The organism is Veillonella nakazawae (assembly GCF_013393365.1).
Lineage (GTDB): Bacteria > Bacillota > Negativicutes > Veillonellales > Veillonellaceae > Veillonella > Veillonella nakazawae.
This window is the reverse complement of sequence record NZ_AP022321.1, coordinates 1502501-1617843: the sequence shown is the minus strand read 5'-3', so window position 1 is coordinate 1617843 and position 115343 is coordinate 1502501. Positions and strand designations below refer to the sequence as shown.

The following is a 115343-nucleotide window of genomic DNA, read 5'->3' as shown; positions in this document are numbered from 1 at the left end:
AAAAATTAGGAATGACTCAAGTCTTCACAGCTGAAGGCCAATTAGTTCCTGTAACAGTAGTGGAAACTACCCCAAGCGTTGTAGTGCGCGTTAAGACTGTTGAAACAGACGGCTACGAAGCAGTACAAATTGGTTACGGTTCCATTAAAGAAAAACATTTAACAAAACCTGTAAAAGGTCAGTTCGACAAAGCTGGCGTAGCTCCAGTTAAATATCTTCGCGAAGTTCGCGTAGCTAATGCAGCTGACTACACAGTAGGCCAAACTCTGGCAGCTGATATCTTCGCAGAAGGTGAATTGGTGGACGTAGTGGGTACAGGTAAAGGTAAGGGTTTTGCTGGCACAATTAAACGCCATAACTTCTCCCGTGGTCCTGAAACTCATGGTTCTAAATCTCACCGTGAACCTGGTTCCATCGGTCCTATGATCTCCGGTGGCGGCGGTAAGGTATACAAAGGTAAAAAACTCCCTGGACAAATGGGTGGTTACAGAGTTACCGTACAACGCTTATCCGTTGTGAAAGTTGATGCTGAACGTAACCTTTTATTGGTTAAAGGTGGTATCCCAGGCGCTAAAGGTAGCTTGGTTATGGTTCGCAACACGGTTAAACCTGTTAAATAATCATTTGTCGAAAGGAGGATTATGTAATGCCTACAGTAGCAACATATAATCAATCCGGCGTTAAAGTCGGTGAAATACAGTTAAACGATGCAGTATTCGGCGTTGAAGTTAACGAAGCCGTAATGCATCAAGCCGTAGTTCGTCAATTGTCTAACGAACGTCTCGGCACACATGCAACAAAAACTAGAGGTATGGTTCGTGGCGGTGGCCGCAAACCTTGGAAACAAAAAGGTACTGGTCGTGCACGTTCCGGTTCCAGCCGTTCCCCAATCTGGATTGGTGGCGGTACTACATTTGGTCCACAACCTCGCAGCTATTACAAAGCTATGCCTCGTAAGGCTAGACGTTTAGCAGTTAAATCTGCTCTTAGCGATAAAGTGAATAATAGCGAATTATACGTTTTGGAAGAAATCACATTAGCAGCTCCTAAAACTAAAGAAGTATTGAATATTATCAATAGCTTCAATGTTGGTGATGCAAAAGTATTGTTCATCACTGAAGGTGATGTAAATGTTGAACGTTCCGCTCGCAACATCCAAGGTGTTAAAGCATTGGCTTGCGAAGGTATGAACATTTTCGATCTTCTTCATTACGATAAGCTCTTCATTACTAAAGGTGCTGTCGCAAAAATCGAGGAGGTACTTGGATAATGCAATTACATGATGTACTAATCCGCCCGGTTATTACCGAAAAATCCACTATGCTTATGGAAGAAGGCAAATACACTTTCCGTGTGCCTTTGACTGCAAATAAAGTGCAAATCCGTCAAGCAGTTGAAAAAATCTTCAATGTAAAAGTAGAAAAAGTAGCTACTATTCGCGTTTTAGGCAAAACTAAACGCATGGGTCGTACACAAGGTAAACGTAGCGATTACAAAAAAGCTATCGTTACTTTGAAAGCTGGCGAATCCATTGAATTCTTTGAAGGTGTCTAAGAGTCTAGTTGTAAGGAGGCCCACTAATGGCAATTAAATCATTTAAACCGTACTCCGCTGGTCGCCGGTTTATGACAGTATCCGCCTTCGACGAAATCACAGCAAGCAAACCAGAAAAATCTTTGCTCGCTAAGATTTCCCAAAAAGGTGGTCGTAACAATACTGGTAAAATGACAGTTCGTCACCAAGGTGGCGGTCATAAACGTCAATATCGTATTATTGACTTCAAACGTACTAAAGATAATATTCCAGCTAAAGTAGCAACAATCGAGTATGATCCTAACCGTTCTTCTCGTATCGCTTTGCTTAACTACGCTGATGGTGAAAAACGCTACATTTTAGCTCCTAACGGTCTAAAAGTTGGTGACGTTGTATTCTCCGGCCCTGAGTCCGATATTAAACCTGGTAACTGCTTACCATTGGCTAATATTCCAGACGGTACACAAATCCACAATATCGAATTGAAAATCGGTAAAGGTGGCCAAATCGTTCGTTCCGCTGGTACATCTGCTCAATTGATGGGTAAAGATAATGGCTACGCTATTCTTCGTTTACCATCTGGTGAAATGCGTCGTGTTCGTCAAGAGTGCCGTGCAACAGTAGGTGTTGTTGGTAACGCTGACCACAGCAACCTTGTAATTGGTAAAGCTGGTCGTCATCGTTGGATGGGCGTTCGCCCTGGCAACCGTGGTGTTGTAATGAACCCTTGTGACCATCCACATGGTGGTGGTGAAGGTAAATCTCCTGTTGGTCGTAAACATCCTGTTACACCTTGGGGCAAACCAGCACATGGTGTTAAAACTCGCGACAAGAAAAAAGCTTCTAACAGCTTAATCATTAAACGTCGTACAAAATAGGATAAAGGAAAGGAGATAAAATAGTGTCCAGATCTATTAAAAAAGGCCCTTTCGTAGCAGATCATTTGCTTAAGAAAGTTGAAGCTTTAAACGAAACTAACGAAAAGAAAGTTGTAAAAACCTGGTCCCGTGCCTCTACTATTATCCCAAGTTTTGTAGGCCACACAATTGCTGTGCATGATGGTCGCAAACATGTACCTGTATTCATTACAGAAGATATGGTAGGTCATAAATTAGGTGAGTTCGCTCCTACACGTACTTTCAAAGGTCACGGTAAGGACGAAAAATCTACAGGCAAAAAATAGGAGGAAATAATACATGGAAGCAAAAGCAATCGCTAGACATATCCGAATCGCGCCTCGTAAAATCCGTATCGTTGCAGATTTAGTGCGCGGTAAAAACATCGGCGAAGCATTTGCCATCTTGAAGTTCACTCCGAAAGTTGGCGCTGATGTAGTAGAAAAAGTTATGCGTTCTGCAATCGCAAACGCTGAACATAATTTCGATATGAATGTTGACAATCTTTACGTATCCGAGATCTTCGTTGATCAAGGCCCTACATTAAAACGCATTCATCCTCGTTCCCGTGGTCAAGCTTTCAAAATTTTGAAACGCACTAGCCATGTAACAGTAGTAGTTAAAGAAAGAGCTTAAGAAGGAGGGAAACAGAGTGGGTCAAAAAGTTAATCCACACGGTTTGCGTGTCGGTATCGTAAAAGATTGGGACGCAAAATGGTATGCAGATAAAGATTTCGCTGCTAATCTTCATGAAGACGTAAAAATTCGTAACTTCTTGAAAGAAACCCTTTTCATTGCTGGTATTTCCCGCATTGAAATCGAGCGTACAAATAAACGTATTAAATTGACTATCCACACTGCAAAACCAGGTATGGTTATCGGTCGTGGTGGTGCTGGTATCGAAGATATCAAAAAAGCAATGACTCGTTTCACTGACAAACAAGTGGACGTTAACATCGCAGAAATTAAACAAGCAGACATGGATGCAATCTTGGTTGCAGAAAACATTGCTAGCCAATTGGAACGCCGTATCGGTTTCCGTCGTGCAATGAAACAAGCTGTAGGTCGTACAATGCGCTTAGGTGCAAAAGGTATTAAAATCATGGTAAGCGGTCGTCTTGGCGGTGCTGAAATCGCTCGTAGCGAATCCTACCGTGAAGGTTCTATTCCTTTGCATACACTTCGTGCAGACATCGACTACGGTACTGCTGAAGCTCATACAACATATGGTTGTATCGGCATTAAAGTATGGATTTACAAAGGTGAAGTTTTGCCAGAAGCAAAACAACCTGCTAAGAAGGAAGAAGGTGGCAAGTAATGCTTATTCCAAAGCGCGTAAAACATCGTAAGCAATTCCGCGGCCGTATGAAAGGTCGTGCTATGCGCGGTAATACAGTGTCTCATGGTGAGTTCGGCTTGGTAGCATGCGAACCATCTTGGATCACTAACCGTCAAATCGAAGCTGCCCGTATTGCTATGACTCGTTATATCAAACGTGGTGGTAAAGTATGGATTAAAATTTTCCCTGACAAACCAATCACAGCTAAACCAGCTGGTACTCGTATGGGTTCCGGTAAAGGTTCTCCTGAATACTGGGTAGCAGTAGTTAAACCAGGTCGTGTAATGTTTGAAATGGACGGTGTGCCAGAAGCTACAGCTCGTGAAGCTATGCGTCTTGCAAGCCATAAACTTCCAATCAAATGCAAATTTGTTGTTAAGGGTAAAGAATTGGGTGGTGACGTAAATGAAGGTTAATGACATTCGCAATATGAGCGCTGCCGAAATGGAACAAAAAGTTTCCGGTCTTAAGGAAGAGTTATTTAACCTCCGTTTTCAGCTTGCAACAGGTCAATTAGAAAATCCTATGCGCATTCGTGAAGTTAAGAAGACAATCGCTCGTATTAAAACTGTACAACGTGAAGTTGAACTTAAATCTGAAAACGCATAATAACAGATTTGTTAAAGGTTGAAAAGGAGGCTTAAAATCGTGGCAGAAGAAAGAAACGTACGTAAAGTCCGCGTAGGTAAAGTTGTTAGCGACAAAATGAATAAAACTGTTGTTGTTGCTGTAGAACGTAAAGTACCTCACGCATTATATAACAAGCCAATGGTTAGCACTAAACGCTTCAAAGCTCATGATGAAAACAATGAGTGTCAAATTGGCGATACAGTTAAAATTGTAGAAACTCGTCCACTTTCTAAAGATAAATGTTGGAGAGTTGTTGAAATTCTTGAAAGACAAAAATAAGAGTGATGTAAGGAGGAATAGACGATGATCCAGCAACAAACAATTTTGAATGTTGCCGACAACACTGGTGCAAAACGTATTATGTGTATCCAAGTCATGGGCGGTTCTTATCGCAAATTCGGCAATATCGGTGACGTAATCGTTGCTTCTGTAAAAGATGCATCACCCGGTGGCGTTGTCAAGAAAGGCGACGTAGTTAAAGCTGTTATTGTTCGTTCTAAAAAAGGTATCCGCCGTCAAGACGGTTCCTATATTCGTTTCGATGAAAACGCAGCAGTAGTTATTAAAGAAGATAAAACCCCTCGTGGTACTCGTATCTTCGGACCTGTAGCAAGAGAACTTCGTGAAAAAGACTTCATGAAAATTGTTTCCTTGGCTCCAGAAGTATTATAAGAAGGAGGAACGCAGCATATGGCTAAACTACAAATCAAAAAAGGCGATACAGTTGTTGTTATCTCCGGTAAAGATAAAGGTAAGCAAGGTACAGTAATTGCTACTGAACCTAAAAAAGAACGCGTATTTGTTGAAGGCGTTAACACTGTAAAACGTCATACAAAACCTTCTCAAGCTAACCCACAAGGCGGCATCGTTACTAAAGAAGCTGGTATCCATGTTTCTAACGTAATGGTTGTTGACCCAGAAACTAAAACAGCTACTCGTATCAAAAAAGTTGAAGGCAAAGACGGTAAATTCGTTCGCGCTACAGTTAAATCTGGTACAGTACTTAAATAATCAGGAAAGGAGGAGCTAAATAAATGTCTCGTTTATTTGAACAATACAACTCTGAAATTAAAAAGAGTTTGCAAGAAAAATTCCAATACGGCAACGTTATGGAAATCCCTAAATTGGAAAAAATCGTTATCAACATCGGCGTTGGTGATGCAGTAGGCAATGCAAAAGCATTGGAAGCAGCAGTTAATGATTTGACTATCATCGCTGGTCAAAAACCTGTAATCACAAAAGCTAAAAAATCCATTGCGAACTTCAAAGTTCGTGAAGGTATGGCGTTGGGTACTAAAGTTACTCTTCGTGGCGAACGCATGTATGAATTCCTCGACAAATTGATCAATGCGGCATTACCTCGTGTACGTGACTTCCGCGGTATCAGCGCAACAGCATTTGATGGCCGTGGTAACTACGCTTTGGGTCTTAAAGAACAGCTCATCTTCCCTGAGATCGAATATGATCAAGTAGAACGTGTTACTGGTATGGATATCATCGTAGTAACAACTGCTAAAACAGATGAAGAAGCTCGTGAATTGTTGACTCAATTCGGTATGCCTTTTGAAAAATAATAGGAGGAACATATAGATGGCTAAAAAATCTATGATTGAACGCGAAAAGAAACGCGCTAAAATCGTTGAAAAATATGCAGCTAAACGTGCAGCGTTAAAAGCAGCAGGTGATTATGAAGGCTTGTCCAAATTACCAGCAAATGCATCCCCAACACGCTTACACAACCGTTGCAACTTAACTGGTCGTCCTCACGGCTATATGCGCAAATTCGGTATCAGCCGTATTGCGTTCCGTGAATTGGCGTACAAAGGACAAATTCCTGGTGTTAAAAAAGCCAGCTGGTAATATTAGACGAGAGGAGGTTTTTAGATTATGGTAATGACCGATCCTATCGCGGATATGCTTACGCGCATCCGTAATGCAAATGCTGCACTTCATGAAACGGTAAACATTCCTGCATCTAGAATGAAAGCAGCTGTTCTTGACATCCTTTTACAAGAAGGTTTCGTAAAGAACGTAGAAAAAGAAGAAAACACTTTAAAAGTAACTTTGAAATATGGTTCCAATAACGAAAAAGTTATTACAGGAATTAAACGTATTTCCAAACCTGGTTTACGTGTTTACGCGAAAAAGGAAGAACTTCCTCGTGTACTTGGTGGTTTGGGTATCGCAGTTATTTCCACATCCAAAGGCGTTATGAGCGACAAACAAGCTCGTAAAGAAGGTCTTGGTGGCGAAGTAATCGCATACGTTTGGTAATAGTAGCAATAGGAGGTAGAAATAATGTCACGTATCGGTAGAATGCCTATCGAGATCCCTGCAGGCGTTACTGTTACATATGATAACCATCATATGAACGTAAAAGGTCCTAAAGGTGAATTATCTCGCGATTTGCATCCAGATATGAATATCACTGTTGAAGGTAACACAATTACAGTAGCTCGTCCTTCCGACAATAAAGCTCATCGTTCCCTTCACGGTTTGACTCGCGCTCTTGTTGCTAATATGGTAACAGGCGTATCTGAAGGATTCACAAAAACTCTTGAAATCAACGGTGTTGGTTACAGAGCGGCTAAACAAGGCAATAAATTAGCTCTTACACTTGGCTTCTCTCATCCAGTAGAAATGGAAGCTCCAGCTGGTATTACAATTGAAGTTCCAGCTCCTAACAAAATCGTTGTTTCTGGTGCAGACAAAGAAGTTGTAGGCGCAGTAGCAGCTGATATCCGTAAATGGAGAAAACCAGAACCTTACAAAGGTAAAGGTATCCGCTATGAAGGCGAAGTTGTTCGTCGTAAAGCTGGTAAAGCTGGTGCAAAAGGTAAATAGTAATATCATCTATATGAATGAAAGGAGTGAATATCTTGCCTCGTAAATCTAGTAGAAACATCGCTCGAGCAAAACGTCATCTTCGTATTCGCCGTCACATCTCTGGTACGGCAACTTGCCCACGTTTGAACGTATTCCGTTCTTTAGGCAACATCTATGCTCAAGTTATCGATGACGTAGCAGGTACAACTTTAGTAGCTGCTAGCTCTTTAGATAAAGATTTGAACTTATCCTATGGTGGTAACGTAGCTGCTGCTAAAGCTGTTGGTGAAGCAGTTGCTAAAAAAGCTATCGCTAAAGGTATTGACACAGTAGTGTTTGACCGTGGTGGTTACATTTACCACGGCCGCGTAGCAGCCCTTGCAGAAGGTGCTCGTGAAGCAGGCTTAAAATTCTAAGAAGGAGGAACTATAGACATGGCGAGAATTGACTACACCAGTCTTGATCTTAAAGAAAGAGTAGTATTCATCAACCGCGTAGCCAAAGTAGTTAAAGGCGGTCGTCGTTTTTCCTTCAGCGCTCTTGTAGTTGTTGGTGATGGCAACGGTTATGTAGGCGTTGGCTTAGGTAAAGCAGCGGAAGTACCAGAAGCAATTCGCAAAGGTATTGATGATGCTAAGAAAAATATTGTAAACGTAGCAATTAAAAATGGTACAATCCCTCACAGCGTAACAGGCGTATTCGGCGCAGGCCGCGTATTCTTGAAACCAGCTGCTGAAGGTACTGGCGTTATCGCTGGTGGCCCTGTTCGTGCCGTATTGGAATTAGTAGGTGTTCGTAACATCTTGACTAAATCTTTGGGCTCTTCTAACCCTAACAATATGGTTCGCGCTACTATCGAAGGTTTGAAAGATTTGAAACGCGCTAGCGAAGTTGCAGAACTTCGTGGTAAAACCGTTGAAGAAATTTATAACGCGTAATAAGGAGACAAGAAATGGCACAAGTTAAAGTAACATTAACAAGAAGCTTAATCGGTCGTCCTGAAGATCAACGCGCGACAGTTAAAGCTTTGGGCTTGAAAAAAACTAATTCTCAAGTTGTAAAAGAAGTAACACCTCAAATCGAAGGCATGCTTCACAAAGTTAGACATTTAGTAAAAGTTGAAGAAGTTTAATACTGATAAGGAGGTGCACTGAATGAAACTTCATGAATTACAACCAGCTGCTGGTTCCAAAAAAGCTCGTACTCGTGTAGGCCGTGGTTTAGGTTCTGGCTTGGGTAAAACATCTGGTCGTGGTCAAAAAGGTCAAAACTCCCGTTCTGGCGGTGGCGTTCGCTCCGGTTTTGAAGGCGGCCAAATGCCTCTTTATCGTCGTTTACCAAAACGTGGTTTCAACAACGTTTTTGCTAAACAATATGCTGAAGTTAACGTAGAACAATTGAACCGTTTTGAAGACGGTGCAACAGTTGATCCAGTAGCTCTTATTGAAGTTGGCATTTTGAAAAATGTACGCGATGGCATTCGTATTTTAGGTAACGGTACATTGGAAACTAAAAACTTAACTGTTATCGCTAATGGCTTCACTAAATCTGCTGAAGAAAAAATTACAGCAGCAGGCGGAAAAGTAGAGGTGATCTAGGGTGCTAGATAGCCTCTCGAACATCTTTAAGATTACCGAACTACGTAATAAGATTCTTTACACATTAATGATGTTTGCCATCTTTAGAGCTGGTATTCACATTCCTGTTCCAGGTGTTGATGCATCTGTTATCGAATCCTTGTTTACATCTGGTAACCTATTCGGTCTATTAGACTTGTTTGCTGGTGGTGCGCTTAGTAAGTTCTCTATCTTTGCGATGAGTATTACACCTTACATCAATGCTTCCATCATCATGCAACTGCTTCAGTCTGTAGTTCCTCAGTTTGAAGCATGGAGTAAAGATGGTGAAGACGGGCGTAAGAAAATAGCGAAGGTAACTCGTTATGGCACCGTAGTCCTCGGCTTTGTACAAGCCGCAGGCATGGCATTTGCTCTTAGAGCAAACAACGCTTTGGTAAATAATGATTTCCTTAGTGTATTCGTTGTGGCCATCATTCTAACAGCAGGCACATGCTTGTTGATGTGGATTGGTGAACAAATCACAGCATATGGTATAGGTAATGGTATTTCCTTGATCATCTTTGCTGGTATCGTAGCTCGATTACCTGATGGTTTAGAAACTATTTATCAATATATCCAAAACGGAACAATTAATATGTTCCAAGCATTCTTATTTGCTGTAATTGCTCTTGCGATGATTGCTGTCGTAGTTGCAGTTACACAAGGCCAACGTCGTATTCCGATTCAATATGCTAAACGCGTAGTAGGTCGTAAAATGTACGGTGGTCACTCTACATTCTTGCCGTTGAAAGTTAATCAGGCAGGTGTAATCCCAATTATCTTTGCGTCATCTGTGTTGATGTTCCCTGTGACGATTGCGCAATTTATTGACAATGAATATGTTCATAAAGCTGCGGATCTCTTTACATGGGGTACGCCGTTACAAACGGCATTGTATGCATTATTGATTTTTATCTTTACGTATTTCTATACTGCAATCTCTATCAACATTACAGATATGGCAGATAATATGAAAAAATACGGTGGTTTTATCCCAGGTATTCGTGCGGGTAAACCAACTGCTGATTATGTGGATAACGTGATGACCAAGATCACTTTGGCTGGCGCTGTATTCTTAGCTGTCGTTGCTATTATACCGAATTTCCTCGGTAGCATTACCGGCGTCCAAGGCGTATACTTTGGTGGTACGGCTCTCCTCATCGTTGTAGGTGTAGCGCTTGATACAATGCAACAAATTGAGTCGCTCATGGTAACACGCCACTATAAAGGCTTTGTGAAATAGGAGGGAAACAATATGTATATTCTATTAATGGGACCTCCTGGTGCTGGTAAAGGCACTCAGGCAGCTCGACTTATTGAAAAATACGGTATTCCCCAAATTTCAACAGGTGATATGTTCCGCGCTGCGATTAAGAACGAAACACCTCTTGGAGTTGAGGCTAAGAAATACATCGATGCTGGTCAATTGGTACCAGACAGTGTAACTGTTGGTATCGTACGTGATCGCTTGGTGAAAGATGACTGCAAATCTGGATTTATTCTTGATGGATTCCCAAGAACTACAGCGCAAGCTGTATCCTTGGATGCAATCCTTAAAGAATTAGGAATTTCTTTGGACGCTGTACTTAACTTAAACGTTCCTTCCGAGGAATTAGTTAAACGTATTAGCGAACGAGCTGTTCTAGAAAATCGTGCTGATGATAACCCTGAAACAGTACAGAAACGTCTAGCTGTGTACGAAGAATCTACTAAACCATTAATCGACTACTATCGCAATAGCGGTTTATATGAAGAAATTAATGGTTTACAAGATGTAGACGCAGTATTTGCTGACATCATTAAGGCTTTGGAGAAATAATCCATGATTATTTTGAAATCGCCCCATGAAATTGAATGTATCCGCAAGGCAAGTAAGCTTACAGCAGACACGTTGTCCTTGTTAGTAGAAAAGGCTAAACCTGGCATCACGACGCTTGAGTTAGATACAATTGCCGAAGAATATATTCGCAGCCACGGTGGTATACCAAGTTGTAAAGGGTACTATGGATTCCCTGCTACAATCTGTGCTTCTATCAATGATGAAGTTGTTCATGGTATTCCGAGCGCTAAGCGCAAGCTTAAAAACGGTGATGTCCTCAGTATTGATCTTGTATCAGCTATTGATGGATATCACGGCGATTCGGCTGTGACGATTCCTATCGGTCACGTCAAACCTGATGTGATGAAATTGTTAAAAGTGACAGAAGAAAGTCTGTTCAAGGGAATTGAACAAGTGAAAGTTGGCAACCGTATTGGTGCTATCGGTCATGCTGTTCAAACGTATTGTGAGAAACATGGTTACGGTGTCGTTCGCGACTTCGTAGGTCATGGTTTAGGCCGCGAAATGCATGAAGATCCGCAAATACCAAACTATGGTAGTCCTGATCAAGGACCTCTTATGAAACCTGGTATGGTATTGTGTATCGAACCGATGATTACTCTAGGTACGCATCGTGTTCGTGTATTAGGGGATGACTGGACAGCAGTTACCGTAGATGGTAAACCTGCTGCTCATTTCGAACATACAGTGGTTGTTACAGAAAACGGCCCTGAAATATTAACCATGCGTGATGAACCGCGGTTAATTAAATAAAACAGGTAACCGGAGGAAAAGATATGTCAAAAGAAGACGTTATTGAGGTGGAAGGTACGGTAGTTGAGGCTTTACCGAATGCCATGTTCCAAGTTGAATTGGAAAATGGTCATATCGTATTGGCTCATGTGTCAGGTAAAATGCGTATGAATTTTATCCGTATTCTTCCTGGTGATAAAGTTACTATGGAACTGACACCGTATGACTTAAATCGTGGTCGCATCACCTATCGCTTTAAATAAGCATAGGGTCCACAAAGGAGGTACTAATGAAGGTTCAACCATCAGTTAAAAAGATATGCGAAAAATGTAAAATCATTAAACGCAAAGGCCGTGTAATGGTTATTTGCGAAAATCCAAAACATAAACAAAAACAAGGATAATCTGATAGGAGGTGGATGATTAGATGGCACGTATCGCCGGTGTAGATTTACCTCGTGATAAACGAGTGGAAATTGGTTTAACTTATATTTATGGTATTGGTCCAACTTTAGCATCTGAAATCATTGCTAAAACTGGCATCAATCCTGACACACGTGTTCGTGATCTTTCTGAAGATGAAGTAGCGAAAATCCGTGAATTGTTAGATGCTGATTACAAAGTTGAAGGTGACCTTCGTCGTGAAGAAGCTCTTAACATTAAACGCTTAATTGAAATCAACTCCTATCGAGGCAAACGTCATCGTATGGGTTTACCACTTCGTGGTCAACGTACTAAAACGAATGCACGTACTCGCAAAGGTCCTAGAAAAGCAATTGCTGGTAAAAAGAAATAAGATAAAGGAGGGATAAAGCGTGGCTAAAAAAGTTGTTAGAACTAAAAGAAAAGAAAAGAAACATATTGAATCCGGTGCGGCTCATATTCGTTCTACATTCAATAACACTATCGTAACTTTGACAGATACAAACGGTAATGCGTTGTCTTGGGCTTCCGCTGGTGGCTTGGGCTTCCGTGGTTCCCGTAAATCCACTCCATTCGCTGCTCAAATGGCTGCTGAACAAGCTGCTAAAGCTGCAATGGAACATGGTCTTCGCACTGTTGAAGTATTCGTAAAAGGTCCTGGATCCGGCCGTGAAGCTGCAATCCGTGCTTTACAAGCTGCAGGTCTTGAAGTTACTTCCATTAAAGACGTAACTCCAATTCCTCACAATGGTTGTCGCCCTCCAAAACGCCGTCGTGTATAATTTATAGCGGCCGATTTGATACGGTGCTATAATTAAACTATGAACGTGTGTTGTATAGGAGGATGTTCCTGATGAGCGAAGAAAAGAAACTTAAAATCGAGAAAGTGGACATCGCCGAAGGCGGTCGCTATGGTAAGTTTGTATGTGAACCATTAGACCGTGGCTATGGTATCACTCTCGGTAATAGCTTACGCAGAATTTTGCTTTCATCCTTGGATGGGGCAGCTATCACCTCTATCAAAATTGATGGAGTTCTTCATGAGTTCTCTACTATTCCTGGTATTCGCGAAGACGTTACGGATATCATCCTTAACTTAAAGCAATTGTGCATTAAAGTTGAAGAAGATGTTCAATTACCTTTGGAAGTTCATTTTGACTTCCAAAAGGACGGCGTATTGACAGCTGCTGACTTGGCTGAACAATTCCCACCAGAAGTAGAAGTATTGAATCCTGAACTAGTGATTGCGACAATGGATGAGACAGCTCATCTCGTAATGGACGTAGTAATCGAACGTGGCAAAGGTTACGTTCCTTCCACGAAGAATAAAAAAGATACAGATGTAATCGGTTGTATTCCAATCGATTCCATCTTCTCTCCAATTCTTCGTGCCAAATACGAAGTGAGTGATGTTCGTGTAGGCAATGAAATGGACTTTGACAAACTTACATTAGAAGTTTGGACTGATGGTTCCATTACTGCTGCTGATGCAGTAGCAAAATCTGCTGCCATTATGATTGGTTATTTAGGGAACTTCACTAAATTAGCGCACTCTGCAGATGTTGTAGATGTAAACACAGGTGAAGGCGGTATCGTTGTTGATCCAGTAGGTTCCGAGAATGAAGAACCGGCTGTAGATGACGGCCCAGCAAAGATTTCCATCGATGAGTTGGAACTCTCTGTTCGTGCGTATAACTGCTTGAAACGTGCTGGCATTAATACAATTGCAGATTTGCTAGACAAAACCATTGATGACTTAGGAAAAGTTCGCAATTTAGGTAAAAAATCCATCGATGAAATTGAGGAAAAACTCAACAATCATCCAGGTGGTTTTCACCTTAAACAAAAAGGCGAATAAGGAGGAAGACGAATGTACAGAAAATTAGGCCGCGACAGCTCCGCTCGTAAAGCGTTGTTCCGTAGCATGTTAACATCTTTCTTCCAATATGAGCGTATTGAAACTACAGAAGCTAAAGCGAAAGAACTTCGCTCTTTAGCTGATCAAATGGTAACTTTGGCTAAACGTGGTGATCTTCATGCACGTCGCCAAGTTCTTGCATACCTCATGGATGAAAGCGTAGTAAAAAAATTGTTTGATACAATTGCTCCAAAATATGCAGACCGTCAAGGTGGTTACACTCGTGTAATCAAAACTGGTCTTCGCAAAGGTGACGCTGCACCTTTGGCTATTATCGAGTTAGTTTAATCAAACTCATACGGTGTTGTAACTTATGTTGCAGCACCGTTTTTTTATTGTCAATTTTATGGTACAATCGATTAGTATAATATCGTAATATGTTAGCAGTTATCGTAATATTGAATATGTATTGTTAACCGTAAAGGGGTTTACTTTCATAGAAACGAAATTGACTAGAAAGATATGAGGTTATCCATGAATGAAAAAGACATTATGATTGAGGTCAATCATATGAGTCATATCTATACCGATGAAAATGGCAATGATGTACATGCATTAAATGATGTAAACTTATCTATTAAGCGCGGTGAGTTTGTTTGTATCATCGGTACGAATGGTAGTGGTAAAAGTACACTAGCTAAGCATTTTAATGTGCTATTACAACCTAGTGAAGGTTATATCAATGTATGTGGCTATGATACGCGCGATGAAGCGCATATATGGGATATACGCCAACATGTAGGCATGGTGTTCCAAAATCCTGATAACCAAATTGTGGCGGCTGTCGTAGAAGAGGACGTTGCCTTTGGTCCAGAAAACCTTGGTATTCCTAGCGCGGAAATTAGAAAACGCGTCGATGCAGCGTTAGAGGCTGTAAATATGACTGAATATAGAGAACATGGTCCTCATTTGTTGTCTGGTGGTCAAAAGCAACGCATTGCCATTGCCGGCGTACTGGCCATGAAACCTGATTGTATCGTTCTTGACGAACCAACGGCTATGCTCGATCCAAAAGGTCGTCGTGAGGTATTAGAGACAGTTCATAAACTCAATAAAGAAGAAGGTATCACTATCGTGTACATTACACACTTTATGGAGGAAGCTGTCACAGCTGATCGTGTGGTAGTTATGAAAAATGGTGTGAAATTACATGATGGCACTCCTCGTGAGATTTTTAGCCATGTAGATACCTTAAAAGGCCTTGGCCTTGATGTTCCGGTTGCGTCTGAAATTGCTTTTAAATTAAATGAAAAAGGTTATGAAATCGGTAAAAGTATCATCAATAATGAAGAATTAGCTGTAGGGCTTAAACATTCTAAATTAGCTGACCAACTACTAGATAATCATAATGTAGGGGCTAAAACTATAAGTTCTCCTACCAATGAAGATGTAAATGCAGTAAGAGGGGAGGGCACACACTAATGGCGATTGTATTAGATAATATTACTTATACCTATGGTGTAGGTACTCCATTTGAAAAGACAGCCCTTCACGGTGTATCTCTTACTGTTGAAAACGGTGAGTTTTTAGGCATCATTGGTCATACCGGCTCTGGTAAATCTACCTTTGTACAACATTTAAATGGCTTATTACACCCTACAACAGGAACGGTTACCGTTAATGGTGTAGATATTAGTGCTTCTACAGAGGAAGCTAAAAAGATGCGCCATAAGGTAGGCATGGTTTTTCAATATCCAGAACATCAGTTATTTGAAGAAACTATTGCCGAAGATATTGCCTTTGGCCCTAAAAACTTAGGCCTCAGTGCTGATGAAGTAGATGAACGGGTACGGGAGGCAATGAAATTTGTAGGTCTTGATTACGACACCTACGCGGAGCGCTCTCCATTCCATCTATCTGGTGGACAAATGCGCCGTGTTGCCATCGCTGGTGTGGTGGCTATGAATCCAGATTTCCTAGTCCTTGATGAGCCATCTGCAGGCCTTGACCCATTTGGTCGTGAAGAAATCTTTGAAGAGATCATTCGACTTCATAAAGAAAAGGGCATTACTGTAATCCTTGTATCACATAACATGGAGGATATTTCTCGCATGGCATCTCGCCTCGTGGTACTCGATAAAGGTCGTATCGTTCTCGATGGAGAACCGATGGATATCTTTAATAACCATCGCGATGAATTACAAGTGGTAGGTGTAGACGTACCACCAGTGTCTGTAACTATGGAATATTTGCGTGATCAAGGACTAGATGTATCTAATCGTGTATTATCCGTAGATGATGCAGTACAAGCCATTCTAGAAGGAGGTAGCCATGTTAAATAACATTACTATTGGGCAGTACTTCCCAGGAAACTCCTTCTTGCATCGCATGGATCCTCGTGCCAAGATTATTGCTACAACTATCTTTGTGGTAGCTATCTTCCTAGCAAATTCTCCTCTTGCGTATGGCTTGGTAGGGGCATTTACCATCTTTGCTATGCTGTTATCAAGATTGCCATTACGCTTGATGTGGTCAGCTATTAAACCTCTTTGGATTATCATCGTATTTACTATGGGTATTCATATCTTTACGACCCCAGGTAATTCAGTTTTCCAATGGGGCATTATCAATATTACAGATCAAGGCTTAGCTATGGGTCTACAAATGGCGGCACGATTAATCTTTTTAATCTTGTTCTCCTCCCTATTGACTTATACGACATCACCAATTCGTTTGACTGATGGTATTGAGCATTTGCTAAACCCATTCCGCTGTATTGGCGTACCTGCTCATGAATTGGCTATGATGATGACCATCGCATTGCGTTTCATTCCTACTTTATTGGATGAAACAGATCGTATTATGAAAGCTCAATCTGCTCGTGGTGCAGACTTTGTAACAGGGTCTATCATTCAACGGGCAAAAAATATGGTACCTTTATTGGTTCCTTTATTCATCAGTGCATTTAGACGTGCTGATGAACTGGCTATCGCTATGGAAGCGCGTTGCTATCGAGGTGGTGTAAACCGTACGCGCATGAAAGAACTACAAGTTACTTATGTTGATTATATTGGTGTCGGTGCTGTTATTTTGATTACCATTGTACTCATTGCATTGTGGTGGTTAGGTCTATGAGAAATATACGAATCATAGTTGCTTATGATGGCACCGATTTGGCAGGCTATCAAAAACAACCTGATGATAAGGGCTTAACCGTACAAGGTTGCTTAGAATATGGCTTATCAAAAATCTGTAATGAGCCCATTCAAATCTACGGTGCTTCTCGTACGGATGCAGGAGTACATGCAAAGTTTCAAGTATGTACGTTCCAAACCTCTGGTGCTATACCTGCAGAAAATATTCCGCGTGCCATGATAGCTCATATTCCTAAAGACATTGTGGTCCTTGAAGCTGTGGAAATTCCACTGGATTGGAAGCCCCGATGGAATATATATGGTAAGGAATATGTATATACCATTCATAATCAGCTCATTGCCAATCCTTTGACAAAACGATACCATTGGCATGTTAAGAAGCCTCTTAATATCGACCTAATGCAAGCTGCAGGCAATGAATTATTAGGCACCCATGACTTTACAACCTTAAAAGGGACGAATTCAACACCCGCTGATCCAGTAAAAACAATTATAGGAATTCATGTAGAGGCAGAAGGCTCTCATGTTACCATTTCTGTAGTGGGTGATGGGTTCTTATACCACATGGTTCGTAATATTGCAGGACTCCTCGTCGATGTAGGCCTTGGAAGACGCAAGGTGGAGGATATTAAGGGCTATTTGGCCGCTAAAGATCGTCGTGTTATAGGTAAAACGGCGCCAGCCCAAGGGTTATGTTTAGAGGAGATATTCTTTACGAAAGAGCGTCAGCAAGAGGTGCTACAGAATAAATATTCTATATAATTTTGTATAGACTGCATTCTCCTAGAATTTATTTAAAACGATAACTATTAATACTAAAAGGATACTACTTAGCATGTAGTATCCTTTTTTCTTATAATTTTTAGTTATAATGCCTTAATTTATACCTATTATTATGTGAAATGATACATTGTAAACCCAATATATACATGATACAATGACGATATGGACAGGTTCGTACTATAAAACATTAACATAGTAAGGTAGACTCTTGTCAGCAGTGTAATTTTTATCCTAAGGAGGGTGAATCTCTTGCAAAAACGTAAAGATTTTATCTGGAAAATGGGCGGCCAACAAGGTGAAGGTATCGAGAGTTGTGGCGAAATCATGGCGACAATCCTCGCTAAAGAAGGTTATTCCTTGTATAGCCAACGTTTATTTGCATCTCGTATCAAAGGTGGTCATACTACATTCGCATTGCGCGTTGCATTAGAACAAGTTATGTCTATTGGTGAAGGCGTAGACTTCTTGCTTTCTCTTGATCAAGAAACAGTTGATATGCATGGTTCTGAAGTTCGTGAGGGCGGTTACATCATCTGTGACAGCAAAGTAAATCCTGACTTCTCTAAATTTGAAGGTACAAAGGTTAATTGCTTGTCCTTGCCAATCTCTGAAACTGCAATGAAACAAGGTTCCTTGTTGATGCGTAATATCGTAGCACTTGGTATGTCTGTTGCACTTCTTGGTTTCGATACTAAGATGTTTAAAGATGCGATTGCTGCTAAATTTGCGAAAAAATCCCAAGAAATCGTGGATAAAAACTTAGCTGCCTTTGACGATGGTTATGGCCTTGTAATGGAAAAATTGGGCGATGTGGAAATCGATACATTGCCAGCTCCTGGTAAGAAAGATCAAATGTTCTTATTAGGTAATGAAGCATGTGCTTTAGGTGCTATTGCTGCGGGCTCCCGTTTCATGGCATCTTATCCTATTACTCCAGCATCTGAAGTAATGGAATATATGATTAAAAATATGGATAAATTGGGTGCTACTATCGTTCAAACAGAGGACGAAATCGCAGCATGTATGACAGCTATGGGTGGCGTATACGCAGGTGTTCGTGGCTTCACATGTACTTCTGGCCCTGGTCTTTCCTTGATGGCTGAATCCTTATCCATGGCTTCCATGGCTGAATTACCAATGGTTGTTATCGACGTTCAACGTTCTGGTCCATCCACAGGTATGGCTACAAAGGTTGAACAATCCGATATTGATGCAGCTTGCTATAATGCACATGGCGATTACTCTGGTATCGTTATTTCTCCAACATCTATCGAAGAATGCTTCTATGAAATTCAAAAAGCTTTCAACTTGGCAGAAATGTACCAATGTCCAGTTATCTTCATGCCTGATTTACAACAAGGTTTGAATAAACAATCCGTTCCTTCCTTCGATTTGAACCGTGTACCTATTAACCGCGGTAAAATGATGAAAGAAGCTGATCTTCCTGAATTAGAACAACCTAAATACTTCAAACGCTTTGAATTGACTGAAGACGGGATTTCTCCTCGTACAATTCCTGGTATGAAAAATGGTCTATTCCTTTCCACTGGTTTAGAACATAATGAAGAAGGTAAACCAGCAGAAGCGCCTACAATGCACGTAGCGCAAACTGATAAACGTTTCCGCAAATTGGAAACTGTAGCTGATAACTACGAACCATTCTTGAATAACGCTAAATACGACGAAGCAGATGTACTTGTTGTAGGTATGGCTTCTAGCCGTGGCGCTATCGAAGAAGCTGTTGCTGAATTCGATCAAGAAGGTGTTAAAGTTAACCACTTGCAATTGCGCTTGATTAAACCATTCCCAGCAAAACAATTACAACCATTCATGGATGCTGCGAAAAAAGTGGTTATCGTTGAGCACAATGCAACAGGTCAATTGACTAACTTATTTAAAATCAACATGCATAAGAAATCTAAAATTTCCAGCTGCTTGAAATACGATGGTAATCCATTCACAAAAAGTTATGTGAAAAATGCGATTAAGGAGGTCCTATAATATGACAACAGCTAAAGATTACAGAAACGATATTCGTCCTAACTGGTGTCCAGGCTGTGGCCATTATGGGGTTCAAGCAGCGATTACTGACGCTGTAGTAGCGAAAAATATTCCACCAGAAAAATTAGCAGTAATTTCCGGTATCGGTTGCTCTAGCCGTATCGGTGGTTATTTCTACGCATATGGTGCTCATACAACTCATGGTCGTGCGCTTCCTTACGCACAAGGCGTTAAACTTGCTAACCAAGACTTAGAAGTTATCGCTTGCTCTGGTGATGGGGATGCGTTCGCTATCGGTATGGGTCATACTATTCATGCTTTCAAACGTAATGTAAATATGACATACGTCGTAATGGATAACCATGTATATGGTTTGACTAAAGGTCAAGCATCCCCTCGTTCCGATATCGGTTTTGTTACAAAAACAACACCTCGTGGGGCATTCGAATCTCCATTGTCTGTTTGTGAAACTGCAATTGCTGCAGGTGCTACATTCGTAGCACAAGGTTACATGATTAATCGTGCACAACTTGTAGAGTTGATTCAAAAAGCAATGGATCATGAAGGTTTCTCCTTCATCAACGTTTTCAGCCCATGTGTTACATACAATAAACACAACAGCTATGACTGGTTCAAAGAACATTTAGTAGAATTGCCAGAAGGTTATGACCCAACAGATCGTGCAGCAGCACTTAAAACATTGGGTGAAACTGATGGCTTGGTAACAGGTGTTATCTATCAAGATACTACTAAACCTTCCTTCGAAAAAGCTCTGGCAGCAGCAAATGGTGGTCCACATCCTCGTCCATTAACTGAAGATGTTGTAAAACCAGATCAAGCGCTATTCGATAGCCTTTGCAATCAATTTAAATAATCTTATCTAAATTGAATTATGTATAATCTGAACCCCTCTTTACTGAATGTCTGGTAAAGAGGGGTTTTTACATTATGACATTATGAATAGTATGATTACTTTAGAGTGTTCTGAATGATACGGTTATTTTATAGTGGTATGAATCGTATTATTACTTTACGGAGGTTTTCTTAATTGATATACTAATTTATAATTTAGGATATTTATAATTAAGTAAAAATTGAACGCTTATAAGTATAAGCGGCTATTATTTCAGAATATGAGGCATAATGGAAACGTATAGAAGTATCATTTACTATGCGATTCATTAAGGAGAGGGAATGAGTAACGTGTCGAATGAATATAATGAAGCATTACTAGAGCCACTTAAGTATTATCGGGAAGAGTTAAAGGACGCGTTTCAACAAGTAACCGAAGAATACTTTCAACAACTAGTAGATCAATCAAAGATTGATATAGATAACAACAAAGTATTAATAGATAAGTATACTGTTGTATCAGAAAATCGCGATCAATCAAACACATCCTATAAACGATTTGGCCTTATCAAAAAGGTTGATATTGTTATTGGTATAGGTGCCATTATTTATGGTATTTATCAGTTTTCACAAGACCATATTGATATTGCAGCGGTTATTGTTTCTATACTTATATTAGTTCTATGTGTAGGGCTTTACCTATATTGGATTAAGCCTAATAGTAAAAGCCTTGAAGAAAAACTTAATGATTTAGATGCTACATTAGCTAAAATGCGTCAAGAAGGTTATGAGATGATGGCCCCTTTAAACAATCTATTTCATAGTGAAATGACTGTAGAACTTATAAAAAAGGCGATTCCTTTTATTCATATGGATTCTAACTTTAATATTGAACGATATGAACAGCTGGTTAAAGATTATGGATTCTTGGAAAAAGGTAGTGTAAATCATTCCACCTTAGATATTGCGTCTGGTGAAATTTTAGGAAACCCCTTTGTTTTTCTGAAGCGCATAATCCACTGGATGGATGATTATACCTATGAGGGAACCTTAGATGTTACCTATACAGAGGAATATGTCGATTCTAATGGGAATCTAAAAACTCGTGATGTTAACGAAACATTACGGGCCGTTATAAGACAACCAGGTCCTTATTATGCGAATAGAGTATCTTTAGTGTATGGTAATCATGCAGCACCTAACTTAACATTCCATAGAAAACCACCTGAAAAAGGATTCTTCAATTTTGGTGGTGCCAAGAGTCGGATAGCCAAAGGCATTGCTAGTCTTAGACAGAAGGGTCAGGATTCATTGGAGAATGGTGGAGGCTTCCAAGCTTTAGCCAATGAAGAGTTTGATGCACAATTTAATGCATTAGATCGCAACAATGAGGTTGAGTTCCGCGTACTATTTACGCCATTAGCACAAAACAACTATAAGGATATTTTTGAAAACTCTCCATATGGAGATGACTTTATATTTAATAAAGAGTGTAAAATTAATGAGATTAAAGCTGACAATTCTCAAAATTGGGACTTTGATACATCACCATCTCAGTATTATGATTTTTCATTCCAAAAGATTAAAGAGAAGTTCATTAATTACAACTGCAGTTACTTTGATCACATGTATTTCTCATTCCTACCAATTTTAGCGATTCCTGTGTATCAACAAATGGCTTCTAATGATTATATTTATGGCAAGTCTTATAATTTCAAATACAATGATTACATTACAGAAATGCTAGCAAATAAAATGGGACTTAATTTATTTGTTCCTCCTGATGCGGCTCAGCGAAATAATGTAAAAACAATTCTTAAGACTAGCCACCATAAAAATGAAGGTGACTCTGAGGTAATTAAGGTAGATGCCTATTCTTATAGGGCCATCGAACACGTAGATCAAGTGCCTGTACGAGCTGGTAATGGTAGAACCTATTATGTTCCAGTCCGCTGGGACGAGTATGTTCCTGTTACAAAACACGAATTTATAGAGGTTTCAGAAATTAAATCTGCTGGAGAGGATTTTAATCATATTAAAGGTCTAGATCAGTATCAAAAATCTGAAAATAATAGAGATAGATCTTTTGCATACGATCACTTTATGGCAGGTAAACTATATCGACAAAATCAGTCTCTCGACGATTTATTAAATACTATTTACAAAGAATTTGGAGGTACCCAAAATGGCTAACCAACTCGACGAAATGAATCCGGAAATTATGTCTGAAGGCAGAGATGTGCATGTTATTGCTAAGGTAATCCCTGTTGAAACTAGTGGCTTTGAAAAACTTCTTCCAACGATCCTTATGGCAGTTGGTGTTATCGGTATCGTTTTTGGCATAGTTATAGACAAGTATCTAGTATCTATTATTGGCGCCATTGTATTGATTTATCCATGGTGGCGATTAAAACAAATTAGTTCAGAGTTTAATATGATGGAACAAAGAATTCAAAATGCTGCATCCGAAATTGATAACTATATGGAGCAACGTGTTGTGATTCTTTCTAATGCGGCTAAACTTGTGGAAAAATCTATTGAAGTTGATAAGGATATCCTTGTAGACATTGCTAAGTATAGAAGTGGTAATTTTTCTGAAGAATCTAGAAGTGATGTGAATGCACAACTTAACAAGGCTACAAGAGCCCTCAACGTAGCTATAGAAAATTATCCTGAATTACAAAGCCAAGATACGATTCGTGATGCAATGCAACAAAATTCTTACTTACAAAAAGAAATTACTGCAGCTAGAACGTTGTATAATGATGCTGTAAATACTTGGAATAGAGAAATCTTTGAATTCCCATTTAAAAAGATTGTAGCTGCAAAAGAAGGTAGAACTACTAGAATTCCATTTATTGCTGATCAAGAAACTAAAGAAAAAGCTAAGGGCGTTTTCTTTTAAGGGATAGTCAATTAGACGTTAGTATATAAAGGGAATACTATAAAATCTGACATTAGTATATAAGGGGATACTATGAAGTCTTATGAAAAAGGGATTAGCTTGTCCATCTGGACTTTGAGTTGGCCTATATTTATTGAAGTGTTCCTACAGCTGTTAGTAGGTAATATAGACCAAGTGATGATGAGTCACTACTCTCCTCAAGCGGTAGCAGCTGTGGCTAATGCCAATCAAATTTTAAATATATTTATTATGCTCATTATTGTTATGAGTACAGCTACGACGATTTTGATTGCCCAGTATTTAGGGGCTCGAAATCAGTCTAAGCTATCTGAGGTATGTACGGTCAGTTTGGTGTTGAACTTTTTGTTTTCATCTGTTGCGGCTGTATTCTTTATCACCTGTCATGAATGGATTTTTACATGGCTAGGTGTACCTCCAGAAACGATGAGTGATACGTCGATATATACGACCATTGTGGCCGCAGGATTACCGATTCAGGCTATGTATTACGCGCTGGTTGCCGTATTTAGAGGCCATTCATTAACGCGTGTTACTATGTATATCGCGTTAGTTATGAATGTTATCCATATCACAACTAACTATGTATTAATATTTGGTCATGGTCCCATACCAAGTCTTGGTGTACTAGGGGTATCAATTTCTACCTGGTTATCTAAGGTGGTAGGCCTCGTAATTATCGCCTATACCTTTAAGAAGTTGCTTACTTTAGAGGTGAGCTTCAAATTTTTAAAACCATTCCCATGGCATACGGTTAAGTCTTTACTGAATATCAGTGTTCCCTCTGGTGGTGAAACCTTAAGTTATCAGTTATCTCAGACAACGATTATGAAAATGGTCAACATCCTAGGGCTAGCTGTTATTAATACAAAGGTGTATGTATCGGTTATTGCCATGCTTTGCTATGTATATACCATAGCATTAGCAAATGCATCTCAAGTTATTGTGGGTTTCCTGATGGGGGCAAAACGGCAAGATGAGGTGACAAATCGCGTATGGCATTCTATGTTTTTAGCTATTACTATTAATGTAGGCTTGGCTACGTTCTTTTATATTACCAGTGATTATGTATTATCTGTATTTACTACGGATCCAGAAATTCTATCATTAGCGCATAATGTATTATTGGTTGAGATTTTCCTTGAACTAGGACGCGCCGTTAATATTGTTATGGTTGGCTGTTTACAAGCGGCAGGAGATATTCGGACGCCGATGCTCGTAGGTGTCTTTGGCATGTGGCTATGTGCTGTACCATTGTCCTACCTCTTTGGTATTTACTGGGGATGGGGCCTTGTAGGTATATGGATTGCCATGGCAGCAGATGAAATTTTACGAGGTTTATTATTTGTATATCGCTGGCATAGTGGAATGTGGAAAAATAAACGCCTCATAGAGGCATAGTCTTATATTTACACGATTTCAATATACTTTTAGTCGTTTGTAGATATAGTTAGCCTTACATTGGAGAGTGTAAGGCTAATTATTTGTGAAAGTAGGTTTATATGAGTAAGACAGTAGGTATTATTGGCTTAGGTTTACTAGGTGGTTCGTTGGCGAAGGCTTTAAAGGCCTATACCGATTATGAGGTGGTAGGCTATGCTCGTCGCCAAGAGGTTTGTGATGCGGCTATTCAGGATGGGGTGGTAAAAGCTGCTTGGACTGAGGTAGAACCATTGATTGAAAATTCAGATATCGTTGTATTTTCATTGCCTCCAGATACAAATGCAAGACTATTTACAGAAATGGCACATCTTTTTAGACCAGGACAAGTGGTGACTGATGTATCTAGTGCAAAGGAAAACTTTGTACGAGCTGTATATGATTCTATTCCGAAAGGGACAATTTTTGTGTCTGTTCATCCTATGGCTGGCTCTGAAAAGGGTGGCTACGAAGTATCTCATAAAAACCTATTTAAAGGTATGGGCTGGATTGTACTAGAGGATAAGGCCTCTGATGTATATAGTGAAGAGGTTGCTCAAGAACTAGCTGAAATGGGACGCGCTGTAGGATCACGTATTGAATTCGTCGATATCTATGCTCACGATGCGTATTTAGCTATGGTGAGTCATATGCCACATTTATTGGCAGCCATTTTAACTCAAGTTTCCGGTGGTGATGAATTAGGCGAGTTGCGCATGAAACTATCTGCAGGGGGCTTTAGAGATTGTACACGTGTTGCCGGTGGTTTGCCATCTATGTGGCGTGAAATCATTTATGGTAATAGACACAATGTAATTGAAGGTCTTTCACAAATCGAATCTGAAATTCAACGGGTAAAAGAGATACTTTCACAAGAAGACGAAGGTCAAAGTCTAGAAACCTATTTAGAACGAAGTAGAGAAATTCGCGGTAAATTACCATATTTAACAGGACAAATAAAGAATAGCTAATGATAAATAATTATTAGCTAAGGCTATACATTGGTTAACATTCATAGAGTACTAACAATGAGTAATTAACATTCATTTGAGTTTGATGTCTATTTATATAGCTGAAGCAACGCGGTTTATGCAGTATAATGTGTATACTAGAGTTCGTAAAGAATATACGTTTAACATATTATTTAGTTAAGGAGATACCATGAGTTTGTTACAAGAAACTTGTGACGCTATTAGAGGTCGCAGTCATGAAATTGAACAACATATAATCGATAGTTGGAATGCAGGTTCATCTGTAGAACAATATGGGCGACTTGTAAACGTGGTGGCTCAATATGGTGCGGCTACAAATCAGGAACAGTTAACGGTTCCAAAGCCTTGTATGATTATTGCCTCTGCCGATCATGGCGTGGCCGATATGGGCGTAAGTGCGTACCCAAAGGAAACAACTGTAGGGATGACACAAAACTACCTAATTCCAAAGGGGGCGGGCGCCAATTCCTTAGCTAATTACTGTGGTGCACAAATGGAAGTCATCGATATGGGCATTGATGCAGATATGATCTGGGTACCAGGACTCCGTAGTCATAAACTTGGTATGGGTACAAAAAACTTTGTAGAAGAACCGGCCATGACACGTGAACAAGCCATTGAAGGCATTGAAATAGGTATCCGTCTTGTAAAAGAGAAAATCGACGAAGGCTTTAATGTTTTCTTAGTAGGGGAAATGGGTATTTCTAATACTACTGCTAGTGCTCTTATGACTGCCAAGTTTGCAGGACTCTCTGCAGAGGAAGCTACAGGGCGAGGCACTAATATTTCTGATGAGCGTCTAAAATTAAAGCAACGCATTGTGCATGATGTATTAGAAAAATATAAAAATATTCCGAAAGATGATGCAATCGGAATTTTATCCTCTGTGGGCGGCTTTGAATTTACATGTATCGTAGGTGTTATTCTAGGTGCTGCAGCGAATAATGCACTCGTTATTATTGATGGTTTTAATACATCTGCTTGTGCATTGGTTGCAAAAACATTAGTTCCACAGGCGATGGATTATGTAATGGCATCTCATTTATCTGCTGAAAAAGCGGCTAAATCTTCTTTAGAAAATTTAGGCCTTGAAGCCTATGTTGATTTAGGGTTATGTCTCGGTGAGGCCTCTGGTGGTTCCATTCAAATGGGAATGCTAGATCTTGCTGTTCATATGTATTTGGCTGTTACAGGAGGTAAGGCATGAGAACTTTTACAATTGAACCATTACATGCACCATCCATGGAAGCATGCCGATTACGTATCGATAATTTAACAAAACCTATTTATAGCCTTGCAACATTAGAGTTAATAGCTGAGCGTTTTGCAGGCATTCTGGCAGATCCACAACCAAATCATTTGCGATATGGCGTACTTGTGGTGGCGTCGGACCACTTGGTAGATGGTCCTCAAAATAGTCAGCATGGTAGTGAAAGTTATGAGGCTATTAAGCGTTTCAATGAAGGTAGAACGGCTACGCAGGGGGCGGCATTTAAGTTAAATGCAGACGTACATGTTGTAAATGTAGGTCTTGAGCAAGATACTAGTAATCTAGAATATATTGATCAACAAGTCATTCGTAAAGGATCTCATTTCTTTGGGGTAGAACCTGTTATTTCTCGAGATGAGCTTGAGCGAGCTCTAGAGCTTGGCTTTACCTATGCTGATAAATTACATGCTGATGGATTACAAGTGGTGGCGATTGGTAACGTAGGGGAAAGGGCATTCCTTGACTCCCTCGTAACGACGGCTACAATTACGGGCTGTGCCTATGACGATATTCTCGTTCATACCGAATGTGGACCTACGGTAGAACAACGGGCTGCTCATATTCATTCCTTTGTAGATCGTTTTAATATCACTGTTGATGATTGGTCTGCTATAAGTGAAAGCGAGCGCCGTGATGCGATATTGCATTTACTTCATATTGCAGGAGGCTTAGATATTGTATTCTTAACAGGTTTTATCTTAGGTGCCGCAAGTCACCGTATGGCAGTAGTATTTGATAATGCCGTAACAGGCGCAGCTGTATTGGCTGCAGTTACTATTGAGCCATTAGTTAAGGACTATGTATTCCCATCCGCCGCCTATGAGGAACCAATTCATAAGGAACAATGTCGATTTTTAGGTGTAAAACCATGCTTGCACTACAATTTACAAATTGATGAAGCATTGGGTTCCACAATGGGGTTATCTATTATCGATGCATCTATGCATATGTTAAATGATATGAAAACCTTCGTTGAAGCTGAGGTTAAAGCGGCTGAAGATGGTGCCGGTAAAGGTAGACAAAAGAATAAAGAGTAATCTATATAAAAGAGGGCGTATTAAATCCCTCTTTTTATATGTTTTATGCTCAATTATCCGAAATTAACTGAGAATTTCATGGAAAAACCATTGACACTATATGTGTAAATTGATATTATTATAGGGCAGTCAGGACAGACTTAAATTCTTCTTGACGACAGATTGATGATTATGTTATATTAATTATCGGTTCTGTATGCGGGAATAGCTCAGCGGTAGAGCACCGCCTTGCCAAGGCGGGGGTCGCGAGTTCGAATCTCGTTTCCCGCTCCATACATTCCTCGATAGCTCAGTTGGTAGAGCAATCGGCTGTTAACCGATCGGTCGTAGGTTCGAGTCCTACTCGAGGAGCCATTTATGACTCACTAGCTCAGTTGGCAGAGCACCTGACTTTTAATCAGGGTGTCCCGCGTTCGAGTCGCGGGTGAGTCACCATTCTGGCCCGTTGGTCAAGCGGTTAAGACACCGCCCTTTCACGGCGGTATCCCGGGTTCGATTCCCGGACGGGTCACCACATATGGACGATTAGCTCAGCTGGGAGAGCGCCTGCCTTACAAGCAGGATGTCGGCAGTTCGATCCTGTCATCGTCCACCACATGCGGGAATAGCTCAGCGGTAGAGCACCGCCTTGCCAAGGCGGGGGTCGCGAGTTCGAATCTCGTTTCCCGCTCCATTAATATTCCTCGATAGCTCAGTTGGTAGAGCAATCGGCTGTTAACCGATCGGTCGTAGGTTCGAGTCCTACTCGAGGAGCCAATTTCATATGGCCCGTTGGTCAAGCGGTTAAGACACCGCCCTTTCACGGCGGTATCCCGGGTTCGATTCCCGGACGGGTCACCACATGGACGATTAGCTCAGCTGGGAGAGCGCCTGCCTTACAAGCAGGATGTCGGCAGTTCGATCCTGTCATCGTCCACCATATTAAGAGATCATCTTTGATGATCTCTTTTTTTGATGTGATTTTTATATGATTTTGATATAATAATGTAATATATTGTAGTTTTGTTTAATTGTGAGATTAATTAGATGTATCGCATAAAATATCATTTGAATAATATATCAAGACTTGAATACTTTATTGTTTTAGTATTACTTTTAGAAATTATAGTTCTTGTTTGGGGCTATTCTTATATAATTCCATTTTTTTCAGAAGCTTTTTTTGGAACTTTAACTCCGGTTATAAAAAAAATTATAGAAATTATATCTGATAGGAGAAGAATTTCTGTAGAAGCTAAAGTACTTAACGGTGAAGCTGCAATTAATAAATATATATTAGAGTTTTTTGATCGAGCATCGACTGTTGAAATTGTTTCACATGATGCATCTTGGATTGAGTCTTCTGTTGATGTGCAGAAAGAAATTAAAAGATTAGTTAAAAAATCTAAAACAGTTGATATCTGGGTTGGTAAAAAGGTAAATGGTAGTAAGTTTAAAAATCTAGGAATGAATGTAAAGAATTATAATTCAGATACTTATAAACCTAATGCTAGGTTTACTATAATTAATAGAGGACGCGCTGGTGCGGAGCAATTAGCTATTTCTACAGGAACGAATAAAGAACACGAAATATATATCTTTAATAATAGTGATCATCCATATATGATTGCTTTGGCAAAAGATATTTTATATTTATTAGAAGGGGATGATAGAGATTAACTATAGTGATGATATTCTCCATAGAAGTTCACAGATTTTATGTCATAAAGATATTACATTTGAAAAACTTTTTCTTCCATATTGGAAACAGTACTTTTCAAAATATAAATTAAATAAAGTTTTAGAAATTGGTTGTGGGCTTGGTTATCTTAGTAAAAGTTTATCAAGTGAGCTTGGTTTTTTATATGCCTTGGATAAAGCCAGTGATGTTATATCATTTGCTATAAATCATAATTTTGCTTCTAATATAAAATATATTAATAGTGATATTTTAACATATGATTCTGAACTAAATTTTGATGGCTGTTTTGCACATATGTCGATTCATAGTATTGGAGATTTGGATACTCTTTTTGCAAATGTTTATAAACTATTGGGTACTGATGCCTTATTTTCATTTAGTATTCCCCACCCATGTTTTTATCATTTGTTTAGAGCGGAAGAAATGAAGGGGTTTAGGTATCTGAACGTTCGAGAGTATGATTTAAACTTTAATATATCTTTAGATCAATTGAGTATGGATAATAAGATTAAATATTATCATCGAGCAATTAGTGTATATATGGAAATTGCTTATAAGCATAGGTTTAGAAATATCTCTATTGATGAAATATATCCAAATGAGGATATAATGAAGTTGTATCCCAGAACATGGGATTATCCTAAATATATAGTCTTTAAAATGAAGAAATAGAATTCCACTCTAATTAAATATCCCCAAGAAGTATAATTGCTACACTTTTTGGGGATATTTTTATTATTCTAGTTTTATAGCTAAATTACCGCGGCGCGTACATGATGATATAAACACCTATAAGACATACAAGTCCACCGATGATATCATATGTGTCTGGTCGTAAACCATCAACGAGCCAGCCCCATAGGATGGAAAGGGCAATAAATACGCCGCCGTAGGCTGCATAAACCTTACCGAAGCTTGCTTCTGGTTGGAAGGTAGGGATAAGGCCATATAAAAATAAGATGATGGCACCAGCCAGTAAATATACAGGGCTTTTATCGTCGCGCATATAGAGCCATACTAAATAGCCGCCACCGATTTCGGCTAAACCGGCTAATATAAAGAAGAAAATAGATAAGAGCATAATAACCTCACAGTATTAATTGAAATCTATTCTCTATTGTACAACTTGTTACAGTAGAGAGCAATTATTTAATGACCAAGATGAATCGTTACTAGTGGTAAAGAAAAGAATGTTAAAAGACAAAGATATTAAAAGGTACAAATGTTAAATATAGATATTAATTGAGGATATAATAAAATTAAAAACCCGTACACGTATATGTGTACGGGTTTTGTTTCGTTCTTATAAACGAGCTGGTGATTCGCTGTGTACATAATCCATGAAGGTATGCATTGTTTCCGATTTAGAATTGTTTTTCTTAAAGGCGAAGCACACTTGTAGTTTAAATGGTTTTTCTAAAGGTATGTAGCCATCATTGATATTTAAAGAATTTAGAATTTGGCGTGCTACGATGCAGCCTGATTTATTTTTTTGACAGTAGTCGATCATTGTATATGGATTAGATAAGCGGCTACCTCTAATGTGTAGATTTTGTTGACCATTGCCTACGTAGTTTTTCAATGTGCGATACATGAAGTATTTAGGTGGATACATGAGCAAAGGTTGTTGCTGAATCGCTTTCAAGCTAGCAACTTCCATACCATCGATGATGTTTGGTGCATAGTATACGAATTCGTCCTCGCGAAGGGCTGTAGATTCATATGCTGACATATCCTTGTTATTTGGTAAGTAGAGGAGGGCAATGTCGATACGATTTTCGCGTAAGTCGAGCATCAACTCTTCTTCTTCCATGTCATAAATGCTGACAGAGAACTCAGGATGATTTTGGAAGAAGTGCGATACGTAACCATTTAGACGAATATCACCCAAACTACGCAGTACACCGATGTTCAAAATCGGACGTTCCACCTTGCTTGCTAGGCGGATGGATTGAATAGCACGTTCTAATGTATCGAGAACTTGTTCTGCTTCTGGTAAGAATAATTCGCCTTCTGGCGTTAAACGGCTACCTCTTGTAGAACGGGAGATTAATTTCACACCAACTAAACGCTCTAATTTTTTCATTTGAGCGCTGAAAGCTGATTGTGTAATATTCATAGATTGTGCTGCTAATGTAAAGCTTCCTGTTTTATTATAGGTAATAAAACTTTGTAGCTCTTGCATTGTAGGTAACTCTTTCATGTTATTCCCCCAATTTTGTAATAAGAATCCAATGATAACTATTACTTTACTTATTCATATTGTAGCATACTATAATTGTTTTTTCATCTAAATCTATAAAATATGATGAAGCATGCACAATCGATATAGCGTGTACTATTATCATAAAAAAGATTAATTAAAAATTGTGATTATGCACTTATTTCAATAACTTTCACAATTATCATTAATTGACATAAGTAAATGAAAATGATATTATACATGGGTACCATTATGTGTCGGTACAAGTTTTTTATTCAACTATGAGGTGATAATCACATGGCAACGAGAAGAGAGGCTCGATTCAAACTTTGTCGTCGCTTTGGTGTGAACGTATTCGGTCACGCAAAAGCCTTGAATCGCGTCAAAAAAGACCAACGTCAGAAAAAAATGTCTGAGTATGGCACACAATTATTAGAAAAACAAAAAGTTAAAGCTTACTACAACTTGCTAGAACGCCAGTTCGTACGCTATTATGATAAAGCGAAAAAAATGCAAGGTGTTACAGGTGAAAACATGTTGATCCTTTTGGAACAACGTCTTGATAACCTTGTATATCGCATCGGCTTCGGTAACTCCATTCGTCAAGCTCGTCAAATGGTAAACCATGGCCACATCTTGGTAAATGGTCGTCGTGTAGACATTCCATCCTACTCCTGTAAACCAGGTGACGTTATTGAACTTCGTGAAGTTTCCCGCGACAACGAAATGTTCAAAACTAACTTCCAAGAACTTCGTTCTTTCGAACTTCCTTACATTGAAAAAGACTTGGAAGGCTTCAAAGCTACATTCACTCGTCTTCCTCAACGTGAAGAACTTCCTATCGAAGTTAACGAAACACTTATCGTCGAATTGTACTCCAAATAATTTGGCGCTTATGGGAAAACCACTCAGAATTGGGTGGTTTTTTCTTTATGACATGTCACTGTTAAAGGGCTATAGCAGTGTAAAAAACAATTGACATAGGACACCAAAATCTGTATACTATTTTGAGTAAGCTTTAGTCGTGTTTCCATTAGCCCCGGAAGCAAAGGACAAGCTGATTTTGGTAGAATTATGACGTTATTAGGAGGATATGCAGCATGAAAACTACATTTATGGCCAATCCGAACACAATCGAACGGAAATGGTATGTTGTTGACGCTGAAGGTAAAACTTTAGGACGCCTTGCTGCCGAAGTTGCAAAAGTTCTTCGGGGCAAAAATAAACCAACTTTCACACCACACGTAGACACTGGTGACCATGTGATCGTTGTAAACGCAGAAAAAATTCGCGTAACTGGTAAAAAATTGGAACAAAAGGAATACTTCCGTCACTCTGGTTACCCAGGTGGTTCCCGTTTCACTAAATTGTCCATGATGCTTGAAAAACAACCTGAACGTGTTGTTGAAATGGCAGTTCGTGGTATGCTTCCAAAAAATAAATTGGGTGCACAACAATACCGTAAATTAAACGTATACGCTGGTCCTGAGCATCCACATGCAGCTCAAAAACCAGAAGTATTAGAAATTTCCGTACGATAATCTAGAGGGAGGAACATATAATGGCAGTAGCACAATATTACGGCACTGGTCGTAGAAAATCTTCCGTTGCTAGAGTTCGTCTGGTACCGGGCACAGGTAAAATCACTGTTAACAAACGTGAACTTAATGAATATTTCGGTCGCCAAACTTTGGAATTGATCGTAAAACAACCTTTGAACTTGACTAACACAGTTGAACAATACGATGTAATCGCAACTGTAGCTGGTGGCGGTCCTTCCGGTCAAGCTGGTGCAATTCGTCACGGTATCTCCCGTGCGTTATTGGACGTAGATGGCGAACTTCGTCAATCTTTGAAAAAAGCTGGCTTCTTGACTCGTGACCCACGTATGAAAGAACGTAAAAAATACGGTCTTAAGAAAGCTCGTAAAGCAAGCCAATTCTCCAAACGTTAATATTTGGAATACAGGTTATTACACCTGCAGACAATGTCTGCAGGTGTTTTTGCATTATAGACTGTTTATAGCTTTGGTCTTTTTTTAGTTTATGGCGTATACGATTACCGTATTGTTTTGAATTTATTGGGTTATATAATTCTATCATTTACAGGGACATTTAATTCTCCTATAATAGATATATAATAATCGAATTTTTTCGAAAATAGATTTTCATATAGGAGAACTCATATGATTTATAATACAATTCAATACGTAGTGGACAACGGCATTGGTACGTTGACATTTAATCGTCCTACAGTGGCGAATGGTTTTAATATCGAGATGTGCAAGGAGATCCTTGAGGTTTTAGATAAAGCTCACAACGATGAAAGTGTTCGTGCATTGCTCATCAATGCTGAAGGCAAGGTATTCTCTGCTGGTGGCGATTTAACAGAAATGGAACGGGCTGTAAATGATGGTGATACAGAGTCTTTATTTGAAATTGTTGAACTAGTAGCTCAAATTTCTATGGCTATGAAACGCTTACCTAAACCTGTTATCATGAGCCTTCAAGGTGCTGCAGCAGGTGCGGCGTTCAACATGGCGTTAGCTGCAGACTTTGTTGTAGCGGCTAACAATGTACGCTTTATCCAAGCTTTCGTAAACGTAGGTCTTGCTCCAGATGCAGGTGGTTTGTTCTTGTTGACTCGTTCCATTGGTATGAACCGTGCTATGCATATCGTTATGACTGGTGAAGCTGTTTCTGCTGAAAAAGGTAAAGAACTTGGCTTTGTATATAAAGTTTGTGAATTAGAAGATCTAGAAACGGCTACAAGACGTCTTGTTGAGAAATTAGCAAAAGGTCCAGCGCAATCCTACCGCGTTATGAAAGAAATGATGTGGAATAGCTTCTTATCTGGCTGGGAAGAGTACAAGAAGTTTGAAGTAGAAAATCAATGCTCCTTAGGTCTTTCTGAAGATTTTAAGGAAGGTGTACGAGCTTTCACAGAACGTCGTCGCCCTAAATTTGGTCAAAAATAATAACTATTCTCTTGTAATTCTATGAAATATCATGTATTTTATAAGCAGTTACTAATATAATTCGAACCGATGTGGCTCTATATATTGAGTTACATCGGTTTTGCTTTCATAAAAAAGCAAAAGTGTATATAATAGTACTATTATAATAGTTTTAGGAGGTCATTATTATATGGCTCAAGATACAATTAAATGTTATGACGGTCCTAGTGATGTAGTCCAAGCATTGGCGGAGGATTTTATTGATTTTACCAATGATGAAATTAGCCGTACTGAAACGTGCATCGTTGGTATTACTGGGGGTTCTGTTGTAAATGGTTTGTTAGAATTACTTAACTCTCCTGAATATATTGAGCGCCTTAATTGGGAACGTATATTCTTCTTGTGGACTGATGAGCGTTTCTTGCCACAAGCGCATGAGAATAATTACTTCAATCGCGTAAAACCTCATTTGCTATGCAAGGCAAAGGGGGCTGCTCATTTCTTGCCCATTAATACGGATTCTAAAACCGTACATGAAGCGGCTGAAGAATATGAAAAAGAGGTTCGCAATGTCCTCAAGGCGTGTAAGAAATCTGGTCTTGATTTAGCGTTGCTTGATCTAGGCGAGGATGGTCATACGGCAGGATTATTTGCAGGCTCTCACGCACTGCGTGTAGCTGATCAAGATGTAGTGGCCGTTGAAGATGGCAAGGTATGGGAACGCATTTCTATGACATTTTCTTTCCTAGCAAAATCTGATGCTGTCTGGTTTACTGTGACTGGTGAAAGCAAGCGAACTGCATTGACAAAGGTATTATACCAACGCGAAGATTACGAGGATTTAACGTGGGAAAAACGCATTGGCCGTACATTGCCTGGTGCTGTACTTTCACAAGAAGCTGTGACCTGGTATGTGGACAAGGCAGCCTATAATGATGTACACTAAAAGATGTAAGTTTTAGTAAATATAAAGGAGATACATATGGGATCTATAGGAACACCTGAATTAATAGTTATATTAGTGATCGCTTTAGTTATCTTCGGACCTGGTAAATTACCTGAAGTAGGTAAAGCTATTGGTAAGGGCATCAATGAATTTAAAGATGCTATTTCCGGCCCTAAAAAAGCTGTTGATGAAACGAAAGAAGCCGTTAAAAAGGCGACTACTATCGACGTAACAGCAGGGGCTAAAAACGACGATAAACATAAAGAAGCTAATGATTAATAGGAGGTATCACTATGTGTAAAGATTGTGGTTGCGGTGAAGATAATGGTGTTGTAACAAAGGTATTTACTGTGCCTGGTATGATGTGCAATAACTGTAAAGAAACTGTTGAAGGTGCATCCCTTGGTTTACCTGGTGTTTTGAGCGCAGAGGTAAATTTGCCAGAGAAAACAGCGACTGTTTCTTTTGATCCAGCAAAAGCATCTGTTGAAGTTATTACAAAAGCTATTGAACGTACAGGCTTTGAAGTAGAAAGCGTTGCAGATGGTGTACAAGAACATAGTCATGGTTTACTAGGAACATTGAAACGTTTCTTCAAATAATCGAACCCATAGGGCTGTATTGAAACACTGTTTCGATGCAGCCTTTTTTCATAAAGAGGTAATAAAATGATACGCAAGTTTGATGCTAAAAATTTCAAGTGGGATGGCGTCGATACCTTGGTATATAAACAAGATGGTAGCCCTTTTAAAGATGTAACACGTCAAGTTTTATACGATGGGGCCTTTGATATTCCATGCCAATTCCGCTATTTTGAATGCTTGCCAGGTGGGTATTCTACGCTTGAATATCATGAACATACACATATGGTTATGATATTCCGCGGGAAGGGTCAAGTCTTATTAGGCGATGAAATCCATGATGTAGAAGCTGGTGATTTTATTGAAATTCCAGGTAAAACGATACATCAATTCCGGGCTAATAAAGGAGATTATATCGGATTCCTTTGTTTGGTTAACCAAGATCGGGACAAGGTAAAATTATTAACCCCTGAAGAGATGGATACATTGTGCTCTAATCCAAAGATTAAAGAATTTTTGGAAAGTTGCTAATTTATATGGCGGTTATGTGTGATGACCGCCATATAGTTTTTTATAATCAACAGTAACTGTTGATATGTGTAGTTTGATAGGGAGGTTCTATGAATACCTTTACACGCGCCGCACTGACGGTACTGGTAGGACTTGTAATTTGGTTCTTGCCTCACACGGAGGCGATTAAGCCTGAAGGATGGCATTTATTAGCTATCTTCACGGCTACAATTGTAGGTTTTATTTTACGACCTTGGCCAACAGGTATTATGGCACTCTTTGGTATTGTTGTGGCAGTAGCAACAAATTCTATTACCATGGTGCAAGCATTAGGTGGTTACGCTGAAGCCAATGTATGGCTTATCGTAGCAGCTGTATTCTTTTCTAGAGGCATTATTAATTCTGGCCTTGGTAAGCGTATCGCGTATACTTTGATTCGCTCCTTTGGTACTAGTTCTTTAAAGCTAGCTTATGCATTGGCTTGTACAGATCTTATTATTTCTCCTGCCACGCCATCAAATACGGCGCGTGGGGGCGGTATTATTTTCCCAATCGTACAAAACATTTCGTTAGCCTTTGATTCTGAGCCAAATGGTAGTACGGCACGTCGTATTGGGGCGTACTTGATGACTACGGCTCATACGATAAACACCATTACTGTAACAATCTTCTTAACTGCTTGTAGTGGTAACTTATTGATTACATCCTTAGGTGCAAAATTATTTGGCTATGATATTTCATGGTGGGAATGGTTCCAAGCAGGTGTAATCCCTGGTGTAATTTGCATGATTTTGATGCCTTGGTTTATTTATAAAATCTATCCGCCTGAAATTAAGGAGACACCTCAAGCAGCGGTAATGGCCCAAAAAGAGCTAGATATACTAGGTCCTATTACAAAGGCTGAAATTTCAGTGGCTATTATTTTTGTACTTTGTATTTTGCTGTGGTCCACAGCGATTTGGACAAAGTTACATCCTACTGTAGTTGCTATGATGGGCGTACTTGCGTGTGTAGTTACAGGATCCCTTACTTGGGAAGATATTCTAGGTGAACGCACAGGTTGGGATATTCTAATCTGGATGGGTACCCTCGTTGGTATGGCTGGTTTACTTGGCAAGCTCGGTGTTGTTGCAGTATTTGCTGATTTTGTAAGTCAACATCTTGTAGGTATTGATTGGTTCTGGGCATCCTTCATTATCTCTGCAACCTTTGTATACTCTCAATATTTCTTTGCCAGTGGTACAGCGCGTATTACAGCATTATTCTCCGCCTTTGCAGCTATCTTGGTAGCAATGGGCGCACCAATTCCATTTACCATCTTGCTCTTTGGTTTGATGAACAGCCCTGGCTGTACATTAACACATTATAGTTCTGGTGTAACACCAATCTTCTTTGGTGCTGGTTATGTACCACAAGGAACATGGTGGCGTGTAGGTCTTGCTATTTCTGTGGTTAGCTTCTTAATTCATTTCTGGGGCGGTACCCTTGGCATGTGGCTATTCGGTATTCTATAATATTCAAAAATCCCTCACAGTAGTGAGGGATTTTTTATTTGCGCTACCTGTTTAGGCGTTTGTTATCGATTTATTTTCTATGTGTATTAGATATGTAGTGTATTATTGTTATTGCTATAGTTTTTATATATGGTAAACTTTAAAAATTTATATGATAAATCTATAGAATATTTATTGCACGACATTATATAAAGTGTTATTATTATTTTATGATTACAGATTACTTTAGGAGGAAACATGTTGGGTTTAGTCATTAGCTTGTTGATTATCGCGCTCGTCGTGATTATTAAAGACATTCGAATTATGAACAACAACTTAACACGTTTTTGTCTTAAAGGTTCCACGAATGGTTTAATATACAATCAATAAGATTTGACTATACGGTTTGTTTCTTATGTGTATTTATTCCAAGGGATACATAGGTCGTTTATGTACATAGGAATTCTGTAAACAAAAGGAATATCATTTGTAAACTTTTAAGACGATTCATAAGAATCGTCTTTTTTTATTAAGTTGAAAAGTATCCAAGTGGATGCTTTCAAGAAAAGTGAGGAGATTAACATGAGTTGTAGAAGTGACAATTTAAAAACAGGCGTAGCACGTGCACCACACAGATCTTTGCTAAAAGCTCTTGGTTTTGTTGATGAAGAAATGGGCAGACCAGTCATTGGTATTGCGAACTCTTTCAACGAAATTATCCCTGGTCACGTGGGCTTGAAAAATATTGTACAAGCCGTAAAAGACGGCATTCGCAACGCAGGTGGTGTGCCAATCGAGTTCAATACAATTGGTATTTGTGACGGCTTGGCGATGAACCACATCGGTATGAAATACTCCTTGGTAACTCGTAATATCATCGCTGATTCCATCGAAGCAACTGCTATGGCAACACCATTTGATGCTATGGTATTCATTCCAAACTGCGATAAAGTAGTACCTGGTATGTTGATAGCTGCAGCTCGTCTAAATATTCCATCCGTATTCGTATCTGGTGGTGCTATGCTTGCAGGCGTACATAATGGCAAAAAAATCGGTTTGTCTGATGTATTCGAAGCAGTAGGTAAACATCAAACTGGTGAAATGGGTGATGCTGAGTTAGCTGAAATCGAAAATACCGCATGTCCTACATGTGGTTCTTGCTCTGGTATGTACACAGCTAATACAATGAACTGCTTAACAGAAGCTCTTGGTATGGGCCTTCCTGGTAATGGTACAATTCCAGCAGTATACTCTGAACGTTTACGTCTTGCTAAATTAGCAGGTATGCAAGCAGTAGAGGTATTGAAAGCAAACCTTCGTCCTAAAGACATTATGACACGCGAAGCTTTTGAAAATGCAGTAGCTCTAGATATGGCTTTGGGTGGTTCCTCTAATACAGCACTTCATTTGCCAGCTATCGCTCACGAAGCAGGTGTACCATTGTCCTTGGACGACTTCGATCGCATTGCACAAAACACACCTCAATTGTCCAAACTTTCTCCATCTGGTAAATACTTCATCGAAGACTTGTATGCTGCAGGCGGCGTATCTGCTGTGTTGAAACGTTTAGCAGAAAATGGTCGTTTGCATACAGATTGCAAAACTGTAGCTCTTAAAACACAAGGTGAAATTGCAGCGGTAGCTCATGTAACTGATGAAGACGTTATTCATCCTTGGAATAATCCTGTTCATGAAACAGGTGGTATTGCCGTTCTTAAAGGTAACCTTGCTGTAGACGGTTCCGTTGTAAAAGCAGGTGCCGTAGATGAAGATATGCTTGTTCACTCTGGTCCAGCAAAGGTATTCAACAGCGAAGAAGAAGCTGTTGAAGCTATTACAGGCGGTAAAATCGTAAAAGGTGATGTGGTAGTTATCCGTTACGAAGGTCCTAAAGGAGGCCCTGGCATGCGTGAAATGTTAACACCAACATCCATGATCGCAGGTATGGGTCTTGATAAAGACGTAGCCTTGTTGACTGATGGTCGTTTCTCTGGTGCTACACGTGGTGCATCCATTGGTCACGTATCTCCAGAAGCTGCGGCTGGTGGCACAATCGCTGTTGTTGAAGATGGTGACATTATCAACATCGATATTCCAAACGGTAAATTGGAATTGGCTGTATCTGATGAAGAAATCGCTCGTCGTAAAGCCGCATTGAAACCATTCAAATCCAATGTAACTGGATACCTTAAAAAATACGCTCTTCATGTATCCTCTGCAGCACAAGGTGCTATCGAAGTATTTGAAGACTAATAGTAGATTTTCATTAATACTAACTAGAGGAGATAGAGTACATGCATAAGTTGTATGATTTTATGGAGGCTCGTGAGCGATTAAGCACAATCACGGTGAAAACAAAATTGCTTCATAGTGATGTGTTCTCTGACGAGTGTGGCAATGATGTATATATCAAGCCAGAAAATTTGCAAATAACAGGTTCCTTTAAGGTTCGTGGTGCATATAATAAAATTGCAAAATTAACAGAAGAAGAAAAGGCACGCGGCGTTATTGCCGCGTCTGCCGGCAACCATGCACAAGGTGTAGCGCTTGCTGCAAAACGTCTAGGCATTAAAGCGACAATCGTTATGCCAAAACATACACCTCTCATCAAGGTTAATGCTACAAAACAATATGGTGCCGAAGTCGTTCTACATGGTGAGATTTATGATGAAGCTTACCAAAAAGCGATGGAATTACAACAAGAGCACGGCTATGTGTTCGTCCATCCTTTTGATGACGAAGATGTTATCGAAGGGCAAGGTACAATTGCATTAGAAGTTCTTGAGGAATTGCCTGATGCGGATGTATTGCTAGTTCCTGTTGGTGGTGGCGGTATTGTTTCTGGTATCGCAGCTGCGGCGAAATTAAAAAATCCTAGCATTAAAATTATTGGTGTAGAACCTGAAGGTGCAGCTAGTGCAATAGCTGCGTTAAAAGAAGATCATCCTGTACCACTTAGTGAGGTGGCAACTATCGCAGATGGTACAGCTGTACGTCAAATCGGCGAAACTACATTAGCATATATTAAGAAATATGTAGATGAAATTGTTACTGTCTCTGATTATGAATTGATGGAAGCATTTTTGTTGCTTGTAGAAAAACATAAGTTAGTAGCAGAAAACTCTGGTATTTTACCATTAGCAGGTCTAAAAAAATTAGACTGTAAAGGCAAAAAGGCAGTAGCCATTGTTAGTGGTGGTAATATCGACGTACTTACTATTTCTTCTATGATCAATAAAGGTCTCGTATTGCGTGGTCGTATCTTCACTTTCTCTGTCAACCTTCCAGATAAACCAGGTCAATTGGTTGCTGTATCTGAAATGCTTGCAGATGCGGATGCAAACGTTATTAAACTTGATCACAATCAGTTTAAAAACCTTGACCGCTTCCATGAAGTGGAATTGCAAGTGACTGTAGAAACAAATGGTGAAGAACACATCAAACACATTATTGATACTTTCAAAAATAATGGTTACATTATTAAACGATTAAATTCCAGCGAGATTTTATCTGAATAGCTGGTCGAAAGGGTTCCTATGAGCGCAGAAACAATCAATGGGGCACGCATTGTCCTTGAAACATTGCATCGCCTTGGTGTAACCGACATGTTCGGTTATCCAGGTGGCGCGGTAATTCCAATTTATGATGAAATTTATAGCTTCCCTGAAATTAAACACTATTTTGTTCGTCATGAACAAGGTGCAGCCCATGCAGCAGATGGTTATGCACGCGTATCTGGAAAAGTAGGCGTATGCCTCGCTACGTCCGGTCCTGGTGCAACTAATCTTGTTACAGGTATTATGACTGCTTACATGGATTCTGTACCTATGGTGGCCATTACTGGTCAGGTTGGTCGTCCGTTTATTGGTAAGGATTCCTTCCAAGAAGCAGATATCCAAGGTATTACCATGCCGATTACAAAACATAACTACCTTGTTCAAGATATTCGCGATTTACCTCGCATCATCAAAGAAGCGTATTTTATTGCTAGTACAGGTCGTCCAGGACCTGTTCTTATTGATATTCCAAAGGATATTCAAACAGAAAAAATATCCATGACAGAATACAATAAATTATATGAAGTACCTATCCATCTTGAAGGTTATGATCCAACCTATAAAGGTCATCAAGGGCAAATTAAGAAAGCGGCTACACTCATTAAAAATGCGAAACGTCCGCTCATCATTGCCGGTGCCGGTGTATTGAAATCTGGCGCTATGGATGAGTTAAAGGAATTGGCAGAAAAGGCTCAAATTCCTGTAACAAATACATTAGTTGGTCTTGGTGGTTTCCCAGGTAACCATGAGCTTGCTCTTGGTATGGTGGGTATGCATGGCTCTGTAGCGGCTAATAATAGTACAGAAGAAGCAGACCTTGTTATTGCAGCTGGTATTCGTTTCCACGATCGCATTACAGGTCATCCAGATTTCTTCTGTAAAAAAGCTAAAATCATTCATATCGATATCGACCCAGCAGAAATTGATAAAAACGTTACTATTAACGTACCAATCGTAGGTGACTTGAAGCGAGTTTTATCTGAACTTAATACGCTTGTAGAACCTACAACTCATGAAGCGTGGATCGGACAAATTCGTGAATGGCAAGCGGAATATCCTATGGTAATTCCTGAATCTAAAGATGGTGTATTACATCCACAATACGTATTATCTGAACTTAACAAGATTGCCAAAGAGGATGCCGTTATTGTAACTGACGTAGGCCAACATCAAATGTGGGCGGCTCAATTCTTAACTCATAAAAAACCTCATACCATTGTTACATCTGGTGGTGCAGGTACCATGGGCTATGGTTTACCAGCTGCAATCGGGGCTCAAGTGGGGGCACCTCATAAACAAGTTATCCTTGTTGTTGGTGATGGTGGATTCCAAATGACCTTCGAAGAGCTCATGATGGTTCGCCAATATAATTTACCAATTAAGATTGTTATCATTAATAATGGTTACCTTGGCATGGTTCGTCAATGGCAACAAATCTTTAATGACCACCGTTATTCCTATGTAGATTTGGAAGTGAGTCCAGACTTCTTGAAATTGGCAGATGCCTTTGATTTGAAAGCTGCTCGTATCGATAATGTAGATGATTTCAATAAAGAATTTAAATCTTTCATTACATCTGATGAAAGTATCATCTTGGATTGTCGTGTAGCAAGAGAAGATAATGTATTGCCGATGATTCCAGCTGGCGGTACCGTAAGTGGTATGATGGGCAAGAAAGGGGTGCTATAATGGCGAAAGAACATCAAGTCTTAGTAATTGCAAAAAATACAGCAGGCATTGGTGCACGTATATTGGCACTCTTTAACCGTCGTGGTTTTAATGTTACAAAGATGACATCTGGTATTACAAATACACCAGGCTACGCTCGTATTACCCTCACCGTTGAGGCAGATGATCGCATCTTAGACCAAATTCAAAAACAAATTTACAAGCTCATTGATGTTGTAAAGGTTAAAGTTTTTGAAGATCATGATGTGGTATGCCGTGAGTTAATGCTTATCAAGGTAAAAGCAACTGCTGCAACACGCTCTCAAATTGTACAAATTGCCGATGTATATCGTGGCAATGTGCTTGATATTTCTCCTACTTCTATGATTATTGAAGTAATTGGTAGCGTAGAAAAATTACGCGGTTTCATTCAAATTATGGAAACTTATGGTGTCCTTGAAATTGCCAAAACTGGCATTACCGCAATGAGCCGTGGAGAAAAGATTTAGGAGATGGTTGTGTGAGTAGTGAATTACTCCATTATGAAGACGTCAAGTTTCGTCGTGAAGGCCGCGAAATTTTAAAAGGCATTAATTGGCATGTTGAAGAAGGAGAGAATTGGGCCTTATTAGGTCTCAATGGGGCTGGTAAATCGACGATGCTCAGCATGATTCCAGCTTACCAAATTCCTACAACAGGATTATTACGCGTATTTGGTCATGAATTTGGCAAATATGCATGGCCTAAGATCAAGGCCCGATTAGGCTTTGTTAGTTCGGCGCTTGGACAATTCCAGTCCACCTTGGATAAACAAGTCGTAGAAGATGTTGTTATTTCTGGTGCTTTTAATAGTATTGGTATTTATCAACAGGTAGAGCCTGAAGTACGTGAACGAGGACTGCAATTATTGTCTGAGTTTGGTTTGTCCTATTTGGAAGGCCATAGATTTCATACACTATCTGCTGGTGAACAGCGCCGTGTTTTACTAGCACGGGCTATTATGGCTAATCCAGATTTACTCATTTTAGATGAGCCTTGTTCTGGACTTGATTTGCCTGCTCGTGAGCAATTCTTAAGAACTGTTGAGAATATGGCACGAGAGGAGCATAAGCCTTTTATTTATGTAGCTCATCAAATTGAAGAGATTATGCCAAGTATTACACATGTAGCTATTATTAAAGATGGTCTCATTGTGTATAAAGGCAAGAAACAGGACATCTTAACCGATGAAATTCTAAGCGATGTATTCGGTATTGATGTATCCGTTGTATGGGAGAAAAATCGCCCATGGATTATAGTTAAGTAAGAGCTAAAATTGGGATAATTCATTTTTTCTTAATACAAAAAGGGTACATATTTAAGTTGTAGATTAGTCTATTTGACTATTCGATAAATTACGATATACACTACAAATCTTGCATTTATTTGTGAGATTGTGTACAGTATATATATTAAATATTCTATTGAATATATTTTGGAGGTTGTCTAGTATGGCAGGTAAAATTTTAGGTACTACAGTTTATTATGATGCAGATTGTAATTTGAGCAAATTGGAAGGCAAAAAAATTACAGTTTTAGGTTACGGTTCTCAAGGTCATGCGCATGCATTGAACTTAAAAGAAAATGGTATGGACGTAACAATTGGTCTTCGTGGTGGTTCTTCTAGCTGGAAAGTCGCTGAAGAAGCAGGCCTTACAGTTAAAGAAACTGCAGAAGCAGTTAAAGGTGCTGACATCGTTATGGTATTGATTCCAGACGAATTACAAGCAGACGTATATGCACAAGATATCGCTCCTAACTTAAAACAAGGTGCATACTTGGCATTTGCTCACGGCTTCAACATTCACTTCGGTAAAATCGTACCTCGTGAAGACATCAACGTATTCATGGTAGCTCCTAAAGGTCCTGGTCATTTAGTACGTCGTACATACCAAGAAGGCTCCGGTGTTCCTTGCTTGTACGCTGTAGAAAAAGATCCATCTGGTGATACTGAAGAAGTTGCATTAGCATGGGCTTCTGGTATCGGTGGTGGACGTTCCGGTATCTTGGAAACTAACTTCAAATCTGAAACTGAAACTGACCTCTTCGGTGAACAAGCTGTATTGTGCGGTGGTGTTACTGAATTGATCAAAACTGGTTTCGAAGTATTAACAGAAGCTGGTTATGAACCTGTAAACGCTTACTTCGAATGCTTGCATGAAATGAAATTGATTGTAGACCTTATCTACGAAGGTGGCTTCCAAAAAATGCGCCACTCCATTTCCAACACAGCTGAATATGGTGACTACCATGCAGGTCCTCGCGTAATTACTGCAGATACTAAAAAAGCTATGGAACAAATCTTGGCTGATATCCAATCTGGTAAATTCGCTGACGAATTCTTGGCTGATTCCAAAAATGGTCAAAAATTCCTTAAAGAACATCGTGAAGCAGCTGCTAACCATCCAATCGAACCAGTTGGTGCAGAACTTCGCAACTTGATGAGCTGGTTGAAATAAGAGATTGCATTAGTAATTTCTTAATAAGCATAGGCTTACTGAAAGCGACCCCATTTGGGGTCGCTTTTTATTGAGTAATACAAGTACGTATGATATAGTTAACGTAGAGTCAGTGTAGTATATTTTGGTATAAGGAGAGATACTATGAGTTCTACAACTATTATTATCATCGTGGCGGTTGCAGTCATTTGGGCCATTTTATTTGCCGTATTTATGAAGTTCAATAAAAAACGACAAGCCGGTGAACAACAATTTGTACAAGAGAATGCTAATAAAGCGATTCTTCATATTTATGGTAAATCTGTAAAGGTTGATGGTAAGGACCTTTCTACTATTGATCATAAAACTGGTCAATATGGTCAAGTCATTGTGGCATTAACACCAGGAGAACATACCATTGAATCCGTATATTACACGACGGATAATGTGGGTACTAAAACAAAGAATGTTGAAACACAGCCTGTTACCATCACAATTCCTGTACAAGCAGGTAATGAATATAATGCGGCTATGTATTTCTATTCCGCGGAACAACGTAAGGCGTATTATAAAGGTGACGTTGACGATGCCGTTTTAGAAGTTGAACTAGAATTAGAATCTGGTTTTACAGCGAATACCCATGCTTATATCATCGTGTACCGTGAATGTAAATAAATTAGTATAGAAACTGTTTAATAGAGCTATCGTTGTGGTAGCTCTATTTTTTATAAGTCGTTGTTGGTTATTAGCATATTTATTTGTGATATAATAAAGAATAATATATGAAAGGAGAACAATATGGATTTTTACACGTTGGCCTATGTTGAAAGTCAGGCTGTGACAGGCCAAACATGGGGCTTTATCGTTTTTGTTGCCATTCTTTTAGCACTGCTTGTTCTAGGTGTACAGGTATTGCGAAATGGTTTTACTAATCGCTATCGTGATTTATTGGTTATTTTGTCTTTAGTTGTAGTGTTTTTCTTAGGACTGGAGTATCAAGAATATAACCGAATGAAAACATACTCTGAAGACTCTTCTCGTATGGCTCAATTTTTACATTCTTTTAGTGCTGATCGTTCTGTACCAAGTGAGCAATTAGCGGTTAACTCCTTAAAAATTCGCAATGGTATGATTTTAAAGGTAAGCGATGATTATTATGAGGTTCAGTTTAATCCAGAATTTACAACCTATACAATTACTCGTGTGTATAAGATGAGCCCAACAGATCGTATTCATGATAAAGCGGACGTATTACCATAAGGAGGAACGTAAATGACAGAAGCTATGGCCGTCTATGGGATGGTCTTTGCCAAACTCGCCATCGGTCTCTTGGCGATTATCTTACAAATCAACTTAATGGGGAAGGGCAACTTAGCGCCAACCTCTGCTTTGGACCAATTACAAAACTATGTACTTGGTGGTATTATCGGTGCCATTATTTACAATGACCAAATCGGTATTTTACAGTTTATGTTAGTCCTCATTTTATGGACTATACTTGTAATGACGCTTAAGTTCTTAAAAGGAAATCTCCGATTCTTTAAAACTATTTTGGATGGACATCCTGTAATTGTTATTGAAAAAGGTCATATCTTAACAGAAGAATGTATGCGTTATGGCATTCAAGCGGCGGAGCTTAAGTTAAAGCTTCGTACAGCAGGTGTTCAATATGTTACGGATGTTAAGCGTGCTGTATTGGAGCAAAATGGTCAGCTCAGCGTAGTTCAATTTAGTGATGAGAATATTAAATTTGACCTTATTGATGATGGTCAAATTAACCATTTTACATTAGCTGTAATTGAAAAAGAAGAAGAGTGGCTTGAAGAAGAGGTTGAAAAGCAAGGGTATAAAATAAAAGATGTATATATTGCTGAATACAAAGATGGTGAGGTAGTCATCTATCCGTATAAAAGAAAACATCGTCCTCAAATTGTAAGTGCTTTAAAAACTAAAACTATTTCTACTAAAAATACATTGAAATCTAAATTTTAAAATCTAATATGTAGTATTTTTAAGCCCACTATTCATAGTGGGCTTATATAGAAAGGGAACTAGTGAATCGTAAAGATTTAATTGATCGATTACAAGCATTATATAAAGACGAAGATAGTCGGATTACTGTAAATCCTCATGCAGGGCAGAAGGTAGCAATCGTCTATCCCAATACATATTTTGTAGGCATGAGTAATCTTGGTCTCCACATTATTTATGAGGAAATCAACTTACGTAATGATAGCGTATGTGAACGTATCTTCTTGCCTGAGAAAAAGGAATTAGAAGCATACGATAAGACTAAGACACCGTTGATGAGTGTTGAAACACAGCGGCCTATGCATCAATTTGATGTAGTGGCCTTTGACGTGACCTTTGAAATGGACTATTTCCATATTCCGTTGATGTTACGTCATGGACGCGTACCTATTATGGGGAAAGACCGCACAGAATTTGATCCTATCGTTATTGCCGGTGGCCCATGTGCTACATTTAATCCAGAGCCTTTTGCGGACTTTATCGATGCTTTCATCATCGGTGAAGGGGAAGGCATCGTTAGTCGCGTTCTAGATATCATTCGCGATGGCAAAATGGAGGGCCTAGATCGACATGCTATTTTGCGTCAATTAGCGAATGTATCTGGCGTGTATATACCATCTTTGTACGTGCCAATTTACAGCGACGACGGCGAATTTAAAGGTTACGATATTGCTGAAGGCGCACCAAAAACGATTAAACGCCACTTTGAAATGCTCACTAGTGGCGGCGAAACCGTAGTAGCAACAAACTATACAGAATTTGGCGCTATGTACATCATCGAGGTTGCACGTGGTTGTGGACGGCATTGTCGATTCTGTATGGCCGGCTATTGTTTCCGTGTACCGCGCGTACGACCTTTAGAAATATTAAAAGAAGGCGTAGATAGAGCAGAGAAATTAGGTAAAAAGGTAGGCCTTATGGGGGCCGCTATTTCTGATTATCCAGAGGTAGATGAGTTAGTTACTTATATTCGTTCAAAAGATATGCGTTATTCTTGCGCATCCTTGCGTGCAGACTCCTTAACACAAGCCGTTGTAGATGGCTTGGCAGATAGTGGGCAAAAGACGATTACCATTGCGCCAGAAACGGGCAGTGAACGATTGCGGCGCGTAATTAATAAGGGCATTAGCGAAGAGCATTTACAAAATGCTGCCACTTTATCAGCTAAGTCTGGTATCCAACATATGCGACTTTACATTATGATTGGGTTGCCTACGGAAACTGACGAGGATATTGAAGCAATTGTAGGCCTGGCAGAACGGACGCAAGCCCATATGGCCGAGGTAGGTTGTAAAGGTCGTTTAACGCTCAGTATCAATCCATTTATTCCGAAGCCTTTTACACCATTCCAATGGATGGCTATGGATAATCAAAAAACGGTAGAGAAAAAACTTCAATATATTAAAAAATCATTGCAAAAGAATCGTCGTATTGAGGTGCTCGTTGAATCACCTAAAGAGGCATATATCCAAGGTGTACTAGCTCGTGGTGATCGCCGTCTTGGTGCTGTTCTTGCGGCATGTGCAGCAGATCGTGGCAGTAAGTCCTTCAAGGCTGAAATGAAGGCAGCAGGCCTAGATATGGACGAGATGAACTATCGTGAACGCAGCTTTGATGAATTTTTACCATGGAGTCACCTCGACATGGGGATGGACGATGGATATCTTGAAATGGAATGGAAACGCTCTGTGGATGAAGCGTATACACCGCCATGTGTACAAGGTTGTAAGCGATGTGGTGTATGTAAATAGGAGGCACTTATGAATCAATCTGTAAAACGTATAGATATTAAAGGACCTCATGGTACTTGGTCTTATGAAACTCCTAATTGGGCAGATCGTTTTCCTATTACAATAGGTGATACGTACCGTCATGGTGGTGTATCTCAAGAGCCCTATAAATCACTAAATTTAGCATTTCACGTAGGGGATGAGCCTAAGTATGTTCGTGAAAACCGTGCTATTATTGCTGAATATTTAGGTGTTGAACCAGAGCGAATCTCTTGTGGTAATCAAGTACATGGTTTAAAAGCTGTAGAAATCAAAGAAGATCTCGTTGGTGCTGGAGCCTTTGGAGAGGATACAGCTATCGATGACTGTGATGCGGTATTTACAAAATTACCCAATGTACCGCTATTTTTATTTACTGCTGATTGTGTAGCTGTAGGTATTTATGATGCTAACCATCACGCTATCGCTACGGTACATGCAGGCTGGCGCGGAGCGATAGGACATTTGCCAGTTCTTACTATTGAGGCTATGAAAGAAGCTTATGGTACGGAGTTCAAAGATTGTTATATCTATCTTGGACCTAGCATTGGGCCAGAATCCTTTGAAGTCGATGTAGAGTTAGGGAAACGTTTTGAATTAGCTTGGCGTGGTATGACCGACCGTAGTGTGGCTGATATTGTAAACTATCCAGGTGATAAACTAGATAAAGCCTATATCAACTTATGGAACTTTATCGCCGAAGGACTTATGGTGAATGGTGTGCCTAAAGAAAATATCGCTATTGGCGGTACTGATACAGTAACATCTAGAGATTGTTATTCCTATCGTCGAGAATCTGGTAAAACAGGTCGCATGGCTTTATTTGGTATGCTACAAGAACGGTAGTATATACATACATGGATTTATGCGCTTTATAAGACCTAAATGATGTACAATCAATACTAAATACTATATAATAGAATAGTCTATACAAATATATTTTATGGTTTTTAAATATAGATGAAGGGGAATCACATGATTGAAGAATCCCTACACGCTATACAGCAGCGCATGGCAGATGCTATGGCGCGCGTTGGTCGCGTAGATACAGCATTATTAGTAGCTGTTACTAAGAACCACCCTGTATCAGCGGTGGAAGAGGTCGCACGTCTCGGTGTTACTCATGTGGGGGAAAATCGAGTACAAGAGGCTAAAGAAAAACAGCTCACCTATAAAGGTCCAGCATTAACATGGCACTTGATTGGTCATTTACAGGTCAACAAGGTGCGTCAAGCGGTGCCTATGTTTGATTTAATTCATTCTGTAGACAGCCGTAAACTATTAGATGAAATCGAAAAGGTCGCTACAAAGCACGACAAAGTGCAAGACGTATTGTTGCAAGTCAACGTGGCTCGAGAAGCCTCCAAAACAGGTATGACTGTTGAAGAGTTTCCAGAAATACGAGACTATGCAAAGACATTGCCTCATGTACGTGTACGGGGCTTGATGTGTATGGCGCCATTTTTCGACGATCCAGAGGAAGCACGTCCAATCTTCCGCGTAGCAAACGCCTTGTATGAGGATATGAAGGGCTACTTTGAAGAGGGGCAGATTCAATATTTATCTATGGGGATGACTCACGACTTTGAAGTCGCTTTAGAAGAAGGGGCTAACATCGTTCGTGTAGGCACAGCAATTTTTGGGGAACGTGTGTATGATTAAGGCTTGGGTTGCCTGATAATCGATAGCGTTAAGTATTAGGAGGAAATCCAAATGGCATTGGGAGATTATTTAGACAAAGCAAAAAACTTATTCTTAGGCAAAAATGATGATGACTATGAATATGATGATTATGACTATGAAGATGAAGAGGAATATGAAGCGGAACCTACACCAGTAGCTCCAGTAGCTCCAGTATCCGGTGCATCTGAATTTCATCCACGCAAGGTAGGAGGCCAATCTACGATGACACAACGTCCAACAGCTATGAAAGTAGTTGTAATTGAACCAAAAGTATTTGAAGACTCTGAAAATATTACACATCAATTGCGCGACATGCGTCCTGTATTGATTAACTTTGAAAATACAGATCCTCATGAAGCAGCTCGTATTGTGGACTTCGTATCTGGTGCGACTTTTGCATTGGATGGTAAATTGGAAAAGGTGGGTAAGGACATTTTCATGTGCGTACCTGTAAATATTTCCATTGATTATTCTGATAATGAAAGTAACAAAACTGAGCAAAACGAATACGCTTGGGAAAACAAATAATTTCTCTATAAACGGTGGTGACAACGATGTTAGGTAAAACCTTATGTATTGGCGTTGGCTCGATGGGGGGCGCTTTATTGCGCGGTGCATTACAGCATGGCGTGTTGAAAGCAAGTGATACGCACATTCTAGTACGTCGCGAAGAACAATGTAAGGCTCTTACAGAGGAGCTTGGTGTAGTAGGTTTTACGACTATGCCTAATGTGCATGAGTACAATACTATTCTCTTGGCTGTAAAACCACAAGTGTTACCATCTGTATTAGAGACGTTAAAAGAAGTACCTTATGGGACTGTTATGATTTCCGTTGCTGCAGGTATCACCTTAGATACTCTAGATGCAGCGATTCCGCAAGCTAACTGGTTTAGAGCTATGCCGAATACACCGGCTTCTATCGGTGCAGGTATGACGGCTCTTGCAGGGGATGATGTACATACAGACCTTGGTCGTGATGTTCAAGCCTTGTTTGAGGCTGTCGGCGAAGTGGCCGTGGTAAGCGAAGCTGATTTAGATCGCTTAGGTGCACTATCTGGTGCGGGCCCTGGTTATATGTTCGTCATTCTTGATGCGTTAGCTGATGCGGGCGTTCGCATCGGATTGCCTCGTCACTTGGCAATCAAGGCAGCGGCTCAAACGATGTACGGTGCAGGCAAGATGGCTCTTGAAAGTGGCAATCATCCAGCAGTATTACGAGATCAAGTAACAAGTCCAGGTGGCACGACCATTGCCGGTATTGGTGCCATGGAAAAAGGTGGACTTCGCAGTGCTCTCCAAGACGGCGTAGTAGCATGTCTTGCTCGGTCGAATGAATTGGGGAAATAATTTTGGCAGATACTAGTAAATTAATACGATATTTTGAAGCCAGTGGCAGTGGTGAGGAAGCTCGCCGCATGCTAGACTTGGCTGAGCAGGTTGTAAAAGGTCGCCCGTACCGCGTGGCGGACTTTACGAGCCCTGCAGGCCTTGTCATTGCAGACGCAATCAAGGCTAACTACCCACAGCTTATCGTTAAGACAGACGGTGGCTATGAAGGGGCGGAACGTATCCGCATCGCCTTTGTAGATAGCGACTTTAATGGTACTGTGGATATGGGTATTCGCGCCCTTAAGGTAAATTGGGACCCACGGTTCCGATTGCTTACCCATCGCGATGTGCTGGGTTCCTTGATGGGCCTTGGAATCGATCGCTCCAAATTTGGTGACGTTATCGTTCAACAAGGGGGCGCTCAAATTTTGGTAGATGAAAGCGTAGCAGACTTTGTGATTCAAAACTTCACAAAAATTGCTATGGTTTCTGTATCTGTAGAGGCTATTGACCTATCAGATATTGCACCAAAAGAAGAAAAAATTAAAGAAGTCCGCACTACAGTTGCTTCTTTGCGCTTAGATGCGGTGGCAAGTTCTGGTTTTAGCGTGTCTCGTACTAAATTGGTAAGTGCTATAAATGCAGGATTATTGCAAGTAAACTGGCAACCAGCTAAGGGTGCATCCCAAGAAGTTAAAGAAGGGGATGTAATCTCTATGCGTGGTCGTGGCCGAATGAAGGTAGAAGCCATTACAGGTACATCTCGTAAGGGGCGTATCGGCGTATATCTGAAACGATTCATGTAGGCAATTGAAAATCGGCTTGACCATCAAGCCGATTTTTTTGTATATAGTAGGACAGCCATGGTATCCATAACATTTCAACCTACAACTGAAGATACAATCCTATTCGTTGGCGGCGGGAAGGTCGCAGAGCGACGAATGCAGCTCTTTATTGATGAGCCATGCAACATTGTGGTGATTGCTCCCACTGTAACAGATAGGATTTGCCAATGGGCAAAGGATAATCGTATCACGTGGTACGACCGTGCTTTCACAATGGATGATGAACACCACATTATAACGAGCAGTTTGTTCTTTATCTGTACAGATAATAGCGAATTAAACGATACGTTATATGATATGGGGAAAAAACACCGCGTTTGGACTAATCGAAGTGATGACCCTAGAGCGTGCAGATTTACTGTGCCTTCGTCCCTTGAATTAGGCGATCTTCATATCGCTATTAGCGCTAATAATGTAGGGCCTCGTATCAATCGCCTCGTAAAACAAGATATGATGAATCGTTATGGTCAGTTGCAAAAGGCTATGCCTAGACTTAAAATATTTAGAGAAGAAGTAAAGTTACTACTTCCTACTCCAGAGGCTCGACAGAAATTTTGGCGAAACCATCTGACTGTAGAAACATTTGAAGCCATTCTCAAGGGAGAGTGGATGACTATAGAGGAGAAACTTGACCATGAAATTAGTGGTATTAGGTCTAAATCATAGAAGTGCTGCTGTTGCGGTGCGTGAACGTTTCTCGTTTGATAAGGACGAGGTCGCTTCAGCACTGAACCGCCTCTATGAATTCGACTGTGTAGCAGAATGCGTTATTTTGTCTACATGCAATAGAACTGAAATCTATGCGGCCTTAGAAGGTGTAGAGTTCCCTAAAGAATATATGTTGGCCGTGTTAAAGGATTTAAAAGGTGCCGACCACATCGATGAAGATGCGTTTTTCTATTATGAAGGACGAGATTGCATCGAGCATTTATTCCGCGTATCTGCAAGTCTTGATTCCCTTGTGCTGGGGGAAGGTCAAATTTTGAGCCAATTAAAAGGGGCTTATATTCAAGCTTATAGCGCAGGTTGCACAGGCACGATTTTCAATATTTTGTTCCAACGCGCTATCAGTGTTGGTAAAAAGGTTCGCACGAATACAGGTATTGCTAATACGCCAGTATCTGTGAGCTATACGGCTGTTAACCTCGCTGAGGATAGTTTAGATAAACCATTATCTGAGGCGACGGTACTCATCTTAGGTGCTGGTACAATGAGCGAGTTGACCGCAACGCACCTACAAGCAAAGGGCGTAAAAACGATTTTCGTATCTAATAGAACCTTTACCAAGGCAGAGGCTTTAGCTGAGCGATTTAATGGTAAAGCTGTTAAGCTAGATCACTTTGTAGATTACGCTAAAGATGCGGATATCCTCATTACATCTACAGGGGCGCCGCACTATATTATTACTGAGCGTGAAGCAAAGAAAATTACCTCCCTTCGCAAAGGTGAGCCAATCGTTATGATTGATATTGCGGTACCACGCGATATTGATCCCGGCGTAGCAGATATGGAAGGTATTTACCTATTTAATATCGACTCTCTTGAGAGTGTAGTTGAAGAAAATAAGGCACAGCGCGAAGAAGAAGCTCGTCGTGCAGAGCCGATCATTCACGATGCTATTGAAGAACTATTAGACAAATTGAGCTATTTGACGGTGCGCCCTATGATGGCATTGCTCACGGAAAAAGCAGAACGCATTCGCCGTCGTGAGTTACATCGCGCATTAGCGAAATTACCTGATATTTCAGATAAGGAGCGCCGCATTATGGACTCTATGAGTCGTATGATCATTCGCAAAATGTTGCGTGAACCGATGATTCACTTTAACGAAATCGCTGGTACAGAGGAAGAAGGTTTGTACTGGGATTTATTCAAAGATATGTTTAATCTTGAGAAAGAAGGCTAAGGCCATGAGAGACCATATTCGAATCGGCACGCGAAAAAGTGCCCTTGCCCTATGGCAGGCTGAACATATTAGTGCAGAGTTACAACGTCTGTACCCAAACATTACGGTCGAGCTAGTTCACTTTAATACAAAAGGGGACCGTATCTTGGAAAAACCACTGGCTCAAGTTGGTGGTAAAGGTTTGTTTACCGCTGAATTAGAAGAAGCTATGCACAAAGGCGACATTGATATCGCCGTACATAGCTTGAAAGATATGCCTACAGAGTTGCCAGAAGGTCTTACTTTAGGCGCTATTTCCGCCCGTGAAGTGCCTTACGATGCGCTTGTGAGCCCCGTGTATAAAACATTAGATAAATTGCCTGAAGGTGCTCGCGTCGGTACAAGTAGCTTGCGTCGCCAAGCGCAATTATTACATGTCCGTCCTGACCTTAAGGTCGAAGTTATCCGCGGTAATGTACAAACTCGGTTGAGCAAGATTGAAACAGAAAAACTAGATGGCGTTATCTTGGCACAAGCCGGTCTTAAACGGTTGGGCTTAGATGATCAAATTACCCAAGTATTTAAAGCGGATGAAATGATTCCTGCTGTTGGTCAAGGGGCACTTGCTATCGAGTGTCGTGCTGACGATACGGAAATGCTTGAAATGCTGGCTCCCATTAACGACGAAGCTACACGCTATGCTGTTGAAGGAGAACGCAGCTTCTTGCGTCAGTTAAATGGTGGTTGCCAAGTGCCGATGGGGGTACATGGTACTATCAATAAAGGTCAATTGACCTTAAAGGCCATGATTGCGTCCCTCGATGGTAAAACTGTGTACGAAGGAGAAATTTCTGGCCCAGCAAAGAAAGCTGAAATTCTTGGTAAAAACCTTGCAAAAGCCTTATATGAAGAAGGGGGCAAACATATTGTGGATGCTCTCATAGAGGAAGGAATCATAAAATGACAGGTATGGTATATCTAATCGGTGCAGGCCCTGGCGATGTTAAACTTATTACTGTAAAAGGTCGCGAATGCATTGAAAAAGCAGATGTAATTGTATATGACTATTTAGCAGATGCTCATTTACTTGAATGGGCACGCCCAGATGCAGAATTGATTTACGCTGGTAAACAATGTAAAGATCACACAATGCACCAATGGGAAATCAATGAGCTGTTAGTACAAAAAGGTAAAGAAGGCAAAATCGTAGCACGCTTAAAAGGCGGGGATCCACTCGTATTTGGTCGCGGTGGTGAAGAGGCTATGGCACTTGGTGAAGCTGGCGTACCATTTGAGTTTGTACCTGGTGTAACATCTCCAATCGCAGCTCCTGCTTATGCAGGTATTCCTGTAACACAACGCGCTATGGCTACATCCTTTGCGGTTGTAACAGGTCATGAGGATCCAACTAAAGCCGTATCTGGTATTCATTGGGAAGGCCTTGCTACAGCCGTTGATACACTTTGCTTTGTAATGGGTGTTGGCAATTTACCTACCATTGCAGAAAAATTGATTGCTCATGGACGCCCAGCTTCTACACCAGTAGCGCTTGTTCGTTGGGGTACAAAAACGGTTCAAGAAGTTCTCGTATCTACCCTTGAACATGTAGTAGAAGACGTAGAAAAGGCACAACTAAAAGCGCCAGCTATCATCGTAGTAGGAGATGTAGTTAACCTTCGTGAAAAATTACAATGGTTCGATAATAAACCGTTATTCGGCAAAACTATTGTAGTTACACGCGCTCGCTCCCAAGCTAGTGCATTCCGCGAAAAATTAGCAGCTCAAGGTGCTAATGTAGTGGAAGCGGCAGCGATTAAAACATCTCCATTGGAGTTATTTGATGAAGATCGTCGTATCATCAATAATACAAAACAATACCAATGCATCGTATTCACCTCTGGTGAAGGGGTACGTTACTTCTTCGATGCTCTTTATAAAGAGGGCAAGGACACTCGTGCATTAGGTAACTCTAAAGTAGCAGCTATCGGCTGTGCTACTGCTCGTGAACTTCAAAAATACGGCATCGTACCAGATATCATTCCTGTAGACTACAAGGCTGAATCTGCTGTAGAGGCTCTTGAAGAAGAACTCAAAGCAGGCGATTCTGTATTGCTCATCCAACCAAAAGTAGCTCGTGATGTAATTCCACGCTCTTTGCGTCATCACGATATAGATGTAGATATTTTGCGTTTATATGAAACGACACAAGACACATCTCAACAAGAAGCATTAATCAATGCATTAACTGCAGGTACTGTAGACTACATTACGTTTACAAGTTCCTCTACAGTAACTAATACAATCCAATTATTGGGTGATGATGCATTGAAACTATTAGGCAATACTAAGATTGCTTGCATCGGACCTATCACAGCTGCTACGGCTATGAGTGCAGGTCTTAAACCTGCTGTCATCAGTGATGTATATACAACCGATGGCTTAGTTAATGCTATTATAAATGATGCTAAGGCTTAATAAGGATAGCATATAGTTGTTTCTATTTAGGAAATAACAATATCTCATATGAGCTAGCTTCTAATATTTTAATGAGCCCTATAGGGCCTATAGGAGGATCACATGTATGATTTAACATACCGTCCTCGCCGCTTGCGTATCAATCCAGAAATGCGTGATTTGGTACGGGAAACGACACTCGACGTAACTGATTTAATTTATCCATTATTTATCGTTCCTGGTGAAGGTATCAAAAAGGAAATCGATACGTTGCCAGGCCAATACCACTTATCCGTTGATGAAGCTGTAAAAATGGCTCAAGAGGTATTTGATCTTGGTATTCTTGGGGTAGAAATCTTCGGTATTCCTACATATAAGGACGAACAAGGTTCCTCTGCATGGGATATGTCCCAACCTGTACAACAAGCTATCAAAGCCATCCGTGCAGCTGTGCCAAACCTATTGGTGGTAGCTGATGTGTGCTTGTGCCAATACACAACAACAGGCCATTGTGGCATGATTGATGATCATGAAATCTTAAATGATGAAACATTGCCATTGCTTTGTAAAGTAGCGGTAAGCCAAGCAGAAGCAGGTGCCCATATGGTGGCGCCATCCGATATGATGGACGGCCGTGTAGGTGCTATCCGTGAAGCCCTTGATGCGGCAGGTTATACTAATGTATCTATTATGAGCTATGCTGCAAAATACGCATCCGCTTACTATGGTCCGTTCCGTGGTGCCGTTAACTCTGCACCTAAATTTGGGGACCGCAAATCCTATCAAATGGACCCAGCTAATCGGTTGGAAGCTTTCAGAGAAATCGAACTCGACATCGCTGAAGGTGCAGATATTATCATGATTAAACCAGCATTGTCCTACTTGGATATCGTTCGTGAAACACGTGACCGCTATGAATTACCTGTGGCGGTATACAATGTGTCTGGCGAATATGCAATGGTTAAATCTGCTGCGGCAGCTGGTCTCATCGACGAAGAACGCCTCGTTATGGAAACAATGCTTTCCATGAAGCGTGCTGGTGCTAAAATCATCATTACGTACCATGCCTTAGATATTGCTAAATGGTTACAACAATAAGGAGGAACTATGTTCCAACTCGGTAAATCTGAAAAGGCCTTTGAAGAGGCTAAACGTTATATGCCAGGCGGCGTAAATAGTCCGGTTCGTTCCTACCGCAGTGTAGGTTCTAATCCTCCGTTTATCAGCAGTGCTAGCGGTAGCCGTATTTATGATATCGACAACAACGAATACATCGACTATGTGTTGAGCTGGGGTCCTATGATTTTGGGCCATGCGAACCCTGAGGTTATTGCAAGCCTACAAGAAGCAATTCCTCGCGGCACTAGCTATGGTGCGCCTACATTACTAGAAACAGAATTGGCGAAAAAGGTACAAGCCTTTATGCCATCTATGGAGGTTATTCGCCTCGTTAACTCTGGTACAGAGGCAACTATGAGTGCCTTGCGTGTAGCTCGTGGTTATACTGGTCGCGATCGTATCGTAAAATTCGTTGGTTGTTATCATGGTCATAGTGATGCGCTTTTGGTGAAAGCTGGCTCTGGTCTTGCTACCTTTGGCGTACCAGATAGCCCTGGTGTTCCTCAAGGCGTAGCAGAAAACACCATAACCTTACCGTACAATGACTCTGATGCGGTTCGCAAGTTATTCGACGAGATTGGTGATACTATTGCGGCTATCATCGTAGAACCTGTAGCGGGTAACATGGGCTGTGTGCCTCCTGAACCAGGATTCCTTGAAACCTTGCGCGAAGTAACTAAGGCTCACGGTGCATTGTTGATTTTTGACGAAGTTATGTGTGGCTTCCGTGCTAGCAGTGGCGGTGCTCAAAAACGTTACAATATTAAACCTGATCTTACATGTTTAGGTAAAATCGTTGGTGGTGGCATGCCACTTGCTGTATTTGGCGGTGCTCGTGAGATTATGAACCAAATTGCACCAGCTGGTCCTATTTATCAAGCTGGTACATTGAGCGGTAATCCAATTGCCGTTACCTCTGGTCTTGCAACACTTTCCATTTTGCAAAGAGACCCAACTATTTTCAAACAAGTAGAAGACGCAACCATAGCCCTTTGCGAAGGCTTTGAACGCTTGGCTGCTCAATACAATGTGCCTGTTGTAGTGCAACGGGTAGGCTCCATGTTCACCATCTTCTTCACTGATAAACCAGTTAAGAACTTTGATGATGCAGCAGCTTGTAACGAAGAACACTTTAAAATGTTCTTCCACCATAATTTGAGCCATGGTATCTACTATGCGCCAAGCCCTTATGAAAGTAACTTCGTATCTATCTGCCATAAGAGTAGTGAAATCGAACGCACATTAGCCGTTGCTGATGAAGCTTTCAAAAAAATCAGTGATACACTACTATAAAGATTAGTGATACACTACTATAAAAATCAGTGATACATTATTATAAAATATATAGTTTGTAGTTGTTTATGTATCGATGTAGGTGATGAACATGCAGTTTTATAAGAACTTAAAGCGTGCTCGCGTGCGCATGGGCAAAAGCCAAATCGAAGTAGCAAAGGCCGTAGGTATCAGTAATGCGGCGCTTTCAAATTACGAAACAGGGTATCGCGAACCAGATTTAGATACACTCTGTGCCCTGTCTCGCTATTATGGATTGACCTTGGATGAGCTGTTAGATGTAAATGGAGAACAACACGAGCCCATCTATGATCTCAGTCCGGTACTCAAAAATAAATACATCGCCTATAAAGGTGAAGTATTTGAGTTGAAAGACTCACAAAAACGTGCACTCTTGCGCGAGCTAGACAATCTATTTACTAAATTTGAGAAATCAAAGGTAGAAGATAAAAGTAGTAAGCCGAAAACGTACAAACATGGGAACCCACATATCAATCGAGCGGGCCTAGCTAACAGCGCTGGTAGCTTAGCGGCACGACGAAATATAAAGTAGTGCTATACTATATTGTATGTGAGTGGAACATGTTTATTTGAACAATTTAATTATAACAATCATAAAAGCACCATCTATCTTAATGGGAAACGACACATAAGTCGGACCTAGGTAGATGGTGCTTTTGTATTACTATAGTGTAAATGCATGTGCTACCGCTTTGGCATTTTTTTAGGCTAACTATAAAAATAAATAAAAGATAACAATATTAAAATATTCATTGGTGATATAAGTTGGTTTAATATATAATTGAAATATAGAAGTGAATTGAATATTAACTGATCGTATAGGAGACATTATGAAAGTATGGAGCGGTGTAAAATCTATATTAGATCGAACACCTTTTACGGTTAAATTTTATATTGGTTTTGCTTTGTTTTGGTTTTTATTAATAGGAGCTATGTCTTTAAATGCATATATTAAAAGGCCGGAGCAAATGCAAAGCCTTCAATTATACGAGCAAAAACTAGAAGATATATCTGTGAAAAAAATAAGTGAAGAATACTATGCATCTGGTCGAGCCTATCAAAATAATAATCTTGAAATTACGTACGACTCACTTACAATTGATGATGTTAAAGGAATACTTTCAAAACAAAATATAGGCTGGAATGAGATTAACAAGAATCGTATTGTTGGACATGATTATGATACTAATATTTATCTCGAACTATTTAAAGAACGAGGCTCTGATAAAGTGACTTTAATATTACAAAAAAGAAATTAATTATGGGTGGCAAAATTGTACTATCTCAACAACTAATGCATAAGTAGAACTCCAAATGCAAGCAGGGGTTGATTAGTAGTTGAGGAAAAAGATAATACTAATAATTAGCATATTAGGAAATATTTTTTCGCTGTTTTTGCTTGGTGGCTAGTTTGTTAGCAACCCTACTAGATAAATCTAGTATATAGGCAATATAAAGGACTTTGAGGGATGAAATTTAAAACAATTTATTCTGTTGTTTGGTATATACTCATGGGGATAATAGAGATTGGTATATTAATAGAGATTTTGATAGGTATAATGGAAGATTATATTATAGAAGGGTAAGGATGTAATAAAGATATATGCGAATAAGTTTATTGAAAGAACTTGGGGCAAATTTATTTAAATATATGTTTGGTGGTATTGTAGTAGCCTTTATACTAATTATAATTGTTGGTATCACTACTCGATATTATCATTATAATGACAACTCTTCTGCATTAATCAGATATGGATATTCTTTCTACAAAGAGGATTTGATTGATGAGATAAACTGGACTCGCATTGGTGATAAGTTTATGGTGAAGAATTCTGACTATACTGACTTTAAGGCAAAGTATAATCAGAGTAGATTCTTAGCTGATATAAATGATAATAAGGACAAAATTAGTGAAGGTCTTAATACCAATAGCATTAGAGTCCAGTTGAAAGAAGACTTTATACGAATTAAATATAAAATGGTGGATTGATAAAGATGGTTTTCGATAGGGTTGTTATTAATAAATTAAAAATAATTATATTTGTAGTAGGAATAATCATAGGCTCATTTAGTGGTGCTCTTGTATTAGAGAAAATAGATAATACATTGGAATCCATTTATTCTGGTAGACAAGCTCTTATTTGGAATGAATATAAAAGTTTTGATCATCGTGAGCATTTTACTATCAATGCCATCTATCCTTTTAAATATGAAATTGGTAGTGTTAGACCTTATTTTATTGTTGATGCAGTAAGTAATAGTAATATGGATACAATAGAAAAATCTTTAGCTTTAAATGGATGGCAGCAAATAGAGGCTAATACATTTAAAAAAGAAACTAGTGGAGAAGTATTAAAATTATCTGTAAAACCTATTAACATGAATGAATTTATGATTGTATATTATTACTAACTTTTACAAATGGAATCCATACTATTAGTTATGTGCTAATCGTAATAATTAATGAATAGTTATATAGGTAAAGTTATTCAGAAATGTATTAGTTGAGTTAGAAGAGATTATGAACGCTGGGCGTATCTTATGTAGTATTTTACTAGCTATGTATGCAATATATATTATACGAAATAATACAATAACTATTGCAGGCGCAAATGTTAAGAGAAGCATTGTTCTTACAATGATACAATTAGGTCAATTACTGATGATTGAATTAATGGTTATTTTCGGTGGGACGATTTTACATAGCTTTTCTATTTTTTCGTTAATACTTGCCGTTCTTCTTTTGGGGGAAATGTTTGCACTAAAGCAAAATCTTAATGAATATTTTATGTGCAAGGAAGGAAAAAGCTATGGCATTAGTATTATTGGAAAAGGTCGAATTGCTGTGTCTGTAGGACAGAGTATCCTTTTAATCTTTCTTAGAATCTGGAGTTGGTAAAATTTAATAAGCGCCAAAGTTAATAATGTAATATTTTAGTATTTACAGCAGATAGCTGATTATCTAAAATCAGCTATCTGTTATTTTTGTACGCCGAATAGGCATGACTAAACCCCCAGTTAAACTGGGGGTCGGTAAAAAATTCTTAGTGAAAAGGAAAGAACCTCCTAGTGATAGAATGAAGTTGGTCTGGCAACCACAACATTTCAACATAGGAGGTTCAATGTCAATGAATGACGTAAAAAGCTTATCACATAGTAAATGGAGATGTAAATATCATATTGTTTTTGCTCCAAAGTATAGAAGACAAATAATTTACGGTCGGATAAAAGCTGATGTAGGTAAAATCTTACGAGATTTATGTAAGAGAAAAAATGTAGAGATAATAGAAGCGGAATGCTGTCCGGATCATATTCATATGCTAGTAACGATACCACCACATTTAAGCGTATCGAGTTTTATGGGATATTTAAAAAGTAAAAGTAGCCTCATGATATTCGATAAACACGCAAATTTAAAATATAAGTATGGAAATAGACATTTCTGGTGTAGAGGATATTATGTGGATACGGTAGGACGATATGAAGGAGCGATAAAAGAGTATATTCGCAATCAACAACAAGAGGATATAGCGCAAGATACATTAAACTTTAAAGAATATACCGACCCGTTTACGGGTGAGCCAGTAAAATAGGCAAAATAAAAGCCCCCGAGTAGGGGTCAGCCAGTGGCAATAGAGTGGTTGTCAGATCATTCAATGCCCTCTTTAGAGGGCCACCACTAGAGAAAGACCCTTATAGGGTCAGAGCAAACCACCCGTTCTACGGGTGGTTATGATTTATTATTTTACCTATATCGAATAATTCCTATTAAAATTACCAGAATTTTACGATTTTATGAGTGTTTTATGATAAAATAAAAGGTATGAATACTTCAACAACTAGGTCTATTACCTATAATGGCGACAGAATTGAATATGAGTTAACCATCAAGCGTGTGAAGAACATGAACATGCGTATTACAAAGGATGGTGTGATCCATGTGTCGGCGAATGCCTATGTGCCGGATTATAGGGTGGACAAGTTTGTTATCGAAAATATGCCCTTCATTGAGCGGGCTCGTTACAAGATTGATGCATTGAATGCCAAGCGCGTCGATGCGTTGCAGTATGTGAATGGTGAAAGCTTATCTATCCTCGGCATTCCCGTTACGTTGCGCCTAGTTGAGCAGGACGGAAAGCCTCATATTGGCTTCGATGGGAAGGCTATTCTTACCATGGTAGTGCCTCGTGGTACAACCTATGAAGCGAAGCATAAATTAATGCAAAGTTATTGGCGTAATTTAGGGGAGAAGGTTTTTGTCCATTGGGCGAAGGTCGTGTATCAACGCTACCACAAGCAAGGTATCGATGTACCTATGCCAACTATAAAGCAGCAGCGTATGAAGAGCCGTTGGGGTTCTTGTACGCCAGCCAAGCAGCTTATCAAGATGAACACCCGTTTATTAGAGGGACCACAGGTGTATATTGAGTACGTCATGGTTCATGAGTTTGCTCATTTTAAATATTTAGACCATTCCAAGAACTTTCACAATCTAGTGGCACAGTTTTTGCCAGATTGGAAGGCTCGTAAGAAGTCATTGAACGTGTATTTTGCTCATCGCCCTTAAAGGAGGTGTACCATGCAGCCATTTGTACATTTACATAGTCATACAGAGTTTAGTTTGCTGGACGGCATTAGTCGTTTGCCTGACATGGTACGTCGTGCGAAGGAGTTAAATCAGCCGGCCCTTGCCATTACAGATCACGGCAATATGTACGCAGCCATTTATTTCTACAAAGAATGTATGGCCCAAGGCGTTAAGCCAATCATTGGTTGTGAAGTATATGTAACGGAAAACAATCGATTTGATCGTCCAGAAGGTCGTAGCCGTGAACGTTTAAAACATCTTATTTTGTTAGCTGAGACCATGGAAGGGTATCGTAATCTCGTTAAAATCGTGTCGAAAGCGTCTACGGAAGGTATGTTATATCGTCCTCGTGCAGACCGCGATTTATTGCGTCAATACAGCAAAGGCATAATTGCTCTTAGTGCTTGTATTCAAGGGGAGATTCCTCAGTATATCTTGCAAGATAATATGGAAGGCGCCAAGCGTTCCATTGAATGGTATATCGAGACCTACGGAAAGGATAATTTCTTCTTAGAAATCCAAAATCATGGCTTGCCAGAGGAGGCAAAGGCGCAAGAGGAGCTCATTAAGCTCAGCAAGGAATATGGTCTTGGCATCGTCGCATCTAATGACTTCCACTATGTTTTAAAGGAGGATGCGGATGCGCAGGATATTAAGGTATGTATTTCTACAGGCCGACGTCGTGCTGAGGTGGATCGCTTAAAATTCCCTAATGATGAATTCTATCTAAAATCTGGGGATGAGATGGCAGAACTATTTGAACATATTCCAGGAGCCATCGAAAATACCTTAAAAATTGCAGAACGCTGCAATGTAGAGTTTAATTTCGACGAACATCATTTGCCGCACTTTGATGTGCCAGAAGGGGAAACGTCTAAGACCTATTTGCGTAAGGTTTGTGAACGAGAAATTCCTCGCCTCTATGGTGAAACGTCTGAAGAACTACAAAAACGTCTCGACTATGAGCTAGATGTTATTGGGACGATGGGCTTTGAGGATTACTTCCTCATCGTATGGGACTATGTACGCTACGCCCGTGAGCATGACATTTTAGTAGGTCCTGGTCGTGGTTCGGCGGCGGGGTCCGTAGTAGCCTATCTACTTGGCATTACAGGCCTTGATCCATTAAAATACGATTTGCTCTTTGAACGGTTCTTAAATCCAGAGCGGGTAAGCATGCCCGATATCGATATTGACTTCTGTTATGAAAAGCGTGGTCAAGCTATCGAATATGTAACGCGAAAATATGGACAAGAGCGTGTATCTCAGATTATTACCTTTGGTACTGAGGCAGCGCGTGCCGTCATTCGTGACGTAGGTCGTGTGCTAGACTTGCCACTGGCGGAAGTGAACCGCATTGCGAAGATGATTCCCAATGAACTTGGGATTACCTTAGATAAAGCTCTTCAAGGGAAAGAGTTAAAAGCGTTATACGAAGCTGATCCAAACGTTAAAGAATTATTTGATTTTGGTAAAAAGCTGGAAGGCATAGCGCGAAATTCGTCCACTCATGCGGCGGGCGTCGTAATTTCCGCGGACCCTCTCGATGACCACGTACCAGTACAAAATGCCAACGATGAAGGCTTTGTAACACAGTACGATAAAGATAACATCGAGGAATTAGGTCTCTTAAAGATGGACTTCTTAGGCCTCCGTACCTTGACGGTTATGGGGGATGCCTTAAAGCTCATCAAGGCGAACCGTGGTATTGATCTCGATTTAGATGCAATACCGCTCGATGATAAAGCGGCTTGTGATATCCTCACAAAAGGCGACACCTCTGGTGTATTCCAGCTCGAATCGGAAGGTATCACCAAGCTCGTTATGGACCTTAAGCCTGAACATTTTGAAGACTTAATTCCATTGGTAGCCTTGTACCGTCCAGGCCCATTGGGCTCTGGCATGGTAGCGGATTTTATCGACCGCCGTCACGGAAAAAAAGAGGTTACTTATTTACATCCCATATTGGAACCAATTCTAAAAGATACCTTTGGTGTAATCTTATACCAAGAACAGGTTATGCAGATTGCGTCTGCTATGGGCGGATTCTCACTTGGTCAAGCGGACTTGATGCGCCGTGCCATGGGTAAGAAAAAGGAAGCTGTTCTAAAGGCTCAGCGCGAATCCTTTATTCAAGGTTCCATAAATAATGGTATAGAAGAGTCCATTGCAAATGAAGTATTTGACTTGCTCGTATACTTTGCTGGCTATGGCTTTAATAAATCACATAGTGCGGCTTATGCGTACATTGCGTACCAAACGGCGTATTTGAAAGCCCACTATTTCCCTGAGTTCATGGCTGCCACCATGACTAGCTTTATGCAGAACATGCAAAAATTGACGTACTATATTAATGCCTGCAAGAAGCACAATGTTAAGGTCCTTGGGCCAGATATTAACTATTCTGAGCGCAGCTTTGCCGTACAAGGTGATGCCATTCGCTTCGGCCTTGGGGGCATCAAAAACGTAGGGGACAATGCTATCGATCGCTTGATTACTGAGCGCAATGAACACGGTCTTTACACGGATATTGTGGACTTCTGCAAACGTGTGGACAACAAGGTGGTTAATAAACGCCTTCTTGAAAGCCTTATTCGGTGTGGCGCTATGGATGGTTTCAAGGAAAATAGAAACCAATTATTGCATATGTATGAAAGCGCCCAAGCCGTTGGTGCTAAAGAGCAAAAGGATGCTGCTATGGGCACCATGAGCCTCTTTGGTGATATAGAGGAGTCTGTAGATTTCATCCCTGTACCTAATGTGCAGGATTTATCGGAAGACGATAAATTGAAAGATGAAAAGGAATATACAGGCTTTTACATCACAGGTCATCCATTGCAAGGCTATGCTAAGGAATTAGAGGGCCTCTTTGAACTGGGGGCTCTCGTAGAAAATCCAGAGCAATACGATGGTCAAACCATTACCTTTGGCGGGTTGATTGAAAATAAATCGGATCGCATGACAAGACGAAACGAGGTTATGTCCATTCTTCGCATTGAAGATTACTCTGGTGCGGCCAATGTGGTTGCATTCCCGAAGGTTTTTAGTCAAAGCCAACAATTCTTGGCGGTCGATATGATTGTTAAGGTAAAAGGCCGCGTTGATGCGGATGAAAAGGGTGTGCAAATTATTGCAGACCGCATTATGCCGTTAAAGGTAAACTATAGTCAGGCGAAACATGTGGCCATTCATATTTACAGCCAATATGATACGCCAGAAAATAGTGAAGCCTTAAAACGAGTGTTAACGAATACCGTAGGCTCTGTGCCAACATCGCTATACTTGCACCGTCAACGGAAGCGCATTAACTTGCCACTGAATATGTGCTTTGACCCTAGTGATGAATCTATCAAGGCTATTGAAGCTATCTTAGGTGATGGCTCCGTAGAGGTGCAATAGTATATGCATAAGTAGATATTAAGGCACGAATAAATATATTTACTACTTAATAACTTATGTTGCGTGAAGCACAGCTAGCTTTCACCAATATTACTACAATAATAAATGAAAGATTCAATATAGAAATTGCTTTCATAGGAGGAAAGATGAAACGTACAAAAATCGTATGTACTGTAGGTCCGGGAACGGATAAATTTGGTATTTTAGAAGATATGATGCGAGCGGGCATGAATGTGGCTCGTTTCAATTTTTCTCACGGATCTCATGAAGAGCAAGCAGAGCGCATGCAAATGGTGCGCGATGCGGCGATGATTGTTAATAAACCAATCGCATTATTGCTCGATACGAAGGGCCCTGAGGTTCGTCTTGGCCTATTTAAAGAGGGGAAGGTATTCCTTGAGGCAGGTCAACAATTTACGTTGACTACAGATGATGTGGAAGGCACAAAAGAGATTAGCTCCGTAAACCACAAAGGTCTTGTAGGCGACGTGTCCGTTGGGGATAAAATCCTCTTGGCTGATGGTCTTGTAACACTTAACATCGATGCTATCGAAGGGAATAACATCATTACTACCGTTCAAAACAGTGGTGAAATAGGTAACCGTAAACGGGTGGCTGTACCAGGTGTAGCGCTTAGCTTGCCTCCTGTATCTGAACAGGACGAAGCAGACTTGCGCTTTGGCTGTCAACAAGGTGTAGACTTTGTAGCCGCATCCTTTATGCAACGTGGTAAAGACATTGTAGCCATCCGCCGCATCCTTGAGTCTGAGAAAAAAGATATCAAGATTATTGCAAAAATTGAAAATGCTGAAGGCGTTAAAAATATCGATGAAATTTTGGACGTAGCAGACGGCCTCATGGTTGCTCGCGGTGACCTCGGTGTAGAAATCCCTGCCGAAGAGGTACCAGTACTTCAAAAAATGATGATCGAAAAATGTAATGACTTGGGTAAACCAGTTATTACGGCAACCCAAATGCTAGAGTCCATGATTCAAAATCCACGTCCTACACGGGCGGAAGCAAGTGACGTAGCCAATGCCATCTTAGATGGTACGGATGCGATCATGTTGTCTGGTGAAACTGCAAATGGTGCTTACCCAGTAGAGGCGGTTACGACTATGACACGTATTGCTGAGGTAACAGAACAAGCTGCTATTTACGATAGTAAAAGTCGTGCTCGTCAAGATGTGGATATGACGACTACCAGTGCTGTATGTTTAGCAAGCGTGCGCATCGCTCAAAACCTTGGGGCAGCTGCTATTTTGACATGTACTGAATCTGGTCATACTGCAATTAGCACTGCTCGACATCGTCCGGCTTGCAAAATTATTGCTGTAACACCGCATGAAGAAACAATTCGCCGCATGCAATTATGCTGGGGCGTAGAGGCTATTAAAGGCCATGAAATTGTTAACTCTGATGAAATGGTTAAACAAGCGATTACAGGTGCTCTTGGCACAGGTGCGATTGAGTCTGGTGATCTTGTAGTCGTAACTGCTGGCGTACCATCTGGTGCTACAGGGACTACAAATATGATTCGCGTTCATATTGCAGGCCAAGTACTCTTATCTGGTAATGGTATTTTGCGTAAATCCGTTACAGGTACTGTATTCATTGCAGCTAATCATAAGGGCAATTATGAAAGCTTCAAAGACGGCGACATCCTTGTGGTGGGGACAATGGAGCCTGAATTGATGGCTATTGCTAAACGTGCAGGCGGCATTATCGCTGTTGAAGACGGTTATACCTCTGATAGTGCTATTGCTGGCATTACCTATGGTATTCCTGTAATCTTAGGTGCTAAAAACGCTCATGACGTACTCCTTGAAGGTCAAGAGGTAACTATCGACGGTGAACGTGGTAAGGTATTTGCAGGTATTGCTAACGCTCGCTAGTTTTAGTAAAAGATAATTAAATATAAGGAGGGATAGTATGAATCCATATAATGTAACAGGGCCAACTGCAGCTGAGGTTGCACAGGTTGAAAGTATCGTATCACAACGATTAAAAGGCTCCTTCTTGTGGATGGTTGTCGGTTTACTCACAACTATCGGTGTTGGAGTGGCCGCGTTGGCAAATCCTGATTGGTTACGGTTTGCATACCAAAACTTTAATATTATTCTATTAGTTGAACTAGGCGTAGTATTCCTATTTAGTGCTCGTGCGTATACTGCCAATGTTATGACTTTAAAAGGCATGTTTTTCCTCTATAGTGCATTGAATGGTCTTACATTAACACTTATATCCTTGAGATATAATGTATTTGAAGTAGTTATTCCAGCGTTAATCGGCACGTTAGCGTTCTTCATCGGCTTTGCCGTGGTAGGGGCTACTACGAAACGTAATTTGTCATCCCTAACACCATATGTAATGGCTGCCTTACTTGGTATGATTATCGTATCTTTTGTGATGATAGGGGCTCGTTATTTTAACTGGGCTGTACTCAGTGGCTTTAGCGACACTGTTAGCTTAGTTCTAGGTTATGTAGGGGTTGTAGTATTCTCCATCTTTACAGCTATCGATGTGAACCGCATTAAAAATAATGTGACACAAGTAGCGCTCTTGGAGGATGAAACCATTTTAGACCGCATTGAAATCACAGGTGCTTTGAGCCTATACTTAGATTTCATTAACTTATTCTTATCCTTATTGCGCATCTTTGGCAATAAGCGATAAAAGGAGATTGTATGGACGATAGAGAATGGCAAACCTTTGTGACTGTTGTCGATGAAGGCAACATTTCAAGGGCTGCAGAAAAATTATTTTTATCACAACCGGCATTGAGCTATCGGTTGCGCCATATGGAAAAAGCCTTGGGCCATTCTCTGTTGTTGCGTACTGCTGAAGGGCTTGCTCTTACGGCTCAAGGCGAGATATTTTATGACTACTGTAAGAGAATGATGCAAGATCAAGAGGCTTTAGAAAATGCCATGAACTCAGCGTCTGGTAAGATTCAAGGGACTTTGAAAATTGCGTCATCTATCAACTTTGCAGACTATGAATTACCAGCCTTATTGAAATCCTTCCGGGAACAATACCCTGATGTGCATATTCAAGTTAAAACTGCTTTCAGCCATCAAGTGGTTAAGATGTTTAATACTGGTGATTGTATGGTTGCCTTTGCTCGTGGTGGCTATGATGTGTCCGGTAAGTCTGAATTGCTATTAGAAGAACCGTATTGCTTAGTTTATAAAGAATTAGTGCCACCTGAATCACTTGAGAAGGTACCATTTATTAAGTATCAAACTGATGCATCCGTAGCTAATATCATTGAAACATGGTGTGCCGAACATTTTGAAGAACCACCGAGTGTTGCGATGGATGTAAACTCTATGAGTACATGTCGTCACTTTGTGCGCGCCGGTCTTGGTTGGTCTATCTTAACTTATATGGGACTTGGATCTTGTAAGGATAGAGATATCTATGTGAGTCCATTGCGTAGTAAAGATGGTAAGTACATTAGTCGCGATACGAACATGGTGTACACAAAGGATGCGGAAAATCTAGTAGTAGTAAAGACCTTTATCGAGTATGTCCGCAATTACTACAAAGAACACACTGTTGTAGATGATAGTATTTTTAGAGAATATAAATCATAAGAATCCTTGAGATAAAGAGAATCTATGAGATTGTATCACTGTTTATCCATGCTATTTCAGCATTGGACTTTTTCGATATAATATCTCATAATGAAAGTGTCTCGAAAGAGCAAGGCAGTACCATGTAAGTGCATGTATACCCCCTTTGGGGACGTATACATGCACTTTTTTCATTTTGGGCTGTAAATCTATGCTCAAAATGCATAAAAAGTATGATTGGTAGATATAAAAGTTTTTATAACCCCTATAAAGGTAATCTATTATTCATAATTCTTTTTAGCATATATAATGAGTGTAGACAAAGACTCCTAGAGTTCAATAGATGATAGTCGCGTATCACGAATCTTTAGGGGAGTGTTAGGATGATATACATGCCTATGTTTTTAAGAAAGGAATAAACATGGAAAAATTCTTAAAACTAGCACTTATCGTGCTAATTCCAATTATCCTCTGGTTTACAACTCCACCAGAAGGGCTCTCTGCGGAAGCGTGGCGCCTCTTAGGCTTCTACATTGCAGGTATCGTAGGTTTGATTTTAAAACCATACCCAATTCAAATTATTTTATTAGCTGTATTATCTGCTTCTGCATTATTCTTGGATAATGCAAAAGATATCTTGGTAGGTTATGGCTCCACAGCATTGTGGATGATCATCGCTGCGTTCTCCTTGAGTGTTGCGTTTGGTAAAACTGGTCTTGGTCACCGCGTTGCATACCATTTGATTGATGCATTTGGCTCTACTGTATTACGTCTTGGCTATGTAACAGCACTTCTTGATTTAGTATTATCTCCAGCGACACCTTCTAACACAGCACGTGCGGCTGGTATTGTATATCCAATCAATTTATCCATCGCTGAATCCATCGGTTCTTATCCTGGTGATACTGCAAAACGCGGTGGTTCCTTCATCTTGATGAATGGCTATTTCGTAACAAAAATTACATCCTTCATGTTCTTAACAGCTATGGCTCCTAACGTGTTGGCCTTGGACTTTGTTACTAAAATCACTGGTCTAAACATGACTTGGGCTGAATGGGCTTTGGCTTTAGCTCTTCCTGGTCTTGTAATGTTGATTTTCGTTCCACTTGTAGGTTACTGGATCGACCGTCCTGAAGCAGTAAAAATTGACAATAAGAAATTGGCTGCTGACGGTCTTGCTAAATTAGGACCTATGAAAATGTCTGAAAAAGTCTTGGCTGTTGTATTTATTCTTGCTCTTATCGGTTGGGCATTGCCTTCCATCGGTTTTGATTTGAGCCCAACAGCAGTAGCATTAGTAGCTATGACTGTTGTGTTCTTTGCTGGTATCATCACTTGGGATGACATGGTTCAAACTAAAGCTGTTTGGAATACATTCATCTGGTTTGGTGCTATCCTTGGTTTATCCACTGCTTTAACAAAAGCTAAATTCTTCGCTTGGCTTGCAGCATATATGCAAGCAAACTTGGCCCTCGATGTGTCTCCACTCGTAGTTGTATTAATTCTTTCTGCTATTAGTGTTGTCATTCGTTACTTATTTGCTTCCAGTACTGCTTATATTGCATCTATGCTTCCAGTATTCTTGACTGTAGGTATGGCAGCTGGTGTTAACCCTGTTATGTTTGGTTTAGTATTGCTTGCAACAAATGCGTTTGGTGGTCTTGTAACTCACTACGGTGCATCTCCTGGTCCAATCATCTACTCTGCAGGTTACAATAACTTGAAAGATTGGTGGACTGCTGGTGCAATCTTAGCAGTATTGAGTTGGATTCTACTCTTTGTAGTAGGTATCCCTTGGTGGACTTTCATCGGTATGATTTAATCACCAAATATTTTATAATCAACATTGTTTTAACGGCACGGACCAGACATTCGCGACACGTCTGGTCTTTGCCATTTGATATATTTTTTAGTGAAAGGATGCAACATGGCACAATTAGTAAAAGCTGCACAAGCTGGCTTCGACGAAAAAAATGATGCATTAGTAACGGTTGAACCGATTGCTAGCGGTATCGAAATTGAATTAACATCCAAAGTTATCCGTCAATACGGCGACCAAATTAAATCCGTTGTTTTAAACACAGTTAAAGAAGCTGGTTTTGACGGCGTAAAAGTAATCGTACAAGATAAAAATGCTTGGGATTACACAATTAAAGCTCGCGTATTAGGCGCATTGGAAAGGGGGAGCAAAGCATAATGGCTAACGATAAAACATTCCCAGAAGTTAAAACAAATCCATTAACAGAGGCTGCTAAAAAACGCTTGTCTCGTTCCATGATGTTCGTACCTGGTAATACACCTAAAATGATTAACAGTGCTGATATTCATGGTGCTGACTCCATCATGATTGATATCGAAGATTCCGTGCCTATTACAGAAAAAGATACAGCTCGTCTTTTAACTGCAGAAGCATTGAAATCTCGCAAATTCCGCGCAGAAACAGTTGTTCGTATCAACCATCCTACACAAACTCCTTATGGCTATGACGATCTTGATGTAATTGTTCCAGCTAAACCTGATATGATTCGTTTACCTAAAACGGAAGACGTGTCTGAAGTTGAAATCGTAGCGAAGAAAATTGAAGAAGTAGAAAAAGCTAATGGTTGGCCAGAAGGTACAATCAATATTATCGTAGCTATCGAATCTGTTCGTGGCTTGTACAATGTTCGTGAAATCTGCCATGGCCCTCGCGTAGTTGCTATCGCTCTTGGTGCTGAAGACTACCGTGCTGACCTTCGTACAGGTAAACATAAACCAGCTGTTGAATTATTGTTCGCTCGTCAAACAATTCTTCACGCAGCACGTGAAGCAGGTATCCGCGTAATTGATACTGTATTCTCTGACGTGAAAGACCCACAAGGCTTCCGCGAAGAAGTTGAATTCATTAAAGCGTTGGGTTACGATGGCAAATCTTGTATCCACCCAAGCCAAATCAAAATTATTCACGAAGTATTCACTCCTGACGAAAAAGAAATCGCTCACTCCGTTAAGGTATTGAACAGCTACGCAGATGCATTGCGCAACAACAAAGGTGTAATCTCTGTAGATGGTAAAATGATCGATGGTCCTATCGTAGTTCGTGCACAACGCGTTGTTGATAAAGCACGTGCAGCAGGCATTAAAGTTGAATTAGAGGAAGGAGCAGAATACGATGTTAAATAAAGTAGGTCGCGATATCCCAACAAATATCCCAGCACTAGAAGGTCGCGAAGTATATCAAGGTGAATTCGCTATTGAACCTAAAGCTCATCGCGCAGGTAAACCTGTACACATGAGTCGTGTTGGTACTAATAAAGTACTTGCTTCCATCGATGAAGCAATCGAAAAAGCTGGCGTAAAAGATGGCATGACATTGTCCTTCCATCATCACTTGCGCAATGGCGACTATGTAATGAAAATGGTTATGGAACGCGTTCAAGCAAAAGGCATTAAAGACATTACAATTGCGTCTTCTTCCTTGTCCCCATGCCATGAATTCTTGGTAGAAATGATTCAAGATGGTACTGTAACAGCTATCGAAACATCTGGCTTGCGCGATCGTCTTGGTAAATTCTTGACTCAAAACCCAGGCGTATTGAAACGCCCTGTAGTGATTCGTTCCCACGGTGGCCGTGCTCGTGCTATCGAATCTGGCGAAGTTCATATCGACGTAGCTTTCATGGCTGCTCCTACAGCTGACCCACGTGGTAATGCTACTGGTCGTATGGGTAAATCCGCATGTGGTGCGCTTGGCTATGCTAAAGTTGACTCCCACTATGCAGATACGACTGTTATTATCACAGATAACTTGGTTGACTATGTACACAACTATGCAATCCCTCAAACTGACGTAGATTATGTTGTTGAGGTTGAAAGCATTGGTGATCCAGAAGGTATCGCTTCTGGTGCGGTAGGTTTCACTAAAAACCCTATTCAAATCAAAATTGCTGAATTAGCTGGTGAATTCCTTGACCAAGCTGGCATCATTAAAGATGGTTTCGTATTCCAATTGGGCGCTGGTGGTGCTCCATTGACTGTGGCGAAATTCATCGCTGAAAAACTTCGTAAACGCGGTGAAGTAGGTGGCTTTGCTATCGGTGGTGCTACTGGTATCTTGACTGGTATGCTTGAAGAAGGCTTAATTCGTGCCATTTACGATACTCAAACATTCGATACTACTGCAGCAGCATCCTTGGATAAAAACCCTGCACATATCGAAATGTCCGCTTCCATGTACGCTAACCCATGGACTGACTGCACTACAAACTACCTAGACGTAGTATTCCTTGGTGCTACTGAAATCGACCTTGATTTCAACGTAAACGTAATGACTGACTCCAACGGTGTATTGATGGGCGCTTCCGGCGGTCACTCCGATACAGCAGCAGGTGCTAAATGCACAGTTATTACTTGCCCATTGATCCGCGGCCGCTTGCCAATGATCCGTGATAAAGTAGCTACTGTAATTACACCAGGCTCCTCCGTTGACGTACTCGTTACTGAATACGGTATCGCAATCAACCCAGCTCGTACTGATTTGATTGAACGCTTCAAAGACAGCAACTTGCCTATCTACACAATTGAAGAATTACAACAATTAGCATTCGACTTAGTTGGTAAACCACAAGATATTCCTGTATCTGACAAAGATGAAGACATCATCGCAATCGTAGAATACCGCGATGGCTCTATTATCGACGTGGTTCGCAAACCTCTATAATTAAAATTAAAACACTCTCTATGGTCTTCGGACTGTAGAGAGTGTTTTTACGTTGTATCAAATAATCGAAAATACTTGTAGTTATGTATATAAATGATTGCTATACTCATAAACATTAGATATACTATAAGAGAGAGGGCTTTGTTTTACATTAATTTTTAACTTTAGGAGAGAATATGAGCCAAGTATTTAAACAAGATTTAACAGATGATTCTGTTCGCCCTGGCGGTTTGTTTTTTGTTGAGTTATTAATGCCGAAGCAGTGTGATATGCCTGACCGCGATACAATGGTAGAGGTATTCACAAAGCATTTAGGCCCTGTTGATTGCTTTAGTTATGGCGCTGAATCTGCTGGTTTTGCACCTCAGAATTATAAGGTTCATTATGAAGATAATGATGCCGATGTTCCACCAACATTGATGGTGACGAATTGTGAGAAAATCGACAAACCTGTACTAGATGATTTTGAGCGCAGTCAGGTGTGGGATTGTCCAAATGTAGATGAGTTGCTAGATGAGTGCCAATATAGAGTATTTGCTACAGATATGTTAGCTTCGGGTTTAGAGCCTAAAGAACGGGCTGATATGTTAGTAAAATATGTAGATGCACTGCTAGAGTTATATCCATCTTGTAAGGCCGTTGTCTTTGGTCCATCTCGTAAGTTCTTAAGTCGAGAAACCATTGAAAATCATCCAGATAAAGCTGTAACTCGTTTTATTTATTATGCCGTAAATGTGCGATATTTTAGCATTCAAGGCACAGATGACATGATGGTTGATACGCTTGGTATGAGCACCTTATTCTACCCTGATTTGCAGTATCATTTTCACGGTATGAATCCCGATGAGATTGTAAATCATGCGTATAGTGTGTTGTACTATATCTTTGAGCACGATAATCCTATTGATGACGGGCAAACGATTGCAGGCTTAGAAAATGGAGATATGAATCCAGATATTAAATGGGCGGTTCAGTATGAGGATTCCTTGATTCAACCTCTTCGAACTGTTATAGATATTAATATGGGCGAATATGCATCTGGAACTCGCTAGTTGTAAATCGATGAAAGGTGTGAGCATTATGAATGATCAACGTATTTTTGACATGGAACTTGTGAAAGTCGAAAGTTTGGAGAAAGCTGTTAAGACTCCATTTTATCAAACTGATTCCACAGGTGGTTCAGTATGGGTTATTAAACCTGGGCAAACCCTACCAAAGCATTACCATCATAACTCTGATGATATATGGGTTATATTGCAAGGTAAGGGGGTATTTTATCCAACGCCTGATACAGAGGTGCCTTTTACAAAGGGACAAGTTATAGTATCTAAAAAGGGTGAATGTCATGGCGCAAAAAATACTGGGACAGAAGATGTTATCTTTGTAAGTATCGTTGCTCCTGTGCCTGCTGATTATGATCCTGTTAGTACAAATTAATATGAAAGCACTTTATAGTATTTTCTTATCTTGTGATAGAGATATATTTATACTATAAAGTGCTTTTTGTTTTATACAGTCATTCCTAGCAAATATCCTTTTTCTATTTTTAAAGGCCATTATTTTGGTGTTACTATTCCTATTTGTTATTTCTATATTCTATATAATTCCATTGACAGAGGACTTTTGTTTTCTTAAGATAGTAAGGTATGTAATATCTTAAGTAGTAGAAAGGAATTATATGAACTCATCTACACCAGAGCCTCAAAGTGGGGCCATCGATTTCAAAGACTTTACAAAGCGGCGTATGCTACACGTAGTCTTACCTTTATTTATTGTTTCTATTATTGCCTTCTTAGATCGCGTTAATATTGCCTATGCAGGCTTGACCATGAAAGAGAATTTACCATGGTTAACACCAGAGGTATTCGGTATGGGGGCCGGTATTTTCTTTATTGGCTACGTTTTATTTGAAGTGCCAGCATCCTTAATAGCTGCTCGCTGTAATGCTATGCATTGGGTGGCTCGTATCATGTTTAGTTGGGGTCTCGTATGTATTCTTATGACGACGATGACTACAGAGTTGGAGTTTTATATTTATCGATTCTTACTCGGTCTATGTGAAGCCTCTTTATATCCTGTAATTTATTCGTTACTGATACCGAATTGGTTCTTGCCAAAGGAACGTGCGAAAGCGATCTCATTGATGTTAACATCTTTATTGTTCTCTAACATCATCGGTGGTCCATTGGCAGGTATCTTACTTGATACAACATTCTTTGACCTTCATGGGTGGCGCACACTCTTCATCGTTGAAGCTATTCCAGCTGTTATCTTTGCTTTCATTTTTGCGTTCTGGATGAAAGAACGTCCAGATCATGCATCTTGGGTAACTGATACAGAAAAAGCCTATATCAAGGCTGAACTTGAAAAAGAAGAACAACAAAAGCAAGCTGTAAAGAAATATACTACATGGCAAGCTTTGAAAGATCCAAAAGTATTGCGTTTAGCATTAATCTATTTCTTATGGGTTATTGGTTTCTGGGGCTTTAGCTTCTGGATGCCTCAAGTTCTTAAAAGCTTATCTGGTTGGCCACCAAGCGTAGTAGCATGGTCTATTGCGATTCCCATGTCTGCTGCATTACTTGTACAAGTATATTGTGGTTATTCCTCTGAAAAGCGCAATGAAAAACGTTGGCATGTTGCCACTACATTGTTCATTGGTACTATTGGCTTCTTAGCAACACCACATAGTCCATCCCCAGAAATTAGTTTATTCTTTATCTGCTTAACTGCTGTAGGTGTTTACGGTGGCATGGGTGTATGGTGGACAATGCCAACAACTTTCTTATCTGGTGCTGCTGCGGCAGGGGCGATGGGCCTTATTAACTCCTCTGGTAACATGGGGGGCTGGGTAGGTCCTTACATGCTTGGTTTCATCAATGGTCATACAGGCAGCTTTACTTATGGTTACTATGTAATGGGCGCTTGTATGTTCCTTGCAGCTCTATTGATTTTGACATTGCCTAAATCTATGGAACACAAGGATGACTAAGTAGTCCTGCATCAAATTTCAAAATTAAAAGAGCTATATCTCTAATACATTCACATTGTAGCGAATGTATGGGGTATAGCTCTTTTTCTTTAGTAATAATGCTGTTTTATGTATAATGAGAGTAATAGAATCTACAGGATAAAAAAGAGAGAATAATATGTATAGAACGTTATTTTAGCAACCGTATTAGCAACTTTTACAATAGGCACATCTGTAAATGCTGTATCTTAAACTTAAGGAGACAAAAGATTGAAAGCGTGTAGACCCAAGTTTGATGAAATTTCATCATTTGATGAATTTAATAAATATTATTGGTATCGTGATGAACTTTCACAAATATGTAAATCATTAGGATTAGAATATAGGGGGACAAAACAAGAACTCAATCATATTATTGAGCAGTATTTTAAAGGCAATTTAATTAAAAAATCATCAATAAAAAATAGAAGAAGGCAAGTGGAAACTATTACTTTAGATACACCATTACTTGAATGTAATTTTTCCTTTAATACGAAGTTTAGAGAATATTTCTCTGATTTAATAGGTGTTTCACGATTTAAATTTAATGCTGATATGGCTACTGCCTGGAGAAAAGTAAAAAGTGAAAAAAATACAAGCTTTACAATTGGAGATTTGCTGAAAGTATATTATGGTGAATCAGATTATGCAAAGTATGACAATTCGGTTTGTCAATGGAATCAATTTTTTAAGGATTTTTGTGCAGATGAATGTAGTTGCAACTATTCAAATAAATTAAAAGTAGCATCTATTATTTGGAAAGAAGTTAGAGATTCAAAAAATGAAAAAATTTATTCAAATAATCTTCTAACTGAATATGCATATAAATTAGAAGCGTATCGCAAGTAGAAGCAATTCGTCATTGCAGAGACGTATGGGAAAACGAGTAATTAAATCTATAAAAGAATAATGATAAAAGCACCTTATATCCTATGAGAAGAGTCATTTGTGATGACTTTTGTGTAGGTATAAGGTGCTTTTATTTATTCCTGATTTCTTTATTGACTTTGTTTTGTTACATCCGGCACTTTCCCAGGATTCATATCGAGGTTTAAATCCGTCGATTTGAATGGGGAAGGGTTAGCTTCTGGTGGTTGCACTTTGAGTTCTGGGTGTAACCATTGTAGTTGTTTCAGTTCCCAGTCGTACTTGGCACCGTCGTTTTGTAATTGGCGAATGTCTTTAAAGATACCATCCAGTTGGTCGCTATGTTTATTAGCCATCCCTTCTAGAATGTAAAGGCGACCAGCTACACTATCAACGGAAGAACCATCGTGGTCTTCATCGACACGCCATTGTAGTTCTGAAATTTGTATTTGCTGGAAGATTATAACAATGACCAGCACGATAATAACGCCCCACATGGGTGTTTCTTTAGCTTTCAAAAGGGCCCGCAATTTAGATGCGAGCCCAGATGGTTTATTCATTATTGACGATCCTCAAGTTGTAATCCAGGTAATGGTAATTTTGAATTTACAAAGTCTAACCACAAGCGAGAAGCGTGGGAGAGGTAATGACCTTTTTTCCAAATAACATAAAGTGTATGAATAATTTCTGGTACAAGTGGTCGTACAACGACCTTGGAACCAACCTCTGTATTTTCACCTGCCTCAGGGCAGAGACGAGATGGTAACAATGCGATGGCAAGGTCTGCACTAACTGTTTGCAACATAAGATCACGTTGGCTAGTTTCAAATACGATATGAGGTTGAAAACCTGTATGTTTACAAGCTTTGATGATTTCGTCATGCAAATTAAAGTCATCTTTGTGTAATACGAAAGACTCATCAGCTAGCATTTCTAAACGAATCTCTTTTTCTTTCGCAAGAGGGCTAGATATTGGAACGATAACGGAAAGCGGATCACTAGTGAGGTAGAAGGACTCAAATTCTTTTGGATTTGGTTTCGTACAAATGATACCAATATCAATCAAGCCTTCTTGAACACTAATCTCAACTTTTTTAGAACCTTGTTCATAAAGTTCTAATTCAATTTGTGGATATACTTTTTTGAACTCCCCTAAAAGCTGAGCGAAGATAGGTGCATCGGTAATTGGTGGAATACCAATTCTAATGGAACCTTGCTCCAAACGAAACTCGTTTTCAAAATCAGTTTTTAGATGTTCAAACATGAATACTACGCGTTTTGCGTGGGTTAAGAAGATGGTACCCCCATCAGTAAGTTCTACAGATTTAGCATTACGCATGAAGAGAACAACACCAAGTTCGTCTTCTAAAGCTTTAATAGTACGGCTGATAGCAGATTGGGAGATGTGCAAATTCCGCGCAGCTTTACTAAAGCTTTTTTGATCAGCTACTTCAACGAAGTATTTCAAATGATGAAAATCCATAATTAACCCCCTAAAAATAAAATCTGGTTATGGGAAGTGACCTATACTAAATGAGAATAGTTATTACTATAACGCAATTAGCTATTACTTTATGTAAAGCATGGATAGCAATATTGGCAAAGCGACAGTCATTGTATGTGTTGCGTTGATAGGGCCCAGCACGTTATAATGTGCATATAGGGCTATATCAAGTTATGATATTAGGAATTATGGTTGTGCCCAATACAAAAGTATGTTCACACATAATGCCATATTATATATAACATATATATTATTGCATTATTTTTTCATGTGCGCAAGTTTGTAATGGTTGTTATTCCTAAACATAATGATAGATTAAGCAAGTGTTCTATTTTTGCTAAATGCTTAAGGAGGCAATAATCACATGAGTCGTAAATTTAAAACTATGGACGGCAACCAAGCGGCTGCTCACGTTTCTTATGGTTTTACAGAAGTTGCTGCGATTTACCCAATCACTCCATCTTCCCCAATGCCAGAACACATTGACGAATGGGCTGCGTCTGGTCGTAAAAACATCTTCGGCAACACTGTTCAAGTTGTAGAAATGCAATCTGAAGCAGGTGCTGCTGCCGCAACTCACGGTTCTTTACAAGCTGGTGCATTAACAACAACTTTCACATCTTCCCAAGGTTTGTTATTGATGCTTCCTAACTTATACAAAGTAGCAGGCGAATTACTTCCAGGTGTATTCCAAGTAGCTGCTCGTGCATTGGCTGCACACGCTTTGGCTATCTTCGGTGACCATCAAGACGTAATGGCTGCTCGTGCAGCTGGCTGCGCTATGCTTGCTGAATCCTCCGTACAAGAAGTAATGGACTTGTCCGCTGTAGCTCACTTGACAGCTATTAAAACTCGTGTACCATTCATCAACTTCTTCGACGGTTTCCGTACATCCCATGAAATTCAAAAAATTGAAATCTGGGACTATGAAGATTTGAAACCATTAGTAGATATGGACGCTGTTAAAGCTTTCCGTAAAAATGCTTTGAACCCAGATGCTCCTGTAACTCGTGGTACTGCAGAAAACCCTGACGTTTACTTCCAACATCGCGAAGCATCCAACAAATTCTACTTGAACGTTCCTGACGTTGTAGAACATTACATGAACGAAGTTAACAAATTGGCTGGTACTAACTACCAATTGTTCAACTACCATGGTGCTCCTGATGCAACTGATGTAATCGTAACTATGGGTTCCTCCGCTCAAGTAGTTCAATCCACTGTTGACTACTTAAACAAATTGGGCCGTAAAGTTGGTTTCATCAACGTTCACTTGTTCCGTCCATTCGCAACAGATCGTTTGTTGAAAGCTCTTCCTCAAACAGTAGAACGCATTGCAGTTCTTGACCGTACTAAAGAACCAGGCGCTTTGGCTGAACCATTGTTCTTGGACGTACAAGCTGCTGTAATCGACGGTGGCCGTAACGTAAAAGTTATCGCTGGTCGTTATGGTTTGAGCTCCAAAGACGTTATCCCTGCAGACATCGTATCTGTATTCGATAACTTGGCTGCTGAAAACGGCAAGAAATTCTTCACATTGGGTATCAATGATGATGTTACATTCTTGTCCTTGGATCGTGCTGAAGGCGTAGAAGTTGAAACTCCTGGTTTGACTGAATGTAAATTCTGGGGCTTCGGTTCTGACGGTACTGTAGGTGCGAACAAATCCGCTATCAAAATCATCGGTGACCACACTGACATGTATGCTCAAGCATACTTCGATTACGACTCCAAAAAATCTGGTGGCGTAACAATGTCTCACCTTCGTTTTGGTAAAAACCCAATCAACTTGCCATACTTGGTAACTGAACCTCAATTCGTAGCATGTCACCGTCAATCTTACGTACATGAATACGACTTGATCCGCGGTATCAAAAAAGGCGGTACATTCTTGTTGAACTGTACTTGGTCTCCTGAAGAATTGAACGAACATTTACCTGCTAAATTACGTCGTCAAATCGCAGAAAAAGAATTGAACTTCTACATCATCAACGCTGCGAAAATCGCTTCCGAAATCGGTTTGGGCGGTCGTATCAACATGGTAACTCAAGCTGCATTCTTCAAATTGACTGAAATCATCCCTGTAGATGACGCTGTTAAATACCTTAAAGAATCCGTAGTAACTTCTTACGGTAAAAAAGGTCAAAATATCGTTGACATGAACAACGCTGCTATCGATCAAGGCGTTAACGCTTTGGTAAAAGTAGATGTTCCTGCTGACTGGAAAAACGCTGTTGATGAAGGCGGCCACGCAGTTAAACCTGGTTGCGAATCTTGCCCATCCTTCGTTCAAAACATTGCACAACCAATCAATGCACAAGCTGGTTATGATCTTCCTGTATCCACATTCGCTGGTTACGAAGATGGTACATTACCTGCTGGTACTGCTAAATTCGAAAAACGCGGTCCTGCATTGTTCGTTCCAAAATGGTTACCAGAAAACTGTATCCAATGTAACCAATGTTCCTTCGTATGTCCACATGCTACAATTCGTCCAATCTTGGCAACTGAAGCAGAAGTGGCTGCAGCTCCAGAACATTTCGATACAATCCCTGCATTGGGCGCTAAAGACCTTCAATTCCGTATCGCAGTATCCCCATTAGATTGCTTGGGTTGCGGTAACTGTGTTGATATCTGTCCAGCTCCTAAAGGCAAAGCTATCGTAATGACTTCCATCGATTCCGAAATCGAACAAGCTGAAGCATGGAACTACGGTGTTAACCTTCCTGTAAAAGAAAACCCTATGAAGAAGGAAACTGTTAAAGGTTCCCAATTCGAACAACCATTGTTCGAGTTCTCCGGTGCTTGCGCAGGTTGTGGTGAAACTCCTTACGCTAAATTGTTAACTCAATTGTTCGGCGACCGCATGATGATTGCCAATGCAACTGGTTGTTCCTCTATCTGGGGTGCTTCCATGCCTGCATCTCCATACACAACTAACCAACAAGGTCAAGGTCCTTCTTGGGCAAACTCCTTGTTCGAAGATAATGCTGAGTATGGTTATGGTATGTACATCGGCGTTAAGAAAATTCGTCAACAATTAGTAGAATTAGCTGCTAAAGCTGTAGAAACTGCTACAGGCGAATTGAAAGAAGCTTTGGAACAATGGATCGAATTCGCTAACCTTGGTGCAGCAACTCGTCAACGTTCCGAACGTTTAGTAGCAGCTATCGAAGCTGAAGGTGCTACAACTCCAGAATTAAAAGAAATTCTTGAGAAAAAACAATTCTTGATCAAACGTTCCCACTGGATCTTCGGTGGTGATGGTTGGGCATACGATATCGGCTTCGGCGGTGTTGACCATGTATTAGCTTCCGGCGAAGACATCAACATCTTCGTATTCGATACTGAAGTATACTCCAACACTGGTGGTCAAGCTTCCAAATCCACTAATATCGCAGCAGTTGCTCAATTCGCAGCTTCTGGTAAACGTACTAAGAAAAAAGACCTTGGCATGATGGCTATGTCTTATGGTTATGTATACGTAGCACAAGTAGCTATGGGTGCAGATAAAAACCAATTGATGAAAGCTGTTGCAGAAGCTGAAGCATATCCAGGTCCATCCTTGATCATCGCTTACAGCCCATGTATCAACCATGGTATCAAAGCTGGTATGGGTAAAGCTCAAGAAGAACAACGTAAAGCAGTTGCAGCTGGTTACTGGGATCTTTACAGATACAACCCTCAACTTAAAGAAGAAGGTAAAAATCCATTCTCCTTGGATTCCAAAGAACCAACTGAAAACTTCCAAGACTTCCTTAAAGGTGAAGTTCGTTACGCATCCTTGGCTAAAGCAGCTCCAGATGTTGCAGAAGAATTGTTCGCTAAAACTGAACAAGACGCTAAAGATCGTCGCTTAAGCTATGTTCGCTTACAAAAAGGTTTCGAAGACGTAAAATAATTCGTTATTTAACGACTAAGAACTAATAAGAGGCACCCTTTCGAGGGTGCCTCTTTTGTATATAATCTTGTATATAATATAGTTAACTATATGTGGAATTTATTTTATTGTATCTTAAATTAATGCGGTCATTTCTTGAATAGCTAGTTCCTGAATTACTAATGCTTTCACAATAGGTAATATACTAGGAATTTGATATAATATTAAATAGTTGTGCATATACTACTATGTATATTGTACTGATATATGATTTGATAACTTTAATAGTAAACATAGAGGTGCTTATGGCTAAGGATAATCAACAGATCGCAACAGACGATATGCAACAAACAATATATAAAGAGTTAGGCTATAAATCTTATCCATTTCCTTTTACTACACCTGCTTATTTGGAAGCGTATGGTACACTTGTAGGTCTTAAGCCACCAACGGCTAAAACAGCACGTGTACTTGAATTAGGTGCTACATATGGGGGAAATATTATTTCTCAAGCTGTGCATAATCCAGAAGCAACATTTATAGGTATTGAGCTTTCCCAAGATCAAGTAGAGAAGGGCAACAAAATTATTAGTGATGCCAAGTTAGATAATGTATCTCTATTGCAAGGGGATATTTTGAACTTTGACGAATCCTTAGGAAACTTTGATTATATTATTGCCCATGGTTTTTACTCTTGGATTAGCGATGAAATGAAGGATAAGTTGCTTGATATTATATCCCATCATTTGGCTGATAATGGCATTGCATATGTATCCTATAATACATACCCAGGTTGGCATACGATGGAAGAGGTTCGTCAACTTATGCTATTTGCTAATCGTGGTTATGATGAGTTGACTCATAAGGAAAAGGTATTACGCGGTAAAACTGTAGGTAGTCTAGTAGGTGCTCAAATTCTTAATTATGATAACCTTAAAGAGCGTAATAGTAAATTCTTAGGTGCCTTGCGTTCCGTTATGCAAAAGGATGATTATTATGTAGGTCATGACCATTTAGAACCTCATAATGATCCATGTTACTTCTATCAATTCAATGATCATTTAAAAGCTCACAATCTTAGCTATGTATGTGATGCAGATTTAACATTATCCATGGTTCGTACCTATGATGAAAGCATCGCCGATAAACTTGAAAAATTGGCTCCTAATAGCCAAGCTGATCAAGAACAATATTTAGACTTTATGCTTGATACAACATTCCGCAAGTCTATTATTTGCAAAGAAAGTGCTGCAAAGGATATTAGCTATGATATAGCTAATCCAGATAAGGTGAATACAGTACCTGTACGGTCTATCGTAAATAGTTTTGTATTCCAAATCCTCTTTGATGAAGAAGCATTAAAAATGTTTGAAAATGAGCTTGTACGAGATACATTCCAAGCGCTCATTAAAGATGGAGGCACTTTCAATATGATCGAAGCCCTTGCCATTTTAAAAGCTGCTCATGATACTGCTAATGCATCTGAAGATGACTTAGAATCAGCTGTATGTAGTTTATATAAAGCTATCGTTGAACATATGGTACGCGGTGGTATTCGATTCTATAAAACATTCCCTGATAAACAGGAATATATGGAGGGCTTATCCTATGTACCAGCTCGTTTTACAAACTTTGTAAAAGCTATTGCTGATGGTGGTAGTGAATATATTTATGGTGCAAATATGTTCAATGACGCTGTTGGTGATATTTCTGAAGAAGATTTATTGTTCATGGAATTATTGAATAAGCCTAAAGCCAAGTCTACGATGATTAAGAAGATTAAAGATTCTCTCTTTAGCGTTGATAAGGCCCAAACTGGTAAACATCAAAATGCCATGGCGGAAGCATTCTATAATGAATTGACGAAGCGTATGGAGCAATTAGGCTTTATTAGAAGTAAGAAAAATGATGGTCTTTCGTAATTCGTTTTAAATTTCTAAGATAATATTTTGGTGATTCATATAATCTTCAGAATAAATATAAAACCCATTATACTTATAACATTTATGTGTATTAAGTAGTAATGGGTTTTTGTTTTATATAATTTAATTTAATCTTTTTTAATAATTATTACATTTAGTTATTTAATATTGCCAAAAAAGTATAGTAAATCGATAAAATTAATGAGAAATAAATGAACCATATATGAAAAGTGTGGTATACTATGTATGGGTATTTTTGTGAACATCATCCGATGTGTTGTGGATGATATTATAAATTGTATTAGTTACAATGTTGTTTTTATTGTATTATTTGTAAAAGGAGTCTTTTATGGCATCTAAGAAGGCCGTTCTAGTATATATACTAGAAATCCTGAAAAGTGAAACGGATGCTAATCATACTTTATCTCAAGAGGAGATTCGCAGTATATTAGCCGAGCGGTACGAGGTATCCGTCGATCGGAAGACCTTAGGCCGTCATTTAAATGATTTATATGAATCTGGTGATTTTGGTATTCAATGTGAAGAGTCTGCCGTAGGATCGGATGGTACTATTCGCCGTACTGATTTCTATATGATTCATACCTTTGAAGATTCAGAATTGAGATTATTAATTGACGGTATTTTGGCATCTCGTCATATTACCGCATCTCAACGTAAGGATTTAATTAGTCGTGTTGCTAAATTGGGTAGCTCTCATTTCAAGCCCCATGGTATTGATATTGAAAGTGCTACGGGTTACCTTCATAGAAGTCAGGACTTATTCCTTAATATTGATCTCATAGAAGAAGCGATACAAAAGGGAAGAAAAATTTCCTTGGCTTATTGCCAACCTGACGTGGATAAACGATTACATATCAATCTTGGTCCAGATAATAAGGAGCGAAAGTATGTATTCAATCCATTCCAACTAGTTATGAATCGGGGACACTATTACCTAGTTGGGAACCATGAAAATTATGATGACATGTCTACATTGCGTGTCGATCGAATTGCACACATTACGGTGCTGAGCGAACGTAGAAAACCTTTGCGGGAGATAAAGGGCTATAATCAGCAACGCACCTTTAATGTATCACAATATGTAAAAGAACATATTTACATGTTCGGCGGTGAATCCGTTACCGTAAGTTTTAAGGCAAAGCGGTCTATTGTAAACCAAATTTTAGATTGGTTTGATGGCAATGTGGAATTTACCAACGTCACATCTGATGATGTTGTATGCCGTGTACGTGTAAATCATGATGCCTTTAAGTATTGGGCACTTCAATATATGCAAAGTGTAAAAGTACTTTCACCAGCATCCTTGGTAGCAGAAGTGAAAGAAGCTATTAAGGAAGGCTTAGCACAATACTCATAATAAAAGAGCTAGTTGATCGTTGAATCAACTAGCTCTATTTTTATGTATGCTATTTTAAACGTCCGATTTCTGATTTATAGAACATGCATTTTTTCTGCTTCGCGATAGTCCTTAAGAACTGGACGAGGAGGTAATTTACCCATGATACTCACTACATAGATAGCGATGGAAGAGAAGAGGAAGCCTGGCACGATTTCGTATAGACCAAGGAATTCAAATTGTTTCCAAATTAGTACTGTTAAACCACCAACTACGATACCAGCGATACAGCCATGACGTGTCATGCGTTTCCAGAACAAGGAGAACAAGATGGCTGGACCAAAGGCAGCACCAAAGCCTGCCCATGCATAGGCAACCATTGTTAAGATGTAGCTATCTGGATCCATTGCCATATAGATGGCAATCAATGCTACGATAAGTACTACGATACGGCTTACTAGTACAAGCTCCTTATCGCCTGCTTTAGGATGAATAATATTTGCATAGAGGTCATTAGCAATAGCGGAAGCTGTTACTAACAATTGTGCAGAGGCAGTACTCATGATAGCTGCAAGTACTGCAGACCAGATGAGACCTGCTACAAATGGTGTAAAGAGACGCTCTGTCATGATAAGGAATACAGTTTCTGCATCAGTGCCTACCAATTTATCTGGCAACATATATACGTGACCAATGAGGCCAACTGCAATGGCTGCCATAAGGGATAAGATAACCCAAACCATGGCGATGTTTGTAGATTTCTTAAGCTCTTTAGCATCAGAGATAGCCATGAATCTTACGAGGATATGAGGTTGACCGAAGTAGCCAAGCCCCCAACCAAGAGAAGAAATCAAGCCAATAATCCAAGTGAACCAATCAGATGGATCACCGAATAGGCTAAGTCCTTGAGGAAACTCGTGTTGAATAAGTTGGAATGTTTCAATAGGACCACCCATAAACATGGCAGCTGTAATTGGTACCGCTAAGATAGCGAAGAACATCAATGCCCCTTGAATACAATCTGTCCAAGATACGGCGAGGAAGCCGCCGAGGAATGTGTAGAATACGACGATACCCGCTGTAATAAATAGAGATACAGTGTAATCAAGACCAAAGATGGTGTTGAACAGTTTGCCACCTGCTACGAATCCTGATGATGTATAAATCAAGAAGAAAATCAAGATAAATAGGGCGGAGATAACGGCTACCGAATGAGATTGATCGTGGAAACGATTTTTTAAATAGTCCGGTAAAGTTAAACTGTCACTAGCTACCTCAGTATGGTTACGCAAGCGTCTAGAAACAAATTTCCAGTTTGCCCATGTACCTAATGTGAGACCTACGGCAATCCATACACCAGAAATCCCCGTAGTATACGCTAGGCCAGGCACCCCCATGAGCATCCAACCACTCATATCTGATGCTTCCGCACTAAGTGCTGTAATCCATGGTCCTAGTTGTCGGCCACCGAGAATGTAATCACCAATGCTGTTAGATTTCCTGTAATAGTAGACCCCGATATACATCATGAGTCCTAGGTATAAGGCAAAGGCGATGATAATCATTAAGTTGTCTTGTGTCATGCCTATATAAGACCTCCTTAGGTTAAATTTTAGGTTAAATTTTCATTCTATAGTATTATAAATAATTCTTATTGTATCATATATTAGCACTTTAGAGTGTAAAAATTTTGTGAGATTCTATTGATTTCTATACGAATTTTAAGCATATACTTTCATCTTGGGTATTAGACGGTTAACCTATAAATCGTATATACTAATAAACCGAAAATACTCGAAATATGATAAAATAATAGAATGGAAAAATGACACGTGAAAGGAGGTACTCATGGATCAACAGGGGACAAGAAAACAAGAAAATCTAAAACAACCAGTTGTGACAAAACAACAAGCACTACGCATGTTAGAAACTTACTTTGGGTATACCTCCTTTAGACCGGCTCAAGAGGCTCCCATTGCCTCCTTATTACGCAATGAAGATGTAATCGGTATCATGCCGACGGGGGCAGGTAAGTCTATCTGTTTTCAGATACCTGCACTCTGCAAATCGGGGCTTACTATCGTATTTTCACCACTGATTTCTCTTATGAAAGACCAAGTAGATGGCTTGTTAGTGCAGAATATACCAGCAGCGCTCATCAATAGTACGCTTACGCAAGCGGAGTTTAATAAAACGATGTACGAAGTGCGTAGCGGTAAGATTAAACTCTTATATATTGCACCGGAGCGACTAGGTTCTAATTTCTTCTGTAATGTGCTAAGAGCGTTGCCTATTGCTCAAGTCATTGTGGACGAGGCTCATTGTATCTCCGAGTGGGGCCATGACTTTAGACCGTCCTATCGCCTCATCGGTGAGTGGCTGAATTCACTGCCTAAAAGGCCTATTGTAGGTGCTTTCACAGCGACGGCGACGAAATATGTAGAAAATGATATCAAGAAACTATTAGGTTTAGATAATGCGAATGTGTACGTAACGGGCTTTGATCGGCCTAATTTATCCTTCTCTGTCATCCGTACACCTAAGCGCATGGATTATGTGGTTCACTATGTACGCCAACATGCCAATGAAAATGGTATTATTTACTGTGCGACGCGTAAGGATGTAGATCGAGTGTACGAAAATCTAACCCGTGCAGGCATTAAGGTGGGCCATTATCATGGAGGTCTCAGCGATGAGGTGCGCCGTGAGATGCAAAATGCTTATGCAGATGATAAACTACAGGTCATGGTGGCTACCAATGCCTTTGGTATGGGTATCGACAAGAGTAATGTGCGCTATGTGTTGCATTACCAAATGCCGCGCAACATGGAGTCCTACTATCAAGAGGCGGGCCGTGCAGGTCGCGATGGAGCTCCTGCAGAATGTATCTTGCTCTACAGTGGGCAGGATGTACAGGTTCATAAATATTTGATTGAACAGTCCATCGAGACACCTGAGCGACAAGAGGTGGAGCTCCGCAAGTTACAGTCTATGATTGATTACTGTTTCTGCAGTAATTGTTTACGTAAATATATGCTTAACTATTTTGGTGAAAGCACCGTTTGGACTACTTGCGATAATTGTAGTTCCTGTAAAGGCTCCGGTGATAAGGTAAATGTAACAAAAGAGGCAAAGGCTATCTTCCGTGCTATTATGGGCACTGATGAGCGCTATGGTGCTTCTATGATTACCTCTATCGTGCGCGGTGAGCGAACTGATCGCATTATGCGAGCAGGCCACGATGCACTCCCTGTATTTGGTTTACTAAGTAATGTAGACGAGAAATCTATTAAAGGGCTCATTCAACAATTTGTAGCTTCTGGTTATTTGCGTAGTTCTTCAGGTAAGTATCCTGTGCTATCTTTGACGGCTGGCGCTGAGGAGGTCCTCGGTGGGCATAAAGAGGTGGAGGAAATCAGGCAACATGTGTCTGTACCATCTAGAACTAGTCGGTCTACGTCTACTACATCACGAGGAAAATCTAGTTCTGGGGCGGGTGGTTTATTTGAACATTTACGACAACATCGCAAGCGCTTAGCCGAAGAGGCAGGGCTTCGACCATATCTTATCTTCCCCGATACAGTGCTTATTGACCTAGCCAATTTACGACCCACTACATTAGGTGAGTTTGGCAATGTTAAGGGTGTAGGGGAAGCAAAATTGAAAAAATATGGCCTCAGTTTTTTACAGGCCATTGCAGAATATAAGGGATAATAAATTTTACTGTATATATGGTAGTACTATGTATTTTTTAGTATGATAGTACTATATATTGTAAGATATAGGTTAGTATTATTCGACGTATTATACATAGATTTAGGGGGACATATGAGTCTAGCAGATACACAATACCTCGGTATTATTGAAAATATTTTAGAACATGGCACGTATGGTCAAAACCGTACCGGTGTTGCAACTTATAAATTGCCACATCAAATTATGCAATTTGACTTGCAAGAGGAATTCCCAATTTTAACTACAAAATTTGTAGCTTTCAAAACGGCGGTAAAAGAATTGTTATGGATTTGGCAAATGCAGTCTAACGATGTACGTAAATTACAAGAAATGAACGTGCGCGTATGGGATGAGTGGATGCGTGAAGATGGTACCATTGGTAAGGCCTATGGTTACCAAATTGCAAAGTACAAACAACTTGATAATCTCATCAAGACTATCAAGGAAGATCCTGATAGCCGTCGTATGATTGTTACATTGTGGAATATTGAAGATTTAGATGATATGGCATTGCAACCATGTGCGTATGAAACATTATGGGATGTAGCTGATGGACACTTGAACTGCATGCTCATTCAACGCAGTGGCGATATGGGCCTTGGCGTTCCATTCAATACCGCTCAATATGCAGCGTTACAATGTATGATCGCTCAAGTAACAGGTCTCAAACCTGGTAAATTTACTCATGTTATCAACAATGCTCATGTCTATGAAAACCATGTAGAAGCATTGCGCGAGCAGTTAGCACGTCGCGATCAAGCGTTGCCAGCTCCAAAAATTATTGTGAATCCTGAAATAAAAGACTTTTATGATTTCACACCAGAGGACATTACATTAGACGGGTATGAACATCTAGGTAAACTGTCCATGACTGTTGCCGTATAGAACTGAGTTCATGTCCATAGCTAAATGGAATTATATGTATGACTGTTGCTATATAGTATTAATCGAAAGAGGCCGATATGTTAGCATTAATCGTAGCCGTAGCACATAATCGTGTGATCGGTAAAGATAATACCTTGATTTGGCACTTGCCGAATGATTTGAAATTCTTTAAAGAGAAAACTACAGGTCATGTCATCATTATGGGCCGTAAGACCTTTGAAAGTTTGCCGTTCTTGTTGCCAAATCGTGAGCACTGGGTGATTACCCGTGATAAGGGCTTTGATGCGCCAGAAGGAGTTAAGATTTTCCATAGTCCTGAGGCGGCTGCAGAAGCAGCGCGTGTTCTTGATGCGGCCTATGTTATCGGCGGTGCTCAAGTATACGAGGCTTTCTTGCCTTACGTAGATACGATGTACATTACAGAAGTAGACCACGAATTTGAAGGGGATGCATTTTTCCCAGAGTTCTCAGAGGAGGCTTTCACCCTTGAATCCGTTGTAGACGGCGTGGTGGATGAGAAGAATACATATCCTCATCGTTTTGTAACCTATCGCAGAAAGGCATCTAAATGAGTGAAAGAATGTTTGCCATTATAGGCAGTGAATTAAATGTTAAGCCAAAGCAGGTGCAAGCTGCCGTAGAATTATTAGACGAAGGCAATACGGTGCCATTTATTGCGCGTTACCGTAAAGAGGTAACGGGCGAATTGCAAGATGAGCAATTGCGCACCATTGAAGAACGCATTAAATATCTGCGCAACTTGGAAACACGTCGCCAAGAAATCATTGCATCTATTACAGAGCAAGAAAAGATGACCGACGAGTTGATGAAAGCCTTAGAGGCTGCCACAAAGCTTCAAGAATTAGAGGATTTGTATTTACCGTATCGTCCTAAGAAACGTACACGCGCCATGATTGCCCGTGAACGAGGCTTAGAGCCGTTGGCGGAAATGATCCTTAATGATACGGTTACCTCTGGTGATCCATTAGAGATTGCTAAAGACTTTGTAACGGAAGAGGTGCCAACCCCAGAAGACGCTATTCAAGGTGCATCTGATATCGTAGCGGAAATCGTTAGTGATAGTGCTGACTTCCGTGCGTACTTGCGTAAAAAGATGTGGAACGAAGGCTTTATTCAAGCTGAGTTAACCGGTGACGAAGAGGTACAACAACAATTCTTGCAATATGCAGAATATGCGGAGCCTGTTCGTCAAATGCCGTCTCACCGTATCTTGGCCGTTAATCGCGGTGAAAAATTAGGGGCCTTAAAATTAGCCCTTACCGTACCGGGCGATACATATGTTGCTTATATGGTGCAAAAGTTAGAGAAAAATCCAAAGTCTATCTTCGTAGATTATAAAGCCGCGGCCGTAGCAGATGCGTACAAACGTTTAATTTTCCCTGCTCTAGAGCGCGATATCCGCAATGAGTTGACGGAAAATGCGGACGAGCAAGCTATCAAGGTGTTTGGTGTAAACCTTAAAAACCTATTGTTACAACCACCTTTGGCAGGCCATGTTATTATGGGACTTGACCCTGGTTACCGCACAGGTTGTAAGATGGCCATCATCGATCAACAAGGTAATGTGCTCGATTACGGTGCCTACTATTTAACAAATAGTGAAAAGCTTCGCAAGGAAGCACAAAAGGTATTGGCTGATAAAATTCGTAAGTTCAAAGTTACCCTCTTATCTATCGGTAATGGTACTGCATCCTACGAAACAGAGCAGTTTGCATCTACTATGATTGAAGAGGAGAAATTAGACTGCCACTACATCATTACTAATGAAGCAGGTGCATCTGTGTACTCCGCATCTAAATTGGCTATCGATGAATTACCAGATTTAGACGTAACAATTCGCGGTGCCGTATCCATTGCACGCCGCGTGCAAGATCCATTGGCTGAATCCGTTAAAATTGATCCTAAATCTATCGGCGTAGGTCAATACCAACATGACGTAAACCAAAAACAATTGACTCATACCTTAGATCAAGTCGTTGAAACTGTAGTAAACCACGTTGGGGTAGAGCTCAATACTGCATCTCCTGCTATTTTGCAACATATTGCAGGTATTTCTAGTACAGTGGCTAAAAATATCGTTGCATATCGTCAAGAGAATGGTGTATTTAAAAGCCGTAAAGAATTGTTGAAAGTACCTCGCTTAGGCCCTGCGGCGTTTACACAATGTGCGGGCTTCCTTCGCTTGCAACACGGTAAAAATCCATTAGATAATACATCTGTCCATCCTGAGTCTTATGAATTGGCAGAACGCATTATTGGTGAATTAGGTTTTACCTTGAAAGATTTGCAAGACAAAGCGCAATTGGAAGCATTACAAGTGAAATTACCACTTGTTGATGCCGGAAAAATGGCCGCAAAACTCGATGCAGGTGTACCAACAGTACGAGATATCTTAGGGGCTTTGGCAAAACCAGGTCGTGACCCTCGTGAAGATTTGCCAGCACCACTTACTAGAAAACATGTAGTAAGCCTTGAAGATATTCAAGTTGGTACTGTTGTAAAAGGTACTGTTCACAACGTAGTTGATTTTGGTGCCTTTGTAGACTTTGGTCTTAAAACTAATGGTCTTTTACATCGCAGTGAATTATGTAATAGCCGTCAACATCCATCTGATGTGCTGGCTGTAGGCGATATCATTGAAGCTCAAATTATTTCTGTTGATGTAAAACGTAATCGTATCGGTTTATCTGTAAAAGCATTACAACTAGAAAAGCCAAAGAATAGCGATAATAACCGAAACAGAAATAACAACGGACAACGCCGAAACAACGATCGTAATAATAACCGAAACAATAACCGTAACAATAACCGTAACAATAACCGTAACAATGGTGGTCGTCAAAACAATTAGTATCAATTGAATTATATTATTGAGAAATACTTTTGACTAAAAGTCATTGTACACAAAACCGCACTCACTATGGATTTTGAGGGTGCGGTTTTTCTATATAACTTAAAACTATGTATAATAATGCAGAACAGATATATCGAAAATGATATATCTGATTGAAATATTTAGATATAAGGAGTATGATGAAATCACAGAGGAAATCTTCCTCAATCTATATTCCTACATAGGAGGTAATGCTATGAGCTTGAACCTTAAAGAAAGATATGGACTTTTAATTAATAATGAATGGGTAGCTGCATCTGACGGCGCTGAATTTAATGTATATAACCCTGCTAATGGCGAACAACTTGCTATCTGTGCAGAGGCTACGAAAGACGATGTTGATAAAGCGGTAGACGCTGCAACAGAAGCTTTTAAAACTTGGAAAACAGTATCTCAAGTAGATCGCGCTGATTACTTGTTAAAAATTGCTGACGCTATCGATGCTCATAAAGAGTATTTGGCACAAGTTGAAACATATGACAATGGTAAACCAATCCGTGAAACTTTGAACGTAGATATTCCACTTGGCGCTGACCATTTCCGTTACTTCGCTGGCGTGCTTCGTTCCGAAGAAGGCTCTGCACAAGTATTTGACGAAAATACATTGAGCCTCATCGTTCGCGAACCGATTGGCGTTGTAGGTCAAGTCGTGCCTTGGAACTTCCCATTCCTAATGGCTGCTTGGAAATTGGCACCAGCTCTTGCAGCAGGTTGTACAGTTGTAATTAAACCTTCTAGCCATACATCCCTTAGCCTTTTAGTATTAGGCGATATTTTGAAAGACATCTTGCCAGCAGGCGTTGTGAACATCGTAACTGGTAAAGGTTCTAAATCTGGTCAATATATCCTTGATCATCCTGGCTTCAGCAAACTTGCTTTCACAGGCTCTACAGAAGTAGGTCTTGATGTATATAAAGCAGCATCTGAACGCTTGATTCCAGCTACATTGGAATTAGGTGGTAAATCTGCGAATATCTTCTTTGAAGATGCAAACTGGAAACAAGCTCTTGATGGGGCAATGCTCGGCATCCTCTTCAACCAAGGTCAAGTATGCTGCGCAGGTTCCCGTATCTTCGTACAAGATACAATTTATGATAAATTTGTAGCTGAACTTTCCGCTTTATTTGATAAAGTAAAAGTTGGTTTACCTTGGGAAGAATCTACACAACTTGGTTCTTTGATTTACGAAGCACAAGTTGAGAAAGTACTTAGCTATGTAGAACTTGCTAAAGAAGAAGGCGCACGCATTGCAGCTGGTGGTGTACGCGTTACTGACGGCGAACTTGGTAAAGGTTGCTTCATTAGACCTACACTTATCGTAGATGCGACAAACGATATGCGCGTAGCTCGCGAAGAAATCTTCGGCCCTGTAGCTGTTGTAATTAAATTCCACAGCGAAGAAGAAGTGATCGAACAAGCTAATGACAGCTTATACGGTCTTGGCGGTGGCGTATTTACACAAAATCTTAACCGCGCAATCCGCGTAGCTCGAGCAATCGAAACAGGTCGTATGTGGGTAAATACATATAACTCCATCCCAGCAGGTGCACCATTTGGTGGCTATAAACAATCTGGTATCGGCCGTGAAACTCACAAAGTTATCCTTGAACACTACACTCAAATGAAAAACATCATTATTAACTTGAGCGATAAACCATCTGGTTTCTACGATTTAGATTAATCATATATAAATTTCTCCAATAAACTATAACAATGAGGCACCTCCTTGGAGGTGCCTTTTTTGTGATTAACAATAGCTTATTATCTGTGAAAGGATACAGTATGCTATAATTGTAGCCATATAAAATCGTGTTGTTTAGAGAGGGCCATTAGAAAATCAAACCCTAAGACAATACTTAAGCAAATAGAGTAAATGCATAGTGAAGAATATTTATACTAGATAAAAATAAGGAGTATCGAATTAATGAATCCTATTCCCATCAAAAAATTGTATAATCCCCAATATGATTTGTTATCTACTAGCGATAGAATGGAATTATTACATAAGATTGGAAAAATATATAATTTAGAATTAATATGCTTTAAAGAATTTACTGCCTTTGGAAAATCCACATATACGGCGGTATATCGTTCACATGATGGTATAGAATTTGTATTTGTTCCTGGAGATACTGTTACGTTAGGGTTTGATTTTAAAAATAAACCATTTCAGGATATTTTTAATGATGAAAATTTAGCGGACCTTGCCTATCCATTTGTCGAGGGATATGAAGAGGAAATCTTTAGTGAAGACGATGTTCAAACTAAGATTCGCGAAACACTGGAAGATGAAGAGGTACTATCCAACATAGAAACGTATTTTAAACATAATTTTACTCGAGAAGATGAGTTTGTAATCCATCCATTATTGGTACAAAAAGAGTATAGTGAGACCTGTTGGAGTCTTATTCCAGCTGATATGCTTACACAAAATAAAGAATGGCAAAACATGATAAAAAAAGCCGAGGAAAAAGGTGTTTCTGAAGTGATGGTGCACAATACTGTTTGTTTATATAAAACAGACGATAGCAATTGGTGTGGCAAACTTTATGAAGAAACAACATTTAAGAAACTTTTACAGGATATAAAAGATAATAGATATTCTTTGCCTACACAAAGAGAGTGGGAGTATTTAGCTGGCAAGGGGTGTAGAACTATCTTTCCATGGGGAAACAATATAGATTTCTCTATGAATTTAAAGCATATGGAATGGATGGATACTGATGGAGAGTATACGTTAGAAAAAGAAAACTTTTTTGGCCTTGTTATAGGTGACGATCCGTATTGTAGAGAAATTGTATATGATAATGATGTGTTTTCCTATAAAGGTGGAGATGGTGGCCGCAATTTATGTGGAGGATTAGGTATTGTGTGGGGCTATCTTCCTATTTCACCATATTTTCAAGATAGGGAGGTAGGAATGGGCGATTATATAAATGGTGGATATGATTTCTTTAGGAGGATTATAAGAATTGTTGATGATAGTGTGAAATGATGTCACATATAATAATTCTAAAATATCAAATGATAACGTCGTCTCATACGTAAAAGAGGTACCCTAGAGGGTACCTCTTTTATTAATATTGGGATAAGCGGAATATTCTTCTATATTCTTGCGGTGCATCAGATCCATCAGATGGTTTTATGATGACTCTAATATATATTTTTTCTTTGAAGTCTGGATATGTTGAAGCATATTCTTTGCAGAATTGATCCATACGATTGAAAAAGTTTATTACATCTTGATTTTGTATAGCCGAATAGGGGATAGGCATTTCAATATATAAAGAAGATGTATCATATGTGGCATAGGATAACTCCTCTGCCGTTAGATAGTTTTTCATTAATGGGAATACAGTTATCAACGGAATGTTGGTTATCAGTATTCGCTCAACTTGTGGTACAACAGGTGCAGAGGTGTGCAAGACTTCAGATATTTCAATTGGTATTTGGGGATACTTATCAAAGGTGACTTGCCATGTATTGTTCCTTTGTGACTCCAAGTGATATGTTAGGTTAGGATAATTCTTACTTATATATTGTTGAACTTCCTCTTCACTGTAATGTGATAGAAGATGACAACCCGTTGTTAGTATGAGGGATAGTACAATCAACGGTAGTAATACAAATCTTTTAAGAGTAAATGGTTTCATTGGTATTCCTTTTATACTATTTTAGAAAGTTCATTAAATCGTAATTGCTTAACAGACATTGCTTAATTATTGGCGGTATTTTGAAGTACGTTCTTTTAATCATATTATACCTAAAACATATTTTTACTTATATAGTTGATTAATACCATACAATTCTCCAATAAACTATAACAATGAGGCACCTCCTTGGAGATGCCTTTTTGTGCTTAATATAGACAATCAGTATCTTATCGGTATCGAGAGACCTTATGCTATAATTAAGAACATCTAAGAATGTATTGTAAAAGAGACTGGTAAAAAATGAAAAAACTTGAAATGTTAGGATATTTTTGGATTTTCATATCTATGTCGTTATCCATAGGGTTATATAAACTTGAGATTAGTAAACGTGTCATTGATGAAAAATATGAATATATCAAAAGACATAGAGCTTTTGGTAATTTAACTAGGTATTTATCTATAATTGCCATTATAAGTATATTACTACTAAACCTTAACTTTTTAGTCTATAAAGATTATGAGTTTGTGTCACGTTTTGGTGGGGCTTGGGGATTCTTCGTGCTTTTGATAATGTGTACAGGATTTTTTCAAAAGAGAGACAGTTTATATTATAAACGTGGGATAATTGCTATTGTTTCAATATTATTCGGTGTTGTAGGCTCTGCTTATGCGTTTAAAGATATATTCTTTAAGTAGTAAAGAGAAAGATTGAATACAAGAAAAGTATCGTCGATGAAAAATGAGGTAAAAGATGAGTAGGTTAACAATATTAGGTAGTACGTTTGTTTTTGCATCTATCATATCGGGAATAGCCTTATATAAACTTGAAATTCGTAAGACTTCAATTAATGAAGAGTATGAATACATAAAAAAACATAGAGTTTTTGGTAGTTTAACAAAATATTTGTCTATTATTTCTCTTATAAGTTTAGCTCTACTGATTCTTAAAATTATAATTGATAGAGATTATACAGTAATTGTGAGTTATGGAAGTGTTTGGACTATTTTTACACTTGTTACACTGTGCACAGGATATTTTCAAAAAAGAGATAGCATATATTACAATCGTGGACTCATTGCCGTATTTTCGATGCTGATGTTTATTACTGTTTGCATCTATGCGTTTAGGAAGGTATTATTCTAAATAAAAAATATATATTGTTTTATTATCTTAGACTAATAATATAGAATTCTTCAATAAACCATAATAAGAAGACACCTCCTTCGAGGTGCCTTTTTTGTGCATAATATAGAAGATCAGTATCTAATAAGTGTGGAGCTGCCGTATGCTATAATTAAGAACATTTAAGAGTGTATTGTAAAAGAGACTGGTAAAATGATTAAAGGAGAGTATAAACCATGATTCATTTAGATTATCTATTAGTTATAGGAATATTACTTAGCATTTTACTCTTTCTTTTGGTTGGAGTCTTTTACTATAGTAAGGCTAAACTTTTAAAGGGACTCAATATTTGGTTCTTAATAATACTTAGTGCTCTTTTAAGTTATTTATTATATCCCTTATATGAACTGACAGATTATAGAGAAGAATTTACGTCAATCGTTATAATCGCTGCGATAATCATTAAAATAATTATCAATTTGTCTATATTTATGATAGCTGATAGAATAACAATGAAATGGATTTCTAAATTAATTTTGATTCTATGGGTTGTTCTTGTTGAATGTTTGTATATGCCTATTCATTTATCATACCTTGTTTTCCTTTGTGTGTCAGGTGGAATCGTTTTAATAGAACAGTTAAGAGAGAGAAGAAAGAACATTTAGTTTTGACTTGTAATTACTTTTATAGCGCTCACCTTTGAAATATGATATACTATTCTAACGCGCATAATTCGTGTGCGATAGGAGGAAACACATTTAGATGTTAGAAAAATTTGAACAATTAATGATTAGCGAACCTGTTCTAAGAGCGTTAAATGATATGGGCTTTGAAGAGCCTACGCCAATTCAACAGGAAGCTATCCCAGTAGCCATGAGCGGTAAAGACATGATCGGTCAAGCTCAAACAGGTACTGGTAAGACAGCAGCATTTGGCTTGCCTGTATTGGAACGCGTAGATGGGAATGAGCGTCACGTTCAAGTAGTTATTTTATCCCCTACACGAGAATTAGCTATCCAAGTAGCTGAAGAGCTTAATAAAATGGCTCAATACACGAATATCACAGCACTACCTATTTACGGTGGTCAAGATATTAATCGTCAGTTCCGTGCCTTGAAAAAAAATCCACAAATCATCGTTGCCACTCCAGGCCGATTGATGGACCATATGGATCGTGGTTCTATCCACTTTGACCATGTGAAAGTTGTGGTATTGGACGAAGCCGACGAAATGTTAAACATGGGCTTTGTTGATGATATCAATAAAATCTTGGGTGCTATCCCAGAAGACCATCAAACATTGTTGTTCTCCGCAACTATGCCTAAAGCTATCCAACAATTAGCTGAAACATATTTGACAGAGCCAACATTGATTCGTATGAAACCGACTCAAGTTACGATGGACTTAATTGAACAATATTATATCGAAGTGCAAGACCGTCAAAAATTCGATGTTCTTTGCCGCTTGTTCGATATTCAAACACCTGAACTTGCTATTATCTTCACACGTACAAAACGTCGTGTTGATGAAGTAACTGAAGGTCTTAAGAAACGTGGTTACATGGCGGAAGGCATCCATGGCGATTTGTCTCAACAAAAACGGGACAGCGTAATCCGTCAATTCCGCGAAGGTACCATCGATATTCTCGTGGCTACTGATGTGGCAGCTCGTGGTCTTGATATTTCTGGCGTATCTCACGTATATAACTACGATATGCCTCAAGATCCTGAAAGCTACACACACCGCGTAGGTCGTACAGGCCGTGCTGGTAAAGCTGGTCAAGCTTTCACGTTTGTTATCCCTCGTGAAATGGAGCATTTACATGCTATCGAGCGTTTAACAAAACGTAAAATTGCACGCCGCCGTGCACCTTCCTTAGGTGAAGTTCTTGAAGGTCAACAACGTTTGGCAATTGAAAGCCTCGTTGAAATGACAGATAATTTAGAAGCATTAGCGCCATTCAAATCTAGTGCAGAGGAATTGTTGAATGATACAGATTCCGTAACACTTTTGGCGGCAGCTCTTAAATTGTTAACAAAAGAACCAGATACAACTCCTGTAAATATTACAGAAGAAAAACCATTGCGTGTACGCCGTCGCCGTGAAGGTGGTCGTAGTGACCGACGCCGTGGTGACCGTCGTAGAGATGGTGATCGCCGCCGTGACGGAGATCGTCGTCGCGATGATCGCCCTCGTCGCAGCCGCGATGACCGTAGAGGTGAACGTCGTGATGACCGTCGCAGAGATGATCGTAGATCTGATCGTCCACGTGGTGACAGAAAACCTCGTCATCAAGGTGAAGGTTTCAAACCTTACTTTAAAGACTAATAGAATGTGGATTGTTTTCGGGCAATCCACATTTTTTATTACTTAATAGTTAATACTATCTATCTTGATAAGTGTTGAGAATTCTGTTATAATAGATAATAATTATTTCTTGTGAATGGCCGATAATGGTCGATGCCTTATAGATTTCCAAGTGGAGAAAGGTAGAGTAGAGTATTATGGATATCGCACAAATTCTGCGTAGCCAAGGGTTCAAAGTAACCCCACAACGTATTGCGATTTATGATGCCTTGCGTGGTCATCATGATCATCCAACAGCAGAAATGTTGTATCATACGTTGCGCCCTGAACATCCAAGCATGAGCTTGGCAACCGTGTACAAGACGATGGAGATTTTTGAAAAAATCGGTCTTGTAAAAATTTTAGAAGTAGGTGATGAGCGCGCTCATTACGATTGGGACACACAAGCTCATTCCCATATTCGTTGCATCCGTTGCAACAAGGTAGAGGATATGATGGGCATTGATTTACAAGCTATTAAAACAATTGCTGATCAAGGTAGCGAGTATCAAATCACAGGTCAACATATTACCTTTGAAGGTGTATGCCCTGAGTGTGCTAAAAAAGAAAGTCATTAATACATAACCCCTGTCGCGAAGGGCTCCTTCACGGTAGGGGTTATATTAGTTATATATGTCTTATATTCATTAAGCTTTGGAAATAGATGTAAGCGTAATAGAATAGATATTAGAATTAAGTATTTTAGAATTATAAAATTATAGAATTATATAAATATAAAGGAGTATTATGTTTGTCATCGGCAGTCATTTATCAATTAGCAAAGGTTATTTAAACATGGGGAAGGAAGCTACAAAAATTGGGGGCAATACATTCCAATATTTTACACGGAATCCTCGTGGTGGTAGTATGCGTGCCCTCGATGTAGAGGATATGAATAGCTTGAGTGTGTATATGAAAGAACATAACTTTGGTACCTTATTAGCTCATGCACCTTACACGTATAATCCATGTGCAGCAAAAGAAGATTTGCGCGCTTTTGCAAAACAAGCCATGACAGAAGATCTAGAGCGTATGGAATATTTACCAGGACAAATGTATAACTTTCACCCTGGTAGCCATGTAAAACAAGGTGTAGATCAAGGCATCGAATATATCGTAGAATGTTTGAATGAAATCTTATTCCCTGGCATGAAAACAACAGTTCTCTTAGAAGTCATGGCAGGTAAGGGCACAGAAATTGGTTCTCGCTTTGAAGAGATTGCACGCATTATAGATGGTGTGAAATTAAAAGAATACATGGGTGTTTGTGTAGATACTTGTCACATTCACGAAGGTGGTTATGATATCGTTAATAATCTTGATGGTGTTATCGACGAGTTTGACCGTATTGTAGGATTAGACCGTTTGAAAGCCATTCACTTGAATGACTCTAAAAATCCTATGGGTGCTCATAAAGATCGGCACGAAAAAATTGGTGAAGGTCACATCGGTATCGATGCCATCGCTCGTATTGTGACACATCCTAAATTGACGAACTTGCCGTTCTATTTGGAAACGCCAAACGAACTCGATGGGTATGCAAAAGAAATTGCTATGTTACGCTCTATTGTAGAGAATCAATAATTAAGCTAAAAAGCAGTCTTAGTTATATAATTATTTATATAACTACATTCAGATAAGGTATAGGGAGAGCTGGAAAGGGGGATAAAATGCGTTTTTTACATACTGCCGATTGGCATTTAGGACGTATTTTTTATGGTCAGTACTTAACCGAAGACCAAGCTCATGTGCTGGAGAATCAGTTCTTTTCTATTTTGAAAGATGAAAAAATCGACGGCATCTTGTTAGCCGGGGACGTATTTGATAGAGCGGTACCTCCTATTGAAGCTATTGAGTTATGGGATTCCATCATTACCCGTCTCGCTATGGATTATAAGGTACCACTCTTCGTGGTAAGTGGTAATCACGATGGAGCTGAACGCCTTGAAGTGGGGCGCTCTATGTTGAGTCAATCAGGCATCCATATTTGGGGATCCCCTCATCATGCATTACAACCCTTTGAATTTGAAGGTGCTGATGGTAAAGTGGCCATTTGCCCTATGCCCTTTAGCGAGCCTCGTCGCATTGGGGATGCATTAGGGTTAGGTTTTGCTACCCCTTCTTTGGAAACTGGTCTCAATCTACATAATTATGATCAAATGTATCAGGCTTGGAGCAACCATTTACGTAATCAAGTGCCAAAGGGGATGCGTAGCATTGCTATTAGTCATGCCTTTGTAATGGGCGGTGATGTAGGTGGCTCTGAGCGTACCTTATCTATCGGTGGTAGTGAACAAGTAAGTCCACAAGTCTTTAAAGACTTTCACTATACAGCCCTTGGCCATTTGCATGGGCCTCAGCGAATGGGGGCAGACTATATTCGTTATAGCGGATCGCCATTAAAGTATTCCTTTGATGAGCATACGCAGAAGAAATCTTTTACCATCGTTGATATGAATACAAAGGGACAAGTAGATGTTAGCACCATTCCTGTAGATGCGAAGCGAGATGTAGTTATTTTAGAAGGTTACTTTGAAGACCTCCTAAATAATAAAGAATTACAAGCTAAGCATAAAGACGATTACGTGCAGGCTCGATTGCTTGATACGATGCCTATTATGGATGGGATGGCTAAGCTGCGCCAAGTGTATCATCGATGCATGACTATTGATTTAGTAGGTCGCGTGGCAACTCCTATGGCAGATATGGATGAAGCCGTTTTTAAAGAGTTAAACGAACGCGAATTATTTAATCAGTTTGCTGAAACCGTGTGGAAAGAGCCATTAACAGAGCGTGAGCAACAATACATTAACTCTGTATGGGATCGAATTCTAAAGGAGGACTAAATGAAGCCTATATCTTTAACTATAGAAGCCTTTGGTCCGTACCGCGATTCGGTTACCTTGGACTTTAATGAGCTCCAAAACCATTCCATGTTCCTCATCTCTGGTCCTACAGGGGCGGGGAAAACATCCATACTAGATGCGATGGTGTATGCCTTGTATGGTGAGCCTAGTGGAGAGGTGCGCAAAACGGATGCTATCCGTAGTGATTTTGCAGAACCTCAGCATATGACGCGTGTTGATTTTTCCTTTGCTATCGGTGAGGCTCGGTATCGTGTTGAAAGATTGCCAAAACAATTGGTAGCTAAAAAACGTGGTACAGGTATGCGTGAGCAGAATGCTAGTGCTACTGTATACGAAATGAAAGATGGGGAGTGGAAAGTTATTGCTACCTCTGCCGCTGCTATTCGTGATACGATTCAACGAATTATTGGTTTTCGTAAAGATCAATTCTTACAAGTAGTACTTTTGCCGCAAGGGGAGTTTAGAAAATTATTAGTAGCCTCCACCAGTGAACGAGAGGAGTTATTACATACACTCTTTAGAACTGAGTTATATCGAAGATTACAGGATGCCCTAAAATCTGCTTATGATGAGGCAAAATCCGGTATTGAAGAAAATATAACAAAACAATCTGCATTACTGCAATCCATTCCGCATGATGAAGAAATCCCTGTACTAACTATTGAGCATGTACGAGAGCTTTTGAAAGATAGAGAACCTCATCGTGATACGCTTGTTGTTGAACGTAATAAAGCTGTAGATGTAGTGGATCAGTTCAATACATTGCGCAATGAGTGGGCCTTATATAATCAGGTACAACAATCTCTTATTGAGGCTACGAACAAATTAGACTTGGTAAAAGAAAGAGAAAAGGAGCGGTCTAGTTTAAATGAAAAGGTTCAGTTCCTCACCAGTTTAACACCAAGCTATGAATTATATAAACAACTTGATGATAAACAGTCGGTGTTAAAAACCTTGAAAACGGCACTTTCAGATGCAAAAAAAAGTGTAGAGGTCGCAGCTCAACATGAGTCTAAATGTACAGCGGCTTATGAAATGTTAGAATCTCAAGCTGAAACTATACAAGCTAAGAGGACTGCGTTGGCTCAATTACAACAGCAGGCCGAACAGTTTAATGAGTTAGTAGTGCTAAATAAGGAATTGAGCACATTAAATAGCCAATTAGAAACACAAGACCGTGAGAAAAGTGAAGCTAAGTTGCAGGCTCAGCACAAGTTAGTAGCTGATTTAGAGGCTAAGTTAGTTGCGGACAGGCAGCAGTTACAAGGTAATAGCAAAGCATTAGACTCTATTTCCCGTATCCAAGAACAGTTAAGTCATTTGCAACGATATTCTGAATTGGTTGCTCAGAAACAGAAGGTTCAAAATGATATTGATGCTAAAGATAAGGCATTAGCTACGCTTGATGAATCTGTAAAGAACTCAACGGTACGGCTTGAACGGTTAGAACATCTGATGGCAGAGGGACGAGCTTTTGAACTGGTTCATTTGGTAGTAGATAATGAACCATGTCCTGTATGTGGCTCTACAGAGCATCCACAGTTAGCATCCAAGCCAGAGTTATACCCTACAAAAGAGGAAGTAGAAGAGGCACGCGCAGTGCGTGATGGGGCATTACAGAAGCGGGCTAGCGAAATTGGTCAGAAAGAAGCGTTATCTGTTCGTCTACATGAGTTAGATGAGCAAGTTAAAGACCAAGTTTCTAAACTTAAATCACATATTGCTGATTTTTCAGAAGATACTTTTGATTCTACTCAGCAAGACTTGTCATCCCAAATGAATCGACTTACAGCTTTGCGTAAAGACACTGAACAGTTGAGCGAAATGATAACTAAAAATGAGCATGACTTGATTGAGGGTAAAGATAAATTAGCGAAATTGGAAAACGATCATAATGAATTGATTAATGATTTGCATGACGTAGCGGTTCAGATTAGCTCTGTACAGGCTAAGATAGATGGGTTATCTAAGATATTGCCAACTACAGATCTTGATGCATGGCATAAACAGATTGAATCATTAGAGACTGAAATTAACACATATGATGAGCAGTTGAAGGTTTGTAAATCAAGTCTAGATGCTGCTAAAGAGCAGCTCAACGCTAAACGGGGTCGTTTAGAAATCTTATTTGTACAAGTGCAGGATGAAACAAAAAATCTTGATGGATTTTACCAAGACTATGTAAAATCATTACAATCAATTTCTGTATCTGAAGATGACTTTATAGATGCACTAGGTGATTATAAGGACTTAGATGCGTTTAAAACTGAGCTACATGCATTAGATGAGGCTTTTAGTACAGCTCAAGCTGTATATGATGCGGCTTTAAAACATGCCCAGTCTGTAATAGAACCAAGTGATACGGTTTCTGACGAAGTATATAATACGGCCGTAGAGAAACGTGATAATTTAGTAGGTTCTCTTGCGGCTTGGGATAAAGAAACAAAACATATTGAAACCACATTAGCATCATTAGAAGAACTGGAAAAGGCTATGGGCGAAGCTCGTGAGGAAATCACTTTCTTAAGCCGTCTTAACGACTTAGCCAATGGCGGTGAACAGGGCTTTAAAAATGTAACCTTTGAACGATATGTGCTAGGTGCTATTTTAGATGAAGTTGTGTATGCTGCCAATTTACGACTTCAAAAGATGAGTCGTAGTCGATATTCCTTGGAGCGGTCTGACTATACTGGTGGTGGTCGTGGCAAACAAGGCCTTGATTTGGCCGTTATGGATGCTTTCACAGGTCAGTCAAGACCGGCGAACACCTTGTCTGGTGGTGAAACCTTTTTGGCATCGATGGCTCTTGCCTTAGGTCTTGCGGATGTCATTCAAAGTTATGCAGGTGGTATTCATATGGATACGATGTTCATCGACGAAGGCTTTGGTACTTTAGATCCAGATACATTAGAACTTGCCATGGAAACATTGGTACAATTACAATTTTCTGGACGCCTCATCGGCATGATTTCTCATGTACCTGAATTAAAGACTCGTATACCTGCCCACTTAGAGGTCACACGCGGTGATGATGGCAGTACTGCAAAATTTGTGATTAACTAGCTATAGAATTGCCAAATGTGATACTATTAAAAGAGGAGAATTCCTACAAAAACATACTGGAATTAATTAAGGAGGTCCTATGAAATTTTCATTTGCTCACAATAATATAAATGTTAAGGATCTTGATAAAAGTTTAGCTTTCTATAAAGAGGCTTTATTACTTGAGGAATCTCGCCGCTTGGAAGATCCAAGTGGTGCTTTCATCCTTGTATATTTAAAAAGTCCATATACAGCGCATGAGCTAGAGCTTACTTGGTTGCGTGACTGGGATCGCCCTTATAATTTGGGAGATAATGAATTCCACTTGGCATTTTATGTAGATGACTATGAAGCAGCTCTTAAAAAACACAAAGAGATGGACGTTGTAGCCTACGAAAATGCTGATATGGGGATTTACTTCATTGCCGATCCAGACGGTTATTGGACAGAAATCATTCCGGCGGGTAAATATTAATGGAATATATGTTAACTCGTTTAGAATGGTTAGTTGGACCAGATAAAATCCAAACCTTAAAGAATACATCTGTGGCTCTCTTTGGTGTCGGTGGTGTAGGCGGTGGAGCTCTTGAGGCTCTAGTACGTGCAGGGGTTGGGCGGATTGTTCTTATCGACGGAGACTCTATAGCACCTAGTAATTTGAACCGCCAAATGATTACGACTCATGACACAATTGGAGAGCGTAAGGTAGAGGTAGCAAAGGCACGAGCCCTTTCTATTAATCCGGATGTAGTGATAGAAACTCATGATATTATGTATACTGAGGAAAGTTACCCTGGATTTATTCAAAGCTTGAACGTTGATTATGTAATCGATGCCATCGATATGGTAACGGCAAAACTTAATATTATTGAGGTGTGTCAACGTGAAAGCATCCCTGTTATTTCTTGTATGGGCGGCGGCAATCGCTTTTACCCTGAAAAACTTATGATTGCTGATATCAATAAGTCTCATACATGTCCTCTTGCGCGCGTTATGCGTCGGGAGTTAAAAAAACGGGGCATAAAAAAACAATTAGTTTTATTTTCTACAGAAAAACCGACAAAGCCACAGTTCCGTGGGGACGCAACAAGTCCTGGAACATGTAGTTTTGTGCCCCCAGTGGCAGGTTTTATATTAGCAGCACATGTGTTGCGTACAATTTTGGAGGTACCTGAACAATGAAAAAAGCAAAAATCCATATGGCTGACGGCGGCGATATTGTAATTGAATTATTTGATAAAGAAGCTCCTGGCACAGTACAAAACTTCATTGATTTGATCAATAAAGGTTTCTACAATGGTCTTCGTTTCCACCGTGTAATTCCTGGTTTCGTAGCTCAAGGTGGTTGCCCTAATGGCAATGGTACAGGCGGTCCTGGCTACACAATTAAAGATGAATTAATTGGTAACCCACACAAACACGAACGTGGTGCATTGTCTATGGCTCACCGTGGTCCTAATACTGGTGGTAGCCAATTCTTTATCGTATACGAACCACAACCTCATTTGGATGGTGTACATACAGTATTTGGTAAAGTAATTGAAGGTATGGACGTAGTTGATGGTATCCATCAAGGTGCTATCATGGAAACTGTTGAAGTAATCGAAGGTTAATCTCATGAATGATGTATCTATTAAACATCCGGAATGGCTATATATTGATGTAGACGGAAAGACATCATATGGGTATGACCAAGAGTGGTTCACAGATGAGTGGCAACGCCTGTCTGGTTGTGGTCCTACATCGGCATCACAAGTTTTGAGTTATTCGCTATTTAGGGATGGCTTATTAGATTTAGAAACCACATCCGATCAAACGCTTGCTTTAGAACGGATGAATTTAGTTTGGAAATATGTAAAGCCACGCTTTGGTGGTGGTGTTTATAAAACGCAATGGATGGAACGAGGCCTGATTCGTTTATTAGAAGATGAAGGCTGGTCATATGATGTACATATGTTAAATGTGTCTCCTTTTTGTGCTTCTCGTGTAGAGGTAGAGGCAGCAGCTCAGTTTATTCATGATGCATTGGCACAAGATGTGCCTGTGGCATTTTTGAATCGTCATAAGGGCAAGGAAAAGGCTCTTTATACATGGCATTGGGTTCCAATTCACAAGATTTTTAGGGATGGCGATGATATTCGCTGTGGCATCTTTGATGAAGGTGAAATCCGTGATTTTTCATTAGCGAATTGGATGAAAGATACCATTTTAGGTGGCGGTTTCTGTTATATTAGCCGTAAAGGTTAAGTAATAGAGCAATTAAAGTAATATACATACGCATCGCAATAACCTGCGGTGCGTATTGTAGTATAAAAGTAGGAGGTACTACATGAGTCAATGGATTACAGAGGAACAAACCCCTCATTTACGTCTCAGTGCTGAAGCAGAAGAAGTATTATATTCAGGTGAATCTGAGTTCCAAAAAATTGAAGTATTTAAATCTAAAGAGTATGGTACAATGCTCGCATTAGATGGCGTATTCCAAACATCTGAACGTGAAGAGTTCATCTACCATGAAATGATGAGTCATGTTCCATTGTTTTTACATCCAAATCCTGAACGTGTATTAATCATCGGTGGCGGTGATGGTGGCGTAGCTAGAGAATGTGTACGTCACGACTGTGTAAAAGAAGTAACGATGGTTGAAATCGACGGTAAAGTTGTGGAGCTTGCTAAACAATATTTGCCAACTATTGCTAAAGCTATGATTGAAAACCATCCTAAATTGACTGTAAAAATTGGTGATGGCATTGGTTTCATGGCAGAAGCGGAAGATTACTATGATGTAATTATTGTAGACTGCTCTGATCCAATCGGTCCTGGTGAAGGTTTATTTACTGAAGAGTTCTATAAGAATACATTAAAAGCTCTTAAAAAAGATGGCTTATTTGTACAACAAACAGAATCTCCAATGTTACATCAACCGCTCGTAGAGAAGGTATTTGGTTATGTAAATAATCACTTCCCAATTGCACGTTTATATACTGCATTTATTCCAATTTACCCAGCAGGCATGCATTGCTTCACATTGGGTTCCAAAACATTTGACCCATTAACATGGACACCAAATCGTGAACAAAACTTTGAAACTAAGTACTATAATGCTGAAATTCAAAAGGCTGCTTTTGCTTTGCCAAATTTTGTAAAAAACTATTTGCCAACTAAGTAAATAATATGTATAATAGGGGAGCACCATTCGTAAGGTATAACTTATGAATGTGCTTCCTTATTTTTATGAGGAGAAAGAGTTTATATTAGGGATAACACACTTTTTCATTTTATTTGTAAAAGTTAAATGAAATTGAGAAAAAGGTGTTGACACAAATCTCTAGAACAGATATAATTCTCTATGTTACGAAGACAACGTCTTCGATACCTACAAGGTGGTGGGTATGGTGAAGCGGTTAACACGGCGGATTGTGGCTCCGTTACGCGTGGGTTCGATCCCCACTACTCACCCCATAACCTACACATCATAATCACTGTAGGGGTGTCGCCAAGTGGTAAGGCAACGGACTTTGACTCCGTTATGCGCTGGTTCGATCCCAGCCACCCCTGCCAACATGACTCACTAGCTCAGTTGGCAGAGCACCTGACTTTTAATCAGGGTGTCCCGCGTTCGAGTCGCGGGTGAGTCACCAAATTAAAACTCACAAACTTCGGTTTGTGAGTTTTCTATCTCTATTCATAGAGTATTTGGTTATGATTGTATGTATAAAATCAATCAAAAATAAGTTGAAAAAATCTTTGAAAAAGAGGTTGACGATTTAAGATTAGATTGATATACTATACAAGTCGTTAGGGCTTAGAACTAACGTAACAGATCTTTGAAAACTGAACAATGATAGGTAATCAATCAATACGATTGAACATATGCCAGAGTGCGGGTTTTGACAAAGTCAAAACCAACCATAATTCAAAGTTACTTACATGTAACGACAACAAATAATGAGCTATTCAAATAGCTTCAAGATATCTTGGAGAGTTTGATCCTGGCTCAGGACGAACGCTGGCGGCGTGCTTAACACATGCAAGTCGAACGAAGAGCGATGGAAGCTTGCTTCTATCAATCTTAGTGGCGAACGGGTGAGTAACGCGTAATCAACCTGCCCTTCAGAGGGGGACAACAGTTGGAAACGACTGCTAATACCGCATACAATCTGACCTCGGCATCGAGGATGGATGAAAGGTGGCCTCTATTTATAAGCTATCACTGAAGGAGGGGATTGCGTCTGATTAGCTAGTTGGAGGGGTAACGGCCCACCAAGGCGATGATCAGTAGCCGGTCTGAGAGGATGAACGGCCACATTGGGACTGAGACACGGCCCAGACTCCTACGGGAGGCAGCAGTGGGGAATCTTCCGCAATGGACGAAAGTCTGACGGAGCAACGCCGCGTGAGTGATGACGGCCTTCGGGTTGTAAAGCTCTGTTAATCGGGACGAAAGGCCTTCTTGCGAATAGTTAGAAGGATTGACGGTACCGGAATAGAAAGCCACGGCTAACTACGTGCCAGCAGCCGCGGTAATACGTAGGTGGCAAGCGTTGTCCGGAATTATTGGGCGTAAAGCGCGCGCAGGCGGATTGGTCAGTCTGTCTTAAAAGTTCGGGGCTTAACCCCGTGATGGGATGGAAACTGCCAATCTAGAGTATCGGAGAGGAAAGTGGAATTCCTAGTGTAGCGGTGAAATGCGTAGATATTAGGAAGAACACCAGTGGCGAAGGCGACTTTCTGGACGAAAACTGACGCTGAGGCGCGAAAGCCAGGGGAGCGAACGGGATTAGATACCCCGGTAGTCCTGGCCGTAAACGATGGGTACTAGGTGTAGGAGGTATCGACCCCTTCTGTGCCGGAGTTAACGCAATAAGTACCCCGCCTGGGGAGTACGACCGCAAGGTTGAAACTCAAAGGAATTGACGGGGGCCCGCACAAGCGGTGGAGTATGTGGTTTAATTCGACGCAACGCGAAGAACCTTACCAGGTCTTGACATTGATGGACAGAACTAGAGATAGTTCCTCTTCTTCGGAAGCCAGAAAACAGGTGGTGCACGGTTGTCGTCAGCTCGTGTCGTGAGATGTTGGGTTAAGTCCCGCAACGAGCGCAACCCCTATCTTATGTTGCCAGCACTTCGGGTGGGAACTCATGAGAGACTGCCGCAGACAATGCGGAGGAAGGCGGGGATGACGTCAAATCATCATGCCCCTTATGACCTGGGCTACACACGTACTACAATGGGAGTTAATAGACGGAAGCAATACCGCGAGGTGGAGCAAACCCGAGAAACACTCTCTCAGTTCGGATCGTAGGCTGCAACTCGCCTACGTGAAGTCGGAATCGCTAGTAATC

The 115343-nt window shown here is 39.8% G+C and carries 120 protein-coding genes, 12 tRNA genes and 1 rRNA gene (2 of these 133 running past the window's edge); 127 read left to right on the top strand and 6 right to left on the bottom strand.

Annotation, left to right across the window (positions count from 1 at the left end; all coding sequences use genetic code 11):
* The 52 genes from rplC to VEIT17_RS07215 all read left to right on the top strand — a co-directional run.
* Positions 1-620: the 3' portion of a 50S ribosomal protein L3 gene (gene rplC / locus VEIT17_RS07470; RefSeq protein ID WP_004695102.1), read on the top strand. 22 nt of this gene lie to the left of the window's left edge; only the last 620 of its 642 coding nucleotides appear in the window; its start codon lies off the left edge, out of view; its stop codon occupies positions 618-620.
* Positions 621-646: 26 nt separating this feature from the next.
* Positions 647-1270, top strand: a complete 624-nt coding sequence (gene rplD, locus VEIT17_RS07465) for a 50S ribosomal protein L4 (protein WP_005377066.1) — start codon at positions 647-649, stop codon at positions 1268-1270.
* Entirely contained in the window at positions 1270-1554 is a 285-nt protein-coding gene (rplW, locus tag VEIT17_RS07460) for a 50S ribosomal protein L23 (protein WP_004695108.1), read from the top strand. The genes rplD and rplW overlap by 1 nt, the downstream gene beginning before the upstream one ends.
* 26 nt (positions 1555-1580) lie before the next feature.
* A complete protein-coding gene (gene rplB, locus VEIT17_RS07455) occupies positions 1581-2411 on the top strand; it encodes a 50S ribosomal protein L2 (protein WP_005385496.1) in 831 nt (276 codons plus the stop codon).
* 23 nt (positions 2412-2434) lie between these two features.
* Entirely contained in the window at positions 2435-2716 is a 282-nt protein-coding gene (gene rpsS, locus VEIT17_RS07450; protein WP_060923779.1) for a 30S ribosomal protein S19, read from the top strand.
* A 13-nt stretch (positions 2717-2729) separates the two neighbouring features.
* Positions 2730-3065 carry a 50S ribosomal protein L22 gene (gene rplV, locus VEIT17_RS07445; RefSeq protein WP_004695112.1) on the top strand — a complete coding sequence of 112 codons (336 nt, stop codon included), beginning with the start codon at positions 2730-2732 and terminating at the stop codon, positions 3063-3065.
* 16 nt (positions 3066-3081) lie between these two features.
* Entirely contained in the window at positions 3082-3747 is a 666-nt protein-coding gene (gene rpsC, locus VEIT17_RS07440) for a 30S ribosomal protein S3 (RefSeq protein WP_105084923.1), read from the top strand.
* Entirely contained in the window at positions 3747-4184 is a 438-nt protein-coding gene (gene rplP, locus VEIT17_RS07435) for a 50S ribosomal protein L16 (RefSeq protein ID WP_004695114.1), read from the top strand. The genes rpsC and rplP overlap by 1 nt, the downstream gene beginning before the upstream one ends.
* A complete protein-coding gene (gene rpmC / locus VEIT17_RS07430) occupies positions 4174-4377 on the top strand; it encodes a 50S ribosomal protein L29 (protein ID WP_004695115.1) in 204 nt (67 codons plus the stop codon). Before rplP ends, rpmC begins: the two co-directional genes overlap by 11 nt.
* A 39-nt stretch (positions 4378-4416) precedes the next feature.
* Entirely contained in the window at positions 4417-4677 is a 261-nt protein-coding gene (rpsQ, locus tag VEIT17_RS07425) for a 30S ribosomal protein S17 (protein ID WP_005385504.1), read from the top strand.
* Between the two features lie 24 nt (positions 4678-4701).
* Positions 4702-5070, top strand: a complete 369-nt coding sequence (rplN, locus tag VEIT17_RS07420) for a 50S ribosomal protein L14 (protein ID WP_005376994.1) — start codon at positions 4702-4704, stop codon at positions 5068-5070.
* A gap of 18 nt (positions 5071-5088) precedes the next feature.
* Positions 5089-5409, top strand: a complete 321-nt coding sequence (gene rplX, locus VEIT17_RS07415) for a 50S ribosomal protein L24 (RefSeq protein ID WP_004695118.1) — start codon at positions 5089-5091, stop codon at positions 5407-5409.
* A gap of 23 nt (positions 5410-5432) precedes the next feature.
* Entirely contained in the window at positions 5433-5972 is a 540-nt protein-coding gene (gene rplE, locus VEIT17_RS07410; protein ID WP_024065152.1) for a 50S ribosomal protein L5, read from the top strand.
* Between the two features lie 16 nt (positions 5973-5988).
* Positions 5989-6258, top strand: a complete 270-nt coding sequence (gene rpsN, locus VEIT17_RS07405; RefSeq protein WP_005377140.1) for a 30S ribosomal protein S14 — start codon at positions 5989-5991, stop codon at positions 6256-6258.
* A gap of 27 nt (positions 6259-6285) precedes the next feature.
* On the top strand, positions 6286-6672 hold the full coding sequence (rpsH, locus tag VEIT17_RS07400; RefSeq protein WP_004695128.1) for a 30S ribosomal protein S8: 387 nt from the start codon (positions 6286-6288) through the stop codon (positions 6670-6672).
* A 24-nt stretch (positions 6673-6696) separates the two neighbouring features.
* Positions 6697-7242 (top strand): 50S ribosomal protein L6, encoded by a 546-nt coding sequence (gene rplF / locus VEIT17_RS07395; RefSeq protein WP_039968986.1) that lies wholly within the window; start codon positions 6697-6699, stop codon positions 7240-7242.
* A gap of 17 nt (positions 7243-7259) precedes the next feature.
* Positions 7260-7640, top strand: coding sequence for a 50S ribosomal protein L18 (gene rplR / locus VEIT17_RS07390; protein ID WP_050781715.1), 381 nt, complete (start codon positions 7260-7262; stop codon positions 7638-7640).
* Between the two features lie 18 nt (positions 7641-7658).
* The gene (rpsE, locus tag VEIT17_RS07385; protein WP_004695136.1) at positions 7659-8162 is read left to right on the top strand and encodes a 30S ribosomal protein S5; all 504 of its coding nucleotides are present in this window, start codon (positions 7659-7661) and stop codon (positions 8160-8162) included.
* 14 nt (positions 8163-8176) lie between these two features.
* A complete protein-coding gene (rpmD, locus tag VEIT17_RS07380; RefSeq protein WP_004695138.1) occupies positions 8177-8356 on the top strand; it encodes a 50S ribosomal protein L30 in 180 nt (59 codons plus the stop codon).
* Positions 8357-8378: 22 nt separating this feature from the next.
* Entirely contained in the window at positions 8379-8822 is a 444-nt protein-coding gene (rplO, locus tag VEIT17_RS07375; RefSeq protein ID WP_178885491.1) for a 50S ribosomal protein L15, read from the top strand.
* 1 nt (position 8823) lies between these two features.
* The gene (gene secY, locus VEIT17_RS07370) at positions 8824-10086 is read left to right on the top strand and encodes a preprotein translocase subunit SecY (protein ID WP_060923781.1); all 1263 of its coding nucleotides are present in this window, start codon (positions 8824-8826) and stop codon (positions 10084-10086) included.
* Between the two features lie 12 nt (positions 10087-10098).
* Positions 10099-10662 (top strand): adenylate kinase, encoded by a 564-nt coding sequence (locus tag VEIT17_RS07365; protein WP_005385513.1) that lies wholly within the window; start codon positions 10099-10101, stop codon positions 10660-10662.
* A 3-nt stretch (positions 10663-10665) separates the two neighbouring features.
* A complete protein-coding gene (gene map, locus VEIT17_RS07360) occupies positions 10666-11436 on the top strand; it encodes a type I methionyl aminopeptidase (RefSeq protein ID WP_105084921.1) in 771 nt (256 codons plus the stop codon).
* Positions 11437-11459: 23 nt separating this feature from the next.
* Positions 11460-11678: a translation initiation factor IF-1 gene (gene infA, locus VEIT17_RS07355; RefSeq protein ID WP_004695147.1), complete on the top strand. Its 219-nt coding sequence runs from the start codon at positions 11460-11462 to the stop codon at positions 11676-11678.
* 26 nt (positions 11679-11704) lie between these two features.
* Positions 11705-11818 (top strand): 50S ribosomal protein L36, encoded by a 114-nt coding sequence (rpmJ, locus tag VEIT17_RS07350; protein ID WP_004695148.1) that lies wholly within the window; start codon positions 11705-11707, stop codon positions 11816-11818.
* 23 nt (positions 11819-11841) lie between these two features.
* A complete protein-coding gene (rpsM, locus tag VEIT17_RS07345) occupies positions 11842-12210 on the top strand; it encodes a 30S ribosomal protein S13 (protein ID WP_004695149.1) in 369 nt (122 codons plus the stop codon).
* A 19-nt stretch (positions 12211-12229) separates the two neighbouring features.
* Entirely contained in the window at positions 12230-12619 is a 390-nt protein-coding gene (gene rpsK, locus VEIT17_RS07340; protein WP_004695151.1) for a 30S ribosomal protein S11, read from the top strand.
* Positions 12620-12690: 71 nt separating this feature from the next.
* A complete protein-coding gene (locus VEIT17_RS07335) occupies positions 12691-13695 on the top strand; it encodes a DNA-directed RNA polymerase subunit alpha (protein WP_156720027.1) in 1005 nt (334 codons plus the stop codon).
* Positions 13696-13707: 12 nt separating this feature from the next.
* On the top strand, positions 13708-14043 hold the full coding sequence (gene rplQ, locus VEIT17_RS07330; RefSeq protein ID WP_004695155.1) for a 50S ribosomal protein L17: 336 nt from the start codon (positions 13708-13710) through the stop codon (positions 14041-14043).
* 186 nt (positions 14044-14229) lie between these two features.
* Positions 14230-15177, top strand: a complete 948-nt coding sequence (locus VEIT17_RS07325) for an energy-coupling factor transporter ATPase (protein WP_178885489.1) — start codon at positions 14230-14232, stop codon at positions 15175-15177.
* Positions 15177-16037, top strand: a complete 861-nt coding sequence (locus VEIT17_RS07320; RefSeq protein ID WP_178885486.1) for an energy-coupling factor transporter ATPase — start codon at positions 15177-15179, stop codon at positions 16035-16037. Before VEIT17_RS07325 ends, VEIT17_RS07320 begins: the two co-directional genes overlap by 1 nt.
* Positions 16027-16830, top strand: a complete 804-nt coding sequence (locus tag VEIT17_RS07315; RefSeq protein ID WP_178885484.1) for an energy-coupling factor transporter transmembrane component T family protein — start codon at positions 16027-16029, stop codon at positions 16828-16830. Before VEIT17_RS07320 ends, VEIT17_RS07315 begins: the two co-directional genes overlap by 11 nt.
* A complete protein-coding gene (truA, locus tag VEIT17_RS07310) occupies positions 16827-17612 on the top strand; it encodes a tRNA pseudouridine(38-40) synthase TruA (protein ID WP_178885481.1) in 786 nt (261 codons plus the stop codon). Before VEIT17_RS07315 ends, truA begins: the two co-directional genes overlap by 4 nt.
* A 270-nt stretch (positions 17613-17882) precedes the next feature.
* Positions 17883-19634 (top strand): 2-oxoacid:acceptor oxidoreductase subunit alpha, encoded by a 1752-nt coding sequence (locus VEIT17_RS07305; RefSeq protein ID WP_156720031.1) that lies wholly within the window; start codon positions 17883-17885, stop codon positions 19632-19634.
* 1 nt (position 19635) lies between these two features.
* Positions 19636-20508 (top strand): 2-oxoacid:ferredoxin oxidoreductase subunit beta, encoded by an 873-nt coding sequence (locus VEIT17_RS07300; protein WP_105084915.1) that lies wholly within the window; start codon positions 19636-19638, stop codon positions 20506-20508.
* A 320-nt stretch (positions 20509-20828) separates the two neighbouring features.
* Complete coding sequence (locus tag VEIT17_RS07295; protein WP_242013247.1) at positions 20829-22679, top strand: MAG1210 family protein; 1851 nt, start codon at positions 20829-20831, stop codon at positions 22677-22679.
* Positions 22672-23391 carry a LemA family protein gene (locus tag VEIT17_RS07290; protein ID WP_178885479.1) on the top strand — a complete coding sequence of 240 codons (720 nt, stop codon included), beginning with the start codon at positions 22672-22674 and terminating at the stop codon, positions 23389-23391. Before VEIT17_RS07295 ends, VEIT17_RS07290 begins: the two co-directional genes overlap by 8 nt.
* Before the next feature lie 72 nt (positions 23392-23463).
* Positions 23464-24810: an MATE family efflux transporter gene (locus VEIT17_RS07285; RefSeq protein ID WP_178885477.1), complete on the top strand. Its 1347-nt coding sequence runs from the start codon at positions 23464-23466 to the stop codon at positions 24808-24810.
* Between the two features lie 101 nt (positions 24811-24911).
* Complete coding sequence (locus VEIT17_RS07280; RefSeq protein ID WP_178885475.1) at positions 24912-25799, top strand: prephenate dehydrogenase; 888 nt, start codon at positions 24912-24914, stop codon at positions 25797-25799.
* A gap of 190 nt (positions 25800-25989) precedes the next feature.
* Entirely contained in the window at positions 25990-27027 is a 1038-nt protein-coding gene (locus tag VEIT17_RS07275; protein ID WP_178885473.1) for a nicotinate-nucleotide--dimethylbenzimidazole phosphoribosyltransferase, read from the top strand.
* Complete coding sequence (locus VEIT17_RS07270; protein WP_178885471.1) at positions 27024-28127, top strand: nicotinate-nucleotide--dimethylbenzimidazole phosphoribosyltransferase; 1104 nt, start codon at positions 27024-27026, stop codon at positions 28125-28127. Before VEIT17_RS07275 ends, VEIT17_RS07270 begins: the two co-directional genes overlap by 4 nt.
* Positions 28128-28325: 198 nt before the next feature.
* Positions 28326-28400, top strand: a tRNA-Gly gene (locus tag VEIT17_RS07265).
* Between the two features lie 5 nt (positions 28401-28405).
* Positions 28406-28481 (top strand) — tRNA-Asn (locus VEIT17_RS07260).
* 5 nt (positions 28482-28486) lie between these two features.
* Positions 28487-28562 (top strand) — tRNA-Lys (locus tag VEIT17_RS07255).
* A 4-nt stretch (positions 28563-28566) separates the two neighbouring features.
* A tRNA-Glu gene (locus tag VEIT17_RS07250) sits at positions 28567-28641 on the top strand.
* A 5-nt stretch (positions 28642-28646) separates the two neighbouring features.
* Positions 28647-28722: transfer RNA gene (locus VEIT17_RS07245), tRNA-Val, on the top strand.
* Between the two features lie 3 nt (positions 28723-28725).
* Positions 28726-28800: transfer RNA gene (locus VEIT17_RS07240), tRNA-Gly, on the top strand.
* Between the two features lie 7 nt (positions 28801-28807).
* A tRNA-Asn gene (locus VEIT17_RS07235) sits at positions 28808-28883 on the top strand.
* Between the two features lie 9 nt (positions 28884-28892).
* Positions 28893-28967 (top strand) — tRNA-Glu (locus VEIT17_RS07230).
* A gap of 3 nt (positions 28968-28970) precedes the next feature.
* Positions 28971-29046 (top strand) — tRNA-Val (locus tag VEIT17_RS07225).
* A gap of 107 nt (positions 29047-29153) precedes the next feature.
* Complete coding sequence (locus tag VEIT17_RS07220; RefSeq protein WP_178885469.1) at positions 29154-29783, top strand: hypothetical protein; 630 nt, start codon at positions 29154-29156, stop codon at positions 29781-29783.
* A complete protein-coding gene (locus tag VEIT17_RS07215; RefSeq protein WP_178885467.1) occupies positions 29770-30477 on the top strand; it encodes a class I SAM-dependent methyltransferase in 708 nt (235 codons plus the stop codon). The genes VEIT17_RS07220 and VEIT17_RS07215 overlap by 14 nt, the downstream gene beginning before the upstream one ends.
* Before the next feature lie 85 nt (positions 30478-30562).
* Here VEIT17_RS07215 and VEIT17_RS07210 read toward each other — a convergent pair whose 3' ends face one another.
* Together VEIT17_RS07210 and VEIT17_RS07205 are read right to left on the bottom strand one after the other, a co-directional pair.
* Complete coding sequence (locus VEIT17_RS07210; protein WP_178885465.1) at positions 30563-30886, bottom strand: YnfA family protein; 324 nt, start codon at positions 30884-30886, stop codon at positions 30563-30565.
* A 222-nt stretch (positions 30887-31108) separates the two neighbouring features.
* A complete protein-coding gene (locus VEIT17_RS07205; protein WP_119206344.1) occupies positions 31109-32008 on the bottom strand; it encodes a LysR family transcriptional regulator in 900 nt (299 codons plus the stop codon).
* 297 nt (positions 32009-32305) lie between these two features.
* Here VEIT17_RS07205 and rpsD point away from each other — a divergent pair, with 297 nt between their 5' ends.
* The 50 genes from rpsD (at position 32306) to VEIT17_RS06960 (ending at position 80750) form a co-directional block, all read left to right on the top strand.
* On the top strand, positions 32306-32893 hold the full coding sequence (gene rpsD, locus VEIT17_RS07200) for a 30S ribosomal protein S4 (RefSeq protein ID WP_060923796.1): 588 nt from the start codon (positions 32306-32308) through the stop codon (positions 32891-32893).
* A 215-nt stretch (positions 32894-33108) separates the two neighbouring features.
* Positions 33109-33549, top strand: coding sequence for a 50S ribosomal protein L13 (gene rplM, locus VEIT17_RS07195; protein WP_005381375.1), 441 nt, complete (start codon positions 33109-33111; stop codon positions 33547-33549).
* A gap of 20 nt (positions 33550-33569) precedes the next feature.
* Positions 33570-33962: a 30S ribosomal protein S9 gene (rpsI, locus tag VEIT17_RS07190; RefSeq protein ID WP_005377846.1), complete on the top strand. Its 393-nt coding sequence runs from the start codon at positions 33570-33572 to the stop codon at positions 33960-33962.
* 231 nt (positions 33963-34193) lie between these two features.
* A complete protein-coding gene (fabM, locus tag VEIT17_RS07185) occupies positions 34194-34985 on the top strand; it encodes a trans-2-decenoyl-ACP isomerase (RefSeq protein ID WP_005385546.1) in 792 nt (263 codons plus the stop codon).
* A gap of 169 nt (positions 34986-35154) precedes the next feature.
* Positions 35155-35910, top strand: coding sequence for a 6-phosphogluconolactonase (pgl, locus tag VEIT17_RS07180; protein WP_178885463.1), 756 nt, complete (start codon positions 35155-35157; stop codon positions 35908-35910).
* Between the two features lie 36 nt (positions 35911-35946).
* Positions 35947-36189, top strand: a complete 243-nt coding sequence (locus tag VEIT17_RS07175) for a Sec-independent protein translocase subunit TatA/TatB (RefSeq protein WP_004695192.1) — start codon at positions 35947-35949, stop codon at positions 36187-36189.
* Positions 36190-36203: 14 nt separating this feature from the next.
* Positions 36204-36512 (top strand): heavy-metal-associated domain-containing protein, encoded by a 309-nt coding sequence (locus VEIT17_RS07170; RefSeq protein WP_129823903.1) that lies wholly within the window; start codon positions 36204-36206, stop codon positions 36510-36512.
* A 66-nt stretch (positions 36513-36578) separates the two neighbouring features.
* Entirely contained in the window at positions 36579-37022 is a 444-nt protein-coding gene (locus VEIT17_RS07165) for a cupin domain-containing protein (protein WP_178885461.1), read from the top strand.
* Between the two features lie 89 nt (positions 37023-37111).
* Complete coding sequence (locus VEIT17_RS07160; protein ID WP_178885459.1) at positions 37112-38515, top strand: DASS family sodium-coupled anion symporter; 1404 nt, start codon at positions 37112-37114, stop codon at positions 38513-38515.
* A 237-nt stretch (positions 38516-38752) separates the two neighbouring features.
* Entirely contained in the window at positions 38753-38884 is a 132-nt protein-coding gene (locus tag VEIT17_RS09875) for a hypothetical protein (protein ID WP_267471744.1), read from the top strand.
* A gap of 192 nt (positions 38885-39076) precedes the next feature.
* Positions 39077-40747, top strand: coding sequence for a dihydroxy-acid dehydratase (gene ilvD / locus VEIT17_RS07155; RefSeq protein ID WP_039969000.1), 1671 nt, complete (start codon positions 39077-39079; stop codon positions 40745-40747).
* Between the two features lie 41 nt (positions 40748-40788).
* The gene (ilvA, locus tag VEIT17_RS07150; RefSeq protein ID WP_178885458.1) at positions 40789-42012 is read left to right on the top strand and encodes a threonine ammonia-lyase; all 1224 of its coding nucleotides are present in this window, start codon (positions 40789-40791) and stop codon (positions 42010-42012) included.
* 18 nt (positions 42013-42030) lie between these two features.
* Positions 42031-43740 (top strand): biosynthetic-type acetolactate synthase large subunit, encoded by a 1710-nt coding sequence (ilvB, locus tag VEIT17_RS07145; RefSeq protein ID WP_178885456.1) that lies wholly within the window; start codon positions 42031-42033, stop codon positions 43738-43740.
* Entirely contained in the window at positions 43740-44228 is a 489-nt protein-coding gene (ilvN, locus tag VEIT17_RS07140; RefSeq protein ID WP_060924499.1) for an acetolactate synthase small subunit, read from the top strand. The genes ilvB and ilvN overlap by 1 nt, the downstream gene beginning before the upstream one ends.
* A gap of 11 nt (positions 44229-44239) precedes the next feature.
* A complete protein-coding gene (locus VEIT17_RS07135) occupies positions 44240-45025 on the top strand; it encodes an ABC transporter ATP-binding protein (RefSeq protein WP_178885454.1) in 786 nt (261 codons plus the stop codon).
* A 184-nt stretch (positions 45026-45209) separates the two neighbouring features.
* A complete protein-coding gene (gene ilvC, locus VEIT17_RS07130; protein WP_005385566.1) occupies positions 45210-46217 on the top strand; it encodes a ketol-acid reductoisomerase in 1008 nt (335 codons plus the stop codon).
* Positions 46218-46361: 144 nt separating this feature from the next.
* Positions 46362-46871, top strand: coding sequence for a hypothetical protein (locus VEIT17_RS07125; protein ID WP_005380336.1), 510 nt, complete (start codon positions 46362-46364; stop codon positions 46869-46871).
* 123 nt (positions 46872-46994) lie between these two features.
* The gene (locus VEIT17_RS07120) at positions 46995-47456 is read left to right on the top strand and encodes a DUF3290 family protein (RefSeq protein WP_105094164.1); all 462 of its coding nucleotides are present in this window, start codon (positions 46995-46997) and stop codon (positions 47454-47456) included.
* Positions 47457-47468: 12 nt separating this feature from the next.
* Entirely contained in the window at positions 47469-48188 is a 720-nt protein-coding gene (locus VEIT17_RS07115; RefSeq protein WP_178885452.1) for a DUF421 domain-containing protein, read from the top strand.
* A gap of 62 nt (positions 48189-48250) precedes the next feature.
* Positions 48251-49978 carry a radical SAM protein gene (locus VEIT17_RS07110; RefSeq protein WP_178885450.1) on the top strand — a complete coding sequence of 576 codons (1728 nt, stop codon included), beginning with the start codon at positions 48251-48253 and terminating at the stop codon, positions 49976-49978.
* Positions 49979-49987: 9 nt separating this feature from the next.
* A complete protein-coding gene (gene pgeF, locus VEIT17_RS07105) occupies positions 49988-50842 on the top strand; it encodes a peptidoglycan editing factor PgeF (RefSeq protein WP_178885448.1) in 855 nt (284 codons plus the stop codon).
* Between the two features lie 129 nt (positions 50843-50971).
* Positions 50972-51658 (top strand): YggS family pyridoxal phosphate-dependent enzyme, encoded by a 687-nt coding sequence (locus tag VEIT17_RS07100; protein WP_178885446.1) that lies wholly within the window; start codon positions 50972-50974, stop codon positions 51656-51658.
* A gap of 51 nt (positions 51659-51709) precedes the next feature.
* The gene (locus VEIT17_RS07095) at positions 51710-52207 is read left to right on the top strand and encodes a cell division protein SepF (protein ID WP_105089674.1); all 498 of its coding nucleotides are present in this window, start codon (positions 51710-51712) and stop codon (positions 52205-52207) included.
* A gap of 26 nt (positions 52208-52233) precedes the next feature.
* Positions 52234-53028, top strand: a complete 795-nt coding sequence (proC, locus tag VEIT17_RS07090; RefSeq protein WP_156719957.1) for a pyrroline-5-carboxylate reductase — start codon at positions 52234-52236, stop codon at positions 53026-53028.
* 2 nt (positions 53029-53030) lie between these two features.
* Positions 53031-53816 carry a YlmH family RNA-binding protein gene (locus tag VEIT17_RS07085; protein WP_005385583.1) on the top strand — a complete coding sequence of 262 codons (786 nt, stop codon included), beginning with the start codon at positions 53031-53033 and terminating at the stop codon, positions 53814-53816.
* Between the two features lie 57 nt (positions 53817-53873).
* A complete protein-coding gene (locus VEIT17_RS07080; protein ID WP_178885444.1) occupies positions 53874-54521 on the top strand; it encodes a precorrin-2 dehydrogenase/sirohydrochlorin ferrochelatase family protein in 648 nt (215 codons plus the stop codon).
* Entirely contained in the window at positions 54490-55761 is a 1272-nt protein-coding gene (gene hemA, locus VEIT17_RS07075) for a glutamyl-tRNA reductase (RefSeq protein WP_060924542.1), read from the top strand. The genes VEIT17_RS07080 and hemA overlap by 32 nt, the downstream gene beginning before the upstream one ends.
* Before the next feature lie 4 nt (positions 55762-55765).
* Positions 55766-56704, top strand: a complete 939-nt coding sequence (hemC, locus tag VEIT17_RS07070) for a hydroxymethylbilane synthase (RefSeq protein ID WP_178885442.1) — start codon at positions 55766-55768, stop codon at positions 56702-56704.
* Positions 56701-58215: a uroporphyrinogen-III C-methyltransferase gene (gene cobA / locus VEIT17_RS07065; protein WP_178885440.1), complete on the top strand. Its 1515-nt coding sequence runs from the start codon at positions 56701-56703 to the stop codon at positions 58213-58215. The genes hemC and cobA overlap by 4 nt, the downstream gene beginning before the upstream one ends.
* A 102-nt stretch (positions 58216-58317) precedes the next feature.
* Positions 58318-59292: a porphobilinogen synthase gene (hemB, locus tag VEIT17_RS07060; protein ID WP_178885438.1), complete on the top strand. Its 975-nt coding sequence runs from the start codon at positions 58318-58320 to the stop codon at positions 59290-59292.
* Between the two features lie 9 nt (positions 59293-59301).
* On the top strand, positions 59302-60606 hold the full coding sequence (gene hemL / locus VEIT17_RS07055) for a glutamate-1-semialdehyde 2,1-aminomutase (RefSeq protein ID WP_178885436.1): 1305 nt from the start codon (positions 59302-59304) through the stop codon (positions 60604-60606).
* 91 nt (positions 60607-60697) lie between these two features.
* Positions 60698-61159 (top strand): helix-turn-helix domain-containing protein, encoded by a 462-nt coding sequence (locus VEIT17_RS07050; protein ID WP_105097369.1) that lies wholly within the window; start codon positions 60698-60700, stop codon positions 61157-61159.
* 298 nt (positions 61160-61457) lie between these two features.
* On the top strand, positions 61458-61886 hold the full coding sequence (locus tag VEIT17_RS07045; RefSeq protein WP_178885434.1) for a hypothetical protein: 429 nt from the start codon (positions 61458-61460) through the stop codon (positions 61884-61886).
* Positions 61887-62245: 359 nt separating this feature from the next.
* Complete coding sequence (locus tag VEIT17_RS07040) at positions 62246-62617, top strand: hypothetical protein (RefSeq protein WP_242013246.1); 372 nt, start codon at positions 62246-62248, stop codon at positions 62615-62617.
* 5 nt (positions 62618-62622) lie between these two features.
* The gene (locus VEIT17_RS07035) at positions 62623-63039 is read left to right on the top strand and encodes a hypothetical protein (RefSeq protein ID WP_024049304.1); all 417 of its coding nucleotides are present in this window, start codon (positions 62623-62625) and stop codon (positions 63037-63039) included.
* Between the two features lie 109 nt (positions 63040-63148).
* Entirely contained in the window at positions 63149-63526 is a 378-nt protein-coding gene (locus tag VEIT17_RS07030; protein WP_178885430.1) for a hypothetical protein, read from the top strand.
* A gap of 229 nt (positions 63527-63755) precedes the next feature.
* Entirely contained in the window at positions 63756-64220 is a 465-nt protein-coding gene (gene tnpA, locus VEIT17_RS07025; protein ID WP_178885105.1) for an IS200/IS605 family transposase, read from the top strand.
* 206 nt (positions 64221-64426) lie between these two features.
* Positions 64427-65194 (top strand): M48 family metallopeptidase, encoded by a 768-nt coding sequence (locus VEIT17_RS07020; protein ID WP_178885428.1) that lies wholly within the window; start codon positions 64427-64429, stop codon positions 65192-65194.
* A gap of 12 nt (positions 65195-65206) precedes the next feature.
* Complete coding sequence (locus tag VEIT17_RS07015; protein WP_178885427.1) at positions 65207-68614, top strand: DNA polymerase III subunit alpha; 3408 nt, start codon at positions 65207-65209, stop codon at positions 68612-68614.
* Between the two features lie 146 nt (positions 68615-68760).
* On the top strand, positions 68761-70509 hold the full coding sequence (gene pyk / locus VEIT17_RS07010) for a pyruvate kinase (RefSeq protein WP_119206814.1): 1749 nt from the start codon (positions 68761-68763) through the stop codon (positions 70507-70509).
* A 37-nt stretch (positions 70510-70546) separates the two neighbouring features.
* Entirely contained in the window at positions 70547-71290 is a 744-nt protein-coding gene (locus VEIT17_RS07005; RefSeq protein WP_178885426.1) for a Bax inhibitor-1/YccA family protein, read from the top strand.
* A gap of 11 nt (positions 71291-71301) precedes the next feature.
* On the top strand, positions 71302-72213 hold the full coding sequence (locus VEIT17_RS07000; protein WP_178885425.1) for a LysR family transcriptional regulator: 912 nt from the start codon (positions 71302-71304) through the stop codon (positions 72211-72213).
* Between the two features lie 400 nt (positions 72214-72613).
* The gene (locus VEIT17_RS06995; protein ID WP_178885424.1) at positions 72614-74014 is read left to right on the top strand and encodes a DASS family sodium-coupled anion symporter; all 1401 of its coding nucleotides are present in this window, start codon (positions 72614-72616) and stop codon (positions 74012-74014) included.
* Positions 74015-74119: 105 nt separating this feature from the next.
* A complete protein-coding gene (gene citD / locus VEIT17_RS06990) occupies positions 74120-74389 on the top strand; it encodes a citrate lyase acyl carrier protein (RefSeq protein ID WP_009351290.1) in 270 nt (89 codons plus the stop codon).
* The gene (locus VEIT17_RS06985; protein ID WP_004695279.1) at positions 74389-75354 is read left to right on the top strand and encodes an HpcH/HpaI aldolase/citrate lyase family protein; all 966 of its coding nucleotides are present in this window, start codon (positions 74389-74391) and stop codon (positions 75352-75354) included. Before citD ends, VEIT17_RS06985 begins: the two co-directional genes overlap by 1 nt.
* Complete coding sequence (gene citF / locus VEIT17_RS06980) at positions 75344-76891, top strand: citrate lyase subunit alpha (protein ID WP_178885423.1); 1548 nt, start codon at positions 75344-75346, stop codon at positions 76889-76891. The genes VEIT17_RS06985 and citF overlap by 11 nt, the downstream gene beginning before the upstream one ends.
* Before the next feature lie 176 nt (positions 76892-77067).
* Positions 77068-77943 (top strand): DUF4261 domain-containing protein, encoded by an 876-nt coding sequence (locus VEIT17_RS06975; RefSeq protein WP_155086597.1) that lies wholly within the window; start codon positions 77068-77070, stop codon positions 77941-77943.
* Positions 77944-77971: 28 nt separating this feature from the next.
* The gene (locus VEIT17_RS06970; protein WP_178885421.1) at positions 77972-78328 is read left to right on the top strand and encodes a cupin domain-containing protein; all 357 of its coding nucleotides are present in this window, start codon (positions 77972-77974) and stop codon (positions 78326-78328) included.
* Between the two features lie 241 nt (positions 78329-78569).
* Positions 78570-79883 (top strand): MFS transporter, encoded by a 1314-nt coding sequence (locus tag VEIT17_RS06965; RefSeq protein ID WP_178885419.1) that lies wholly within the window; start codon positions 78570-78572, stop codon positions 79881-79883.
* Positions 79884-80132: 249 nt separating this feature from the next.
* Positions 80133-80750 carry an SAP domain-containing protein gene (locus tag VEIT17_RS06960; RefSeq protein ID WP_178885417.1) on the top strand — a complete coding sequence of 206 codons (618 nt, stop codon included), beginning with the start codon at positions 80133-80135 and terminating at the stop codon, positions 80748-80750.
* Positions 80751-80899: 149 nt separating this feature from the next.
* On the opposite strand, the gene VEIT17_RS06955 is transcribed toward VEIT17_RS06960, so the two are convergent.
* Together VEIT17_RS06955 and VEIT17_RS06950 are read right to left on the bottom strand one after the other, a co-directional pair.
* Positions 80900-81328, bottom strand: a complete 429-nt coding sequence (locus tag VEIT17_RS06955) for a hypothetical protein (protein WP_178885415.1) — start codon at positions 81326-81328, stop codon at positions 80900-80902.
* Positions 81328-82251, bottom strand: a complete 924-nt coding sequence (locus VEIT17_RS06950; RefSeq protein WP_024065776.1) for a LysR family transcriptional regulator — start codon at positions 82249-82251, stop codon at positions 81328-81330. Before VEIT17_RS06950 ends, VEIT17_RS06955 begins: the two co-directional genes overlap by 1 nt.
* 385 nt (positions 82252-82636) lie before the next feature.
* Between VEIT17_RS06950 and nifJ the strand changes: the two genes are divergently transcribed.
* The 3 genes from nifJ (at position 82637) to VEIT17_RS06935 (ending at position 89452) form a co-directional block, all read left to right on the top strand.
* Positions 82637-86173 (top strand): pyruvate:ferredoxin (flavodoxin) oxidoreductase, encoded by a 3537-nt coding sequence (gene nifJ / locus VEIT17_RS06945; RefSeq protein WP_156718891.1) that lies wholly within the window; start codon positions 82637-82639, stop codon positions 86171-86173.
* Between the two features lie 284 nt (positions 86174-86457).
* Positions 86458-88074: a methyltransferase regulatory domain-containing protein gene (locus tag VEIT17_RS06940; protein WP_178885414.1), complete on the top strand. Its 1617-nt coding sequence runs from the start codon at positions 86458-86460 to the stop codon at positions 88072-88074.
* A gap of 349 nt (positions 88075-88423) precedes the next feature.
* Complete coding sequence (locus VEIT17_RS06935) at positions 88424-89452, top strand: helix-turn-helix transcriptional regulator (protein ID WP_024066882.1); 1029 nt, start codon at positions 88424-88426, stop codon at positions 89450-89452.
* Between the two features lie 74 nt (positions 89453-89526).
* On the opposite strand, the gene putP is transcribed toward VEIT17_RS06935, so the two are convergent.
* Complete coding sequence (gene putP, locus VEIT17_RS06930) at positions 89527-91014, bottom strand: sodium/proline symporter PutP (protein WP_178885411.1); 1488 nt, start codon at positions 91012-91014, stop codon at positions 89527-89529.
* Between the two features lie 265 nt (positions 91015-91279).
* Here putP and recQ point away from each other — a divergent pair, with 265 nt between their 5' ends.
* From recQ to VEIT17_RS06900, 6 genes are all read left to right on the top strand, one after another.
* Positions 91280-93145: a DNA helicase RecQ gene (recQ, locus tag VEIT17_RS06925; protein WP_178885409.1), complete on the top strand. Its 1866-nt coding sequence runs from the start codon at positions 91280-91282 to the stop codon at positions 93143-93145.
* 114 nt (positions 93146-93259) lie between these two features.
* Positions 93260-94051, top strand: coding sequence for a thymidylate synthase (locus tag VEIT17_RS06920; RefSeq protein ID WP_178885407.1), 792 nt, complete (start codon positions 93260-93262; stop codon positions 94049-94051).
* 77 nt (positions 94052-94128) lie between these two features.
* Positions 94129-94623: a dihydrofolate reductase gene (locus VEIT17_RS06915; RefSeq protein WP_178885405.1), complete on the top strand. Its 495-nt coding sequence runs from the start codon at positions 94129-94131 to the stop codon at positions 94621-94623.
* Positions 94620-96923 (top strand): Tex family protein, encoded by a 2304-nt coding sequence (locus tag VEIT17_RS06910; RefSeq protein ID WP_242013244.1) that lies wholly within the window; start codon positions 94620-94622, stop codon positions 96921-96923. Before VEIT17_RS06915 ends, VEIT17_RS06910 begins: the two co-directional genes overlap by 4 nt.
* A 238-nt stretch (positions 96924-97161) precedes the next feature.
* Positions 97162-98646, top strand: coding sequence for an aldehyde dehydrogenase family protein (locus VEIT17_RS06905; protein ID WP_178885403.1), 1485 nt, complete (start codon positions 97162-97164; stop codon positions 98644-98646).
* A 243-nt stretch (positions 98647-98889) separates the two neighbouring features.
* Positions 98890-99960: a hypothetical protein gene (locus VEIT17_RS06900; protein ID WP_178885401.1), complete on the top strand. Its 1071-nt coding sequence runs from the start codon at positions 98890-98892 to the stop codon at positions 99958-99960.
* 82 nt (positions 99961-100042) lie between these two features.
* On the opposite strand, the gene VEIT17_RS06895 is transcribed toward VEIT17_RS06900, so the two are convergent.
* Positions 100043-100618, bottom strand: coding sequence for a hypothetical protein (locus VEIT17_RS06895; RefSeq protein ID WP_178885399.1), 576 nt, complete (start codon positions 100616-100618; stop codon positions 100043-100045).
* Between the two features lie 300 nt (positions 100619-100918).
* On the opposite strand from VEIT17_RS06895, the gene VEIT17_RS06890 reads away from it, so the two are divergent.
* The 16 genes from VEIT17_RS06890 to VEIT17_RS06815 all read left to right on the top strand — a co-directional run.
* Positions 100919-101314 (top strand): hypothetical protein, encoded by a 396-nt coding sequence (locus VEIT17_RS06890; protein ID WP_105094120.1) that lies wholly within the window; start codon positions 100919-100921, stop codon positions 101312-101314.
* A gap of 663 nt (positions 101315-101977) precedes the next feature.
* Positions 101978-102406, top strand: coding sequence for a phosphatase (locus VEIT17_RS06885; protein ID WP_178885397.1), 429 nt, complete (start codon positions 101978-101980; stop codon positions 102404-102406).
* Between the two features lie 97 nt (positions 102407-102503).
* Positions 102504-104069 (top strand): degradosome RNA helicase CshA, encoded by a 1566-nt coding sequence (gene cshA / locus VEIT17_RS06880; protein WP_060924507.1) that lies wholly within the window; start codon positions 102504-102506, stop codon positions 104067-104069.
* 176 nt (positions 104070-104245) lie between these two features.
* A complete protein-coding gene (locus VEIT17_RS06875) occupies positions 104246-104665 on the top strand; it encodes a Fur family transcriptional regulator (protein ID WP_005385669.1) in 420 nt (139 codons plus the stop codon).
* Between the two features lie 169 nt (positions 104666-104834).
* On the top strand, positions 104835-105671 hold the full coding sequence (locus VEIT17_RS06870; RefSeq protein ID WP_105081866.1) for a deoxyribonuclease IV: 837 nt from the start codon (positions 104835-104837) through the stop codon (positions 105669-105671).
* An 86-nt stretch (positions 105672-105757) separates the two neighbouring features.
* Complete coding sequence (locus VEIT17_RS06865; RefSeq protein ID WP_178885395.1) at positions 105758-106933, top strand: exonuclease SbcCD subunit D; 1176 nt, start codon at positions 105758-105760, stop codon at positions 106931-106933.
* Positions 106934-110017 (top strand): AAA family ATPase, encoded by a 3084-nt coding sequence (locus tag VEIT17_RS06860; protein ID WP_178885393.1) that lies wholly within the window; start codon positions 106934-106936, stop codon positions 110015-110017.
* Positions 110018-110096: 79 nt separating this feature from the next.
* On the top strand, positions 110097-110471 hold the full coding sequence (locus VEIT17_RS06855; protein WP_024065847.1) for a VOC family protein: 375 nt from the start codon (positions 110097-110099) through the stop codon (positions 110469-110471).
* Positions 110471-111178 (top strand): tRNA threonylcarbamoyladenosine dehydratase, encoded by a 708-nt coding sequence (locus tag VEIT17_RS06850; RefSeq protein ID WP_178885391.1) that lies wholly within the window; start codon positions 110471-110473, stop codon positions 111176-111178. The genes VEIT17_RS06855 and VEIT17_RS06850 overlap by 1 nt, the downstream gene beginning before the upstream one ends.
* Positions 111175-111609 carry a peptidylprolyl isomerase gene (locus tag VEIT17_RS06845; protein ID WP_005385683.1) on the top strand — a complete coding sequence of 145 codons (435 nt, stop codon included), beginning with the start codon at positions 111175-111177 and terminating at the stop codon, positions 111607-111609. Before VEIT17_RS06850 ends, VEIT17_RS06845 begins: the two co-directional genes overlap by 4 nt.
* Positions 111610-111613: 4 nt before the next feature.
* Positions 111614-112243, top strand: coding sequence for a hypothetical protein (locus VEIT17_RS06840; protein ID WP_178885390.1), 630 nt, complete (start codon positions 111614-111616; stop codon positions 112241-112243).
* Positions 112244-112325: 82 nt separating this feature from the next.
* Positions 112326-113165, top strand: coding sequence for a polyamine aminopropyltransferase (gene speE / locus VEIT17_RS06835; protein WP_024065843.1), 840 nt, complete (start codon positions 112326-112328; stop codon positions 113163-113165).
* Between the two features lie 217 nt (positions 113166-113382).
* Positions 113383-113458: transfer RNA gene (locus VEIT17_RS06830), tRNA-His, on the top strand.
* Positions 113459-113482: 24 nt separating this feature from the next.
* Positions 113483-113557, top strand: a tRNA-Gln gene (locus tag VEIT17_RS06825).
* Positions 113558-113561: 4 nt separating this feature from the next.
* Positions 113562-113637: transfer RNA gene (locus VEIT17_RS06820), tRNA-Lys, on the top strand.
* 333 nt (positions 113638-113970) lie between these two features.
* Positions 113971-115343, top strand: a 16S ribosomal RNA gene (locus VEIT17_RS06815) (it continues 190 nt past the right edge of the window).

What these genes read in the sequence shown, in the direction of transcription:
- rpmD (WP_004695138.1), top strand. Translation starts at nt 8,177, where the DNA reads ATGGCACAAGTTAAAGTAACATTAACAAGAAGCTTAATCGGTCGTCCT.
- VEIT17_RS07280 (WP_178885475.1), top strand. Translation starts at nt 24,912, where the DNA reads ATGAGTAAGACAGTAGGTATTATTGGCTTAGGTTTACTAGGTGGTTCG.
- pyk (WP_119206814.1), top strand. Translation starts at nt 68,761, where the DNA reads ATGAAACGTACAAAAATCGTATGTACTGTAGGTCCGGGAACGGATAAA.
- VEIT17_RS06870 (WP_105081866.1), top strand. Translation starts at nt 104,835, where the DNA reads ATGTTTGTCATCGGCAGTCATTTATCAATTAGCAAAGGTTATTTAAAC.
- VEIT17_RS06965 (WP_178885419.1), top strand. Translation starts at nt 78,570, where the DNA reads ATGAACTCATCTACACCAGAGCCTCAAAGTGGGGCCATCGATTTCAAA.
- fabM (WP_005385546.1), top strand. Translation starts at nt 34,194, where the DNA reads ATGATTTATAATACAATTCAATACGTAGTGGACAACGGCATTGGTACG.
- VEIT17_RS07325 (WP_178885489.1), top strand. Translation starts at nt 14,230, where the DNA reads ATGAATGAAAAAGACATTATGATTGAGGTCAATCATATGAGTCATATC.
- VEIT17_RS07005 (WP_178885426.1), top strand. Translation starts at nt 70,547, where the DNA reads ATGAATCCATATAATGTAACAGGGCCAACTGCAGCTGAGGTTGCACAG.
- rplE (WP_024065152.1), top strand. Translation starts at nt 5,433, where the DNA reads ATGTCTCGTTTATTTGAACAATACAACTCTGAAATTAAAAAGAGTTTG.
- rpsH (WP_004695128.1), top strand. Translation starts at nt 6,286, where the DNA reads ATGGTAATGACCGATCCTATCGCGGATATGCTTACGCGCATCCGTAAT.
- ilvN (WP_060924499.1), top strand. Translation starts at nt 43,740, where the DNA reads ATGGCGAAAGAACATCAAGTCTTAGTAATTGCAAAAAATACAGCAGGC.
- citF (WP_178885423.1), top strand. Translation starts at nt 75,344, where the DNA reads ATGTTAAATAAAGTAGGTCGCGATATCCCAACAAATATCCCAGCACTA.
- VEIT17_RS07285 (WP_178885477.1), top strand. Translation starts at nt 23,464, where the DNA reads ATGAAGTCTTATGAAAAAGGGATTAGCTTGTCCATCTGGACTTTGAGT.
- VEIT17_RS07335 (WP_156720027.1), top strand. Translation starts at nt 12,691, where the DNA reads ATGAGCGAAGAAAAGAAACTTAAAATCGAGAAAGTGGACATCGCCGAA.
- VEIT17_RS07210 (WP_178885465.1), bottom strand. Translation starts at nt 30,886, where the DNA reads ATGCTCTTATCTATTTTCTTCTTTATATTAGCCGGTTTAGCCGAAATC.
- hemB (WP_178885438.1), top strand. Translation starts at nt 58,318, where the DNA reads ATGTATGATTTAACATACCGTCCTCGCCGCTTGCGTATCAATCCAGAA.
- map (WP_105084921.1), top strand. Translation starts at nt 10,666, where the DNA reads ATGATTATTTTGAAATCGCCCCATGAAATTGAATGTATCCGCAAGGCA.
- rplD (WP_005377066.1), top strand. Translation starts at nt 647, where the DNA reads ATGCCTACAGTAGCAACATATAATCAATCCGGCGTTAAAGTCGGTGAA.
- VEIT17_RS07035 (WP_024049304.1), top strand. Translation starts at nt 62,623, where the DNA reads ATGGTTTTCGATAGGGTTGTTATTAATAAATTAAAAATAATTATATTT.
- VEIT17_RS07320 (WP_178885486.1), top strand. Translation starts at nt 15,177, where the DNA reads ATGGCGATTGTATTAGATAATATTACTTATACCTATGGTGTAGGTACT.
- VEIT17_RS07165 (WP_178885461.1), top strand. Translation starts at nt 36,579, where the DNA reads ATGATACGCAAGTTTGATGCTAAAAATTTCAAGTGGGATGGCGTCGAT.
- VEIT17_RS06890 (WP_105094120.1), top strand. Translation starts at nt 100,919, where the DNA reads ATGAAAAAACTTGAAATGTTAGGATATTTTTGGATTTTCATATCTATG.
- ilvA (WP_178885458.1), top strand. Translation starts at nt 40,789, where the DNA reads ATGCATAAGTTGTATGATTTTATGGAGGCTCGTGAGCGATTAAGCACA.
- VEIT17_RS07000 (WP_178885425.1), top strand. Translation starts at nt 71,302, where the DNA reads ATGGACGATAGAGAATGGCAAACCTTTGTGACTGTTGTCGATGAAGGC.
- VEIT17_RS07315 (WP_178885484.1), top strand. Translation starts at nt 16,027, where the DNA reads ATGTTAAATAACATTACTATTGGGCAGTACTTCCCAGGAAACTCCTTC.
- VEIT17_RS06940 (WP_178885414.1), top strand. Translation starts at nt 86,458, where the DNA reads ATGGCTAAGGATAATCAACAGATCGCAACAGACGATATGCAACAAACA.
- rplW (WP_004695108.1), top strand. Translation starts at nt 1,270, where the DNA reads ATGCAATTACATGATGTACTAATCCGCCCGGTTATTACCGAAAAATCC.
- hemL (WP_178885436.1), top strand. Translation starts at nt 59,302, where the DNA reads ATGTTCCAACTCGGTAAATCTGAAAAGGCCTTTGAAGAGGCTAAACGT.
- VEIT17_RS06950 (WP_024065776.1), bottom strand. Translation starts at nt 82,251, where the DNA reads ATGGATTTTCATCATTTGAAATACTTCGTTGAAGTAGCTGATCAAAAA.
- rplV (WP_004695112.1), top strand. Translation starts at nt 2,730, where the DNA reads ATGGAAGCAAAAGCAATCGCTAGACATATCCGAATCGCGCCTCGTAAA.
- VEIT17_RS07205 (WP_119206344.1), bottom strand. Translation starts at nt 32,008, where the DNA reads ATGAAAGAGTTACCTACAATGCAAGAGCTACAAAGTTTTATTACCTAT.
- VEIT17_RS07220 (WP_178885469.1), top strand. Translation starts at nt 29,154, where the DNA reads ATGTATCGCATAAAATATCATTTGAATAATATATCAAGACTTGAATAC.
- rplM (WP_005381375.1), top strand. Translation starts at nt 33,109, where the DNA reads ATGAAAACTACATTTATGGCCAATCCGAACACAATCGAACGGAAATGG.
- proC (WP_156719957.1), top strand. Translation starts at nt 52,234, where the DNA reads ATGTTAGGTAAAACCTTATGTATTGGCGTTGGCTCGATGGGGGGCGCT.
- VEIT17_RS06860 (WP_178885393.1), top strand. Translation starts at nt 106,934, where the DNA reads ATGAAGCCTATATCTTTAACTATAGAAGCCTTTGGTCCGTACCGCGAT.
- citD (WP_009351290.1), top strand. Translation starts at nt 74,120, where the DNA reads ATGGCACAATTAGTAAAAGCTGCACAAGCTGGCTTCGACGAAAAAAAT.
- hemA (WP_060924542.1), top strand. Translation starts at nt 54,490, where the DNA reads ATGAAATTAGTGGTATTAGGTCTAAATCATAGAAGTGCTGCTGTTGCG.
- truA (WP_178885481.1), top strand. Translation starts at nt 16,827, where the DNA reads ATGAGAAATATACGAATCATAGTTGCTTATGATGGCACCGATTTGGCA.
- VEIT17_RS06855 (WP_024065847.1), top strand. Translation starts at nt 110,097, where the DNA reads ATGAAATTTTCATTTGCTCACAATAATATAAATGTTAAGGATCTTGAT.
- ilvB (WP_178885456.1), top strand. Translation starts at nt 42,031, where the DNA reads ATGAGCGCAGAAACAATCAATGGGGCACGCATTGTCCTTGAAACATTG.
- recQ (WP_178885409.1), top strand. Translation starts at nt 91,280, where the DNA reads ATGGATCAACAGGGGACAAGAAAACAAGAAAATCTAAAACAACCAGTT.
- VEIT17_RS07050 (WP_105097369.1), top strand. Translation starts at nt 60,698, where the DNA reads ATGCAGTTTTATAAGAACTTAAAGCGTGCTCGCGTGCGCATGGGCAAA.
- VEIT17_RS07175 (WP_004695192.1), top strand. Translation starts at nt 35,947, where the DNA reads ATGGGATCTATAGGAACACCTGAATTAATAGTTATATTAGTGATCGCT.
- VEIT17_RS07170 (WP_129823903.1), top strand. Translation starts at nt 36,204, where the DNA reads ATGTGTAAAGATTGTGGTTGCGGTGAAGATAATGGTGTTGTAACAAAG.
- VEIT17_RS07160 (WP_178885459.1), top strand. Translation starts at nt 37,112, where the DNA reads ATGAATACCTTTACACGCGCCGCACTGACGGTACTGGTAGGACTTGTA.
- rpsD (WP_060923796.1), top strand. Translation starts at nt 32,306, where the DNA reads ATGGCAACGAGAAGAGAGGCTCGATTCAAACTTTGTCGTCGCTTTGGT.
- VEIT17_RS07215 (WP_178885467.1), top strand. Translation starts at nt 29,770, where the DNA reads ATGATAGAGATTAACTATAGTGATGATATTCTCCATAGAAGTTCACAG.
- VEIT17_RS06970 (WP_178885421.1), top strand. Translation starts at nt 77,972, where the DNA reads ATGAATGATCAACGTATTTTTGACATGGAACTTGTGAAAGTCGAAAGT.
- VEIT17_RS07015 (WP_178885427.1), top strand. Translation starts at nt 65,207, where the DNA reads ATGCAGCCATTTGTACATTTACATAGTCATACAGAGTTTAGTTTGCTG.
- VEIT17_RS07295 (WP_242013247.1), top strand. Translation starts at nt 20,829, where the DNA reads ATGAGTAACGTGTCGAATGAATATAATGAAGCATTACTAGAGCCACTT.
- rplR (WP_050781715.1), top strand. Translation starts at nt 7,260, where the DNA reads ATGAAAGGAGTGAATATCTTGCCTCGTAAATCTAGTAGAAACATCGCT.
- VEIT17_RS07100 (WP_178885446.1), top strand. Translation starts at nt 50,972, where the DNA reads ATGATTGAAGAATCCCTACACGCTATACAGCAGCGCATGGCAGATGCT.
- VEIT17_RS06915 (WP_178885405.1), top strand. Translation starts at nt 94,129, where the DNA reads ATGTTAGCATTAATCGTAGCCGTAGCACATAATCGTGTGATCGGTAAA.
- speE (WP_024065843.1), top strand. Translation starts at nt 112,326, where the DNA reads ATGAGTCAATGGATTACAGAGGAACAAACCCCTCATTTACGTCTCAGT.
- pgl (WP_178885463.1), top strand. Translation starts at nt 35,155, where the DNA reads ATGGCTCAAGATACAATTAAATGTTATGACGGTCCTAGTGATGTAGTC.
- cshA (WP_060924507.1), top strand. Translation starts at nt 102,504, where the DNA reads ATGTTAGAAAAATTTGAACAATTAATGATTAGCGAACCTGTTCTAAGA.
- ilvC (WP_005385566.1), top strand. Translation starts at nt 45,210, where the DNA reads ATGGCAGGTAAAATTTTAGGTACTACAGTTTATTATGATGCAGATTGT.
- rplO (WP_178885491.1), top strand. Translation starts at nt 8,379, where the DNA reads ATGAAACTTCATGAATTACAACCAGCTGCTGGTTCCAAAAAAGCTCGT.
- VEIT17_RS07120 (WP_105094164.1), top strand. Translation starts at nt 46,995, where the DNA reads ATGGATTTTTACACGTTGGCCTATGTTGAAAGTCAGGCTGTGACAGGC.
- rpmJ (WP_004695148.1), top strand. Translation starts at nt 11,705, where the DNA reads ATGAAGGTTCAACCATCAGTTAAAAAGATATGCGAAAAATGTAAAATC.
- VEIT17_RS06885 (WP_178885397.1), top strand. Translation starts at nt 101,978, where the DNA reads ATGATTCATTTAGATTATCTATTAGTTATAGGAATATTACTTAGCATT.
- rplN (WP_005376994.1), top strand. Translation starts at nt 4,702, where the DNA reads ATGATCCAGCAACAAACAATTTTGAATGTTGCCGACAACACTGGTGCA.
- VEIT17_RS06850 (WP_178885391.1), top strand. Translation starts at nt 110,471, where the DNA reads ATGGAATATATGTTAACTCGTTTAGAATGGTTAGTTGGACCAGATAAA.
- rplF (WP_039968986.1), top strand. Translation starts at nt 6,697, where the DNA reads ATGTCACGTATCGGTAGAATGCCTATCGAGATCCCTGCAGGCGTTACT.
- VEIT17_RS07080 (WP_178885444.1), top strand. Translation starts at nt 53,874, where the DNA reads ATGGTATCCATAACATTTCAACCTACAACTGAAGATACAATCCTATTC.
- VEIT17_RS06845 (WP_005385683.1), top strand. Translation starts at nt 111,175, where the DNA reads ATGAAAAAAGCAAAAATCCATATGGCTGACGGCGGCGATATTGTAATT.
- VEIT17_RS06900 (WP_178885401.1), top strand. Translation starts at nt 98,890, where the DNA reads ATGAATCCTATTCCCATCAAAAAATTGTATAATCCCCAATATGATTTG.
- VEIT17_RS07270 (WP_178885471.1), top strand. Translation starts at nt 27,024, where the DNA reads ATGAGAACTTTTACAATTGAACCATTACATGCACCATCCATGGAAGCA.
- VEIT17_RS06905 (WP_178885403.1), top strand. Translation starts at nt 97,162, where the DNA reads ATGAGCTTGAACCTTAAAGAAAGATATGGACTTTTAATTAATAATGAA.
- rplB (WP_005385496.1), top strand. Translation starts at nt 1,581, where the DNA reads ATGGCAATTAAATCATTTAAACCGTACTCCGCTGGTCGCCGGTTTATG.
- VEIT17_RS06865 (WP_178885395.1), top strand. Translation starts at nt 105,758, where the DNA reads ATGCGTTTTTTACATACTGCCGATTGGCATTTAGGACGTATTTTTTAT.
- ilvD (WP_039969000.1), top strand. Translation starts at nt 39,077, where the DNA reads ATGAGTTGTAGAAGTGACAATTTAAAAACAGGCGTAGCACGTGCACCA.
- VEIT17_RS07275 (WP_178885473.1), top strand. Translation starts at nt 25,990, where the DNA reads ATGAGTTTGTTACAAGAAACTTGTGACGCTATTAGAGGTCGCAGTCAT.
- VEIT17_RS06910 (WP_242013244.1), top strand. Translation starts at nt 94,620, where the DNA reads ATGAGTGAAAGAATGTTTGCCATTATAGGCAGTGAATTAAATGTTAAG.
- VEIT17_RS06840 (WP_178885390.1), top strand. Translation starts at nt 111,614, where the DNA reads ATGAATGATGTATCTATTAAACATCCGGAATGGCTATATATTGATGTA.
- VEIT17_RS09875 (WP_267471744.1), top strand. Translation starts at nt 38,753, where the DNA reads ATGTTGGGTTTAGTCATTAGCTTGTTGATTATCGCGCTCGTCGTGATT.
- VEIT17_RS07125 (WP_005380336.1), top strand. Translation starts at nt 46,362, where the DNA reads ATGAGTTCTACAACTATTATTATCATCGTGGCGGTTGCAGTCATTTGG.
- VEIT17_RS06920 (WP_178885407.1), top strand. Translation starts at nt 93,260, where the DNA reads ATGAGTCTAGCAGATACACAATACCTCGGTATTATTGAAAATATTTTA.
- VEIT17_RS07290 (WP_178885479.1), top strand. Translation starts at nt 22,672, where the DNA reads ATGGCTAACCAACTCGACGAAATGAATCCGGAAATTATGTCTGAAGGC.
- rpsN (WP_005377140.1), top strand. Translation starts at nt 5,989, where the DNA reads ATGGCTAAAAAATCTATGATTGAACGCGAAAAGAAACGCGCTAAAATC.
- nifJ (WP_156718891.1), top strand. Translation starts at nt 82,637, where the DNA reads ATGAGTCGTAAATTTAAAACTATGGACGGCAACCAAGCGGCTGCTCAC.
- VEIT17_RS07300 (WP_105084915.1), top strand. Translation starts at nt 19,636, where the DNA reads ATGACAACAGCTAAAGATTACAGAAACGATATTCGTCCTAACTGGTGT.
- VEIT17_RS07095 (WP_105089674.1), top strand. Translation starts at nt 51,710, where the DNA reads ATGGCATTGGGAGATTATTTAGACAAAGCAAAAAACTTATTCTTAGGC.
- VEIT17_RS07030 (WP_178885430.1), top strand. Translation starts at nt 63,149, where the DNA reads ATGAACGCTGGGCGTATCTTATGTAGTATTTTACTAGCTATGTATGCA.
- rplX (WP_004695118.1), top strand. Translation starts at nt 5,089, where the DNA reads ATGGCTAAACTACAAATCAAAAAAGGCGATACAGTTGTTGTTATCTCC.
- rpsE (WP_004695136.1), top strand. Translation starts at nt 7,659, where the DNA reads ATGGCGAGAATTGACTACACCAGTCTTGATCTTAAAGAAAGAGTAGTA.
- VEIT17_RS06895 (WP_178885399.1), bottom strand. Translation starts at nt 100,618, where the DNA reads ATGAAACCATTTACTCTTAAAAGATTTGTATTACTACCGTTGATTGTA.
- VEIT17_RS06935 (WP_024066882.1), top strand. Translation starts at nt 88,424, where the DNA reads ATGGCATCTAAGAAGGCCGTTCTAGTATATATACTAGAAATCCTGAAA.
- VEIT17_RS06985 (WP_004695279.1), top strand. Translation starts at nt 74,389, where the DNA reads ATGGCTAACGATAAAACATTCCCAGAAGTTAAAACAAATCCATTAACA.
- VEIT17_RS06995 (WP_178885424.1), top strand. Translation starts at nt 72,614, where the DNA reads ATGGAAAAATTCTTAAAACTAGCACTTATCGTGCTAATTCCAATTATC.
- putP (WP_178885411.1), bottom strand. Translation starts at nt 91,014, where the DNA reads ATGACACAAGACAACTTAATGATTATCATCGCCTTTGCCTTATACCTA.
- VEIT17_RS06875 (WP_005385669.1), top strand. Translation starts at nt 104,246, where the DNA reads ATGGATATCGCACAAATTCTGCGTAGCCAAGGGTTCAAAGTAACCCCA.
- VEIT17_RS06975 (WP_155086597.1), top strand. Translation starts at nt 77,068, where the DNA reads ATGAGCCAAGTATTTAAACAAGATTTAACAGATGATTCTGTTCGCCCT.
- VEIT17_RS07045 (WP_178885434.1), top strand. Translation starts at nt 61,458, where the DNA reads ATGAAAGTATGGAGCGGTGTAAAATCTATATTAGATCGAACACCTTTT.
- rplQ (WP_004695155.1), top strand. Translation starts at nt 13,708, where the DNA reads ATGTACAGAAAATTAGGCCGCGACAGCTCCGCTCGTAAAGCGTTGTTC.
- rplP (WP_004695114.1), top strand. Translation starts at nt 3,747, where the DNA reads ATGCTTATTCCAAAGCGCGTAAAACATCGTAAGCAATTCCGCGGCCGT.
- hemC (WP_178885442.1), top strand. Translation starts at nt 55,766, where the DNA reads ATGAGAGACCATATTCGAATCGGCACGCGAAAAAGTGCCCTTGCCCTA.
- rpsI (WP_005377846.1), top strand. Translation starts at nt 33,570, where the DNA reads ATGGCAGTAGCACAATATTACGGCACTGGTCGTAGAAAATCTTCCGTT.
- pgeF (WP_178885448.1), top strand. Translation starts at nt 49,988, where the DNA reads ATGAATCAATCTGTAAAACGTATAGATATTAAAGGACCTCATGGTACT.
- rpmC (WP_004695115.1), top strand. Translation starts at nt 4,174, where the DNA reads ATGAAGGTTAATGACATTCGCAATATGAGCGCTGCCGAAATGGAACAA.
- cobA (WP_178885440.1), top strand. Translation starts at nt 56,701, where the DNA reads ATGACAGGTATGGTATATCTAATCGGTGCAGGCCCTGGCGATGTTAAA.
- VEIT17_RS07115 (WP_178885452.1), top strand. Translation starts at nt 47,469, where the DNA reads ATGACAGAAGCTATGGCCGTCTATGGGATGGTCTTTGCCAAACTCGCC.
- VEIT17_RS07365 (WP_005385513.1), top strand. Translation starts at nt 10,099, where the DNA reads ATGTATATTCTATTAATGGGACCTCCTGGTGCTGGTAAAGGCACTCAG.
- VEIT17_RS06955 (WP_178885415.1), bottom strand. Translation starts at nt 81,328, where the DNA reads ATGAATAAACCATCTGGGCTCGCATCTAAATTGCGGGCCCTTTTGAAA.
- rpsM (WP_004695149.1), top strand. Translation starts at nt 11,842, where the DNA reads ATGGCACGTATCGCCGGTGTAGATTTACCTCGTGATAAACGAGTGGAA.
- infA (WP_004695147.1), top strand. Translation starts at nt 11,460, where the DNA reads ATGTCAAAAGAAGACGTTATTGAGGTGGAAGGTACGGTAGTTGAGGCT.
- tnpA (WP_178885105.1), top strand. Translation starts at nt 63,756, where the DNA reads ATGAATGACGTAAAAAGCTTATCACATAGTAAATGGAGATGTAAATAT.